The organism is Psychroserpens luteus, assembly GCF_015319355.1.
GTDB classification, from domain to species: Bacteria; Bacteroidota; Bacteroidia; order Flavobacteriales; family Flavobacteriaceae; genus Psychroserpens; species Psychroserpens luteus.
The window spans coordinates 346,028-461,370 of sequence record NZ_JADILU010000003.1; the positions used below are offsets into that span (position 1 = coordinate 346,028).

The following is a 115,343-nucleotide window of genomic DNA, read 5'->3' on the forward strand; positions in this document are numbered from 1 at the left end:
TTTTGCTTGTGTGATTCTCAAAGTTGTTTTTGCGCCTAGATTAGAACTCTTAATTTCACTATCAAGTTTCTCTAAGGCTTCAGATAATTTATCAACATCTGCTTCTTTAGAATTTAACTCATTATTAATAAAAACTAAAGACGCAACATTGTCTTTGTTTTTTTCGATATGCATAAACGGTATTTTTGATTGGTCGATATTAAGTTGAACCAATTTAGTATTTACATTTTCTTTTGCAGAAGGATCTGCAGCTGCAATATATTCTCCCTTCAATTTGGTACGTCTATTACCTAACTCTCTAATATCTTTAAAATATGCACCTAAAGCGTCATTAGCCTTTGGACCTTTGATTATCGTATTGTCAACCTTGTCTTTATTTATAGTTATATTGTAATAGTCATTTTCTATAATAAATGGAGAACTACCGTTGACACTATTTACAGATAAATACCATATTTCTGGATTTTCAATTTTACCTTCAAATACAAATTTTTCATTCATTACAATTGCAGTGTCTTGATTGACTTTTCTGTTACGCTCATCTGTAGATTGTAGATAGACTCTTATACCATTGTATACTCCAGGAGCTTCACCTTCTATGAGATATCCTTCAAGGGGCGCTTTCTTTTCTTCTGTTTTACAGGCTATAACTAATAAGCATAATGCTAAAATTGAAACTAATTTCTTCATAATTAAAAATTTTGTATTGCAAATATAATAAGTTAGTAGAGAGAAAATCAAGCCTATTTTCATAATAAATTCTAAATTAGCAATACTTTTGTGAAAAAGAACTCAATGACTCATCAAGATACCATTATTGCATTGGCAACAGCATCAGGAAGTGGAGCAATTGCTGTGATTAGACTTTCTGGAAATGATGCTATTAGTATTGTTGATACGCATTTTGCTTCCGTAGTAAAAAAGAAGTCATTGCAAAAGCAAGCCACTCACACTATTCATCTAGGACATATTGTTGATGATAAGCGTATTATTGATGAAGTTTTGGTGTCTGTATTTAAAAATCCAAATTCTTATACAGGAGAAGATGTTGTTGAAATTTCTTGTCACGGAAGTTTATATATCCAACAGGAAATTATTCAATTATTTCTTCGGAAAGGGTGCCGAATGGCAAACGCAGGAGAATTTACATTAAGAGCATTTCTAAGCGGAAAATTAGATTTATCACAAGCTGAAGCTGTAGCAGATTTAATTGCAAGTGATAACGAAGCCTCTCACCAAGTCGCGATGCAGCAAATGCGTGGTGGTTTTTCTTCGGAAATTGCAAAACTCAGAGAAGAGCTTTTAAATTTCGCATCGTTAATTGAATTAGAACTTGATTTTGCAGAAGAAGATGTTGAATTTGCAGACCGTTCTCAGTTTAAAGAACTCGTAAATAGAATCACTTTTGTATTGAAACGATTGATTGATTCTTTTGCAGTTGGAAATGTTATAAAAAATGGAATTCCAGTAGCCATAGTTGGAGAACCCAATGTAGGGAAATCAACTTTGCTTAATGCGCTTTTAAATGAAGAACGCGCTATAGTATCTGAAATAGCAGGTACTACCAGAGATACTATTGAAGACGAAATTTCAATTGGAGGTATTGGTTTTAGATTTATTGATACAGCAGGAATTAGAGAAACTGAAGATATCGTCGAATCCATAGGAATAAAAAAAACCTTTGAAAAGATTGATCAAGCTCAAGTTGTAGTTTATTTATTTGACAGTACGGAATTCAAATCTAAAGGCTCAAAGTTTAAAATAGAGCTAGAGAAAATTAGAAATAAATATCCGCAAAAACCATTACTCGTTGTTTCTAATAAAATAGACCAAATTGATGATATTCAAATTTCAGAAATGCAAAGTACAATACCTGAAATTAAATTACTCTCTGCTAAAACTGGTTTTGGTGTTGAAGAGTTGACCAATTCACTATTAGATTTAATTAATACTGGAGCCTTACGCAATAATGAAACAATAGTTACTAATTCTCGTCATTATGATGCGCTATTAAAAGCGTTTGAAGAAATTCAAAAGGTAAAACACGGATTAGAGTCAGATTTATCTGGAGATTTGTTAGCAATTGATATCCGTCAAGCATTGTATCACTTTGGTGAGATTACAGGTGAGATTACCAACGATGATTTATTAGGTAATATTTTTGCTAATTTTTGTATTGGTAAGTAAACTATTCTACACATTTAATTAAGTACATTTCAAGAAAAACGACAAATACCTTTTGTATTCTTGTTATAAAGCTTTTTTATAAAAAATTATAATTTAATGGTACAAGTTGTTGAAACTTCGTAGCAAAAAATAAAACAACATTTTACTGTTTTAGACTTTTCTCTTTATGCTGTTTTGCGTAATCTCATTTTTCAAATTATTACAGATTACCATATAAAATTAGTCTCTAGAAAGTGCTTTTAATTCGTTTAGGATTAAAGGTTAGTACTTTATGTGATAAAATGAACAAATAAGGTGTTCATAAATCTAAATATTGATAACGGTATTCCGTGATTTGTGTATTTCAACTGAAAAAACACACGGTATACCGATGTATTGAAAATTAGTTAAAATTTTATTAAAAAATATAAACATCTGATAATCAGTATTTTGTGTTTTTATTTTGTTTCTAATTCATTTTTGGCACTTCTATTGGCATATGTTTTCAAAATGATAATGATGTCAAACAATATACTCTCTACTAAATATAAATTTAAGGCAAAGTCCTTTTATTTATATAGAGTGTTTTTATGATTCTGTTGTCCATTAAACGAAATTAAAATTCCAATTAAATTTATATCACTTATGAAGTTGAACATTATGTTAGTTGACGATAATAAAATTGATTTATTCGTTAATAAAAAAATTATTGAGAATTCTCAAATTGATTCCAATGTTAGAACATTTGTAAGAGCACAATCAGCTTTAAGTTTTCTTAAAATATTTGAAAAGAATAAGGAATATAAAACCATGTGTATTCCTGATATTATTTTTTTAGATATAAATATGCCAGAGATGAATGGCTTTCAATTTTTAGACGAGTTTAATAAGCTAGAAAACGTAAGAGATAAAAATATTAAGATATACCTATTGTCTTCATCAACGAACATACATGATGTTATTAAAGCAAAGAGTAAGAGATCTTGTGTAGGTTTTATAAGTAAACCTTTAACCGCTAACAATCTTAATAGAGTTTTAAGAGAATCAAGACCTTATTTAATCAAACAAAATCACCAAAATATAAATACTAAAGTAATGATGTAACTGAATCATTTAAGTTCCGCCTATACAAATCTATTACTAATCATTAAAACTCCTACTTATGAAAATAAAATTTTACGTATCTAACATTATTGCTTTTTCTTGTTTTATTTGTTGTTACTCTCAAATTGTTAATGAGGGAATTTTACAAATTGAATCATCAACAAATGTTTATTTTGAAAATGAGTATACCAATACAGATAGTGGTATTCATAATAGTGATGGTAATCTATATTTAAATGATGATTTTATCAATGATGGTACAACCTTATCATTATCTGGCTCTACTTATTTTAAGAGTTCTACGAACCCATTACTAAGTATTTATGGCTCGTCAAATGCTATTAATTTCTATAATTTAGAAATTGATGTTACAGCAATAAACACTAAAGGGGTATCTGTAGCAGATGGCTTTGCTCTAAACGTAGTGAATTCAGTACGATTAGTTAGTGGAGATATTCGTTTAATAGATGGTGCGCAATTAATTCAAACACATGCTGGCACAGATTCTAACACTATTACTTCAGGTAACGTGTTAATTGATCAACAAGGCTACACATCAGCCTATAAATTTAATTATTGGTCATCACCTGTAAACGATAATGGTACATTTTCTTTATTAGGAAATAAATTTGATGGAACAGATTCAAGCATTAATCCATTTATTCCACAACAAATATTATTTAATTCTGGGTCACCTTATAATGGATTGCCACCGGTTTTAGATGATGGAGGTTATGTAACTACTGCTATAACCATAAGTAAACAATGGTTATATAAATATTTACAAGGAACGGGAGATTATACAGGTTGGGTAAACATAGATGAAAATAGTACTTTAAATCCAGGAGAAGGATATACGATGAAAGGGGCTAATTCACTTTTACTTGATCAAAATTACGTGTTTTATGGTGCGCCAAATAATGGAGAATACTTATTACCAATAAATAATGGAGAGCAATCATTATTAGGAAATCCTTATCCATCTGCTTTAGATGCCGACAAATTCATTAATGATAATTTACTAATACTTGATGCTTTATATTTTTGGGTAGATGGAGGTTCTACATCACATGCTTTAGCAGATTATATGGGAGGTTATGCGATAAGAAATTTATCAGGAGGAACACCACCATCAATAGCTTCACCATTAATTAGTGGTATTGGAGATTCAGGCAGTGTTACAGCTCCAACACAATATGTGGCAGTTGGTCAAGGGTTTTTTGTAGATGCCTATGATAGTGGCAACATTGTTTTTAATAATTCGCAAAGAACTTTCAAGACTGAAGTTTCAGAAGATACAAGACTATCAAATGTTTCTCCAAATGAAACTAATAATCAATATATACGAATAGGTTATGAAGATCCTGAAGGCTTTCATAGACAGTTACTTTTAGGGTTCTTACCAAATTCAAATGCAGATATAAATTATAATCGTGGTTATGATGCAATATTAACTGAAAATAGAGATGATGACTTATTTTTTGTATTAGAAAATGATTTAACTAAAAAATATGCAATTCAGGGATTAGATGATTTTAATGAAATATTAGAGTTTCCATTAGGATTATTAATGACAGAAACAGGTACTCACCATATTATGTTAGATGAGGTTAAAAATTTTACGCATACTGTTTATTTAAAAGATAATGTATTAAATACTACCTATAATTTAAGTGATTCAAGCTTTGATATTAATTTACCAATAGGAGACCATTTAGATAGATACTCTATCGTTTTTTTACCACAAGAAGCGTTATTTACTCAAGACCATGAGGTAGCAAATATTAATATTTTTTATGATGGTAATAATCATATTGTTGTTAACAATGCTGATAGAGTAGAGATAAAAACAATAAAAGTATTTAATGTATTAGGACAAGAAATTTTAAAATTAAATAACAATTTAAATAACAATCAAAGATTACAAATACCATTCAACAAAAGTGATGGGATTTACATCGTAAACATAGAAACTAACAATAACAAATTAACCCAAAAAATCTTAAACTACTAATTATGAAAAATTTAAAACTACAATTAACAATACTAACGCTAGCAATTTTCACTTGCTTTAGTCATAACGCCATAGCTCAAGTTGGTATAGGAACAATAACACCAGATGCTTCAGCAATGCTAGATCTAACTTCTACAGATAAAGGGATGTTAGCTCCAAGAATGACTTCTGTACAAAGAATAGCAATACCAAGTCCTGCAGAAGGTCTCTTGGTGTTTGATACCGATGAAAATGTATTTTTCTTTTTTGATGGAGGAAGTTGGGTAAGGCTTATTCATGAAAATAGCACTAATGATTATACGGGATGGGCTAGTTACGTTGATGGAACTTACACATCTGCAAGTCCTTTAACATTAGCAGGTTCTGTTAAGGTTACTTTACCAAATGATGCGACTAATACAATAGATAGTCAAAAACCGATAGATATAACAGAATTTTATAATTCTACTAATTCGACAATAACCGGAAGAGAGGGTGATGGTTTAAATATAGTGATAGAATTTAAAGCAAAGCCAACAACTGGTTCTGTAACGAGATTAACTGTAGCAATAGATATTGGAGGAGCTGTAGGAGAAATATACATAAGAGATTTTGTGCTGGCAAAAGGTATTGGAGTAGAACATTATTATTTGAGTTCTTTTGATACTTACACTTTAAATACTTGGGAAACAAACGGTGGGACAATTAAAATCGTATCTACTTCTGCTGCAGAAATTTATGATATAAGGTATGTGTTAACAAGAACCCATAAAGCAAGATAATTATTAATTTTTCAGAAATTAAAAACTAATAAGTACTATGATAAAACGATACCTAAGTTAACAAAAATTAAAACCAAAAACAAAAACGAACAAAGAGCATTTGTCTCTTAAAGTTTGAAAACGATAACATAATTAAATTCAAAAAAATAAAGAAAAAACGTTTATCAAAAACGTGTAAAAATTAAATAACCCAAAAAATCTTAACCTGCTTATCATGAAAAATATAAAATTACAATTAACAATACTAACCTTAGCAGCTTTTACTTGCTTTAATTATAATGCCATAGCTCAAGTTGGTATAGGAACAATAACACCAGATGCTTCAGCAATGCTAGATCTAACTTCAACAGATAAAGGGATGTTAGCCCCAAGAATGACTTCTATACAGAGAATAGCGATATCAAGTCCTGCAGAAGGCCTCTTGGTCTTTGATACAGATGAAAATGTGTTTTACTTTTATAATGGAGGAAGTTGGTTGCCTTTAGAAGGTGCCGAAAAACGTAATAACTATAAACTTGTAAAAAGCGTAGCCGATTTAGCCGATGAATTGGTAGGAGGGAAATACGTTTTAAATGAAGATTTTGTGTATGAAATAAATGGCACAGTAACATTTGATTTTCCTATAGATTTAAATGGAGCTAATCTTATTGGTTTAGATACTGGAGAAGATGTAATTGTCAATGGATCGAGTTCAGCATTGTTTAGTGGGACTAAAGGTGGAAGGCTCAAAGATATTTTTATTAATGCAAATGGTAAACAGGTGTTTGATATCACAGGTACAGGTGTAGAAAACGTTATAGGGTATAGTGTTGTTATAACATCGGCCTCTTCTATTGGAACTTTAAGTAATCTAGGTGTAGTATTCTTTTCTGTATTACAAATTGTAAATAGTAGTGATGGTTTAGATGTCTCAAATATTAATTCATTTTTTGCTGAAAGTAGTTTTTGGACAGAGAGTAATGCAGGTACATTTTTAACTTTTTCAGGAACTTTTGGTAATCTACAATTGGCTAACGGTAGAGTTTCAGTCGATACCGGTGAAACAGGAATTGATGTTAGTGCAGATCCTACTATAACAAAATCGGCTTCTTTAAAATCAATAGATTTTTCTGGTAGTGGAAATTATATTGCTGGTTATGCCAACAATACCTATTCTGGATATAACTTTACAAAGAATTGGGATGTAGATTGTACTGGTATTCCTACTGAGACTGATGGTTACGCCACAGGTAACATCAACTTAGATTATGCAGTAGGATCTGGGGCAAGCACAACATTTTCAGGAACAGGAACATCTAGTAGGAAAAAAATAGAAGGAAACACAACATCAACTAATTTATTTAGATTTAGTTCATCTGCAAACAACAGAATTACCTATGAGGGTAATAAAAAAAGATATTTTAGTCTTTCTGCGAGTTTGTCTTTTCAAGGTGATAGTAATAATAATATTTTTATATTCTATATGAGTAAAAATGGTACTGTTTTAGAAGAAACTAAGGTGTATAGAGAGGTCGGTACGAATAATGATGTTGGAGCTTTACCTTTGGTTGGTACAGTTGAATTAGAGCCTAATGACTATGTTGAAGTTTGGGTTGAACGCTACACTGGTTCTGGAGATTTGCTCACAGTATCTTTAAACTTAATCGCTAGATAATTAAAACCTCATAGTTATTTTAATATTAAAAATACGAGGTGTTAAGTAATTTGGAATAATAATTTGTCCTTTATTAATAACACCTCTAAACCAAGTATTGACAATGGCGATTTGTACATCAAAAAACAATTAAAATTTAAATATCTAAAATTTATAATCCAATTAAAAACAATACGTTTTTAATTGGATTTTTTTATTTATAAATAACTTTTTAACGAATAAAACGATCAACCAATTAAAAAATCTGGACAGTAAATTGGGAGGATTAAAAACACGAATACCATAAATAAAATAGCCCAAAGAACCCACATTAAAAGCGGAAACGTTATTAAGTCTCCTTTTGTCTTTGGTCGTAATGAATGTGCAATTAATCCGTGAATACCAAAACTAAAAAGCAAAAAGTTAAGAGTGGAGACAATAATTAAAAAACTTTTGGAATATGATTCTTTTGCTATAAAAAGATAAATTCCTAATGCAACAGCTATTACAATAACGATTCTAAATAATCTTCTGGACATTTTATTAAATGTTTAAGTTGTTAAATTTTTATAAATGAAATATGCTATAATTATTTGCGTTAAAACTCATCAATGGAATTCTACCATAAGATTCCATTTTTTTAACCAAATCTCTATGGAATACTTTTGAAGACATCCCATCATTCTCTCGCTCAAGCATGGCAATTAAATTGGCATTTGTTTTTCCGAAGTATATTTTCAAATCATTAAAAACATCATCAGAGTATAAAAGATCTAATTCTATGTTAGAGTATTTTATATACTTATGGATTTTATCTTCTATATTTTTCTTTTCTTCTATTCCTATAGTTTTATTCAACGAAGACACATGAACAATCTTAATTTTTGCGTTAAGTGGCTCGGCAATCTCGGTTAATTTGTTAATTGCATCTATGTCTTCCTCTTCAAAATCTGTAGCATATACAATGGTTTTAATTTGAGTGTAACTTGTGTCTTCTGGAATAGCGAGTACTGGGCAAGGTGACTGCTCAAGGAGGTGCTTGGTCGTATTACCCATAATGATTTCTCGCAATGCACTTCCACCTTTCATTCCCGTAGTGATTAACAAAGGGGTGATTTTATTGGCTATAGAGATAATTCCGTTAACTACAGATTTATCTTCAATAGCTTCAACTGTGATATTCATTTTATCTAAATCTGTACCTAAATGTTCTTTGCAAAAATTATTAAGTTTTAAGTTATGCTTTCTAAAAGCATCACCTTCAATATCTGGAAATGCATCTTGAGCCTTTAAACTTAATCCATCCAACATTGTGGGATAATCAAAAATATGAATCACTTTTAAATGAGCTCCAATAGCTTTACTTAATGAATGAGCATATTTTAATGCAGCAACTGAGTTTTCAGAATAATCGGTGACGTTTAGTATTGTTTTCATTTTATGCTGAGTTGTTTCTTATAAGCCACTAAATTATAACCTATTGAAATTTAAACAAATGACTTTTATCAGTTTGTTTATTTTTTTATCATGATATAGATCATTTCTTTTAAATAACTTCATGATTATCTTTATGTTCTAAATTTTCTCATTGAAACAATTTTAAAAATCAACAGTATGAACGATTTTAGAAACAGACCAAAAGACAACTACATTCACGAAGCAGATTGGGAGCAACTTTATGTGCTTACAGAACATTGGAAGTCAGATCTTTTATTTTTTAGAGATGATTTAAGATTTTTACACCATCTTATTGATAAATATTTTTTGTGGATCTCTAAAAAAGAGAATATAGATAAGGTTCGAGACATTGAAGTTAATCTACTTGAAATAGATAAACAATGTGATTCATTATTAGAAAAAACAAGTAAACATTTGCATCATCTAGCTGAACTGATAGATGATCCTTTTACATATGTCTCAGATAAATTTAGAGACGAACACGAAATTCTTGAAGATGAGCTTGCTCAATTTGTAAAGGATTTCAGAAAAAACAGAAAAGAAGTCTTCACCATTACAGAACATATAATAGAAGGAGAGGCATTAGTGCGTCAACTTAACCTTTCTAAATAGTTTGTTTAAAATTTAGTTTTACCAATCGCAGTAATTATGACATATGGTATTTAATCACTGCGATTTTTATATACGTTAAACCTCCGTACTGATTTATATCATTAAAACTTTGAATACTTCAAAGTAATTTTACTGGCATAAAATGATTAGAATATGAAAAAATATAAATGGTTAATTATAATACTAATTATTGTAGTTGCAGTAGTAGGCTATTTTTATTTAAAACCAAAATTGGAGTCTAAAAAAATAGATTATACTTATACGTCCATACAAAAAGGAGATGTGGAATCAGATGTTTCCAGCACAGGCACATTAGAAGCTATTAATACTGTAGATGTTGGTACTCAAATCTCTGGTACGATTGCAAAAATCTATGTTGACTATAATGATAGGGTAACAGCAGGGCAATTGCTTGCCGAAATGGATATGAAAATGTTAAATACGTCTTTAGAATCTGCCAGAGCTAATTTAGCTGTAAGCCAAGCGCAATTAAACGAAGCAGAAGATAAATATAAAAGAAATAAAGTACTGTTTGAAAAAGGGGTTATCGCTCAGCAAGAATATAACACTTCAAGATTTAGTTATGAGCAAGCCGAAAGCTCCAAAAAAGCTGCACAAGCTGCTCTAACGAATGCTCGGGTTAATATTAGTTATGCAAAAATTTCTTCACCTATTAATGGAATCATTATAGAAAAGACTGTTGATGAAGGACAAACTGTTGCTGCAAGTTTTTCTACACCAACAATGTTTATCATTGCCGAAGATTTATCTAAAATGCAAATTTTAGCAGATGTTGATGAAAGTGATATTGGTTATATAAAAGATAGCATGCAGGTTCGTTTTACTATACAAACTTATCCTGAAAAAGAATTTTTTGGTAAAGTGAGCCAGATTAGATTACAGCCTATAGAAATAAATAATGTAGTCAATTACCAAGTTGTTATTGATATTAATAATGAAGGAGGCTTATTAATACCTGGTATGACAGCAAATATTGAGTTTATTACTGCTAAGGCAAAAAATGTATGGCTCATTAATAATTCTGCTCTACGTTTTAGACCAACTGAAGCTATGCTACAAGACATTAAACCCATATTAATAGAGCGAGCAAAAACAATGCTGCCAGATTCACTTCAAGTCAAATTTAATAATGATATAAACAATGAAGAGTTGTTTACACCTACTAATTTTAAGAAAAATTTGCCTACAAATATTAGTGGCTTCTTTTTTAAAAATGAAAATGAAAAATTAGATTTCAAGTTTATAGAAACAGGTATTAAAACTGGTTTGCAGTCTGAAATTAAACGGTTTTTAGATGGTTCTGAAATATCAGAAAGCATTAAAGCAATCAACGGAATTAAAGCAAAAAAATAAACTATATGCCCTTAAAAAAAGTCATAGAAACCAAAAAGCTAAGTCGCGTATTCAAAAACGGTGAGATTGAAGTGCATGCACTTACAGATGTAGATATGGTTATTGAAGAAGGAGAATTTGTTGCTATTATGGGAGCATCGGGTTCTGGTAAGTCCACGTTATTACACATTATTGGTTGTTTAGATAGAGCAACTTCTGGTGAATATGATTTAGATGGTGTACGTGTAAATACATTAAACAAAAATCAATTGGCAGATGTTAGAAATCAAAAAATAGGTTTCATTTTTCAAAGTTATAATCTATTGTCTAGAACCACTGCCTTAGAAAATGTAGAATTACCACTTATCTATGATAGAACAGGGCGGTTTTCTAACTCAAAAGAACTTGCGAAAAAAGCATTAGAACAGGTTGATTTGGCAGATCGTATTTATCATAAAACTAATGAGCTTTCTGGTGGACAACAACAGCGTGTTGCTATTGCTAGAGCTTTGGTTAATAATCCAGCGCTTATTTTGGCAGATGAACCTACAGGGAATTTAGATAGTAAAGCGAGTATAGATATTGCAGATCTTTTTGTTCAATTGAATAATAAAGGAAAAACTATTGTAATGATTACACACGAACCAGAAATTGCTCAATTTGCAAAACGAATGCTTTATTTAAGAGATGGACGAATTATATCTGATAAAATCATTGAAAACAGAAGTACTAAAGCATTTGCAATGAAAGAATTAGAAAAACCTATAACCCCTTAAAAGCATAACTATGAGAAGGTTTTTGAAAATATTCAAAGTAGCTTTTAAATCCATAAATAAGAACCGAACGCGGAGCTTGTTAACCATGCTTGGAATTATAATAGGAGTTGCTGCGGTTATTATGACTATTTCTGCTGGAGAAGGAGCCACGTTACAGGTTGAAAATCAGATTTCAGGTTTAGGTACTAATCTATTAATGATCCAGACCAAGTCTGAACATAAAGCTGGAATAAATGTGAGAATGGGACGCCCTATAGATGAGAAGGATTTTGATATGCTTCAAAAAAATTCTGTTTGGATGCCTCAATTATCGCCTTTAGTGGCTATTGGAGCACAAGCTATTGGGCCAAGTGGCTATAAATCTACGATGGTTTATGGTGTGTCCTACGACTATTTTTATATTACCAGTAGAGCAATAGAGTCAGGAAGTTTTTTTACTGAAGACGATGTAAGAACTGCAAAAAAGTATTGTGTTATAGGAGAAACCATACGAGAAGAACTTTTTCCTGGTGAAGACCCTATAGGTCAGCAAATAAGAATTGATAAAGTTCCTTTTACCGTCATAGGTTTGTTAACAGAAGAAGGCTCAGGTGGTATGCAAGATATGGATGATATTATAATAGCGCCTTATACAACGGTACAAAATAGATTGTATGGTCACCAAAGAGGCTATACCATGATTATGGCAAGTGCGTTAAGTGAAGACCATATAGCTGATGCCGAAATGGAGGCTACTGAATTGTTACGAGAGTCTCATAAAATAAAAGATGAAGATGAGGACGATTTTGAGATTATGACGCAAATCGAGCTTCAGGAAATTACAGGAAATATTACGGGAATTTTAACCATATTATTGGGAGCTGTTGCTAGTATTTCATTACTTGTTGGTGGTATTGGTATTATGAATATTATGTTGGTTTCTGTTACCGAACGAACTCGTGAAATAGGGACAAGGCTTGCTATTGGTGCAAGGGAAAGTGATATCCTTACTCAGTTTTTAATAGAAGCTGTTGTATTAAGTTTGGTTGGTGGTCTTTTAGGTGTTTTATTTGGCATTATTGGAAATCAAATTATTTACAAAGCAACCAGTTTTTATATTCCAACAGCAATATATTCTATATTGATAGGTTTTGGATTTGCAGCGTTTGTTGGTGTCACTTTTGGATACTTTCCTGCGCGAAAAGCAGCAAAATTGAACCCTATTGACGCCTTGCGTTATGAGTAAAAAAAATATGTTATAATTAAAACTATAAATAATGAAAGATTTACACAATATTCTTACAGAAATTTCACAGCTTACTACAACTATTGAAACCGATTATCCAGAGCTTTATCGTTCTTTAGATGAAAATCCATTGACATTACCTGTGAGTAAACATCCTCATATGGATAAAAAGGTAATGACGGAATATCTAGAAAGTTTAAAGCAAATATTAGATCATTATGTAGTGGAAGAAAAAATAAAAAACAATAGACTTTAAAATTAAAATTATGGGAGAGATTGCGACATCTAATAGACAAATAACATTATTTTACAGTTCTAAATCTGAAAGAGCAAAACAGACCTTGGTTTATGCAAAAGCCGAAGGATTAGCCATTCAAGAAATAGATATAATAATAACCAAACTTACAGGAACACAAATAGTAGAACTTGCAGATAGATTAAATATGGTAGTTGCTGATCTTGTTAACCAAGATCATCCAGCTTATGAAACTAAATTTGAGCACCACAATTTTTCCACAGATGATTGGATAAAAATGATACAACACAACCCGGAAATAATGAAACAGCCCATTGCATTACGAGGCGAAAAAACTATTTTGGTTGAAACTCCTACAGATATTATTAAGATTTAATAAGACTGTCGTCAGTTCTCAAAAGATAGCGTTTTGATAGCTTTTCCGAAAGAAAATAGTCGAATTAATTAAAATTCTAGATGCTCTCCTTTGAGTACTTTTAGATAAGCAGAAATTTGTCCTCTATGATAAATTTCGTGTTCTAAAACCTTTCGCATTAAAAACCACCATAAAGTTGTTTTTTCATCATTATCTCCAGTTATTTCAGCGTTTATTTTTAAGGTATCAAGCGAGGAAATGATGGTGTAACGTTTTTGTTGTAAATTTTTTAATTTTTCAAGCATGGCTTCATAAGTCAATTTTTCAATAGCGACATGTGGTTCTTCAGATCCTAAAGTCCATTGAAACTCGTTTTCTTTAGATTCTGCTAAACTAAAAAACAATTCATCTACATGAATAAGATGTTGTACAATATGCGCAAAACTCATAGCTGTATTGTTTAAACGCCAATTGATAAAACCTTCGGGAATTTCTTGGAGTCTTTTAAGTGTGACTTCACGTATTTCCGAAGAAAACTCAGCTAAACGTTGTATGTTTTCCTTAGTGTCCATAATCGTTATTTTTTTTAAAAAAGCATTATCTGAATTTAGAATATTAAATCTCATTTCACAATGATTTTTCTCATATAACACTGATAATAATCATAGTAAATAGAATTGGCTTTTATTAATTTGATAAAATTATCAATTTGATAAACAGTCTAACTTTTAGATTATTAAAAACCTATCATTCAATTTTTTATTATGAAGAAAAGTATCTTAATTCCTTTTGTTACCTTTTTAATGCTTATTGGATGTAAATCACAAATAGCTCAAACAGAACATCAATCTCTAAGAATAGAAAAGGCAGATATTCCTATTCGTGAATATACAATACAAGCAGTGTTGTGGCAGCAACAGGCAGCAGAATATCGTGCCTTATCGTATCAAGCATTCAATCTTGCTCAAATGCAGTTGAATACTATTCTAGATAGAAAAACGGACTATAAAAAGCCTATTGCTATTGTAACAGATATTGATGAAACAGTATTGGATAATAGTCCTTATAGTGGCAAACAGATTGAATTAGATGAAGCGTATTCTACATTAAGATGGACAGAATGGGTAGAGGAGAAAAAGGCAAACGCAATTCCAGGAGCTCTTGATTTTTTCAATTATGCAAAAAGTAAAGGTGTAGATGTTTTTTATATTTCTAATCGATCTACAAATCAGAAAAAAGAGACTATTGAAAACTTACAAAGTATTGGTTTTCCTTTTGCTGATCAAACTCATGTCTTATTAAAAGACACGACTAGCGAAAAGAATCTAAGAAGGCTTCGTGTTCAAAAAGACTATGATATTGTATTACTCATTGGTGATAACTTATCTGATTTTTCTGAAATATTTGAGAATAGATCTTCCATCCAAAGAAATAGGAGTGTAGACAGTTTGAAAGCTTTTTTTGGAAAAAAATTCATTGTATTACCTAATCCAATCTATGGTGATTGGGAAACCAAGGGGGTTTTAGAAGGAGAGTATAATTGGACCAATTTTCAAAAAGATTCTATTCGTCATCAAAAAATAAAAAGCTACTAATAAATTATTTAAAGACTGACCAAAGTCATTTTATATCTATTGATAATTGATAATCTTTGATAAATATTACGAAACTAAATTTTTTAAATAATAATCTAAAAATAATACCATGGAAAAAGAAGTCTTATACAATTCTAATATGCATTTTGAACATGTACAATGGAAACGAGAATTAGCCTTTTGGGAAGACGAACTAAAGTCTTTTAATAATAGATTGAGTGAACTTGTAACACGATGGACAGATAAAGATGTGCTGGCACAATTAGAACATTATCAAAATGAATTTATTCTTCATGGAGGTGTCATTGAAGATTTACAAGAATCTATTGAAGAACACGAGGAACGTATTGCTGGTCAAAGTATAACAGGTGAAGACGCAATTGATGTACAATTAGCTAAACAACATGTAGAGTTTAGAAATAAAATAGAGACGCAAAGAGAGATCTACGCAGAACTTAAAAAACAGTTTTTCAGGTTTCTTGAAAAGTATATGTAAATCCAATAGTATTTATGGCAAGCCTAAAACTTCCAAAAAAAAGAGAAATTATTAGATATAACACCCTTTTTAGTGTACTCACAAAGTACGGTTTTGAAGATGTTATGGCTAGTGGTAAACTTAAGATATTAGTTCCAAATAGTTATCTCAAAAGTCATCCAGATACTCAAAAGTTACTCGCATTCACAAAGTATGAGCGTATAAGAATGGTTTTGGAAGAATTAGGCCCAACCTACGTTAAACTTGGACAAATATTTAGCAATAGGGATGATATGCTACCTCCAGACTTAATTAAAGAACTGGAAAAATTGCAAGATCATGTTCCTGTTTTAAAACACTTTAACGTGAATGAAGTTGTTGAAAAAGAGCTTGGAATTACTATTTTAGAGCATTTTCAATCTATAAATACTGAGCCTCTTGCTGCTGCTTCATTAGCACAAGTACATAAAGCACAATTACTAACTGGTAAACAAGTAGTTCTTAAAATACAGCGACCAGATATTAAAGACATTATTGAAGCAGATATTTTGGTAATGAAGCAAGTTGCCAGGAGCCTACAAAAGTATAGTAAGAAAGCTAAAGCTTTTCAGCCTATGCGAATTGTTGATGCGTTTGAAAAAAGCATCAAAGAAGAACTTCAGTTTTTAAAAGAGGTTGGCAATATGGAAAGGTTTGCTAAAGATTTTGAAGGCAATGAATCTATTTATGTCCCAAAAGCGTATCGAGAGTTATGTACAGATCAACTTATTTGTATGGAGTTTATTGATGGTGTTAAAGTATCAGAAATAAAGACGCTTAATTCCCTAAATATAGATACAACTAAAGTAGCAAAAGTAGGTGTAGACTTATATTTAAAGCAAGTATTAGATCACGGTTTTTTTCATGCAGATCCTCATCCAGGAAATATTTTTGTGTTACCAGAAACTGAGAAAATCTGTTTTATAGATTTCGGAATGATGGGAATCATTATGCCAAATGATAAAGACGCATTGAGTGATCTTTTGTTGTACTTTTTACAAAAGAATGTCAAGAAAATTATACCTTACTGGAGAAGGTTGCAGTAAAAGTTCAAATTCCAGATTATAAAAAATTAGAGTACGATTTATATGAATTAATAGAAAATGTTAGTAATACAAGTCTTGAGAATATCAAATTAAGCAATATTCTCAATCAGTTTAAAGCTGTTTTATACGAGAATAAAATAACCTTACCTCATTATTTGTATATGCTCATAAGAGCTTTAGTTATTATTGAAGGTGTGGGTCTTAAACTAGATCCTGCATTTAATATGACAGATAATTTACAACCGTATACGTCTAAAATTACACGAAAACGTTTCAATATTAAAAGATTATTTAAAAAGAACCTAAATCGTTTTCAAGATATTAATGAACTTGCAGATTCACTACCTGATGACATTAATACCATCTTAAAAAAAATAAAAGAAGGTAAATTAGTAATTGTTCATGAGCATAAAGGGCTTAAAAAATTACAAGAGGCATCAAGCAAAGCTATTAATCGTTTGGTATTTGCTATTATTATTGCAGCCTTGTCTATTGGGTCTTCAATTTTAGTAATTGCAAAAATGCCACCTTTGGTAAATGGTATTCCATTATTGGGAGCTATTGGGTTTTTATTGTCCGCAATATTGGGTTTTTATATTCTCATCTCTATTTTTAGAAACAATCAATTTTAGTAATTGATTTATAGTAAGTTGAAATACATTTATGGACGCAATTCAAGGCATAACTCAATTTATAGACACCTACATTTTAGGAGTACTCATCAGTATGGGTATTGGTCTTATCATTGGTTTAGAACGAGAATATGACAAACTTAAAGATGAAAAAGGTATTGCTGGTATAAGAACCTTTCCTATAGTTACAATTCTTGGATTCTCATTAGGCAATCTTACAGAGCTATTTACACCTTGGCTATTAATTATAAGTCTAGGTGCCTTTATTTTGTTTTTAGCATTTAATCAGTTTTCTCAAAAAAAAGAAGAGCAGGACCACGGTTTAACGACCAACTTAGCCTTAATAGCAACTTTTGTTTTAGGGACAATGGTATCGGTTGAATATTACAGAGAAGCAGTTGCTACAGCTGTTATAATCGTTACATTGCTATCTCTTAAGACACGATTCCGTGCGGTTATTAGTAATATTACTTCCGAAGAACTTTTTGCATTCATTAAGTTTTCAATAATCGCTTTGTTAATTCTACCGTTTCTTCCTAATAAAACCTATGGTCCAGATAACCTATTAAATCCTTTTGAAATCGGTTCCATAGTAGTCATCGTTTCTTTTTTAAATTTTATCGGTTATTTTCTAGTCAAATTTATAGGCTCTAAAAAAGGAATCATACTCACTGCAATACTTGGCGGACTTATATCCAGTACAGCAGTAGCCTGGAATTATGCGTCAAGGAGTAAAGAATCTCCAGAACTGTCAAAAAAATATAGTGCAGGAATCATAGTTGCATCAGCCATTATGTTTCCACGACTTGCTTTGTTAGCCTACATTTTTAACAATGAGATCCTAATTAATTTAGCACTACCCTTTGGATTATTAACAGCCATATGTGTGATAGCAACGTTGCTGTTAATGCGAAAAGATGATCCAAAACCAGACACCAATATTAAACTTGGCAATCCCTTAAATATGTTGAATGCTATTGGATTTGGAGTCGTTTATGTTGTTATTCTTTTTGCAGTTTTTTATAGCAATCAGTTTTTTGGGGAAAGTGGTTTGTATTATTCCGCTTTAATAGCAGGTCTGGCAGATACAGATGCCATTACAATTAGCATGTCAAAATTCTCTTTAGATGGCGATAAATTAACGCTCGCATCATCTGTAATTATTGCAGCTACGATCAGTAATATGTTAGTGAAATTAGGCATAACCGCTTTTAAAGGTTCCAAAACAGCAGGCAAACTTGTTGGCTACGCTTTTGGTAGCGTCATCCTAGTCGGTATCATTTACATTCTTATGATTAGAAACTAGTTCCATTTAAATATTTAAAAGTTGGGCGTGACCACAAGGGTCAGGCTTTTCGCTACAATTCCTCGCATCTCCTGCGTCGAGCTGCGGGATTTTCACTGCAATCCTTCACGCAAATACACAACCATTAATTATACATAAATAATTTTTTTTCTTTTTCATCATGCTGACCTAAGTCAGTGTTAGTCTTCATTTAGAAAAGTAATTTTATACTAGAAATTTTGACAGTGGTTTTATGAATTTCCTGTCAAATAAAATACAAGACAATGAAAAAATTAAACGCACAAGAAGCAAAAGAAATTGGGAATACTCTTGGTATTCAATGGACGGATATACCATTAGATGAATTTACAAAAGGAATAAATGTAGAATTTGAACATGGTACAAGATATCCAGAAACTAATGTTACCAATGACGATAAAAACATCACCGGAAAAATAGCTTGGGCGCATTTAAAAGAGTTTCCAGATTACTATACACGCTTAGAAAAAATGGAAAATGAAGCGGAAGCATATTGGAACAAAAAGAAGTAAACTGATTTAAATCAGTTTACTCACGCTGACGTAGGTCAGTGTGTCTCTCTCCATAACATTCTAATTTTGAAGTCTAAACAGATATCAAAAATTAGATACTTCAAAACAAAAAATAAATATTTTAATAGAAAGAACATGAAAACGAAATCAGAATTTTTAAGCGAAGCAATGGTGAAGTTGCTAAATTATAGAGTAGAACAAGAAGAATATTCTTCAAGAATATATTTAGCCATGTCTACCTGGTTAGATGATAAAGGGTTTGTAGGAGCAGCAAAATTATTTAAACAATATAGTGATGAAGAGTTGGTACATGCAGATAAAGCAAAAAAGATGCTTTTAGCAAATGGTATTAGACCAATCACTCCAGCTTTAAAACAACCAAAACAAGATTTTATTAGCCTTCCAGATGTTATTCTGGCAGCATTAGAACATGAAAAAGAAATTACCACACAATGCTATGCACTTACCAAAGCAGCACATACCGAAGAAAACTTTATGGTTGTAGAATTGGGTTTATGGTTTTGCAAAGAGCAAGCAGAAGAGTTAAGCAAAGTGCAATATTTAATAGGACGATTAGAAGCTTTTGGAGAAGAGTCTATCATGCTAAGAGAGTTGGATGAAGAGATGGGAGAATTAGCAGATTAACCAATTTAAAAAGCAATTAGTAACAATAAAATTATTTATTATGTACAATAGTAATAAGGACAGAAAAGCATATTTCATAGGTGGCGGAATAGGATCCTTAGCAGGAGCAGCATTTTTAATACGTGATGGAGGAGTAGCAGGTAATAATATTACAATCTTTGAAAGTCTACCAGTATTAGGTGGAAGTTTAGATGCAGGAGGAAATCCAGATGATGGTTACACGTTACGTGGTTCACGTATGTTTACATTAAACATTTATGAATGTACATGGAGTTTGTTCAAATCCATTCCATCCCTTACAGATCCAAATACTTCTGTAACCGAAGAGACCATAGCATTTAATGAAAAAGTAATATCAAACTCAAAAGCGCGTCTTATAGATAAAAACCGAGCAATTGTAGATTCATCTAAACTGGGTTTTTCTATGGCAAACCGTACCGAGCTTCTTAAACTAAGTGAAGCAAGCGAAGAAAAACTAGGTAATAGTGCGATCTACGATTGGTTTTCTCCTTCCTTTTTCGAAACTAATTTTTGGTTCATGTGGCGCACAAGTTTTGCGTTTTCACCTTGGCATAGTGCAGTAGAGTTTAAACGTTACCTACACCGTTTTATGCAAGAGTTTCCAAATGTTGAAACAATGACAGGTGTTAAACGTACAGTATACAATCAGTATGATTCTATGATTCTTCCGTTAGAAGTTTGGTTAAAATCTCATGGTGTTCATTTTATGAAAGGTAGTAATGTAACAGATTTAGATACAGCTTATGCTCTAGATCCAAAAACAGAAACCGAAAAGGTAGTCGTAAAAAATATTACTTATAAAAATTCAGGAAATATTGAAACAATTGAGATCAAAGATAGCGATTTAGTGTTCTATCAAAATGGTTCAATGACAGACGCTTCTAGTTATGGTTCTATGACAACTGCACCAAAATTCTTTACAAAAGAAGATAGTCAAGGTTGGGAATTATGGGAAAAATTAGCGAATAAATATCCAGGATTTGGTAAACCCGAAGTGTTTAATTCAAATATAGCAGAATCCTTCTGGGAATCTTTTACAGTAACATTAAAAGACACCGCTTTCTTTGATCAGATGGAAAAGTTATCTGGTAACAAAGCAGGTACTGGCAGTCAGGTAACACTTAAAGATTCTAATTGGTTTATGAGTTTTTCATTAAATAATCAACCACACTATAAAGATCAACCCTCTAACGTACAAGTGTTCTTTACATATGGATTGCATCCAGATCGTGCTGGAAACTTTGTAGGTAAACCAATGACAGAATGTACAGGAGAGGAAATCCTTAGAGAATTATGTGGCCATTTAAAATTCGATTATGATGTTGTATTTGCTAATGCAATTTGTATTCCATGTAGAATGCCATACATCACAAGTATGTTTATGCCACGTTTAAAAACCGATAGACCGCTTCCTGTACCTAAAAATTCAAAAAACTTGGCATTTATCAGTCAGTTTGTTGAAATTCCAGATGATGTAGTTTTTACCGTTGAATATTCAGTTCGCGCAGCTCAAATGGCAGTGTATGAATTGTTAGATATAAATCTGGAAATTCCGCCAATAACTAAATTCGATAAAACTCTTAAAGTGGAACTTGAAACAGTTGTTAAAGCATTCCATTAAATAAAAATAAATAGTCACAATTAAAAACTAGAAAAAATGGCAAATATTATCGTAGTTCCTTTTCAGGATGAAGAAAAAGCAATAAAAGCTTTGCACAAAATTAAAGAGTTAGATGCTTATGGAGATATTACACTCTATGAACACATGATGATTCGTAAAAAAGAAAACAATAAATACGACGTACTAAATGATCAAACAGATGGCGAAGGCTGGAGAACATTTACAGGATTAGCTCTTGGAGGTCTTATTGGAGCTTTTGCAGGACCTTTAGGATTAATTATTGGGTTGTATACAGGAACAGTAGCAGGTGCTATTTGGGATGTTAGTCGTTATGATTTTGAAGATGATTTTATTAAAAAGGTCAGTAATAAAATGCACGTAGGAACTATTGCTATTGTTGCTGAAATAGCAGAAGATAGTTCAGTGTTTGTTGATGACGCTCTTAAAGGATTAAGTTCAGAAATCATAAGAAGTGAAGCAGGATTAGAATTTGATGATTATGTAGATGATCAAATTGAAGATTTAGAAGAAGACATTGAAGATGAGCGTGAAAAACTTAAAAAAGCAACTGCTGAAGAAAAAGCTAAAATTAAAGCTAAAATTGCCAGTCTAAAAGCTAAACGTAAAGCTAAAATAGCTGAGTTGGAAGCAAAAAGAAAATCTGCTTTAAAAGAAATCAAAAACGAAACCAAAGCGCGAATTAATAAATTGGAAACACGTCTTGAAGGTTATAAAGATGCTATTTCAGAATCCTATAGTAAAGCAAGAAAGAACAGACTAAAAAAGCGTATCAAAAGGGAAGAAGAAAAACTATACCAATTGCACAATGCATTGGGAGAAGATAGTGTTGACTAATGATGACGAATTAAAATAGATCATAGCTTTAAAATGAAATAAAAATGGGAAAGTTAATACTAGTAAGACACGGAAAAAGCTTTTGGAACATGGAAAATATCTTTACGGGCTGGACAGATATTGATCTTGCACCAGAAGGAATTGTTGAAGCTAGGTTAGCAGGAGAAATCATTAGAAGTCAAAATATAACTATTGACATCTGTTTTTCATCCTATCTAAAAAGAGCTATAAGAACAGCCTTAATTATCTTAGATGGTTCAGATATGATGCATATTGATTTCTTGAAAAGTTGGAAACTAAATGAGCGAAATTATGGTGCATGGCAAGGCAGAAATAAAGACGAAGTAAAAGAAGACGTTGGAGAAGATTTGTTTTGGGCGATTAGAAGAGGCTATAGTACACCACCTCCTAGTTTGTCTACTGATGATGAAAGGCATCCAAAATTTGACCGCAGATATCATAATCTTAGCATAGGTGATTTACCAGTAGGAGAATCCTTGGAACAAACAAAACAAAGAGCTGTTCAATACTTTTTTGAAGCTATTGTTCCAGAACTGGTAAAAGGAAAGACTGTTTTAGTTTCGGCACATGGAAATTCTATTCGAGCATTAATTGGACATATTGAAAATATTGCTCCAAAAGAATATCCAAAAGTTGAAGTTCAAACAGGAGTACTAAATGTATATGAGTTTGATAATGCTATGAGGTTAAAAGATAAATATGCATTAACTCAAGAAAGTCTAGTAGCAATTTAAATAGTGAGATATGAAAACAAATATGTTATCCTCGTTGGTAATAGTATTTATGATAGGAATCATATCAATAGGCTGTGGATCGAACTCAACTAAAAAGTCAAAATTAGCTAAACAAAATATTAAGGAAGCTAATGCGAATTTAAATCAAGTAAGAAAAGAGTCTCAAGAAGAATTAAAAATAAAAGCAAAAGTAGATTGGGAAAAATTTAATAAAGATTCTCAAAAGGCAATTAAAGAACGAGAAATTCAAATTGAAGAATTAAGGGCTAGAATTTTAGAAATCAATAAAGAAGAAAAACAAAAATTGACCTTAGCACTTGATACATTAGAACAAAAAAAGAAAAGTCTCAAAGAGAGATTAGCTCAAATGGATAAAAAACTTAAGACAAATATGGAGCATATTAATGAATCTGATGAAGTTATAAAAATAGCTTTTGAGAGAGCATTTGTTCACGACATGAATGAGCTCATAATTGGAATTAGAGATTTTTGGAAAACAAATAGTATTAATAAATAACATTTAAAACATTTAATTATGAAAAAAAATATTCTATCCTTAATCATAATAATATTTATGACAGGAACAGTTTTAACAGGTTGTGGTGAGACATCTAAAAAAGATGCAAAATCAGTTAAAGAGGATGTGAAAACACTCAATAAAGATTTAACACAAGGCGCAAAAGACACTAGTGAAGAAATTAAAACTGCAGTACAATCAGATTGGCAAAAGTTTAAAGCATCATCCGAAACTGCAATTGAAAATACAGAAAAGCAAATTGAAACACTAAGAGGTGAAATTGCTAAAGCTAGTAAAAATGAAAAAGAAAAATTGACAAAAGAACTTGATAAACTCGAACAAAAAAACAAAGAACTCAAAGAAAAATTAGTAAAAAGAGGTAAAGAGTTTAAAGAAGACATGATTACTTTTAATAAATCTGCTAAATCTGATGAACAAAAGTTTGAACGTGAGTTTACTCATGATATGGATGAACTAGGAAGAGCTTTGAAAGATCTTTTTAAAAATAACGTAGATTAACTTCAATCATATAATTATGGCAACTACAATTTTAAGTTCAGCACAATCTGCAGTAAAAAATTGGTGGATATCTCTTTTAATAGGTATTCTATACATTATTGCTGGAGTATGGGTGTTTCAAACACCATTAGCAAGTTATGTTTCTTTAAGTATCGTTTTTAGTGTATTCATCTTTGTATCAGGCATCTCTCAAATTGTATTTTCAATTTCTAATAAAAGTGATATACAAGGTTGGGGTTGGTATTTAGCAGGAGGTATTCTAGATCTCATAATAGGGGTATTATTAATATCACATCCATTAATGACGATGGCAATTCTTCCTTTTTACGTTGGTTTCTGGTTATTGTTTCAAGGTTTTATGGCAATTGGATTATCGTTTCAGTTTAAATCTGTTGATGTTCCAAATTGGGGTTGGTTACTGTTTTTAGGATTACTCACTATAGTATTTTCCTTTTTATTATTAGCTAATCCGGTGTTTGCAGGTTTAAGTATTGTTTATATGACTGCTATGGCTTTTATCACTGCTGGTGTTTTTAGAATATTTCTGGCGTTTGGTTTGAAAAAAATTAAAAAAGAATTCAGTTAACAACAAGAACAACAAGAACAACAATTTAAAGCAATGTTATAACCGTGAGTGGTCATAAGTTAGGGCTTGGTCTCTTATTATTTGCAAACTCACTAGTTGGTAAAACAGCTGTTGCCAATTTGCTTATAGAAAATACATAAACGGTTATCTCATTGCTTTTTAAATATTTATATCACAAAAATTCAGAAATAATGAGAACTAATATAAAAGAAACTAAAGCTTATTTAGTAGGTGGAGGTATTGGGAATATGGCTGCTGCTTCATTTATGATCAGAGATGGAGGAATTCCAGGAGAAAATATAACAATTTATGAAGCACTACCAGTATTAGGTGGAGTTTTAGATGCTGCTGGAAATGCAGAAAGTGGTTACTCTTTGCGTGGAGGACGAATGTTATGCGCAGACATCTATGAGTGCATGTGGTCTCTAATGAAAACGATTCCTTCATTAACAGATCCTAATAAATCAGTTTATGACGAAACTGTAGAATTCAATAAAGTGGTTAAAACGGATGCTCACGCACGTATTATCAACAAAAACCGTGCGGTTCCAGATCTTTCTTCATTGGGTTTATCAATGCACAATCGATTTGAACTACTTAGACTATTAGAAACCAGTGAAGAAAAACTTGGTAATGATAGGATTACAGATTGGTTGTCGCCAGAACTTTTAGAATCAAATTTTTGGTACATGTGGATTACTTCATTTGCTTTTGAACCATGGCATAGTGCTGTAGAATTCAAACGTTATATGCATCGTTTTTTAAAACAGTTTACACAAATTGCAACCATGGGTGGAATTTCACGTACGGTTTACAATGAATATGATTCGATTGTGCGCCCTCTTGAAGCTTGGTTAGTTGAAAAAGGAGTTAAGATTTTAAAAGGACATATGGTTACAGACCTAAATCTTGATTTTGATGATGAAGATGGTAAATGGGCTGTAAACAAGATTGAATATGTAGTTGAAGGTAAGACAGAAACGATTCCGATAAGTAAGAATGACTTAGTGTTTTTTCAAAATGGTTCTATGGGAGATGCAACAAGTATTGGATCAATGACAAGTCCGCCAAAGCGTTTAACCAAAAAAGATAGTAAAGGTTGGGTTTTATGGGAGAAACTAGCAAAAGGACGTCCAGAATTTGGTAATCCTGCTGTATTTAACTCTAGCATACCAGAGTCTAATTGGGAGTCATTCATTGTAACATTAAAAGATCCCGTGTTTTTTGATAAAATGGAAGAGTTAACAGGCAACAAGCATGGTACAGGAGCTCTAGTGACTTTTAAAGATTCCAATTGGTTATTGTCAGTTGTATTAAAACACCAAAGACGTTATCCACAACAACCAGATGGTGTGCAAGTATTTTGGGGCTATTCTTTACGACCTGATCGTATTGGTGACTTTGTTAGTAAATCAATGACAGATTGTAATGGTCAAGATATCCTTAAAGAAATATGTGGTCATCTTCGATTTGATATGGATGAGGTGTTTTCAAAAGCAAACTGTATTCCTTGCAAAATGCCATATATCACTAGTATGTTTATGCCACGTACCAATACTGACCGACCATTACCAGTTCCAAAAAACTCAAGAAACTTGGCCTTTGTAAGTCAGTTTGTAGAAATCCCACATGATACTGTTTTTACAGTGGAATATTCTGTTCGAGCAGCACAGATGGCAGTTTATGAATTACTGGATATTGAATTGGAAATTCCACCAATTACACGTCATGACAAAAATTTAAAAGTAAACCTTGAAGCAGCGCTTAGAACGCTGAAAAATTAAGTAAACTTCCTTGAGGATAAAAAAATAAAAGTTATGAAGCGACATAAAAATAAAAAACCAGAAGATGCTAAAATATACCTTATAGGTAGTGGAATAGCATCTCTTGCAAGTGCAGTGTATTTAATTAAAGATGCTGGTGTGCAAGGCAAAAATATTCATATTCTAGAAAAAGACAATATCCTTGGTGGAGCGCTTGATGGTGCAGGAAATATAGAAGATGGTTTTGTAGTAAGAGGAGGACGAATGCATGAAGAACATTATGCTTGCTATTGGGACTTACTATCTAATATTCCATCTTATGACGACCCAAATGTTTCTGTAAAAGAGGAGTCGTTTGAATTTAATAAACGATTTGTTTCAAACGGACAAGCGAGACTTTTAAAAGAAGGTAAAATAATGGATGTGTCTTCTTACGGACTTTCCATAAAACAACAAGCCGAATTTTTAAAACTCATATTTGCTTCAGAAAAATCGTTAGGGAATAAAAGAATTGAAGATTGGTTTGATCAAGCATTTTTCGATACTAACTTTTGGTACATCTGGTCTACTATGTTTGCGTTTCAAAAATGGAGTAGCGTTGTAGAAATGAGACGCTATATGAAACGCTTCATTCATTTAATTGATGGTTTAAAAAAGTTAGGTGGAGTCATGCGTACCAAATACAATCAATACCATTCTGTCGTTATTCCTCTAAAAAATTACTTAAAGGAATATGAAGTACATTTTGATTTAGGGCACGAAGTTGTAGATATAGATTTTAATTTGTCTTCAGATAAAAAAACAGCGACAGTATTGCATTTAAAAGATAAAAATGAAATAGTCCTTGGTAAAAATGACTATGTTTTTATTACGAATGGTTCTATTACTGAAAGTACTGATAATGGCGCTTGGGATAGACCAGCAAAACTAAAAGGAATTGCAGAGTCTAGGTCTTGGCAGCTTTGGAAAAAGATTGCAGAAAAAGATAAAGCTTTTGGTAATCCAGATCCTTTTTGTGATAATATTGATTTGCAAAAATGGTACTCTTTTACAGCAACATTAAAAGACAATACATTCCATGATTATATGGAGAATTTTTCAGGTAATGTTGATGGTACTGGTGGTTTGGTAACCATGACAGATTCTAATTGGTTAATGTCTATAGTCATTGCACGTCAACCACATTTTCCAAATCAACCAAAGGATGTTAAAGTATTTTGGGGATATGGATTATATCCTGATAGAAAAGGAAACTACGTTAATAAAACAATGGCAGAATGTACTGGTGAGGAAATTTTAGAAGAGTTATGGTATCACTTAAAAGTTCAAGACCTAATGAATCCTATTGTAAAGTCAGGTAAGGTAAACTGTATACCTACTGCAATGCCATATATAGATAGTTTGTTTATGCCAAGAAAAATTGGTGACAGACCAAAAGTATTACCTAAAGGTGCTACTAATTTCGCGTTTTTAGGTCAATTTGCTGAGGTTCCAAAAGATGTGGTATTTACTGTAGAGTATTCTGTAAGAACAGCGCAAACTGCAGTTTATGGTTTATTTGAAACAGATAAAGAAGTATTACCTGTATATGACTCAATTCATAGCCCAAAAGCATTGTTAACCGCTCTTAAATCTATTAGCAACTAAAAATATTGGTTTAGAAATTAAGCGTTTCTAATGTGTATATTTGTGAAATGAAATTAAAAAACAGTGCTATTACTGTAATCGGAGATAAGCTTTTTGGGTTTGGTTTGTTGTTTTTAATGGTGTGGATAAATACCCTAATTGGAACAACAGATATTAACAATTGGTTTATAGAGAATACGTTAACAGTAATAGCACTGCTTTTTTTAATTCTTACTTATTCGAAGTATCGTTTTAGCAATTATAGTTATTTCTTAATTTGTATTTTTTTGTGTCTACATGTTTATGGTTCTAAATATACCTATGCAGAAAATTTATTTGGCTATTGGTTACAAGATGTATTTCATTCTACAAGAAATCACTATGACAGATTGGTACATTTCAGTTTTGGTTTACTATTGTATTATCCATTGCAAGAATGTTTTTCAAAATGGATTAGAATTCCGAAGAATTTAGCATTAAAACTACCTGTTTTAATCATTCTATCAACAAGTGCTTTATATGAAATTATTGAATGGTTAGTAGCAGACGTGTTTTTTGTAGAAGAAGGGATTTCCTATTTGGGTACTCAAGGTGACGTTTGGGATTCACAAAAGGATATGGCAGTCGCCTTTTTAGGTGTTATGATGGCTGCTTTGCTCTTCCATGTCTATTCCAGATTAAAAAATTCAAGAAAATAGTCTAGACTGACCTAAGTCATAATAATTGTTTGCAACATCCAATACCTTTATATAATTATTAATTTAAAATTATATAAAATGAAAAAGCCTAACATTGGGATTTCAGCAGAAAACAGACAAGCTATAGCAGACCAATTATCAAAGATATTAGCAGACGAATTTGTATTGTATTCAAAAACTCTAAATTTCCACTGGAACATTGAAGGTCCAGATTTTCATTCTGTACATGTTTATTTGGAAACCTTATACGAAGAACAACAAGACGTTGTTGATACTGTAGCAGAAAAAATACGTATGATAGGTCACTATGTACCTGCAACTTTAGAAAAATATTCACAATTAACGCATCTTACTGAAAAAACAAAAGGTAAAAATGATAGTCAAAGTATCTTCGCAGAATTGCTGGAAGATCACGAAAGCATTATTATTTTCCTTAGAGAAGAAATAAAACCTATTGCAGATAAATGGCAAGCTGATGGTATTAGTGACTACCTTACTGGACTTATGGAACAGCACGAAAAGACAGCTTGGATGTTAAGATCACATTTAAAGTAAGCATTATAAATTTATAAATGCATCTTATTTAAAAACCCAGACGGTATGTATACTGTTTGGGTTTTTTAGTTAAATAAAAATAGCAACCCATAAAATAGTCCACTGTGTTAAAATTTTCAGAAATAATAATTAGACTGATGTAGGTCAGTGTTAGTGCTTTACAATCATAATATCTTTGGTGTATAATTATTGTTTAATTTAAATCATAGAAATTATGAGAACAGATTTAAGTATTAAAGAAGACATCTTAGACGAATTAGAATGGCAACCAAGTATTGATGAAACTCAAATTGGTGTTGTTGTAAAAGATGGCATTGTAACACTAACAGGAACTGTAGATAGTTATGTTAAAAAACGTGAAGCAGAAAAAGCAGTTAAAAGTGTCGTTGGTGTTAAGGCTGTAGCCGAAGAGATTGAAGTGCAGTACGGTAGTTCTTCACACAAATCAGATACAGAAATAGCCACAGCTGCAGTTAACGCTTTAAAATGGAACATTTCAGTGCCTTCAAACAAAATTGATGTTAAAGTTGAAGATGGTTGGGTATATCTTTCTGGAGAAGTGATGTGGGATTTTGAAAAAAATGCTGCTAAAAAAGCGGTTGAAAACTTACCAAGTGTAAAATATGTAGTAAATAATATTACATTAAAAAATACAGTGGAAGCCGAAGATATTAAAAATAAAATTAAAAAAGCATTTGAACGTTCTGCAGATATTGATTCTAAAGGCATTACTGTAAAGACTGAAGGTCATAACGTTAAATTGACAGGTAAAGTACATTCGTTAAAAGAAAAAGATGATGCAAGACGAACAGCTTATTATGCACCAGGAGTATGGAGCGTTGATAATGAGTTAGAAGTTGAGTATTAATTTTTTAGAATTTATAAGAAACAAAAATAATGTTGTCTTATAGAAAATCACCCTAATACATTTTATGTGCTAGGGTGATTTTTTTTGACACTGACTTGGGTCAGTAAATATTGTAATTTACTGCAGTAATTTTATACTGAATTAAGGATTACACAATTTAAAATGTATGTATTATGAAAACGGATTTAGAAATTAAAAACGACGTTTTAGAAGAATTATCGTGGCAACCAAATATCGATGAAACCCAAATTGGTGTAATCGTAAACAATGGTATTGTAACACTCTCCGGAATTGTAAGTGACTTACCAAAAAAGATCAGTATTGAAAACGCTGTTAAACGTGTAGCTGGAGTAAAAGCGGTTGCAGAAGAAATTAAAGTAAAATATACAGATAGCGATAAACACTCTGATATAGAAATTGCAAAAGCAGCAATTAGTGCTTTAGAATGGAATGCTTCTGTACCTTCTGAACAAATTATAGTTGAGGTTGAAGATGGGAAAATCTATTTAACAGGAGAATTAGAATGGGCTTATCAAAAGGATTTTGTAAAAAGAACCATTGAACATTTATATGGTGTAAAAGAAGTCATCAATAACATTCAATTAAAGCCGAAAGCAACTCCTGTAAACGTAGAACATCAAATTAAAAAAGCGTTTGAGCGCTCAGCAAATATTGATGCTAAAAATATTACTGTTAGTATCAATAATCAGGAGTTAACACTAAGTGGAACAGTGCATTCTATAAAGGAAAAAGATGATGCAGAAATTGTAGCTTATAAAGCACCAGGAATAACTAATGTTATCAATCAATTGGAAGTTGACTATTACCCAATCTATTTATAAAAACAAATGAAAATTATTAAAATGAATTATAAAAATGTAACCATAGCAGGAAGCGGTGTTTTAGGATATCAAATCGCCTTTCAAACCGCATTTCATGGATTTAATGTAACCGTTTATGATATTAATGATGCTGTTTTGGAAAAAGCAAAAGCAAAATTTAATACCATGTGTGAAGCCTTTAAAAAAGATTTAAGCGCAACACAAGAACAGCTAGATAAAACGCGTCAAAATTTAAGCTATACTTCAAATCTTGCTGAAGCTGTAAAAAATGCAGATTTACTAATTGAAGCGGTTCCAGAAAACCCAAAAATAAAAATAGAATTTTACAATAAATTAGCGAAAGTAGCACCCGAAAAAACGGTGTTTGCAACAAATTCTTCGACACTTTTACCCAGTCAATTTGCAGAAGCAACAGGACGTCCTAACAAATTTTTAGCCTTACATTTTGCAAATACCATTTGGATTCATAATACAGCAGAAATTATGGGTCATGCGACTACAGATCCAAAAGTTTTTAAAGATGTAGTAGCTTTTGCGAAAGCTATTGGTATGTTGGCATTGCCACTTCATAAAGAGCAGCCAGGATATATTCTTAATTCTTTATTAGTGCCCTTATTAAGTGCAGCTACAAACTTATTAGTAAATGAGGTTGCAGATGTACAGACTATAGATAAAACGTGGATGAAAGCAACTGGAGCACCTTTAGGGCCTTTTGCTATCCTTGATGTTGTCGGTATTACAACAGCTTATAATATTGATAAAATTGCAGCAGAGAAAACTAATGATCCCTTAAAAATAAAAACCGTAAAATACCTAAAAGAAAATTTTATAGATAAAAATAGATTAGGTGTTTCAACAGGAGAAGGTTTTTATAAATATCCGGATCCAGCATATAAAGCACTAGATTTTTTAAAATAAATAGCAACTCATTTTAATTAATACTTAAACAAAGGGATAAGTAGATCATATGTACAAGTACTTATGAAAAAACATAAAAAACTAAGCGAATTGGCAGCAACTGCTATTTGTGGAAATGATATTAGTTCATCCGTGTTATATGTATCTGCTTTGGCTATCGCTTTTGCTGGGCAATATGCATGGATTACATTACTTATCGTGTCTTTGGTTCTCTTTTTATTTAGAAAAATTTATGGAGAAGTGGTAGGTGCATTACCATTAAATGGTGGTGCTTACAATGCGTTATTAAACACAACAAGTAAATTTATGGCTTCTTTTGCAGCAACATTAACTTTGTTGTCTTATATGGCTACTGCTGTTATTTCAGCTAACGAAGCCATTCATTATCTGCATCATTTAGTACCTGGAATTTCTATAATAATAGCAACCATAAGTCTTCTTAGTTTTTTTGGAGTGCTAACGATTATAGGTGTTTCAGAATCATCCAAAGTAGCTATTGGGATTTTTCTGTTTCACTTACTCTCTTTTGCTGTATTAAGTGGTTTTATTATTTTCTTCTTGATTAATAATGGGATTGGCTTATTTTTAGAAAACTGGCATTTTCCAACGACTTCCGGAAGTATCACTAAAGCCATTTTTCTTGGTTTTGCTGCATCCATGTTAGGGGTTTCAGGATTTGAAAGCTCAGCGAATTTTGTTGAAGAACAAGAAAAAGGTGTGTTTCCTAAAACACTAAAAAACATGTGGATTGTAGTTAGCGTATTAAATCCGTTGACTGCATTATTTGCACTGTCATTATTTGCAATACCATTATTACAAAGTGACGCGTATCAAAACACACTCTTAATAGAAATGGCATCACATGTTGGAGGCAATTGGCTGGCTATTTTAATAAGTATTGATGCGTTTTTGGTGCTTAGTGGAGCAGTATTAACAAGTTTTGTTGGCGTTTCTGGATTGTTAGAACGTATGGCTTTAGATAGAATTTTACCGCAGTTTTTTTTAAAGAAAAATAAAAGGGGAAGTTCTTATCGTATTATACTTGTTTTCCTAATCTTAACTATTTCTGTTTTACTGATCACTAAAGGTGATGTTAAACTGTTGGCTGGTGTTTATACCATTTCTTTTTTATCTGTAATGGCATTATTTGGAATAGGGAATGTACTTCTTAAAGTGAAACGAAACAGTTTACCACGTCCTGAAAAAGCAAGTTGGATGGCGATACTTGTAGCTATTACTGCTGTAATCATAGCGTTGATAGGTAATATTGTTATGCCACCAATAGAGGGTAGCGCAAGTAATGTAACCGTCTTTTTAGATTATTTTATTCCTGCCATTATTTTCACAACGATAATGCTGAATAGAACCCTTTTATTAAAAGTGCTGTTAAAAATAATCCATACGGTTTTTGATCCGGTTCGTAGTTTTGTAATGAAAACAGATAGTAAAATATTGAAGGTAATTGATACTATTAATTCTCAGGAGTTTGTTTATTTTACTAAAGATGATGATGTAGAAACACTAAATAAAGTGCTCCTGTATATTCAGAAAAATGAACACACAAAAAGATTGAAAGTTGTGACTGCGACAAAAAATGGTAACCTGATTACAGAGCAATTTAGGAACGATATAGATGTTGTGGATAGAGAATATCCATTAATTAAAATCGAGTTTATAGAACTAGATGCTAATTTCGGTCCAGAATTAATTACCAAATTATCAAAAGAATGGAGCATTCCAATCAATTTTATGTTTATCGGTTCACCTGGAGATCATTTTCCTTACAAAATTGAAGAATTGGGTGGTGTACGATTAATCATTTGATTGAAGGTTTAGTATGAGAATATCTAAATTTTAAAAACTAATGTATTAAATTTCAAGAAAATCACTATTCCATAATTTTTAATGCAAACAAATAATTTTAATATAACAGGGTTGACCAATAAAGAAGTGCTGGAGGCACGTTCAAAATATGGTTATAATAAATTGGAGGCTAAAAAAGAGTATTACTATTTTGAAGCTATTAAAAGTTTAGTAAAAGAGCCGATGGTTATTTTACTATTGGTTGCATCTACGATTTACTTTATTAGTGGAAATTTTGGAGATGGTATTTTCCTTACCTCAGCGACAATACTTGTCGCTGCTATTTCTTTATACCAAGATTCTAGAAGCCGGAATGCTTTAGAAAAACTAAAAACTTTTTCAGAGCCCAAATGCAAAGTCATTCGTAATGGCAAAACCGAAGAAATAATAAGTGAATTATTAGTTGTTGGAGATAGTCTTATCGTGGAAGAAGGAGGTACTGTCGCTGCAGATGGTATTATTGTACACTCCAATGATTTCTCAGTAAATGAATCTATTCTAACTGGAGAATCTTTATCTGTTTATAAAGATAAAACAAAAGCAGATCATCAAGTGTATCAAGGTACATTGGTTTCAGGCGGATTGGCAATTGTTACGGTTACTGCTATAGGAAATGAAACGCAATTAGGTAAAATAGGAAAAAGCTTAGAAGGAATACAAAAAGAAAAAACACCTTTAGAATTACAGATTAACAATTTTGTAAAAAAAATGGCTATCGTTGGAGCTGTTGTTTTTATAATTGTTTGGGCAATAAATTATTTTCATTCTTATAATATATTAGATAGTTTGCTTAAAGCATTAACCTTGGCTATGAGTATTTTGCCAGAGGAAATTCCAGTAGCTTTTACCACGTTTATGGCTTTGGGATCATGGCGTTTGATGAAATTGGGCGTTATTGTTAAACAAATAAAAACCGTTGAAACTTTAGGTAGTGCTACTGTTATTTGTACTGATAAAACAGGTACTATTACTGAAAATAGAATGAGTCTCGCTAGACTTTATACGGTATCTTCTGATAAAGTATTCAAAATTGATGAAAATTTAGGTCCTATAGAAAAGGAACTGATTAGAGTATCCATGTGGGCAAGTGAACCTATTCCTTTTGATCCTATGGAAATAGCGTTGCATAGCGCTTATAAAAACACTAACCAAATAGATGAACGTTCCAAAGTCAAGCTTGTGCATGAATATCCTTTAGGAGGAAAACCGCCTATGATGACACATGTGTTTGAAAATAATCAAGGGAAAAGAATCATTGCAGCAAAAGGAGCACCAGAAGCCTTAATTGCGATTTCAAATCTTTCAACTATTGAAAAAGAGCATATAAATAAAGCTATTAAAACAATAACAGCAGAAGGGTATCGTGTACTGGGTGTGGCTGAAACTCATTTTAAAGGAGACAATTATCCGGAGAAACAGCAAGATTTTGATTTTGAATTTAAGGGAATCGTTGCTTTTTACGATCCGCCAAAGAAAAATATAGCATCAGTCTTAGAAGATTTCAGTTTGGCTGGAATAAAGGTTAAAATTATTACTGGTGATAATGCATTAACCACTAAAGCAATTGCCAAAGAAATTAGGTTTAAAGGTTTTGATAAAAGTATATCTGGCGACGAATTAATGCTACTTAATGAAACTGAATTACAGCAAAAGGTAGAAGACACCACAATATTTACAAGAATGTTTCCGCAAGCGAAACTAAAAATCATCAATGCTTTAAAAGCCAATAATGAAATTGTAGCCATGACTGGCGATGGTGTTAATGATGGACCTGCTTTAAAAGCAGCGCATATTGGAATCGCTATGGGTAAAAAAGGTACCGAAATTGCCAAACAAGCAGCATCTTTGATTTTATTGGACGATGATCTATCAAAAATGGTAGATGCTATTGCAATGGGAAGACGAATTTATGCCAATCTAAAAAAAGCAATTCAATATATTATATCTATTCATATCCCTATTATTTTAACTGTTTTTATTCCTTTAGCCTTGGGTTGGGCGTATCCAAATATATTTTCTCCAATCCATATTATTTTTTTAGAATTGATTATGGGTCCAACTTGCTCTATTATTTATGAAAATGAGCCGATAGAAAAAAATACGATGCTTCAAAAACCTCGTCCGTTTACAGTTACGTTTTTTAACGGAAAAGAGTTAATGACTAGTATCGTGCAAGGTCTAATGATTACTTTGGGAGTGCTTATTGTATATCAATATGCCATACAAAATAATTATAGCGAGTCACTTACGCGTAGTATGGTTTTTACTACTTTAATTGCTGCTAATATATTTTTAACTTTGGTCAACCGTTCTTTTTATTATTCAATTTTGACTACCTTAAAATATAAAAATAATTTGGTCCCATTGATTATTGGTATCACCATTACTATTACAGCATCATTACTTTTTATAGCACCATTTACAAAATTCTTTAAATTTGAAGCTTTAAACCTTGTTCAGCTATTAATTAGTGTGGTAACAGGTTTTTTAGCTGTAATTTGGTATGAAGTAGTAAAATGGAACAAACGAAAAAGAACAGAAAAATAGTACTAAGATCTAATGGTATAGAAGCAATTGATTGAGATATTCAATTCCAATTTTATAAGTATTTTCAGAAAATGGATATATAGATTAGTAGAGCTGTTTTAGAAAAATTAGACTGGGATACTTCACTTTTAGAAGAAAAATTGTTAAAGATTTAAACTTTCCGAAGATATTGTAAAAGAAGGAGTTAGTGTTGGAGTTGTTATAAATGCGTTAAAATCAAATAGAAAATTATAGTCTCTAAAAGAAAGGAAATGGCTCAGAAAACTACTTGTTTTTAACGTGGAATCTATAGAGTAAAAAACGAATTAGAAGTTGTTGATTGAGTCCTAATAAATATACTATATGAAAATTGTGTCTTGGAATGTAAATGGTATAAGAGCCATAGTGAAAAAAGATTTTTTTGAATCTTTAGAAAAATTAAATCCAGATATTTTGTGTTTACAGGAAACTAAAGCTCAGGATAATGAAGTCGAAAAAGCCTTATTACCAATAAGTGGATATAAACAGTATTTTAATTCCGCAGAAAAAAAAGGATATTCTGGAACAGCTATTTTGAGTAAAACTAAACCGTTATCTGTTATCAATGATATCAATATTTCAGAACATGATACTGAAGGTAGAATACAATGTGCAGAATATGATGATTTTTATTTAGTAAATGTTTATGTGCCTAATTCTGGGCAAAAATTAGATCGTTTAGATTATAGACAACAATGGGATGCTGATTTTTTGAAGTATTTAAAAAATTTGGAGAAAAGTAAACCTGTTATTGTTTGTGGTGATTTTAATGTAGCGCATCAACCAATAGATTTAAAAAATGATAAATCTAATTACAATAAAACAGCAGGTTATACTCAAACTGAAATTGATGGAATGGATAGTTTTATCAAATCGGGATTTGTAGATAGCTATAGATTGTTACATCCAGATACAGTTGCGTATACGTTTTGGAACTATCGTTTTAAATCTAGAGAACGAAATACAGGGTGGAGGATTGATTATTTTTTGGTAAGTAATTCTCTAATTGATAAAATAAAATCGACACAAATACTACCGGAATACTATGGATCAGATCATTGTCCAATTAGTCTTGAAATCACTTTGTAGAGCACTTGATTTTTTAATGCAACTCATTAAGAAATTCTTTCAAAACATCTACTTGAAAGCTTCCTACGAGTGGTAAACTTTTATCTGCATTCATTATTACTAATCCATACCCTAAATGTGATAGTTTACAATCTTGAATAATTTCTTCATTTATTCCACTATATACAGGCATAAAATGTTTATTTGTCTCAATACCAGAAGTTTTTGCAATTTTAATGGCTGTTGCTACTGCATCTTTAATTTGGTCAGGAGATAATCCTTTTTTTAAAAGATCACTGGCTAGATGTGTCATATGTAAACTGTTGTACATGTCCATAAAATTATGAATCGCATCAGCCTCATTATATGTTTTAGTATATATTAATAATTCCATAGTAGTTGTGTTTTTGTATTTTAAAAAAAATAACTACTGAAGAAATTGCGTTTAAACCAGAATGCATTTCTTCAGTAGCAGGATAAGTTATAGACCTTTTGCATAGTCAAAAACAATTCTTTTAAAAGATTTAAAATCATTTGTAAACGTGTTCATTCTTGATAAAAGATGACGATGTTTTTCTCTGTAATTATTATCAGATAATCCTTTTTCTCTCAATTCAATTTTTGATAATAATTGCTCGTGTTCAACAATACTCTCTCTTAAATCATTAAACAAATCTGTGTGGATTTTATCTAAGTTTTTTAGCATGCTTTCATATTCTGAATTGTTTTTTTCTGAAGCTTCTTTTTTCTTTAATAAATCACTAAAAAATCTAATTTCATCCTTCCAGAAGCCTATGGTGTCTAGCCATTCTCTGCTTTCAAAGTGCAAAACATCTAGTCCTGCACCTAATAAATATTGCGTTTTTGGATTTGAAGTTGCTGTATTCATAATTATATGTTTTAATTAATTTTTCTAATTTATTTACGAAAGGAGATTATTCATTTGTAGAATATCTATTAAAAAGACTGAGTTGTAAAGCCTTTTTTGCATCCTTTAAAAGTTGTTCAACTTCGTCTACAGTATTGTTTCTTATTTGTGCAATTTCTTCTAGACTTAGTTCTTGATTTATAGACAATTCAAAAACATTTCGCATGGCATTTGGTAAATTGTGTAGTACCATAGCAATATGATTTTTAACATTTTCGTCCTTTAAGTCTTTATCTATTTTTTTAACCAAATCTTTTTCGTCATTCTCAATAAACACATGGTTTAAAGTATAGTCATTATGATTGTAAGACATGTCTTCTAATTCTTCAATCAATAGTAAATCTCCACCACCATCAATGCTATACTTTTCTTGCATTGCATCCCATTCTGGTTTAGAATAGTCGTCAATGTTTTTAAAGAATAAATCATCAAACTCTTCTTCAACTTTAATATCATCTAACAATGAATTGGTTATTTTAAATAACCATAGATAAAAATCTTTTTCATGTTTAACCTCTTCTATATGATCATAAATTTCAATAAAGAGCTGATCTATAATATCATCTGCCTTATACTTGTTTTTAGAGAAATGACCTTTTCTAATAGCAGTATTCAATTGTGTATTAACATACTGTCTTATTTGAGGCATTATTTTTAAGACTAATGCATTAAAAGATGTTTGATCTCCTTCTTTTTTTAGTTTAATTAAATTCGGAAATGATTTAGTTACGAAAAGACGGAATTCTTTTTTGTTTTGGAAATAAGAAATATTTGTTTGCATGATATAAGTTCTTAATTAAGTTATATGTAAAGATGTAAACTTAAAGGTTGATATAAAATGACATAAATCAGTTAATAAAAAAATATTGAATACTGACTTGCATCATTTAAAATCTTAATTAGCTGAATTACATTTATATAAATTATTTAATATTTAATAAAAAATTAGAATATTATGAGATCAGATTCAAGTATTAAAGAAGATGTTCTTGCCGAGTTAGCTTGGCAACCAAACATTAATGAAACTCAAATTGGTGTTATTGTAAAAAATGGTGTGGTAACACTTAATGGTATTGTAGATAACTATGCAAAAAAAATTGCGGTAGAGGAAGCCATAAAAAGGGTTTCTGGTGTTCGGGCTGTCGCTGAAGATATAAAAGTTGAATATCATAACAATAACAAAAGAAATGATGGAGAAATTGCTCAGGCAATAGTAGATGCCTTAAAATTGAATTCTGCTATTCCACAAGATGAGGTTAAAGTGAAAGTTGAAAATGGTTGGGTTTATTTATCTGGACAAGTTGAATGGGACTTTCAAAAAACTGCTGCAAGAAAAGTAGTTGCAGATTTGTTAGGTGTACATGGAGTGACTAATGAGATTTCTATTAAACCAGCTGTAAAGCCTATTGAAATAAAGGAGAAAATTAAAAAGGCATTTGAGCGTATGGCAAATGTAGATGCCAAAAATATCTTTGTTGATGTAGAGGGACATACTGTAAAACTTACAGGTAAAGTGCATTCAATTAAAGAAAAAGATGAGGCTCGAAAAACAGCTTATTTTGCGCCAGGTGTATTTGAAGTTAAAAATGAGCTGGAAGTTGTTTAAATGGTTAATTATAATGTAACTAAAACCTTAAATACATTCTTTTAGGTTTTTAAACATAATCTTATGAAGACAGATGATCATAATATAAAAATCACACATAAGGATAAAATTTTATTTCCTAATTCTAAAATAATAAAACATGATTTAATGGCTTATTATGAAAAGATAGCTAATTATTTACTTCCTTATTTAAAGAGTCATCCTTTAACAATGCAACGATTCCCAAATGGAATTACAGAAGATGGTTTCTTTCAAAAAAATGCTTCTCAATATTTTCCAGATTGGATAAAAACTGAAGACATAAGAAAAGTTGGTGGCTGGGTAAATCAAGTAATTTGTGATAATAAAGAGACACTCCTTTATTTGGTTAATCAATATGTTATCACTTTTCATATTTCATTAAGTACAATAGATAATATGGAGTATCCAGATAAGCTTATTTTTGATTTGGATCCTCCAAAAGAAGATTTTGCATTAGCGATTGAAGGAGCTAAAGCTTTAAGACTATTATTAGAAAATGATTTAGGGTTTAAATCATTTTTAATGACAACAGGTTCTAAGGGATTGCACGTTATTGTGCCTTTAAAACAAAAAGAAGACTTCAATGAAGTACACACTTTTGCAAAATCAATATCAAATCATATTGCTATACAGAATCCAACTAAATTTACAACTGCTATTCGTAAAAATAAACGAGAAGGACGTCTTTACATAGACTATCTTAGGAATTCTTATGGGCAAACAAGTGTTGCACCATATTCAGTAAGAGCTATAGAAAATGCGCCTTTAGCTACGCCTATATATTGGAGTGAATTAGATGATGAAAAGTTGAATGCACAGTTTTGTAATATTAAAAATATCTTTAAAAGACTAGAACAGATAGAAGATCCTTGGAAAGATTTTTCAACTTCTGGAAAACGCATTAAAAATGCTAGAAAGAAATTAGAGTTATTGGTGAAGTAAAGCTTGTAAAAAAACAATTCTATATAGAGGTAAATCTGCAATTTAATGTAGAACCTTATTTGTTATGAAATCCGTTTTGTTCCTCTGTTGTACTTTTATCTAGTCTTATATTTGGTAGACCAATCAAACCTCTTAAAAGACCATGAATAATTGCAATTGGTAATAAAAAAGGCACTTGTTATTAACGTTCCAAGTTCAAATAACATGGAGCTGTCTTTGTACGGTTTGCCCTTTAGTCTAGATTGAAATGCACTAAACGGGATACCTAGCATATTGCCAACAGTTATTATTTGGATTACAGAAAGAATGACAAGTGTTTCTTTTTCACCATATTCTTTTACAACCACATCAAAAGCATATTTTTTAGGAAAACCTCTGGAATCTGCAAAATGTTGGGCAAACATAATTGCTTTAGCTTCTTCTGGTTTTATAAAATGATTTTCACCACTTAAAAAGCTACTTATTTCTTCACCACTCATGCCTTGACGTAATGCCATTTTAGTATGTCCATAGGAGCAGATAGCACAACCATTTACTTCCGTTACTGCCAATTGTAAACGTTTTGCAAAATCAGTATCAACTAATTGGCTTTTATTATTCCCAATCATTGTTTTCATAGCTATTGGTAGATAAACAAAAGCGCGATACATTTCCCGTAAACTGAACTTATTTTTAAACTCGGTTTGTGGGCTTTTAACCTCTGATATTTCAATGTTATTTTTCATTTTCAGAATATATCAATTACTTTTTTAGTCAACTCTTTTATACTTGATTTAAAAGAAAACTATTACGTTAAAAAAGGATTCTAAAAAAGTAAAGCAGTGACAAATTACCTTTAAGGAACCCTTTTCATAAATAAATACTCAATTACTACTAATCCATAATAGCAAAAGACACTTTTGTAGTCACACGATATTGAACTACTTGATTATTAGTAACTTTTGCCTCCATATCTTTTACGTAAACAGATTTAATGTTTTTTACTGTTTTGGAAACTTCTGCAACAACGTTTTTAACCGCATCATCAAAACTTACGGTAGAATTACCTAATACTTCAATTACTTTTAAAACTGACATAATACATTGATTTAATTATTAATATAAAACAAAAATAACTGGAATTCACGCCATGTCAAATGATTTGAGTCAGTCCGAAAATAATATTACACGAATCTATGATTATTTCATAAAGCTCAATGAAGACATTCTTTTATTCAATTAAATAAAAAGCTTGAAGTAGTTAGTAAGGCTCATAAAATGTAAATACTATTAGTTAGGATTGCTGTAAAATTAATTTTTTTTAAGAAAACTAAAGTGTTTACAAATCCCAGTTTTCTTTTTTAAAAGATTCCTTTTGGTACTTTTATTTACTGCTGGTATTTAAAGACATATTTAATCAATTCAATAAAATTTCATCAACTGATTCAGGTCATTTTATCTCAGACCTAATCGTTTTAAATTTGCTGTATAATTAATAGATTAGAAGTTTTTCTATAATTCATAGTTAAGTATTTCTATCTATAGTATTTCAAATTAATTAATATCTAAAATTTTAAAAAAATGAAAAAAATTATTTTAGGCCTAATTTTAATAGGATTGGCAATGCAATCTTATGGTCAAGACGTGCTTTTTCAAGCAAAAATTAAAAAAGAGAAAGTTCCTGTAGTCATTATTGAAGCAATCGATACCGACTTTGGGGATTTTGAAATGGTTGAATTTTATGCAATACCTATAGAATTCATTGATGAAGAGGTGTATATAAATAGAAACATTGATTCTGATGAAGATTATGATACTTATCAAGTGATTTTGAAAGGAAAAAACAGTAAAATAGTTAGTACTTACAATAAGGAAGGTAAGTTATTAAGTTCAGTTGAGCATCTTAAAAATACTGAACCAACTTTAGAGGTTAGAAATGCTATGGCAAAAGCATTCCCTGGTTGGATTATAACAAAGGATCACTATAAAATGAACTACTATTCTGGCAAACAGAAAAAAGAACGTTATAAATTAATTATTACAAAAGGAAAAGAAAAAAAGGTGGTCTTTATGGATGGAAAAGGAGAAATCTTAAAAGTCCATCAAAAACTAAACCTAGAACTGAAAAAAAACTGATATAAATAATAAAATATTATTGCTCAATATTTTAACAACAATCATTGTGTTTTGTTACATGTAAAAAGGAAGTCTTTAATTGGTTGACTTCCTTTTTTTGTGCAATATCCTTTTTGCATTAATAAATAACTATTACCGCTATGAAATATTTTTATTTTTTTTTAAAGAAGTTCAAACCGTTACTATTTATTTTAGCTTTAACATTAGTTCGTTGTGCAGGACCTTATAGCTATAATGATGATGGCTCAACAATAGAATTAAGTGAAGATGATTCATTTCAAATTGAATTACAAGGTGATATTAAGTCTGATTATTATTGGCAATTAGTTTCAGAAAACACTCTCGTTAAATTACAAAAACCAGTAACCATTAAAACATATTCCGATAAAACATTGTATACATTCTATTTTAAGTCGCTGTCTTATGGAGAACAAAAAATAGAAATGATATATACCGATGGTAAAGATATTGTGAATACCTTTCAGTTAAATGTTATTATTGGGAGCATGGGACTTATCACTTCAGAGTTGAAAAAATAATAAATCCTAGTTTATAATGAAAAAAAGAATTTTATGTTACACAGATTTTTCTGAAAATTCGCAAAATGCAATTCATTATGCTATTAAGCTATATGAGCAACAAGCCTGTGATTTCTATATTTTAAATGCCTTTCAATCAGATGAAGATGCTTCAGATATTGAGGCGCTTATCCCAAAGCCAGGTAATGAAACTTATGAATTAGAAAAGAAAATTTCAGAAACTGGTTTAAAAAAAACAGTAAATACTTTAAAGTCTAATTTCAAAAGTGCCAAACATACTTACAAAACGATATCAAGTTATAATACTTTACTTTATAGCCTAAAAAACACCATCAAAAATAACACTATAAATCTGCTAGTTATTGGTGCTAAAGGGATGTTGGATGAAGAAGAAAATAACAACATACCGACTTTAGATGTTATGGAATATATTACGGAATGTTCTATTTTGGCAGTTCCTTGTGATTACAAATATTGCGGTCTAAAAGTAATAGTACTTCCTGTTAATTATGAAGAAGCACTAAATGAAACCAATTTTTCTGAAATACTTGATATAGCTAAACTGCATCATCCAAATATAAATATTCTACATATTAAAAAAGAGCATGAGTTAAACGACAATCAATTAGAACATAAAAAAATGCTAGAATCAATTCTCCAAGGACTAAAATATACATTCCATACTCTTATGCGTATGAATGTAAATAAAGGAATTAATCTCTTTATCAATAATGAACACTGCAACCTCATTGCTTATATTGATGAAAGATCTCACTACATTGGCAATGAACTACCAAGACCTTTATTTAAAGCATTGGATAATCATTTGTCGATACCTGTATTGCTGGTTAATGTTAATTTTTCAAGGTAATATTTCTATAAAAGAAAACATCTAAATGACTTTAGTCATTTAGAATAGAAAACAGAATGGGTATTTTTAGGATTAAATTAAAGAACTAAAAATATGGAATCACGTATCAAAAAGTTTAGTGAAATTGCGATTAGCGATATAGGTCTTGTAGGAGGGAAGAATGCTTCTTTAGGAGAGATGTATAATAAGTTAACCTCAAAAGGAGTTCGTGTACCAAATGGATTTGCAACAACTTCAGCTGCTTTTTGGGAGTTTTTGAAGGAAAATAAGATTCAAGAAACTTTAAAAGTACTTTTAACCCAGCTCGATAGAGAATCCTATTCTAATTTAGAAGCGATTGGAGAACAAGCTCGCAACTATATTTTAAACGGTACTTTTTCAGTCGATTTTTCAGAAGAAATAAAATCCGCTTATAAAAATTTATGTAAAGAAAGCAATTGTGCAGTCGCTGTGAGAAGTAGTGCCACAGCTGAAGACTTGCCAGATGCTAGTTTTGCAGGACAACACGAAACCTTTTTAAATATAAAAGGCGAAGAAGAATTACTTAAAGCAATAAAAAAATGCATTGCATCTTTATACACTAACCGAGCTATAAAATATCGTGAAGACAAAGGTTTTAAGCATGACACAATAGCTTTATCTGTTGGAGTGCAACTTATGGTTCGCTCTGATAAAGGATGCTCTGGAGTAGGCTTTACCATAGAACCAGAGTCTGGTTTTAATAATATAATTCACCTTTCTGGTGTTTGGGGTTTAGGTGAAAACATTGTACAAGGTGTTGTAAGTCCAGACGAATATTATGTCTTTAAACCAAGTCTGAAAACGAATAAGTATCCTATCATTCAGAAAAAATTAGGAGACAAGAAGTTAACAATGATTTATTCGGAATCATCTCATGATTTAGCAACCATAAATATAGATACTCCTGAAGATAAACAGCAACAATTTGTATTAACAGATGCAGAGGTAGTTGTTATGGCAAAGTGGGCAAAATGTATAGAAGACCATTATAAAAAAGCAATGGACATTGAATGGGCAAAAGACGGTTTATCAGGAGAGTTGTTTATTACACAAGCGCGACCAGAAACGGTTCATCAAACAAGAAATAAAAATATCCATATTGAATATAATTTATTAGAAAAAGGAGAATTATTAGCGCAAGGAAATGCAGTAGGATCTAAAATAGCTGTTGGAAAAGCTCGCCTTATAAAATCCCCAAAAGATGCAGATGAACTATCGCCAGACACTATTATTGTGACAGATACCATTACGCCAGATTGGGATCCGTTATTAAAACAAGTAGCAGGTATAGTAACCAACAAAGGAGGCAGAACAAGTCATGCTGCTATTGTGGCTAGGGAATTGGGTGTTCCAGCAATTGTTGGATGTGATGATGCTACTCAAGCTATACAGGATGGAGAAATAATTACGGTTACTTGTTCTCAAGGAAAAACTGGATATATCTACCAAGGAAAGTGTGCTTTTGAAAAAAAAGAAATTGATTTTTCAAATATTAAACTACCAAAGACTGAAGCAAAAATGATACTTGCTGATCCTGAAAATGCATTCCAACTATCGTTTTACCCAAATAATGGAGTAGGACTGTTACGAATGGAATTCATTATCACACATCTGGTAAAAGTGCATCCTATGGCTTTGGTTAAGTTTAATGCTATAAATGATGTTGCCATACAAAAAGAGATCATCGAAATTACTAAAACATATGCTGACAAAACGGAATATTTTGTAGATAAGTTGTCACAAGGTATTGCAACTATTGCAGCTGCTTTTTATCCTAAAGAAGTGATTGTAAGGCTAAGTGATTTTAAAACCAATGAATATGCCAATTTAATTGGAGGAGCTCAATTTGAGCCTAAAGAAGAGAATCCAATGTTAGGTTTTAGAGGAGCGTCACGTTACTATAGTGATTTATATAAAGATGGATTTGCATTGGAATGTAGGGCAATTAAAAAAGTACGTGAGGTTATGGGACTTACTAACCTAAAAGTAATGGTACCGTTTTGTAGAACAATAAAAGAAGGTAAAAAAGTATTGGTCAGTTTGGAAAATAATGGGTTGAAACGTGGTGAAGACGGACTAGAAGTGTACACTATGGTAGAAATTCCTAGTAATGTGATTTTGGCGGAACAATTTGCTGAAATATTTGATGGGTTCTCAATAGGCTCCAATGATCTTACTCAACTAACATTGGGTATTGATAGAGATTCTCAATTAATGGGAGAGCTCTTTGACGAAAATGATGAAGCAGCAAAAAAGATGATTTCAATGGCAATCCATTCCGCAAACAAAACAAAAACTAAAATTGGTTTGTGTGGTCAGGCACCTAGTGACTTTCCAGAATTTGCAACTTTTTTGATTAACGAAGGTATAGACAGTATCTCGTTTAATCCAGATGCTTTATTACAAGGTATCGAAAACATTAATAAAGCAGAAAAAAGTGTTTTTAATAAAAAGCAAATTCATAATTAGAAAAAAACAATCCAATTGGAGGTCATTTCACAGAACTCAAATATCAATTTATTTAGCTATATAATTAAAGGTAAATAGTTCTTTAAGAATATAGAAGTATACCTATTTTAGGTAGTAATGCAATTAAAATATTGATGGTATTGAAAGTCTTTTATAAACTTTTTGGTTTTCTTTCTGTTTTCCTTTCTAACTCCATTTTTTTTAAATTATTCTGAAATTGATTTAACTCATTTTCGAAGCCTCTAAGTATTATTAAATAATTACCAAGATGTAATGCTTTTAAATAAAATGTAGATCTTTCTTGATCTATTCCTAAACCTCTTAAAATACCGTAAGGTCCTGTTAACATTGCGCCTATTTTTTTGAGTTCTATTTCTTGCAAAAACATAGAAACAAGAAATCCTGTGATAAAAATGGTTCCAATTTCAGGATTTGATAGAATTCCAAAGTCTATTGGATGTGCAAACAAGGCCTTACATTTTATCTCCATTTCTTCTTCTAAAGCAAATAGTTTTTTAGGATCATCCAAACTATCTTCATCAAACTTACCAATTATAGATACTTGTAGGTTACTATTTTTGGATTCTTGAAGGGTTTTTAATACGTCCTCTACTTGCTTAAATTTTGGGTATGATTTTAAGAAAACACGCTTTTGGTTTGTTTCTTGACTTTTAGATTTCATTATAATTTAATATTGGTACAATAATTTCTACTGTATCACTAAAATAACATGAACTAGATTAAAAAGTAATGACGTACATCATTATAGAAGTTTTTTTAGATTTTTATTAATTTTAATTACAGTGACCTAGGTCATTCTAATTAAGAGTTAGTTGGCCTAATTTTGTAGTATAGAAATTAATTTATTAATCTTTAAAATTTAGAATTATGTCAAGTAATAAGGAAAACACACTAGTTGCTTTGCTAGCTGGAGTTGCAATAGGAGTAGGGATAGGAGTGCTATATGCACCGGATAAAGGAACCGAAACAAGAAAAAAAATTAAGCAAAAAGCAGAAGATGCTAAACACGATATTTCTGATCGTGTGTCTCATGCTAAAGCGGATCTTACAAGATCTGTACATGAGAAAAAAGAAGAAATGAAAGAAAAGTTAGATGAAACTATTTCTCATATGAATGGTAAGGCAGAAGATATTATTTCTAGCTTAGAACGTAAGTTAGAAGAGCTTAAAAAAATGGAGCCTCAAAAATAATAATTATGGCTTTTGAAAAATTAAAAGAAAACGTGTTAGAGACAGATGTTAATATTCATGCTTATATAAATAGCAGTGAAGATTACCTTAAGCTTAAAAGTTTTAAAGTACTTATGTTAGGTGTTACCTATGTCACTAAAGTATTAGTAATAGGTGCTTTAGTATGTATAACATTACTAATGATATCTTTTGCTGTGGCCTTTAGGTTAGCTCAAGTTTTAAATAATACGTTTTATGGTTTTTTAATTGTTGGATTGTTTTATGTGCTAGTTGTAATACTTGTTTATTTATTTAGAGACAAGTTTAATGGGCCTTTATTAAGAAAATTTTCTAAATATTATTTTATAAAGAATGATGCCAAATAACTATAATTCGTTTAACGAAATAGACAATCAGTTAAAAATTTTGAGCTTGCAAAAGCAGATTTATAAAGAACATATAAAACTGAATATTAAAAGCTCTAAAAACAGCTTAAGCGCGATCAATATTAAGAGTGAATTTAAAAGTGCTTTGCAAGAGCAAGTACTTACATTTATAATTAATAATTTGATTAAAAGGTTTAAATAATAAAAAGGAGTTTTACTATATATTTATGGTGAAACTCTTTTTCCTTTATTGTCTACTATCCAAATTCTGAAATTTGTTTTAGTCTTTCTTTGTCTAATATAACAAGTCTTCTATTTGTTTCTACATCAATTAAACCTTCATGTTTAAATTCGGTTAACATTCTAATAGCGGTTTCTGTTGCTGTACCAATTAATCCAGCAAAATCTTCTCTAGGAATACTAATTCCAGTATGTTTACTATCTTTTATTAGTCCTTTATGATCTAATTCTAACAATGCTTTGGCTGTTCTTTTTCGTACAGTAGAATAAGCCATATCTACCAGATGCTCCTGCATGTCTATTAAATTATTAGAGATGATATCTATAAATTTATTAGAGACCTCTTTGTTACCATACAAGAGTTTTGTGAAATCTGCTTTTGGGATTCCGCAAATCTCAGCATCTTCCAATACACTGGCAGTTTCTACATACAAGCCTTTATCTCCAAGTAGCGATAATTGCCCTATAAAATCTCCAGGACCATATAAACCTGTAACAAATTCTTTTCCAGATTCGGTAGTTCTATATGTTTTTACATTCCCACTTTGTATAAAATATAATTGATGTGCAGCAGTGCCTTCTGTAAAAATGTATTCTTTAGTTTTATACTTTTCAAGGTTGCGATCATTAGAGAGTTCTTCTAGTTTTAAGTAGTCTGAAGCTTCGTTAATAAATTCACTAATACCTTCAATGTTTTTAGAGAATTCTTTTTTTAAAAAATCACTCTTTTTTATACGACATGCTATAGCATCTAATAATTCATCCTCTTCAAATGGTTTGGTTAGATAATCGTCTACACCAATATTCATTCCTTTTCTTACATCTGTTTTTTCCGATTTAGCAGTTAGAAAAATAAAAGGAATACTCGCTGTTTTATGGTTTTTACTTAAGCTTTCAAAAACACCAAAACCATCTAATTCTGGCATCATAATATCGCAAAGAATAAGATCTGGAGCATGCTTTAAAGCTTTTTCAACACCTATTTTACCGTTTTCCGCAGTAATGACAGTATAATTTTCTAATTCAAGAATATCTGCAGTATTTTCTCGTACGTCTTGATTGTCCTCAATTAATAGTATTTTATTCATCTTTTTTTTCATTTAAAGGAAAGGTTATACAAAAGGTAGAACCTTTATTTATTTCACTTTTAAAGTTAATTGTACCATCCATTAACTCTGTGTATTGCTTCACAATATTTAGTCCTAAACCAGTACCTTGGATATTGGAAGCATTATTTGCACGATAAAAACGTTGAAACATATGGTCTTGATCTTCTGTTGGAATACCTATACCTTGATCTTTTATTTCAATGCATACTAACTGGTTTTTAACTTCTATTATAATGGTTATATCTTGTTGTTCTTCAGAATACTTTATAGCATTAGATACTAAGTTATACAGAATGTGTTTTAGTAATTTGATATCTAAAATCACATTAATAGTGGAATGCTCACATTGAAAATTAATAATTTGACCTTCTTTTTTGATACCATCAATTTCTTCAATTAACGATTTAGAAAAATCAATAAGATTGAATGACTCAGGATGCGCAGTTACTTTTCCTTCTTGCAACTTACTTAAAGAAAGGAAGTCATTAAGTATCACAACAAGATTTTTTACATTAGATCTAATTTTAGTTACATAACCTATTCTTTTATCTTCTTTTCCAGGCTCGTTTTGTTTTTCAATGAGTATTGCTGAAGACAGAATAGCACTTAAAGGAGTCCTAAATTCATGCGAAGCCATAGAGATGAACCTCGATTTTAATTCGCTTAATTCACGTTCTTTTTTTAACGTATTGAAAATTTCAAGTTCTGCTCTTTTTTGTAAGGTGATGTTATTATGAACTAACAATACGCGTTCTATTTGGTTCTCTTTGTTTAATAATGGTGTCGTATTGACTAGGTAATATCTATCTTGAAATGTGATTTCAAAAGAGAGGTGTTCTCCATTAAACGTCTTTTTTATATTATTCTTAACTATTGTCTTTACATCTTCTGGAACTCCAGTAATTTTATTAAATAAGGTTGATTTATTCATCAAATTTTTAAAGCCTAACTCTTCAAGTTCTTCACCATTAATAAATACAAGTGAAAAAGAGGAATCTATTACTGCTATAAACCCTTTTGGAAAGCAATGAGAAATATCATTAAGTAATTGCATACTACTTAAAGCTTTATTTTCAGCCTCCTTAGTTTCATTAATTTGGTCTTCAAGACTTAAGTTAGATTCTACTAATTTTTGAACAACTGTTGTTAATTCTTTGGTTCGTTCTGCTACCTTTTCTTCTAATTCTAGAGTATAATCACGAAGCTTTTCTTCACTTTCTTTTAATTTTTCTTCTGCTAACTTCTGTTTTGTAATACTATTGGTTACACCTATTATGCGTTCTGGTTTGCCTTTTGAGTTTTTGAAAACCTTTCCTTTTTCTTGAAGCCAATGTATCGATAAATCAGGATGTGTTATTCTATATTGTACAGTATAATTACTGGTTTTTTTTATCGCTTCCGTTATTGCTAATTGTACCTTATCTCTATCTTCAGGATGTATATTATTTAAAAAAGCTTGATAAGTAGTTGTATGTTCTTCTGTTTCCATACCAAATAAAGAGTTTTGGTATTTGTCTCTTACTATTTTATCGGAAAGTAAATTCCAATCCCAAGAACCAAATTCGCCTGCTTCTAAAGTTAATCGGAGTCTTTGTTCATTTTCTAGAATCTTTTTTTCTGCATTTTCACTTTCGGTAATATCCCGTATGATGCATAAAAAATTATTGGTGTCTGTTTTAACTATTCGGGATTCAAAATGCGTAAGCTTTCCCATAATGTTAAGGGAGTATTCTACTATTTGATTTTCTCTCGTTTTTTCGCAATCGGCAAATCCTTTTCTTATTTTCTCGCAAACTTTTTTTGGAAGTATCTTATCAATATTATTACCTATGTGGTCCTCGTAAGGTGCTATAAGTTGGTAGTCTTCAGGAGCGTGAACCTCTAGATGATTTCCGTGTTTGTCATAAAGTATCATGACGTCTGGTAAAGCTTCTAGTAAGGCTTGGGTTTTTTCTTGACTGTTTTTTAGTTTTAATTCAATGTTTTTATGCCTAGTAATATCTTGGATGGTACCATATAGTTCTTCTGGCTTGCCTTCTGCATCATATTTTGTTACCCCTTTTGCCAGAATGTGTCTTACAGTGCCATCTGGTCTAACAATTCTTTGCTTGTGTTTATATGGTGTTTTATTTTTTACAGCATCGTTTATAGCTTGTATTGTATTTTTTTTATCTTCTGGATGAATAAAATCTCTTACAGTTTCTGAATTCAGTGTTTTATCTCCAGGAAGAAGATCAAGGATTCTGTAAAATTCATCGGACCAGTTTCTCTCGTTCGTTTTTATATTCCAATGCCAATTTCCTACATGTGCAAGGCGCTGAGCTTCTGCCATTCTGCTTTCACTAGCTAGTAATGCTTGTTTTGCAGACATACGCTCTGTAATATCTATTATAAAAGCAATTACAAGCTGTTTATTATCAATTTCTGTAGGACTTAAACTTATTTCTAACGGAAATTGTGAACCATCTTTTTTCAATCCCCATAAATCCAAATCCTGTCCCATACGTCTTGATTTGGGTTTTTTTGCATAGTTGGTTCTATGGGATTCGTGATTTTTTTTGAATTTGTTTGGAATAAGATTTTCTACTGTTTTATTAATTAATTCTTGTTTGTTGTAACCAAACATTTGCTCGCATGCAGGATTGGCTTTAATAATAACACCACAATCATCAATGACCAAAATACCTTCTACGGAAGAATGGAAAATACTTTTAAAAAGGACATTATCTTTTAATTCATCTATCATTTTTTATATTTTATAGATAGTCATTAACGTTTATATTTTAAATACGTCCATTTGTCTTAGTTTAGGTAAAGACGCAGGATATTTTTCTTGTATAAAATTAATTAATTGTTCTCGTATTTCACAACGCATAGTCCAAGTGTCTGAAGCGTTTTTCGCACTAAAAGTGGCACGTATTTCTATGGCTTTTTCATTGCTGTTTGTCACCAAAAGTTCTCCTGTTTTTTTATCCCATAAAGGATGTTCTTTTAAAATAGCCATTAGTTTTGTTCTCAAATCGGCAACAGGAAAGGTGTAATCTACATAGAGAAAAACAGAACCAATTAATTCGGTAGAATTAAAGGTCCAGTTTACAAAAGAATGATCATTAAAATAATTAAGTGGCAAAACCAATCGTCTTTGATCCCATGTTTTAATAACAACATAGGTTAGCGTAATATCTTCTACGGTACCATATTCTCCTTCTATAACAACTTCGTCGTCTATTTTAATAGGTTGAGTAAATGCAATTTGAAATCCGGTGATTAGGTTAGCAATTGATTTTTGAGCAGCTACACCTGCTATGATACCAATGACACCTGCTGATGTAAGTATAGTGGTGCCTAGTTTTCTTACTTCAGGAATATTCCATAAAATAGCAGCTATAGCAAGTGTGAAAATAATAACAATGGAAAGACTCTTTAAAAACCGTAATTGCGTCAATACTTTTCTGTCCTTTGTTATATGATTACCGTTATTAGTGAATTTTTGTTTTACTATTTCTTCTACTGCATTTAATGTAGCAATTATCATCCAAGATAAATTGATGATGATAAGACTTTCAATAATTTTATGCCAAAAGGAATTTAACTCTAGAATAGAAAGAGAACTGTAGATAAATAATATGGGTAAAAGAAATTTGGTAGGTGCTTTTAAATGCTTTAATAACTGTGCTTTTAAAACGGTTGGTTTTCTTTTGTTAGAAAATTTAATAAGTGAAAATAAAATCCATCGTAAAATAAGACCTATTAATATACAGCTTAAGATTACTAAACTATACGTGATCCAAGATTCTAGATTGAGAGGTGTTTTTATGTTGTTTATAGTCATTTGATTATGTGAAATAGGCTAGTGTTCTTTCATTTAAAAAGACTTGGGTCATCATTACTTTTCTAATATAGTATGGTTTGCTTCTAGAGCTTTTTTTGTGGTTGTATAACCCAAATTGAAAATAGCATCAATGCTGTTCATATCAAAAGTGCCATAATTAATTAATTCTTCAGGAGAAATAACCAAATCACAGTCTGGAAATTTTAACATAGATTCTGAAGCGACTTTAATTTTATAGGCTCTTTCTACTACACTATAAGAATGTTTTAAATCTTTAATGCTAATTTTTTTTAAAGGATTAACGTATATCCCAATAATTTTGTCACAGTCTTTTTTTAAGGGTTCTACAGGGAAATTGTTTAAAGTACCACCATCGATGTAGAACTTTCCATTAATCTCGGTTGGTGTAAAAACACCTGGGAAAGAAGCAGAAGCTATAATGGGTTTTATAAGTTGTCCTTTTTTGAATATTTTTAATGTGCCATCAATGACATTTGCTGCAGTTATAAATAACGATTTTTCTAATACATTAAAATCATCTATAGGAAAATACACTTTAAGGTCATCATAAAATTTTTCTGAATTTATAAATCCAGGTTTATTGCGAGCATATCTAGTAGTTTGAAATATGGATATTGTTTTGAAGAAATTTAACATTTCAGACCAACTCACACCTGCTGCATATAAAGCACCAATAATGGCTCCTGCACTTGTTCCTGAAATGTGTGTGGGTGAAATGCCAAACTCTTCTAAAGCTTTTATGGCACCTATATGAGCTGCGCCTCGAGCTCCTCCACCAGAAAGTACTAATCCTGTATTCATCTATAAGTTGTATTGGTTAATACAAAAGTATTAAGTTACTTATGAATAAATAATGATTATTATCAGTTGATTACAAAACTGGGCTAAATACTTTTGCTATTCCTTCTTTTAAACGATCTGTTTTGGGTCTTTTAAGATGTTGTTGATAGTCCATTTGGCTACTTTTATTACAATCATTTAAAAAATCTTGTTTCAGTTCTTTGGTTATTTTGCTGTCGTAAATAAGCGCATTTACTTCATAATTTTGCTCAAAGCTTCTAATATCTAGATTAGCAGTACCAATGGAAGTTAAGGCATCATCAGAAATAATGACTTTACTATGTAAAAAACCATCTGGATATAAGTAGATTTTGACTCCTGATGCTAATAAATCTTCAAAGTAAGAACGCACATTCCATTTGACTAAAAAGCTATCTGAATTAGTCGATAGTAATACTCTAATATCAACGCCACTCATGGCTGCTACTTGTAATGCTTGTAGTATTGCTTCTCCAGGAATTATATATGGGTTCGTTATATAAACATATTGTTTTGCGCTATTAATTATTGAAAAATAAAGTTGTTGTATAGAAGAAAAATCAGAATCAGGACCACTAGCAACAATTTGCGCTACTGATTTTCCTAATGTTGAATGTTTTAATATGTATTTGGTGTTTAGTAGATTGTCTTTGCCACTTGCAAAACTCCAATCCATTGTAAAAACAGCTTGTAAGCTATTGACTATTGTACCTTTTAATTGCAGGTGCATATCGTACCATTTTCCTAAAACTGGATCGCCAGTTATATATTTGTCAGACACATTAATTCCGCCTGTAAAAGCCACAATACCATCAACAATAACAATTTTTCGATGGTTTCTGTAATTAATAGAAGAAAGTAGTCTACCTAGTTTCATTGGTAAAAAAGCATATACTTCTATGCCTTCTGCTTTAAGACTATTTATGTATGAGTTGCTTAATGTTCTGCTGCCTAAAGCATCATATAGAAAACGTACTTCGACACCTTTCTTTACTTTTTCTATTAATATGGTCTTAAATTTTTCGGCTAAATCACCTTCTTCAAAAATATAATACTGAATATGAATAAACTTTTCAGCCTTCTCTAAAGCTGCAAAAATAGCTTCAAAGGTCGCTTTTCCATTTTTTAATGGGATTAATTCGTTTCCTGTACTGGGTAAAAATTTGGATCCTTTTGTGATTAGTTTTGCCAACTTAATGTGCTCTTTAATCGCATTTGGAATAGTACTGTTTTTGGTGTTATCCAGTTTACTATAATAATCTTCGACATTTGCGTAATATTTCGAAATCTCTTTGGTCTTTTTAAGTGTATAAAATTTGTTTTTTCTTCTATTACGTCCAAGAATAAAATAAAAAAGCATGCCTCCAACAGGAACGGTAAAAATGGCCAGTAGCCATGCTAAGGTTTTAGTTGGTCTTACGCCATAAAGCAATAACCTTCCCATTAAAACAAATGCCAAAAGGAAATATAATATAATTGCTATTATCATAGTTTATTGTTTGTTGCTCGCAACGATTTCAAATTTAATGAGACCACCATCAATGGTTGCTTTTTTTAAAATACCCATGTCGTAATAGTAGATGTTTTCATTTTCCTTTGAGTTTACTTTTTTATAAGTATGATTTCCCATTGCAATTATGGTATTAAAACTACCATTTTGTTCTGAATAACAAGTATTAATGTTTACAGGTTCTTTAAAATACATCTGTACAGTAGAGTAGGAGATGGAATCATTTATGATGTTTTCATTCTTTCCATTTTTGACAACTTGATAACTGTCGTCCTCCCATTCTGTTACTGTTTTAGCATGTGGATTTTCATTTACAGTAATATTTACATTTGACTTCTCTAACAATTCAGCTTCAAAAGTGACGTCATATTTATAATTGACGCGAATATCTTTTATGATTTTGGTTTCGATTGTTGTAGAACTTTGATAATGGATTTTAGAATCTTTGATTGTTCTAGTCGCTTTTAGGCTTCCAATTACTTTGTTGTTACGTACGATATCAAAGTATATTTTTTCTTCTGAAGGATTTGAAACACTCCCTAAGTTCATAAAAAATATAATGAGTATTAAATTCTTAATCATAAAACTGAGATAATGAGTTTAACTAATAGTTTATGTCGCAAATTACCATTTTAAAATAGAAAAGAATGTGACTTATGTCATTTCGAGAAGTAACTTCTATTCATGATTTAAGTCCATTAATTTTTTGCATGAAATAAATTTAAACCCAGTGAAATCAGCTGCTTTTTTGAGATTCAATTAGTTGCAAAAGCAGATATTAATATTAAACCTGTTGTTTAATAATGAAAGTAGATATTTTCTTCGGAAAGAGATAAAGTATTTCAATAATTTAATAAGCATTAAGTCAGGTACCATAACTTATAAATTCCGTAGAAATTATTGTAATTAAAAAATCGAAAAACATGACCTAAGTCATTTCAGGAATTAACAACTATCTATAATTTTAACTTATTAATAATTGTTTAATAAATAATACAATAAATATGGAAACAATACAAGAACAAGAACAGATAACTCCAATGCCAAGAATAGGTGATGAAGCTCCAAAATTTAAAGCAGTAACGACTCAAGGAGATATTAATTTTCCAGATGATTACGCAGGAGAATGGGTGATTTTGTTTAGTCATCCAGCAGATTTCACACCTGTATGTACTTCAGAATTTATAACATTTGCTCATTTAGAAGAGAAGTTTAGTAAAGCCAACTGTAAATTAGTAGGACTATCTATTGATGGTTTATATAGCCACATTGCGTGGTTAAGAACCATTAAAGATAAAATTGAATTTAATGGAATGAAGAATGTTTCGGTTCAATTCCCTTTGATAGAAGATATATCAATGGAAGTAGCCAAGAAATATGGAATGATTCAACCTAATGAAAGCAAAACGCAAGCAGTAAGAGCTGTGTTTTTTATTGATCCAAAAGGGACTATTAGAGCTATAATTTACTATCCTTTAAGCTTAGGAAGAAATTTTGATGAGATTTATAGAGCTTTAATAGCTATGCAAACAGCAGATAAGTTTAATGTAGCAACACCAGCAGATTGGAATCCAGGTGACGATGTGATTGTATCTCCTGCAGGATCTTGTGGTGCAGCAGAAGCAAGAATGACTTCTACTGAAGGTTTGGACTGTAAAGATTGGTTTTTCTGTACTAAGACATTAGATAAAGATACCGTTTTAGATAAAATTCTTAAAAAATAATACTATTCTAATTTTATGAAACAATTATTAAAAAAAACAGTTTATTTGGCTCTACTATTACTGATTTTATCTTGTAATAAGTCAAAAAAAGAAAAAACGGATACAATTGAGAATGTTAATATCGAGGAGAATCACTTATATTCTATAGATACTGCTGGTGTTTCAGTTTTATGGACAGCCTATAAGTTTACAGAAAAACTTGGTGTTAGCGGTAAGTTTGAAGACTTTAAATTTTCAGGAGTAGATAAAGCTAAATCTATTGAAAATTTACTAAAACAGTCTAAAATATCAATTGCTACAGCATCTGTAAATTCTAACTCAGAAATAAGAGATCCAAAATTAAGAACTTCTTTTTTTAAAGTTTTTAATACCAATACTATAGAAGGTTCAGTTTTAGAAGCAAATCAAGGAAAAGGAATTGTTAGTTTAAAGATGAATAATATGACACATTCTTTAGATTACACATATGCATTTAAAAATGATACATTAGTAATGACTGCCAAAATTGATTTAAACACATGGAATGGACAAGAGGCAATGCAATCTTTAAACAAAGCATGCTATGAACTTCATACAGGAACCGATGGGATTTCAAAACTTTGGCCTGATGTAGATGTGGAAATAAAACTTCCAGTTAAAACAAGATAGCGTTTCAATTAGTATAAACTTAAATAGAAACAAAAAAGGAGGAGATGAAATGATTCGTCTCCTCCTTTTTTTAATTACATCAAAACTAAAGACAACATTTATATGTGGCTATAGCCTTTTTTTCTTTGATATGATTTAAGTCATTATAATTGAATGAGTGAAGACCTATTTTTGAAGAATGATTTTAAGTAAGTATTTTTTTATAAAACAGATGAAAAATAGGATCAGAGAATTTGAAAAGCCACGATTAATAGTATTATTAATCTTAATTATCACAATACTTTTCCCCCTTTTTGTAAAAGGGCAAGAACGTGAACTAAGTATGGCTCAGGCATTGGAATTGAGTTATCATAATAATGAACAGATTAAACGTTATTCTGAACGTGTAGAACAAAAAATATATGCAGACAAGGCTGCTAAAGGGAATTTTTTACCTTCTGTTAATCTTTTATTTGGTTATACCTATTTGAGTGAAAATATGGAGGTAAATACATCTCAGCTTAAAAGTTCTTTAGATGATTTGGGAGGTAAATATGGTGCAGCATTTGTGGAAGCTTATGGTGATCAAATAGGTTTATCTGGAATAACCTCAGAAACCGCTTATAGTACAATTGTGAATGCTTTAAGTCAACTTCCTGCATACAATGTTGTTATAGATAATCAACAAATACCAACAGCAGCAATTACTGCCACTCAGCCTATTTTTACAGGAGGAAAAATAATTGCTGGAAAAAAATATGCAAAAGCAGAATTAGAGACTGCTAACATAGAGTTAAAACAGATTAAAAATGAAATTGCGAACGAACTTATAGAACGTTATCTTAATGTGGTGCTTTTAAATCAAGTCGTTAAAACGCGCCAGCAAGTATATGAAGGAATGCTTAAACATAAAGAACAAGCAGCTCGTGCTATTCAGTTGGAGATTCTTCCCAAACATGTTTTATTGAGAGCTCAAGTAGCGGTTGCTAATGCAGAGAAAGACCTGAATAATGACTTGAATAAATTGCAATTGGCAAAAATGGCTTTACGAACGACTATGAATTTGCCCGATTCCGAAGCATTTCGAGTTATGGATAGTATTGCATATCATCATCTTTCCTTAGATCTTGATAGCCTTTTAAATACAGCTTATGTCCAGCAACCTGCTTTAGAATTAATTAATCAAAAAGAGATTATGGCAAAGCAATCTCATGCGATTGAGAAATCTAAATTCATGCCCAATATAGCTGCTTTTGGAACCTTTAATATGTTACGTGAAGACCTACCAATTATTCCTCCTAAGTTTATTGTTGGTGTACAGGCTCAGATTAATATTTTTAATGGATTTAAAGACATTAATAAGTTAAAGGCAAGTAAACATTTACAAAAAGAAGTGGAAAATGCGAAAAAATATGCCACACAACAGATTCACTTACTTGTTGAAAGTAACTATATCAATGCTCTTAATCAGCAAAAACTATACACTAGCCATATAACAACAGTCGATCTGGCTAAAGAAAATCTTAGAATTAACACACGACGTTTTGAAGAAGGTTTAGGCAAATCTATTGATGTAATAGATGCCTCACTATTGTATGAAAAATCAAAAGTGGAACAATTGGTGGCTTTAGATGGTTATTATAAAGCTATCGTTAATCTATATACAGCTATAGGAGAACCAGAAAAAATAATTCCAATAATTACTAGTAAATAAATATTAATATGAAAAAAGCATATATCACATTAGTAATTCCTGTAGTAATTATCTTGTTTTCAATTGTGTTTTTTATTGTTAAAGCAAGTACTCCTGAGCAGAAAATATATTCGGGTTTACTAGAAACTACAGAAGTAAATGTGTCTTCTGAAATTCCTGGAAGGGTCAATAGCATATTAATAGAAAAAGGAAATACTGTAGAAAAAGGACAGGTTTTAGCAACCTTAGAACCAGATGTGCTTGATGCAAAGAAAAACCAAGCAGAAGGTATGGTTAAAGCTGCGCGTTCTTTGGTTGATAAAGCAGAATTTGGTGCTAGAAAAGAAGAGATCAGTGCTCTTGAAAACCAATATCAAATGGCTAAAAGCCAGTATGGTTTTGCAGAAAAAACCTATAAAAGATTCCAAGCCCTTTATGCAGATAGTATCATATCTAAACAAGAAATGGACGAGCTTCAGTTTAAGTATGATGCAGCTAAAGAGCAAATGAATGCAGCCAAATCTTTTTGGGAAATGGCTAAAAATGGTGCTAGAAAAGAAGATGTTAGTGCAGCATACGGAAGTTATGAAAGTGCTAAAGGTGCTTATAACGAAGTAGAAACGTATTACGATGAATTACAAATTATCGCTCCAATTTCTGGAATTGTAAGTAATCAAATTGCTGAAGAAGGCGAGGTGATGTCAGCAGGATATCCCATTTTAACCATACAACGACCAGAAAAAATCTATGCAATATTTAACGTCAGAGAAGATGATTTGGTAGATTTTAAAATGGATAATCTGTATAAAGCAAAAGTACCAGGTTTAGGCAATGATGAGGTTAATTTTAAAGTTACTTATATAGCGCCTATGGCAGATTTTGCGACTTGGGTACCAGTAAAAGCTAAAGGAGAATATGAACTCAAAACATTTGAGATTCACTTAAAACCTCAAGAACGTATTAAAGACTTACGTCCAGGTATGTCTATCCAGATTTACAAATAAATATAGATGTTTAAAAATTGGCCTATATATCAAGTTTTTAAAAAGGAAATGCTAAGATTAGCACGACAGAAATCAATAAGAAATCTGTTTGTTCTGATTCCTTTAGTTGTGTTTTTTTTATTAGGTTCAATTTATTACAAAGGTTCTCTTAGAGAAGTTTCTGTTGCAGTTTATGATAATGACAATAGTACATTGAGTCGCACTTATATTCGTTTTTTGGAGTCTTCTCCTTATCTAAATGTAACCCATTATTTGTCGTCTAAAGATGCTATTGAAAGTGCTTTTATAAAGAACGAAGTTCAAGGCGTATTTTATATCCCAAAAGATTTTCATAAAGACATACTTAAAAGTGTACCTGTTCAAGTAAAAATATATACTAATTCTACCAATATTGTTTTTGGTAATCTTTTGTATAAATCTGCATTAGAAGTAACACAAGCAGTTAGTGGAGCAGTAGTGATAAAAAAAATAGCACCATTGGGAATTAATCCTGCTAAAATTATGGGAACAGTACTCCCTATTAAAATAAACACAAGAGTTTTAGGGAATCCTCAATACAATTATGTCTATTATTTATTACCAGGTTTAACAACGGTTTTACTGCAAATGATTATTTTTTTAGCAGCATCAAGAGCTTTTAATAATGAATGGAAAGCAGAAACTTACAGCCAGTTGTATACAACCTCAAAAGGAAATATTTTATCCATAATATTGGGTAAGTATTTTGCGTTTTTGGTATATGGATTAGGATTAAGCGGATTAATATTCGCAATAGTTTTTCCTGTTTTTGGAATTCCTATTTATGGAAATATCATACACTTATTGTCTCTATTAGTTCTTTTTATAAGCGTTAATATTTTACTTGGTTTTGGATTATCATTGATTGTTAAAAATGAAATTATAGCACTTGATATTGCAATATTCTATAATTCGCCAGCATTTGTGTTTAGTGGTTTTACATTTCCTATTTGGGCAATGCCTTGGTTTAATATCATGTATGCACAAGCAATACCATATACTCATTTTTTGACAGCGTTTCTTAAAATCTATCAATTAGACACACCTTTATCTTTTATTTGGCCAGAGGTTTGGAAATTGATGTTATTTCTAATAGTAGGGGTTTTATTGATTGTTACAGGTCTTATTATTAATAGGAAACACATTTTTATAACTCCAAAATTAGCTAAAGTATGAACCTAAGCGTTATTTGGAAATTATTTAAAAAAGAAGCTGAACTTGTACAAAATGACCATAGTGTTTTGTTGGCTTTGTTAGTAGCTCCCTTACTTTATTTTTTATTGATGGGATCTACTTATATAAATAAAGATGAAGAACAAGTAAGTGTTGGAATTGTAGATTTAGATCAAACAAAAAGTAGTAAGGCATTTCTAAACAAGGTTAATGCAACACAAAAAATAGCCATCACCAAAACCTATACGAATTTTTTAGAAGCTAAATGTGGCTTGAATGAATTCGAAATACAAGGAATTATAAATATTCCTAATGGTTTTGAGAAAAAATTAAAGAAAAATGAAAGTTCTCCAATTGGTTTAATATTAATCAATACAAAGTTTTTATCATCAAACGATATCAATAAGGCAGTAAATCTAGTTGCAATAGATTATGCTTTAGAAGCACGCCAAAAATTCTTTGAGTCTAAAGGCATAAATCCTTCTTTCGCAAAACAAAAGGCAAATCCTATAACAGCTCAAGTTAATGCAGTTTATAATCCTACCAATAATTATGGTAATTTTTTATTACCTGCATTACTAATATTGATTTTACATCAAACCTTACTTATTGGTTTGTCTGAAAGTGTGTCATCTGACCGTAAAAACGGATTGATGACCATCGGTTTTGAAGAGAGCAAAAACAATGTTATCAATTATATATTTGGAAAAACAGGATTCTATTTAATATTATATACAGCTTATATGTTGCTGACCTATTTTGTGGTCTTTCCTTTTTTTGATTTGCCTATTAAAGGAAGCATCTTTTCGTTAATTATAGTCTCAATACTGTTCTTATTTACAACACTTTTATATGGATGGTTTGTGACTTCATTTTTTAAATCGCAAGTAAGAGCTATGGAAGTCATGGCATTTACATCATATCCTATTTTTTTAATCACAGGAATTACTTGGTCTGTAAGTGAAATGCCTCTTTTTTTGCAGTTCATCTCTAATCTTATTCCTTTAAAACCTTTTTTTACTTTTCTAAAGAAAGTAACTATTATGGGAGTTGACAGTAATTTGTACTACGAAGAGATCATTCATCTACTAATTTTATTATTAATAGGATATATAGCTACTTTCTTAAGATTAAATTATTTAAAAAAGCAGAGAATGACGTTAAAATCAGTTATAAAATAATTAGAGTAATTGGTGTTTGGAAGGATTAAAGTGTTTTAGCAAATAGAAAAAAAAAGGAGGAGATGAAATGATTCATCTCCTCCTTTTTCATAGATGTTGTGATTAAGCAATCTCTACTTTTTTAGGTTTATGATTTTTAGATTCCTCTTTTTTAACAAGATTAAAACTAAGAACACCATCTTTGTATTTGGCTTTAATGTCTTCTTCTTTTACTGAATCTGGAAGTTGTAGTCTTTTCTCAAACGAATTGTAACTAAATTCTTGACGTGTGTAGTTATCGTCTTTTTCTTCTTTAGAATTTGAACTTTCAGCCGAAATATTTAGGCAACCATTATCAATTGAGACATCAAAGTCTTTTTTCGCAAAGCCAGGAGCTGCTAATTCAACTTCAAATGCATCTTTTGTTTCTTTAATGTTTAATGCAGGTTCATCGAGTTTCTTGTTCCATAAGCGGTTGTCGAAAAAATCGTTGTTTTCAAAAAAATCTGATGTAATAAGATTTTCTAAAGGGCTTCTTTTAAATTTTACTAGTGACATAATTTTAAGATTTAAATTAAACAATAATTATAGTGCTAAATTATATCTAAAACAGAGTTCATCAAATGACTTAGATCAGTGGAATGATCTAATTATGAATGCTTAATGATTTTTTTGTTATTTTGAATGGATTAATTGAAATAGATAATTTAATTATAAATGTCTTTCTATGCTGTATTAAATATTTAATCATGAATAAATGGAAATCTAACTATAACATTAATAATCTAACTTTGTTTGAGTAGAGGTGCATTGGGAAAGATTCTTGGTTTAATTCAAAAATAATCTAGATGTTTTTTACGACATATTTATGTTAATATTAGCTATTGCCTTGTTATTTTTGAAAAATAACTTTCTGTATTATCGAAAAGTAACACAATAAGCATGCTCTATTATATGAGCTATAATGTATATTTACAAAAAAAATGATTCTAACAGATTTGAAATTATTGATAGGTTATTTTTTAGTCGTCATTAATATAAAGTTATTCTCTACATAACTTATTCTCATCAATAAAATATTTATAAAAATAATAAATGGATTTTACTAACCCTTTAGTTTACGGAGTTCCATGTTTTTTAGGTTTTATAGCCATAGAGCTTTCTTACAGTAAAACTTTAGATGATAAGGAACTATATAATTGGAAAGATTTAGCATCAAGTCTATCGCTTGGTATAGGTTCTGCAATACTTGGTGCGCTTATTAAAACAGTCTCTGTAATTTTTGTGCTTAATTTTGCTTATGACATTTTCAATCCAATGGTAAATGGCATTCGTACAAATATCATGGGTTATGAATCTTTTGGTTATGCTTGGTATATTTGGGTGATATGTATGCTTTTAGATGATTTTACTTATTATTGGTTCCATCGTCAAAATCATATGGTTAGGTTACTATGGGCAGCACATATTGTGCATCATTCTTCAGATAATTTTAATTTGGGTACTGCTGTTCGTAACGGTTGGTTTACTATTTTTTATAAGCCCTTTTTTTATGTTTGGATTGTAATTATTGGTTTTCCACCAGAAATGCTAGTTGTGTGTTTAGGTATTGAAGCCTTATGGCAATTTCAGCTACATACAAAGTATATTAAAAAAATGGGTTTTATAGAGAAGTTTCTTAATACACATACCATGCACCAAGTTCATCATGCTCGTAATATTGAATACATGGATAAAAACCACGGTGGTTTTCTCAATATATTTGATAGAGTCTTTGGTACCTGGAAAGAACTTGATGATTCTATTGCTATAGAATACGGAGTTTCCGTACCACCAAATTCATATAATATATTTGTTATTTTAACACACGAATACAAGAATATTTGGGAGGACATGAAGAAATCTAACAATTGGTATCACAAGTTTATGTATGTTTTTGGTCCTCCTGGTTGGAGTCATGATGGTAGTACATTGACAATAAAACAAATTAGGTTGGAGCTTGCAAATGCTTCTAAGGTTTAAAAATTTAAAGTCTCTTAATCCTAAATAGATCAGATTAATTCATTTTATAAAGATTAGAAATCTACTTTTTAAAATGATTTTTTTTCTTGTTTAAGATAATTTCCGAAGTATTTAAGTTAATATTTTATATGTCTAACAATTAGCTTTGCAGAGTAAAATTTAACCAGTTTTTATTCAAAAGTTACTATATGAAGCAACTTAAACTTAATCAGTCATCACTTTCAATTTTTATAATTACTGTGTTTACAATTGTTAATTGTAATTCCCAAGCATACACAAAACAAGAGTTGCAAGATTCTTTGGCAAAAACACCATACTTTTCAATATATAAGGACAATTACTTTATTACAGGTGTACCTACTAATAAAAAGATTGAAAGCACTTCAGCAAATGCCAAATACCAAATTAGTTTTAAGCAGATTCTTACAAGAAGCAAGCTACCTTTAGACACTTATATATATTTGACATATACTCAAAAAGCATTTTGGAATATTTATGAAGGCTCGTTTCCTTTTAAGGATATTAATTTTAATCCATCAATAGCCATAGGTAAAGTAATTTATGATAAACAAGAACGTTTAAAAGGATTGGCAACACTATCATTGGAGCATGAATCTAATGGTAGAGATAGTATTGCTTCTAGAAGTTGGAATCGTATAAGTTTTGAATATACAACCAACATACTTAAAAATACTGTTGCAACTTTTAAAGTTTGGGCGCCATTTGCTTACAAAGATGGTAATCCAGATCTTTTAGAATATACAGGTTTGGGAGAAATCAATGTGACGCACACCTTAATACCAGACAAAATAATGTTTGATCTAAACTTGAGAAAAGGACTCAATTTTGAAGGAAAAGGTTCTGTACAATCACGTGTTTATTATAATCCGTTTAATAATAACATATCCAATCAATACCTTATGTTAGAGTGGTTTGTGGGACAAGGAGAGGGCTTGCTCAACTACCAGCAATCCAATAGTATGATCAGACTAGGCTATGTTATTAAAACAGATGAGTTTAGATGGTTTAGGGGAAAATAATTTAATAACGTTTTAATGTTTTTTCAATTTATACCTTACTATAAATTTTTTAAATAATAAATAGGTTTGAGAAGGTGTTTTACAAAATAGACATCAGAATTTTCGACTAACACTTAAAAATTTCCTGATGCCTAAATGTAAATAATGGTTGTTTTATAAATAGAATGAGTTCAATTAAATTCACATTTAACTATTGTGCGCTCCAACCTCCATCTAAAACAAATGATGATCCTGTTATCGTTGTAGAGCTATCTTTTGCAAGAAGAATTGCCATATCTGCAATAGCTTCTAGAGGTACAAATTGTTTTACAGCTTGTTTTTTTAGCATTACTTTTTCTACAACTTCATCTTCGGTCATATGATGTACTTTAGCTTGATCTTTTATTTGACCTTCAACTAAAGGTGTTTTTACATAACCAGGACAAATAGCATTACACGTTATATTGAAGGGTGCGCCTTCTAAGGCTAATACTTTGGTCATGCCAATTACACCATGTTTTGCAGTAACGTAAGCCGATTTAAATTCTGATGCTCTTATACCATGAACAGAAGACACATTAATGATTCTTCCGAATTTTTGTTTTTTCATTTGTTTCCAAACCGCTTTAGAGGCATAAAAAACAGCGTTCATGTTTATTGCTATTATGTTTTCGTACTTACTATTTGGGAATTCTTCAATTGGTGAAACAAATTGTATACCTGCATTATTTACTAAAACATGCAGTTCTCCAAATATTTTAATAGTTTCATTTACTAATCCTTCAATAGCTTCAGATTGTAATAAATTGGCATTAGAAAAAGCAACTTTCACATTGTATTTTTCGCCTATTTGATTTGCTATTTCCGCTCCATCGGTTTCTAAGCCATGAAACATAATGTTATAACCAGCTTCGGCAAATTGACGTGCAATGCCTAAACCAATTCCGCTTGTGCTTCCCGTAATAAGAACTGTTTTATTCATGCTTTAAAAATTTTTCTAGTTCTATATTAAATGCTTCTGGTTGGTCTATTACAACACCATGTCTTGAGTTTTTAATAACAACTAAAGTGGCATTAGATAATTTTTTGACATAATTTTCCTTGAACGAAACTGGTGTATAATCCATATCTGATGCAACAACAAGGGTTCTGGTTTTTATATCTTTTATTCTATCTCCTAAACCCCAATCCATTAAGGTTACAAAAGATTTGAAGTATGCATTGTAATCATTCTTTTTGCATCGTTCTTCAAATTTGTTTCGCATATCTATTTGATGTGCTTCAGGGAACATATTAAATGAAATTTCTTTAGCCAACGTTTCTATTCCTTTTGTTTCTAGAAATTCTGTTCGATTCCTTAAAAGATCTTCACCTATTTTACCCATATCATTAAAATCTGGACCACTATTTACAATCACTAGATTTTCTAAGTATTCAGGATGTTTCGAAGCCATTTCAAAAGCTATAGCTCCACCCATAGAAAAACCAACAAGTGTTGCCTTTTTTATATTGAGTTGGTCTAATAGCTGTTTTACATCTTCAGTCATTAATTCTACACCATAATCATTTAATGGTATTGTAGAATCTCCATGACCTCTTAAGTCTAAAGTGATAACACGATGTGTTTTAGAAAAGAAAGGGACTTGTGCGTCCCAATCTTTTTTTGTTGATCCTAATCCATGAAGTAATAGAAGTACGTTTCCTTTTCCATAATCTTCATAGTCAAGTTCTATAGTATTAACTTGTATTTTTGACATGGTTTAGAAACTTAATTATTACTTGATGATTTCTTTTTGAAGAAATTCATTTTATATTTTAATTCGAAAGAAACTAGTGTTTCAATAACTGGAGAAGCAACAAACTCTCTAATTTTTGCATTAAATAAATTTGTAATACTTAAACCTAAAGAAAGATTATCATTAAAGTTGTAACCTGCATTTGCATCTACAGTAAAACCTCCTAATTGTCCATAGTTCCAAGTTCTTCCTACTTGTGCATTTTCAACAATTTCATTTACACCATCACCATCTTGATCTTGTGTCTCTGCAGCAACATTTATACCAGAGAAGAAATCATATTTTTGAACATATCTACCATACATAGCACCATAAAATTTACCTTTATTGTAGTGAACTCCTAAACTAAATTTGTGATTTGGTGTATTTATAGGTAATTCACTTTCTAAAACCTGACCATCTAAATTTCCGTCATTAGCAAGATCATTTTTATCTAAATCACGACCAAAATATGAGTAGTTAAAAGTAGATCTAAAATTATCATTGAAATAATAATTTAATCCTACATCAATTCCGTAAGTGTCCACATGACCAAAGTTTAAATAAGTTAATACAAAAGAACCAGTAGAGCCTTCTATGACATCTCCAATTGGCTGGTCGCCAATATGAGTTACATTATTACCATTTGCAGCATCTGCAATATTACGTAACGGACTAATAAAATTATCAGACTGGTTGTAGTATGCATTCGTATCTATAAATAATTTATCAGACAGTTTTCCTTTGTATCCTATTTCATATGAATTGATAGTTTCTACATCTAATTTTTGAATTTTAGTGCCATCTGTTAATGTAAATCCTTCACCATTACCTAAAACTAATCCTCCAAATAAGTTTCCTTTAAGGTTTAAAATAGATGGTACTGCAATACCTTTTCCGTAGGTAATTCTAAAAGTACCATTTTTTAATTTTTTAGTTATTGCAGCTTTTGGGATAAAGTTAGAACCATATAATTGATGATTATCAATTCTTCCTCCTAACAAAAATCCCCAACCAGAATCTGTTGTTTTATACTCTAATTGTGTGTAAACTCCAGTTTGATCTAAATCTATTCCGCCTTCATCTAATAGATAAGTACCTCTTGAGTCTGCCATGTCTAATTGATATTGTGCACCAGCAGTTAAATAGAATTTATCCCAATTGTTATTGTATTGTGCTTCTGCATTAAAACGTTTAGAAGCGTCTTTAAAAACTGCGCCACGATCTAGTGCAACTCCTTCACCAAAATTAGTACCTGTTTGAAACCATTGTTCTGTAAATGAGCGTTCACGAGCTTCCGCATCTGTAAAACCATTATCTATAAATGATACATAATTTTGTGTACGTTGATTCATAGCATAAGTTTCATCTGTTTTACTCCATGTGTAATAAGTATTAGCGAAAAAGTGTTTAGACACAAGTTTTATTTGTGCAACATCGATACTCCAATCTTTTATTTGGTTACGTCCAGCATTTGTAACACCAATGTTATTACTGTTACTATGTCCATAATATCCTGATAATTCAGAGCTACTGGTTGGCTTATAAAATAATGTAGCACCATATTTTTGACTATCAAAATCACGATCTAAATCGAGTTCTTTATATGCTGTTGTGCCAACGTAAACACTATCTACATAATCAAATTCTGTTCCTTGAGATCTTTCAAAATGAACTTTATAAGAAAACTTATCATTAATAACTTGTGCGTGTCTTACTCTTGCAGTTAAGACACTTTGATTTCCTCCACCAACAGCAATCGTTGTACCTTCAGATTGTCTTGGGTTTTTAGTTATGGTGCTAACAAGTCCATTGTGTGCATTAGGACCATATAGTGTTCCGTTTGGACCTAGAAGTATTTCTACACGAGAAATATCATCTTTGGTTACTGTAGAAAAAGAACCCAATGGTAATCCTGTTGCGATTAGTGTAGATAATCTATCATCTGTCACTTGTAAGTTTTTAGAATTAAAGGCTGAGTTAAATCCTCTAATATTGATTCCTGTTCCTAAAACACCACTTCTTACAAAATCAACACCTTTTTGTCTTGCTGCTAATTCACCAATATTAAAACTTGGAAACTCTGCTATATCTCTAGCACTAATAACATTGACTGTAGCTGGTACATCTGTGATTTTTTGAGGTTGCTTATTTGCTGTTAAAATGACTTCATCTAATACCGTATCAGATCCTTTTAATGAAGAATTTAATTCCGTAGTATTTCCAGAAGTTACTGTAATGCTTTGATCATGAGATTCATATCCAATAAAAGAGATAGTCACATCATAGGTACCTACTTCTATATTCTCAATGGTGAAATTACCATCAAAATCGGTCATGGCACCTTTGTTTAAGACTTTTATAGATACCGATGCTCCGGCTAAAGGCATTCCATTTGCATCTGTAATCAATCCTTTGATTGTTCCTGTCTCTTGAGCATTGACAATAAAAGAACTAATGAGGGTAAGTAATAATAATAGTTTTTTCATAATACAAAAATGTTGATTAAATTAGTTTAGTTGGCAATCTATCATGAAAAAGAAAATAAACTAGATCAAAAGCATAAGGTTCTATGTGTGACTTTTTTAGTTTTTGTTGAAATTTTTATAATTATTGTAGTAAAAGTGTGATTTCTTCGGAAAAAGGCTAGAAGTGTGACTTTAGCTTTAAAAATGCTTCAGGTAAATTATTTGAAAGCCTATCAATAACTTTTATCATCAATTGCTTTTGATTTTTTGTAGGTAAAGTGTCTTGTATAGGCGCTTTTATTTCTTCTAATAAGCGCGAAGAATTTATTTTATCTTCCATATATCTTGAAAGCGAAATACTCCAAGAGATGTTAGGTACATAATTATTTTGTTTCTGTCGTTCACTCTCTTTTTCAATGAGATTAAATTTTGAAGATAACTTTAAAACATCATCGTATTTTTCTAATATAATTAAGACATTGAAATAAGACGTAAAAAAATGATGCCAACGATGGTTTAAGACTTCATTCTTATATTTTTTTAAAAAAGTTTTGGCAGTAGATTCAGCAAGATCATTTTTCTGAAGCTCAGACAGCACACGAATCTGATAAGAGCAATACCCAATCTTTTGATGATAATTATGCGTTTCTTTATATAAATCCTGGTGTTTTTCTAAGAGTAAAAATGCTTCTTTAGGTTTATGATTTCGTAATAAAATGGCGACTAAATTATTCAAATACATTAAAGCGTCATTATTATTTTGTCTTATGGATAAATAGCCATAAAACTCAGCTTTGTCAAACTCATTTTGCTTAGAATGTAACAAAACTCTACTCGCATAATAATTAGATAATATGCGTCTAGAGTACATTTCGCCTTGATTGAAATAATAGTCAATTTGATCAAAAATGACTTTCAATTTGTCATTTTCATTATAATTAGTGTACATGAAAGCGAGCAAAACAAAAGCTTGATATCTGTTTTTTCCATCAATGTTTTTGTTGTTAAAAACTTCAAGTAACCAAGTTTCTAGATGTTTGGTCTCGTTATTGTTGGTTGTATATTGATTGGTGATCTCTGTAGTTGCTGAGTATAATTGATCTTTAACAGTTACCGCTTCATCATAATGTGTTTTATAGGTTTCTATAAAATCTGCCACTGTATTATGATCCTTATAGCGCATTCTCACTAAGAGATACGACTTATATTCTTTGGCAAGTTCGTATAAATTCTGAAAATTATATTCTATGCTTTTATAGGCTGAAATGTAATGTAGAAATTCTTTTTCTTCGTTTGAAGCTATCGCATCTGTAAGGATTTTTTTATTCAAAGACATGATCCAAGCAATAGTCGTATCAACATCAATGCTAGCTAGTTTCTTTTCAGTCCAATCTTTTATATAGGAGTATTTTCGCTTATCAATGTTGTCATCAAAATCTAAAGGTTTGTTTTGAGACAAAGCATTGGTAATAACGTGTGAAATTATGCTACGTTTTTCTGAGTCTGTAAATTGATATCTTTTTTCAAGATATTTAGCTTCATTAGGTAAAATGGTTTTACTAAACGCTGTGAATTTTTTAAGCTTCGTTTTCATTTCTCATTTACAAATTGCAGAATGAGTTTATTAACCTCTGTAGGTTTTTCATATTGTACAAAGTGACCAGCATCTTTTATATAATCTACCTGTACAGATTTGATATGTTCTAAAGCAATTTTGCTAACATCTTCAATTGTCAAGGTTGGATTAAAATACCGATTAGGAATCAGCGCATCCTTATCTCCAAACAACACTAGAGTGGGTTGGGAGATGTTTTCTAAATCTTTTAAAACAGGCTCATCTAACATGCCAGAAATACTATTAACAATCGCTTGGCAATGTGCATCAAAATCTGAAGCTTCCTTTATTAATTTTCGATCTTTTACCATTTTAGAAACGTCTTCTGGTTGTTCATGGAAATTGAGTGCGTAATTTTTTTCAATTTGAGCATCAGGTGTGTTTTTAACCGTTTCTGGTGTGAAATACGATTTCATAAACGTAGCATTAGCATCTGTGAATTGTTCTAAACCAGCAGGTGCTACTAAAATTAATTTTTCAATAGCATCAGGATATGTAGTTGCTAATTTAATACTTGCTTGTCCACCCATGGAATGACCAATTAGAATGATGTTTTTAAGCTCTAGTTTTTCTATAAATTTATGTAAGATTTCAGCAAAATAACTAGGTGTATAATCTGCTTTTGGTTTAGAGGATTTTCCATAACCAGGTAAATCTATCGCAATGCATGTATAATTTTTACTTAGGGTTGCAATGTTTTTTGCCCAAGCATCAGAATTACTACTTAATCCGTGAACAAATAAAAGCGTTTTATTATCCTTACCTTCTTTTATATAACTTATATCTAAACTATCTACCGTAGTTGTATGGGTTTTGAAATTATATTCTGAAAGTATGTCTTTCATGAGCTTTTTTGAGTTTTGAGAAAATAAAGTAGTATTAAATAGTAGTATTAAAAGTAAAGTGCCAAATCGTTTCATTGTTGAGATTTAATTTCATTAAAATATTTAAAAAGTTTTTTTCTAGACACTTTACCTAAACTAGTTAACGGAATTTCATCTAAAATAAAGATGTATTTAGGATGCTTAAAAGCAACTAAGTTTTTGGTGAGTTCTTCCCGGATTTCTATTACCGAAAGGTCATCGTTTGCTAAGGATACAAATGCTATGCCACATTCTCCCCATTTTTCATCTTTTACGCTTAAAACAACAGCTTTTTTTATGTCTTTTATCAATTCCAATTGTACCTCAATTTCTTGTGGGTAAATATTTTCTCCACCAGAAATATACATGTCGTTTTTACGACCTTTCATATACAAAAAACCTTCATCATCACTACAAGCAAAATCGCCTGTGAATAACCAGCCTTTCTTAATTTTGTTGCTTGTTTTAACCGAGTTGTTCCAATAGCCTGGTGTTACAATGTCTCCTTTGATGCAAAGTTCTCCAACTTCATTTGGTTTAACGGTTTCTCCTTTTTTATTCACGATTTTTAGATCTAAATAAAAGTTGGGTTTTCCAATAGAATTTGGTTTTAAAACTGCCATTTTATGATGTAAAGATGTAATGCTTGGGCCAGCTTCTGTTAGTCCATAACCTGGTCTTATGTAGATGTTCTTTTCTGTTTTCCAAAAAGAAACAAGTTCTGACGGTACTTTTTCACCTCCAGAAATGATATAGCGTAATTTTTTAAGGTTAACATCTTTAAAAACAGGTGTTTTCTGCATCATTAATAACATGGTAGGCAAAGCCATGAATAATGTTGTTTTATTAAGATCTAAAAGACATAATATTTTTTCTGCATCAAATTTTTCGAGCATTCCAATATGAGCACCTTTGTGTAATAATGGAGTGACAAAAACATTCCATCCAGAAGTGTGATAAGGCGGTAAGGTGTTTATGGTAGAATCCCTAAACGTAATACCCAATTGCATAGAAGTGTTTAAACTGTTCCAAAATAGCATTTTGTTGGTGTATATAACACCTTTTGGAGAGCCAGTTGTACCAGACGTATAAAAAATAAATAATGGATTATCTTCTTTAATCTGAAATGTTTTGATGGTAGAATCGCTCGTGATTTGATAATAATCTGATAACTCTTCAAAAGTTAACACTTTTAAATTCTGAATCGGTAATTGTTCTGCTTTGTCTTTATGGTTGGCATTATAGATAAATAAACTCGGAGTACAATCGTTAACAAGTTTAGATATTTCGTTAACAGATTGACGATAGTTTAATGGTACAATTACTAATCCCATGCGCTGGCAAGCTACAAAAAGTACCATGTATTCTAAACCATGATCTGCTAAAACAGCAATTCGGTTACCTTCTTCGAGATTAAGTTCTGTGAATTTATGGATTAAGCGATTGGCATAAGTGTTTAACTCACTATACGTATAACTTTTGTTTACGTCATACGATGTTATAGCAATTTTTTCTGGCGTATAATCTGCCCATTTAGCTGTCCAATCTAGTCTGTCCACTTTCTATTTTTTTTGAATCTATTTTAAAAATGATATAACCAACAACAAGAGATGTTATAATCCCAATAGCTGCCGAAACCCCTGGATTATTTACAGGTTCTTGCATGTAAGGTGTTAGTCTTCCGTAGTAAATACCAAAATGCACTACAATTGCAGTAATACTAGCAATAAAAACCGATCTTGTAGATACATTCTTTAAAAACGTACCAAACAAAACAGGAACAAAAGCAGCTGCGAAGTACGCATAGACACCGTTTTGAGCAAAAATAGCCACACTCACATCTGGATTCTTAATTTGTTGCCAACTTAGTAAAAAGCTGACAATACCCAAAATGATAATCACCACTTTGTTTATAGTTATGGTTTTTTCAGTAAATTTATCTTTAAATAATGGATTAATAATATCTGTAGTAATGGTTATAGATAACGATTGAATTAAACTCTCTAAAGTAGATAGTCCTGCAGAAATTAAACCAACAACAATCACCAAACCAACACCTACCGAAAATTTAGTAACCACATAAGTTGGTATAATTTCATCCATTCTTAATTTTTTGTCACCTACCATTAAATCTGGAAAGCTTATTCGTGCATACAAACCAACAATGACCACTAAAAAGAAAACGACCATAAAAGCAATACCACTAAATAAATAGGTGTTGATTTTACTAGAATCTTTTAATAATAATGATTTTGTTATAATATGTGGCTGACAAACAATAGCAACTCCAATAACAATTTGAGCTACAATGATTTCAAAATAATCACGAAATAGAAAACTAGATGTATTTGTTGGTTCTGTTAGATTTGGATCGATAGCATTTAATTTGTCAAAGAAACCAGTAACACCATCTGCAAAATAGTCATATCCAGAACCAATTAAAATAATAGCAACAATAAGCATTATAATCGCTTGAATTGTATTAGTATAAACCATTGAATTAGCTCCACCAAACATCATATAACCAAAGACAAATGCTGTAATTCCCATGAGAACATAAAATGGTTCTGCATTAAGTGATTTAGAAATGACTTGTGTCAATCCAACATTAATTAGAACAATAAATGTAATTAGTAAAAGGGCAATAATACCAAAGAAAAATGCATAGCTTTTACTTTTATAACGTTTACCAATCCATTGTGCCATGGTTGTGGCTTTAACTGCATTCCCTTGTTTAACAAAGCCTTTAGTGAAAACGATCAATGAAATAAACGCAGCAATTGGTAATACGATAGCGAAAGAGATTACTCCAGAAATCCCGTAGAGCGCAATAAATCCTGGATTAATTATAAAGGTAGCAGCACTAGTCATTGATGCTGCCAATGACAAACCAACAACCCAAGAAGGGAATCCAATATTGCCAACTGCATAATCTTTTATGCTTGTATTTTTACGAGCGCCTCTAACGACGAAAAATAAGATTACCGCAGCATAAACTGCTAATAAAATCCACATGTAGGTTACCAATTTATCTGATGCTATCATTTCAATTTTTATCTTTAAAAACAAATAACAAACTTTAAATAATCATAGGTTTTATTATTTGTATTTTTAAAGGTGCGACTTTTTTATGTTTATATCATAATAATTTATTTTAATCCAATATGTATATATAGTTGTTGGGTGTGACTTTTATGTGTTTATTAGATATTTAGAAGTTATCAAAAACTAATTTTAGAATTTCATAATGTTAAGATACTTCAAATGTTATCACGAAGAACATTACTTTTTTCATACATTTATCAATGATATTAATAGGTTTATAAAGATGTTGAAAAAGGTGAATTTACAGGGTTTTGGAACAGTTCATATAAATTAATCTTTTACTTACTTTTTAAATATTACAAACAAGTTGTTAAAGTTTTTAATACTGAAAATTAACCCAATGAATACAACAGAACAAGCCTTAAAAGAGCGTATAAAAGAATTGACATGTCTTTACGAGGTGTCTTCAATTATAGTAAATGCAGATGTTGATTATATAGAAAAAACACTTAAGGCAATAGCGATCAGTTTAAAAAAGGCATTTCAATTTGAAGCTGAAACCGAAATTCTAATTAATACTGAAACTTTAAATATTTCAACACATGCAATAGAAAAAGATACGGTTTTTATTTCTTCGGAAATAAGCCTCTTCAACAAGACGAAAGGCAAAATAGAAGCACATTTAAAAGCATCAAAATATAGTAAAAATGATTTTCTAAAAGAAGAGCAGTTATTATTGAATAGTATCGCACTAAAAGTCGGGAGCTTGTTAGAGCGTATTGAAATTGAGAATAGCGAAACGTCATTAAAGCGTCAAATGGAACGCGCAGATCGTTTAGGTATATTAGGAGAAATAACTGCAGGAATTGCCCATGAACTTAACACGCCTTTAGCTAATATTTTAGGCTTTGCCGAATTGCTAAAAGATGATTTAATAAGCAATACTAAGTCCTCTGATGATGTAGATAAAATAATTAAAAATGCTATTTTTTCAAGAGAAGTCGTTAAAAAATTGATGTTTTTTGCTTGTGAAATGCCACAGGAAATGAAGCACGTCAATATTGTTCCTGTTATTAAAAATGCTATTCATTTACTAGATGCGACCTTTAGAAAAGAGCAAGTGAAATACATAGTTAAAATTGATGAAGAAGAATTGTGGTTAAGAGCAGATCCAATTCAATTGACACAAATTATTTTCAATTTATTGATTAATGCCATTTATTTCTCTCCAATAAATGGTTTGGTAACTATTGAAGCTCAACAAACTGAAAAGGAAATTATCCTAAAAATTTCTGATGAAGGGAAAGGGTTTCAAACAGAAGATTTAGATAAAATATTTCAACCGTTTTTCACAACCAAACCCATTGGTGATGGTTCTGGATTAGGATTAAGTGTTGTTCATGGAATTGTAGCTTCACATAAAGGCAAAATTTCCGCAGAAAATAATAAAAATAAAGGTGCTATTTTTACAGTAATACTTCCTAAAGAATAAATGAAGATATGCAATTACGCAAAGAAAATATACTTATAGTTGATGATGATGTAAACATTTTAGAATTGTTACAACGTCATTTGCAATCCTGGAATTATCATGTTTTTAAGGCTATTTCTGTAAAAGAAGCAGTTGCTATTTTAAGAGACACAAAGATAGATTTATTAATTACCGATTTAAAAATGCCAGACTTAGATGGTTCTGAGCTCATAAAATTTGTGTCTGAACATTACCCAAAATTGCCAAAATTGGTAGTTACTGGTTATCCATCTGTCCAAGATTCGTTAGTAGCCATTAAATCTGGTGTGGTAGATTATTTGACAAAACCATTTACAAAAGACGAGCTAAAATCTGCACTGGATAAATCTATAATGACTTTGGAAGAAAAAGCGCCATCGTTATCAAAAACTTCCGAAGAAAAAAATAAAGCTTACGGAGAAATTATTGGTAATTCAGAAAAGATAAACGATGTCATTCAGGTCATTGAACGTGTAAAAAATAATAAAGCGACCATTTTTATCAAAGGTGAAAGTGGTACAGGAAAAGAGTTGGTTGCCAGAGCAATTCATTATCAAGGCAAGTTTTCTAGAGCGCCATTTATCGCTGTAAATTGTGGTGCAATCCCTGAAAATTTATTGGAAGCTGAGTTGTTTGGTTACATTAAAGGTGCGTTTACAGGAGCAGAAACCAATAGAGAAGGGTTTTTTCAAGCTGCAAATGGAGGTACTATTTTTTTAGATGAAATTGGAAACGCTTCACTAGCTGTTCAATCTCGTTTATTGCGAGTGTTGCAAGAAAAGGAAGTGGTTAAAGTTGGAGCTACAAAAGCAGAGAAAATTGATGTTAGAATTATTGCTGCTACCAATAGTGATTTGAAAGATATGATTGTGAAAAATACCTTTAGAGAGGATTTGTTTTATAGATTGACAGTTGTTGAAATTGAAGTGGCACCATTACGAGAACGAAAAGAAGATATTACTTTACTAGTTGACAAGTTTTTATTCAAATATGGAATAGAGTATAAGGATAGATTTATAAAAATCACACCAGAAGCACTTGCTATTTTAGAACGTTATGATTGGCCAGGGAATATTAGGGAACTAGAAAATATCATTCAACGCACAGTCATTATGTGCGATAAAATAATAGATGTTACACATTTACCAGAACATTTAAAATACAGTTTAAGTTTTTCTTCGGAAACGTTACAACCTTTGAAAGTCATCGAAAAGCAGTATATTGAAAAAGTGCTTCGAGCAACCGGAAATAATAAAACTAAAGCTGCTGAAATTCTTCAAATAGATAGAAAAACCATTCGTCAAAAACTTTCAGAATGACGCTTTTTAACTGATACTTTTTTACCCAACTGGGTGATTTTGTCTCAGTTTAATGTTTTTTAAAATTTGCTAATTAATACTTAAAACCCTTTATCTATAAGGGTTTTTGTGGTTTGTGTCCTTTATTATAAATGTTTTGGCATAAGCATTGCTTTTTGGTATGCAATAACATTAATAAGTTTTAATATGAATCACTTTAATATTTGTCCGAGTTGCATACATAGCAATTCTTGCGTATTAACAGCTCAAAAAGATAAAGTTTGGTCTTGTAGTGAGTTTGATGAAATTAAACCAAGTCAAACTAATATGAATAATGTACAGCAACCAGAGCGTGTACTAGAATTAGTATAATATTTAACAATAAAGATTATGATTTTTAACGCATTAATATCAGCAATGACGACTCGAAATTCAGTAGGAAAAAAATCGAATAATAGAGTTTGTAGAGATAAATACATCACAGATAAATACAACGAAAGATCAATAACAAATAGATATTTCAAATAGAAAATATTAAAAACAATAGTATGGCAACATTAACAGCAGATTTGAAAAAAACAACTAAAAAAGTACCTGTAAGAGGTATGATGGATAACGTTATGGAGCAGTTTAATAGTGCTGCAGATCATATTAATTTACATCCAAACATTAGAAAAATTTTAAGCATTACCAATAACGAAATCATCGTGAATTTTCCTGTAAAAATGGATAATGGTGAAGTCGAAATTTTTCAAGGTTACCGTGTACAACACAACAATGCATTAGGACCTTATAAAGGTGGTTTACGTTATCATCCAACAGTAGATATTGATGCTGCAAGAGCATTAGCTATGTGGATGACATGGAAAACGTCGTTAGCAGGTTTGCCTTATGGTGGAGGAAAAGGAGGAATTAAAATAGATCCTTCTAAGTATTCTCAATCTGAATTAGAACGAATTACAAGACGTTTCACATTTGCTTTAGCAGATAATATTGGACCAGAACACGACATTCCTGCTCCAGATGTGAATACAAGCAGTCAAACTATGGCTTGGATTGCAGATACTTATATGAGTACACGTCCGCCGGCAGAACGTACAGCAAACCAGCATGTCGTAACAGGGAAACCAGATGGAAGTGGAGGTTTAGAAGGTCGTGATAGAGCTACAGGTTATGGTGTGTATTTATCAATTAAATTTTGGGCAGAAAAAAATGAAATGAACCTTAAAGGAAAAACATTTATTGTTCAAGGTTTTGGTAATGTTGGCTATTGGGCTGCACATTTTTTAGAAAAAGATGGCGCAAAATTAGTTGGTGTACAAGATGCTTTTGGTAGTATTCAAAACCCAAAAGGAATTACAGTAGAGGATCTTTTTAATTATACTAAAATAAACGACGGTAGCATAGTAGATTTTCCAAATGCTAAGACTTTAGATAAAAATAAATTTTTCACTTTAAACTGTGATATCTGTATTCCTGCAGCATTAGGAAACCAGATTACTAAAGAAAATGCGCCAAAAATTAAAGCAAAGCTTATTGCTGAAGGTGCAAATGGACCTACAAATGTTGAAGGAGAGAAAATTCTTTTAGAAAGAGGTGTGACTATTATACCAGATATTTTATGCAATTCTGGAGGCGTTGTTGGTAGTTATTTTGAATGGTTACAAAACCGAAATGGAGAGATTTGGCAATTGGATGAAGTGATGGCTAAACTAGATAAAAAGATGAAAGAATCTTTTAACAAAGTTTACGATTATGCTAATAATGAAGGTGTAGATATGCGTACTGCTGCATTTTGTATTGCCATTCAACGTATTGAAAAAGCCTACATACAGAGAGGGATTTTTCCTTGATAATTTAAAGAATAAAAGACATGAAGTACGGCAGTTTAATATTAGAGAAAAAGGAATATGTGTATTTAAAACGAATACTCAATATTTCGGGATATGCAGAGGATCATGAGATTCAAAAATCACTTATAAAACTATCAGAAGAACTTAAAACCGCTCACATAGTAGATAATGAAAATATGCCTAATGATGTTATAAGGTTTAATAGCCTGGTTACCATTGTATTTGAAAATGGCATAGAAAAAAAAGTACAACTGGTAATTCCTATTGATAAAAACTCGAAAGAGAATAAAATCTCTGTACTTACACCAATGGGAGCTGCCTTGATAGGTTATGCTAAAGATGATAATATTGATTGGGATTTTCCAGGCGGAAAACATTTAATAAAAATTACAGATGTAAGTCGACAGGAAACTTTAAGTGGGATTGATTTAGTAATTTAAAAACGTAAAGCGACGACAACTTTTAATACCGAAATACATGATCATGATAATGATTTGGATGTAACTCATAAAATCAACACAATTGAACTTGATAACTGGATCAATCATTTAGAATATATTAGAAAAGAACTAGTTAACCTTATCAATTTGTGTAGTGGCGATTTAAATAAAAAACTGGACAATGATAGTGTGTTTGTTCGATTTCAGAAGAAAAAAATAGAAAATGAGAATTTATTTAATGCGCTTACAAAATATGCTGCTTCACGAACTAATATAAGTGAGTGTGAGGATACGCAATGTGACATGGTTTATATTACAGAGCATGAGTCATATCGTAGAAGTTATTTGTATCATTTAGATAAATACCGAAGACTTAAGGATGAGTTTTTCGATAAAGTTCAAGGAAAGTTCACGCTTTTAAATTTAATAGGTAGTTAATCTAAATTATTTGAATACAATTTCAGCATCTAAAATAGATGTACATAGGAGATTATGTATACAAAAAGACTTGAGTGAATTGAGCTCTTGGATACATACTTTAGAGTGTTTTAATATAGAATTAGATCATCATAAGATTATCGAAAAACAGCTCATAAAAAACACATCTGTTTCAAGTAATATTCAAGCTTTACGTAGAAAAAACATCTTAAACATGGCAAGTTTATGTAAATACGAGCAAGAACTTAAAAAAGAATATGAATACGGAAAAGTCGAGTATGATGCAGTAAGGTCAAAATTACATAATCAAAAACGTGAAAACTATTTGAAATTTATAGAGGAGTGTAACATGGTTAAGAATCAATTCTATGTTTTACTTCACAAATATCACAGTAAATAATAATTAGAAAAAAAGATAACCTTATGATCAGAGGAAATTACGCAAAACCGTGATTGGTTAGTAATCAATAAAGGTTTTTGTTGGTTTTGTGTATTAACAACCGTGAAAGTGATTGCTTTCACGGTTATCCTTAAAGAAATAATATTTAAAATTGATTTAAGATGAAGACAATATTAATACCCACAGATTTTTCTGCAACTAGTTATCAAACTATAGATTATGTAATTGAGCTCTTTAAAAATGATCATTGTGAATTTTATTTTCTCAATGCATATACTTTTGATGTTGCTGGTTTAAACGCCATAGAAATGCTTCAAGCAGATGATGATTGGTTTGATGAACCCAAACAAGAATCTATAAATAAATTAGGGGAATTAGTAGAGCGACATACTTTAAAATCTAATAATTTAAAGCATGAGTTTAATGCTGTTTCAGAATGTTTAAAATTAGTTGATAGCATAAAAAATAACATTGATAAATTAAATATTGACTTAGTCATTCTCTCTAGTAGTGGAGAAAAAACGATGACTATTACTAATCAAAGTATATTAGCCAAAATAAGATCTTGCCCTATTTTAATAGTGCCACCTCAAGCTTCTGTTTGTAAAGGATTGCAACTTACTATAGCATCAAATTTCAAACAAAAAATTAATACCAGTGATATTGATAGGTTTTGTGAGTTGTTAACTAATACGAATTTTAAAATAGAAATCTTAGTATTAGAAAATCAAAACTCATTGTCTAATGAGGTTGCTTCTAATTTAGAAATATTAATTATTCATTTAAAAAAATATATAATAACACCAATTGAATTGCAATATGCAAGTTCGCCACAGGAGCTTAAAAATTATGCTCAATCTCATCAAGAAACGGTCATGTGTGTGATTGATAAGAAGCCAGATTTATTCAGGAAAATTGGATTGTTTAAGTCTAAAGTTATTTCTACCATGGAGCAGTTACGCACAAATACAGTGTTAACTATTCATCAATAAATTCTAGACTTATGAGTAATAGAAAATTTTATGTGTTAGCGATTATGGTTGGATTAATTGTAATTGCTTTGTTGTCTTGGTTTGTGCCTGCACCAATATTCCAAAATTAAAATGTTTCTATTCATTTTATAAATTTATAGGCAGTAACTCTGCCTTTTCATTCTTTTAAGTTGATTAGTGCTATCTATTTATCAAATAGGTTTTTTGATATTAATAGCTAAATTCTTCCTTTCTTTAAATCAACTAAATAGAATTCATCAAGCATTGTTCTCTATCAAGCCTACCTAATTATCAAAAAAAGAATTGTAATTTGTAGGCGATGTAAATTATAAGATTATGACTAAAAAAACAGATCAAACAGCTTCGTTCATGGTTCGTTTTAATCAGATTATTTTTGAGGAAGATGGAGAATCTAAAGTGCAATGGCGAGGTAAAGTGTCACATATTCAAGGTGGTGAAGATCAAAGTTTTTCAGATTTTAATGATGCTGTAAAGTTTATTCAAGAAAGACTAGCAGACCTCACATTAGAAGCAACCAAACATAAATCACCAGAACAGCAAGATTCTTTATTGAAAAAGAGTTTCTCTCTATGGAAAACCATGGCGAAAGAAGGACCTAAAGTAATCATGGAAACTATTAAAGATCCTAGAAAACAAGTTGCACATTTTCAAGATCAAATTACAGATTTTGGTGAAGACTTAATGGAAAAAGTGCCTATAGACCAATGGCGAAATGCATCAAGATCAGATTTTAACTCCATAAAAGAATCTATTTCTCAATTGGCAGATGAGATGAAAAAGCTCAATGCAAAAGTTGATGCTATTAATAAACCAGTAAAAACGACTCGTGCCACGAAAACAACCAAAAAGACAATAAAAAAGACAACTCCACCTAAAAAGAAGTAAATCTTAAATGGGTCATCTCAAAGATAAACTGCAAGAACTTAAACAATTTCAAGAGGATGCGATTATTCGTATTCAAACCTTGGGACAGTTTAATTTGTGGCGCAACAATGAGAAAGTTGATTCTAAACAATTTGGAAGAGATAAGGCGGTTCAATTATTACAGTATTTAATTTCTAACAGACAGCGACATGCGCTTCATAAAGAAAAAATTATGGATCATCTTTGGGAAGAAGGAGATGATCGTGATTTTAAAGTCGCTTTGCATGGTATAAATAAAGTATTAGAGCCAGAAAGACCATCTAGAACAGAACCTAGTTTTGTTATTAGGCAAGGGATCAGTTATCAACTGGATTTAGAAAAAATTTGGATAGACGTTGAAGCGTTAGAGCAATATATTATTATTGGTAACGAAGCTTTGGGAGAAGATTTAACAGTAACTAAATCGGCTTATAAATCTGCCATAGCTTTATATCAAGGTGTGTATTTGCCCAATCGTATTTTTGAAGATTGGTCGTCTGAAGAACGCGAGAAAATTCAAGTTCTAATTTTAGGTGCTTATGTGATTCTTGCTGAAATTTTATTACAAGAAAACCCGTTAGAAAGCATCAGGTTAGCGCAATGTGCCATAGCTATAGATAAAACTTGGGAAGATGCTTACAGACTACAAATGCAAGCTTATATTATTAAAGGCAATAGACCACAAGCTATCAAAGCCTATCAAAAATGTGCAGATGTTTTAGACCAAGAATATGGTATTGATCCACTTCCTGCGACTAAAAAATTACTTCAGGAGATCGAGAGTATTTAGTTTTTAGTCTAGGTATTAACATATTTTATTTCCGTACTCAGCTTTGCGCCTTTGCATGAGAATTTTAGATGTCGTCTCCAATAATAAAATATATTTTAAAATAATTATAATTTTAAAAACTCTTGAAACACTCATAATTACTGTGTTTTATTCTTCGGAAATATCTAATCTTCAAATTTATTTCCCTTCCATACTATAATTGCAACTCATTTGTAACTACCTGATTGTACGTTTGTACCATAAAATAAAACAACACATTAATACACTATAATATTATGGCAACTAAAAAGCAAACAACAATTATCGATACAACAGCTAACAAAGCATTAGAATTAGTAACTAAAGCAAATGATTTAGCTTTAAGTACTACGGAAAAGTTAGCAATGAAGTCTATTAGTTTAGCTGAAAAAGGATTAGGGCTTTCTACTAAAATTGTAAAAAAAGGTATTAAAGCTTCAGCAAAAAATCAGGAATTAGTTTTTGATACATTAGAAACTGTGAAAGGTAAGGCTGTAAAATTTTTACCAAAATTCAAATAATTAAAAAATAAAAGGTAAGCATACTCAAGTGCAACTCATTTGTAACTCACTGATTGTATGTTTGTACCAGAATTAAAACAATAACAACACAATAACAAAATATATTATGGCAACTAAAACAAAAAAAGCAACTAAAAAAGGTGACAAACCAAGTGTTGCAAAAAAAGTAAATACAAGTTTGGTTAATGTATCATTATCTGCAATTAACACAACTATTGAAAATGGTGAAAAATGGCAAAAATTAGCCTCTAAGTTAATTAAGAAGTCAGAGAAAGTAAGAGAGCAACAAATCAATATGATTTTTGATACTGCAGAAGCTGTAAAAGGTCAAGTTATGATTGGTGCTGATAAAATGAAGGATTTAGTTGGTATTGATGATAAGTTAATTGAAAAAGCTAAAAATAAAGTAATCAATAACCCGATTAGTAGAAAAGTTGTTGGTATAGTAGAAGATATTACTGAAAAAGTAACTGAAAACCCAATGGTTCAGAAAGCAGAAAAAGCAACTGAAGACATGAAAGTTAAAGGTATGGTGAAATTCAACGAATTAAAAGGTGATGTATTAAAGCAAGCTTATAACGTTGTTAACACTGCTGAAAACAAACTTGAAGATGCTAGAAAAGATCTTAAAAAGGAAGTGAATAAAGCAACTAAAGCTTCTAAAAGTTCAGCTACGAAAGCAAAAGTGACTAAAGCAAAAGCAACTAAAGTTGTTGCTAAAAAAGCACCAAAGAAAACTGTAGCAAAGAAAGTAGCACCTAAAGCAAAAGTAACAGTAGCTAAGAAAACTACTGCTGTTAAAAAGGCAACAGTTACAAAAGCAACTGAGGCTAAAAAAGAAGTAACTAAAGTTGCAGAAGTAAAAACTGAGGTTAACAAAACAATCAAAATATCTGCTAAAGATGATTTAAAGTTAATTTACGGTATTGGACCAAAAACAGAATTGGCTTTAAACAACAATGGAGTTAACACGTATGCAGAATATGCAAAACTTGAAACTGCAGAAGTAGAAGCAATTCTTGAAAAAGAAACAGTTTCATTCGCAAGTACAGATTTGAAAGATTGGAAAAAACAAGCTGAAGTTGCTGTGAAAGAAGGTGCTGAAGGTTTAGTTAAATGGGTAGAAAGATATAGAACTGCCTAATCTTAATACTGTATAATTAATATAAAAATCATTTATAATGAAAAATAAAAAATCAATACTAGATGCTCCAAAGACAATGGTTTTTAAAGCACTAGACAAAACAAAAAAAGTGGTAACTAATGCAAATGGTTATGCACTTAACACAACAGAAGATTTAGTTTCTGAAGGAATCATAGTTGCAGAACAGTGGCAAACTGTTGGTAATAAAGCTTTAAAAGGTGGTTTATCATTAACAGCAACAAATCAAGACATTGTTTTTGATGCTTTAAAAGGTGTAAAAAAGCACATGATTTTAAGTAAAAAAAGATGGTCTAAGCTTATCGCTTAGGTTATAAGAATTAGTTTAGTTGATTGATAAAAGCCAAGTTACATGTTATGTGTAGCTTGGTTTTTTTTGTTTTATTATTCTCAAACTCTAATTACTTTTTAGATTAAAATAAAAAGTCAGGAAGAGTTCATTAGATTAACCAAGTTCATTTCGTATTTTTAAGGTAAAATTGTGAGCAATGCCTAAGAAAAATAAAATTTCAGATTCAGAAATTATTACATTCTACATGGAGTATGTTGTAGAACATCAAAGTAAGCCAGACTCGGTTGAAGATTTTTGCCAATTATATCAATTTGAGGATGCTATTTTTTATGAATATTTCAGATCATTTAAAGATCTAGAAAAAACGATTTATAATCTACTTTTTCAAAATTCATTAGTCACATTAAAGCAAACACCAGAATACCATAGTTTTATTAAAAAAGATAAGTTATTGAGTTTGTACTATACATTTTTTGAAAACTTGGCTCTAAATCAAGAGTTTGTTAAACTGAATTTAAAAGGTTTTGAAAATCAATTAAAAGCGCTCTCTGTATTTTCAAGGTTTAAGAGAAGTTTTATAGGTTTTATTGATGAGTTGAATTTAGAAACAATTAGCTTAAATGTTGAAATTATTGAAACTATTCAGAAGAAAACCATCAAAGAATCTGCTTGGATTCAGCTTTTATTTACGATGAAATTTTGGTTAGATGATAGTTCCGAAGATTTTGAAAAAACAGATATTTTTATCGAAAAATCCATCAATACAAGCATGGAGTTAATAGATACCAAATCGCTACATAATATTATTGATCTTGCGAAGTTCTTGTATAAAGAGAAAGTGAAATAGAAAACCTATGAAGACAGTTAAAAACATTCCAATTTCAAAAATACAGCGTGCCTCAAAACTGGTGCAAACAGGAGCAAAAGTAGGTGTAAATTACCTGAAATATTATGGTGATAAAATGATTAATTCTGAAGCTGACGCTAAAGAACGCTTAAACGAATCTAATGCCACAGATATTTATGATAGCTTAAAAGATTTAAAAGGAAGCGCTTTAAAACTAGCGCAAATGTTAAGCATGGAGAAAAATATTTTACCTCAGGCTTATGTAGAAAAATTTTCATTGTCTCAATTTTCTGTTCCACCATTATCTGCACCTTTGGTAATGAAAACTTTTAAAAAATCGTTTGGTAAATTCCCAAATGAAATTTTTGATGAGTTTAATCCAGAAGCTATAAATGCAGCAAGTATTGGTCAAGTACATAAAGCAGTAAAAGGCGAAAAAACATTAGCGGTTAAAATTCAATATCCAGGAGTAGCAAACAGTATTTTGTCAGATTTGGCAATGGTAAAACCTATTGCTATGAAAATGTTCAACATAAAGGGAGAACATTCTGATGTGTATTTTAAGGAAGTAGAAGGGAAGCTGCTAGAAGAAACCAATTATTTGCTGGAGATTGAACAAAGCAAAGAAGTTGTTGCTGCTTGTTCACATATTCCTAATATGATTTTCCCGATGTATTATGAAGCGTTTTCCTCTCAACAAATCATTACAATGGATTGGATGGATGGGATTCATCTTTCAGAATTTGCAAAAATAAACACCAATCAAGACATCGCAAAGACGTTAGGTCAAGCGCTTTGGGATTTCTATTTATATCAAATGCATACGCTTAAAAAAGTACATGCAGATCCTCATCCTGGGAATTTTTTAGTTTCTGAAAAAGGACAACTAATAGCCATAGATTTTGGGTGTATGAAGATCATTCCTAAGGATTTTTATGTTCCTTATTTTGAATTATTTGATAAAGATGTTTTAGATAATTCTGAAACATTTCACAATAAATTATTAGAACTGGAAATCTTACGAGAAGACGATTCCGAAGAAGAAATCATTTTCTTTACCAATATGTTTCATGATGTGTTGAGCTTTTTTACACAACCTTTTCGTGAAGAAACTTTCAATTTTTCAGATCCAGATTTCTTTGAAGAAATTGCTGCTATTGGAGAGAAGTATTTTAAAGGTACTCGATCTAATAAAATGAATGCTAATAGAGGTTCTCGTCATTTTATATACATGAATAGAACGTTTTTTGGTTTGTTTAATTTAATGTTCGATTTAAAAGCAGAAAACATCATTATTAATAACTATAAAAGTTTCTAAAACGTCTATTGTAATTAGTTTCATCTTCACAAATAAATAAAGTATTATGCGTGCATAGTATTTTGTAGAAATAATGTATATTGTAAAAATCACAACTAATTTGTGATTCATTTTGATAAAAGCATTAAATTTTCTCATTAAATTTATAAGATTGATAATTTTCCGAAAAGAACAGTGTAAGATATAAGTAGATAATAATGGCAAAAAAAATAGATTTGAAGGACATTGTGCAAGACGCATTTGATGCTTCAATTCAACAAATATCGGGTTCTGATGCTGCGTTCTTGTATGCAGAATCGCCTACAAGTCCGATGCATGTTGCGACTTTGAATATTGTTGAAGGCTCCTTGAAATATGATGATTTTAAAGCAATTGTAGCATCTAAATTGCATTTGATTCCAAAATTTAGGCAACGATTATTAAATGTACCAATGAATTTGGATTATCCATATTGGGTTGATGACCCTAATTTTGATTTGGATTTACATTTAAATCGTATCAAATTACCAGACCCATCCAATTGGAGAACTTTACGAGATTTAACTTCAAAATTATTTAGTGCGCCTTTAGATTTGAGACGACCTCTATGGTCTGTTCATTTTATTGAGGGGATAGACGAAATTGCCCAAGTGCCAAAAGGTTCTGTTGCTATTGTAACGAAAGTGCATCATGTGATGATTGATGGTAGCTCTGGAGTTGGTCTCCTAGGTGTTTTGTACGATAGCGATGAAAGCGGAAAAGATAAAAAGCGTTCAAAACCAAAGCCATTTAATCCAGAACCTTTACCAGACGAACTCAGTCTATTATTAAAAAGTGGTTATGGGTTTTTAAAGAATCCATTTAAAATACCTAGAACTGTTGGAGAAACTGTGTTCAACTTTGTAAAAAGTAAAGCAGCCAGCAAACTAAGCATTCAAAAGGAATTTAGTTCAACAAAATTCCCAGTACCAATTACAATTTTTAATGGCTCAATTTCGGCAAAAAGAACTTGGGGAACTGCAATTTTATCGTTTGAGCGTATTAATTTACTTAGAAAAACGATGGGTGGAAGTATTAACGACATGATCCTTGCCATTTGTGCTGGTGCGATTCGTCGTTATTTAGCTGAAAATGAAAAACTCCCATTGCATCCATTAGTTGCAAATGTGCCCATTTCAATACGAAATGAAAATAGTAAAGAAATGAACAATCAAATTGCTAATATGATGATTCAATTAGCAACCCATATTGACGATCCTTTAGAGCGTTTAGAATATATCCAAGAACAAACGATGTTAGGAAAATCTAGACACAATACAATGGGAGCAAAAACCTTAGCTAAAATGGCAGATGTTGTGCCTTTTGGTTTGGCAAATTTAGCTGCAGGATTGTATAGTAAATACAATATTAAAGATTTACATAGACCACCTTTTAATGTCACAATTACTAATGTGCCTGGTCCAAGAGGATTATTATATTTAAATGGACATAAAGTGGTTTCAATTTTTGGATTAACACCAGTTGTAGACGGATTTGGTTTAATAATAGCTGCTTTTAGCTATAATGGTCAGGTGAGTATTACAACGACTTCAGATGCTAAAACAATGCCAGATGCAGATGTGTTTTCGAGATATATTAGAGAATCTGCAAATGAATTAGAAGATCTAATCAAAAATTTAGGAAAAAGCAAATCATCAAGTAAAGCTGCAACAAAAGTAAAAAGTAAAAGCGCACCATTTTTCACAGCATTAAAAAGATATTTAAAGACCAATCAAAAAGATCTTAAAACATATAAAGGTATTTATCAAATTGAAGTAGGTCTTGGAGATACAACAAATGGTTGGGAAATAGATCTTACAAAAGATCAAGCAACAGTTAAGAAAAAGAAAAACGTTGACGCAAAATTATTGGTAGAAATAGAAGATGAAAACCTATTTGCATTATACAAAGGAAAACTACTTTTAGAAGAACTGAAAATTCAAGGACGAATAAAAATAACAGGAACTGCAGCAAGTAAAGCAAAATTTATAAAGCTACTTATAGCATTTTTAGAACGATAATCAATGCATTATAAAACAGATATATTAACATCAAAAGATGGTGAATCCTTTTGTTATTACAAATGGTTAGCCAACTCAAAAGTACCTTTTAAAGGTGTTGTACAGATTGCTCATGGATTAGGTGAACACGCAGGACGATATGATCACATGGCACACCTTTTACAAGATGAAGGTTACGAGGTTTATGCTAACGACCATCGAGCACATGGCAAAACTGCAGAAATGAAACGTTTATTCGGCTTTTATAATGGCAATGAGTATTTTGAAGATTGCGTAGAAGATATGCACACGCTATCAGAGCTTATGAAGTTTGAGCATCCTAAATCTAAATTCATATTATTTGGACACAGTATGGGATCGCTTTTAAGTAGAAAATATGTTATAAAGTATGGAGCAGAATTAGATGCTTTGATTTTATCAGGTACAGCAGGTTTTATAAAAGGCTTGGGGAATATTGGACTCGTAACAGCAACAGCAGTAACAACAGTTAGAGGAAGAGCACGCCAAAATGAATTTTTGAAATCTTTCTTTTTTGGAGAATTCAATAAAAAATTTAAACCCAATAGAACAAAATTAGATTGGATTAGTAGTGATGAAAAACAAGTTGATTTATTTGCTGAAGATCCTTACCGTATCGAAGATTTTTCGTTAGGTGTGTTTTTAGATATAATCAAGAATTCTAAAAAATTGAATAAACCTGAAGCATTTAATGCCACACCAAAAGATTTGCCTATACTAATGTTCTCTGGTGATAAAGATCCAGTTGGCGAAATGGGTAAAGGTGTAAAACGTGTTGCAAAACAATATGAAAAAAGAGGAATCAATGATTTTACTTTTAATTTATATGAAGGAGGAAGACATGAAATGTTAAACGAAACCAATGCAGAATCTGTAAAACAAGAGGTTATAAGTTGGTTAAATGCACACATGCAAGATTAAAAAATTACAATGGAAGAAAACCAAATTTTATATCGAATTTTCTCGCGCTTAGCAGTTGCTTTAGGGACTTTAAATGGCTTGTCATTGAAAGACGCTAAAAAACTAGTAAGTAAACAAATTAAGAAGCATCCATTTAAAGAAGAAATTAAAACGCTCATTGATGTAATTATAACTGATGAACATGAAAATATTGAACAATTATTAGATGAAACTATTTTAGTTTGCGAAGAACTAGGTTCTAACAGGAATTATATCACCTTAGAAGCCATTTTAGAGCAAATAGCGACATCAATCTCTAAAGGTCATGATCAAGAGGAATATAAATACACCAATGCTATCGTTGAGCGATTTAAAAAAGAGATTACGCTTATTAATAAAAAAATTCCGCAGCCACCAGTATTTAATATGGTTATGGAAACCCGATCTCTATTAGAATGGTCTTCGATTTATTGTATTTATCCATTGATACCAAAACGTATTAAAGGTAACGGTAAACCAGTGTTGTTGATTCCGCCATATTTAGGAGATGATTCTTCGACATCATTTGTTCGAAAATACTTAAAGTCTTTAGGTTTTTCAACTTATAAATGGGACTTAGGATTTAATATGGTAAAAGCGCATTATATTCCAAGATTAGAAGAAAAACTACATGATATTTATCAAGAACATAATGAAAAAGTAAGTATTGTAGGTTGGAGTGGTGGAGGCATTTTTGCTAAAATCATGGCAAACAGACATCCAGATCAGGTAGAACAAATTTTAACTATAGGCTCACCAATTTGGGGAGTTATGGATATGAAAACACCAGTATATGGTTTGATGGAGTTTTTTAGAGGGAAATCATTAAAAGAACGTAATGAACGATTTTTAGCAGAGTTAGAACCCATCCCAAAAGTTCCTGTAACTTGTATTTATACCAAAACAGATGGTTTAGTACCTTGGAAACATTGCATTGAAGCAAATACCTTTAGAAAAGATATAAAAAATATTGAAGTATTTGGAAGCCATTCTGGAATGGGAGCCAATGCAAGCGTGTTATTAGTTACAGCTAATATGTTAAGTGCAAATATACAAGGCAAAAAAATTAGAGATGTTGGTTCAAATATTGAACGTTATTTATATCCTAATTTTTGGAAAAAAGCAAGAAAAGTATTCAAATCAAAAAAGCCAATTGCGCAAGTCGTAAAATAATAAGCTATGGATCATATTATTGAGCATCATAAATTTCAGGAAGCTTTAAAACAGATTGCAATTGAGCAAGACATGGATCTTGACGATGTGAAAAAACAAGGTGCAAAATGTATTAAGGAGTTGTATGCTCAGCAGCATCCTATGGCAAAATTAATATCTGTTAAAGGTTTTGATTATATATTATCAAGAGCTTATAATGATAGAATTGATGTTGATCCAAAAGGGATAAAAAAACTCATGAAATTGATGCAGAGAAACTCTGTAGCCTTTATCATGACTCATAAAACCTATTTAGATACTTTGGTGCTAATTTCAACTTTAGCACGCTATGGTATGCCAATTCCATATTCTTTTGGAGGAAGTAATTTGGCATTTCCAGGTTTAAAACAACTAGGAAATAATGCAGGTTTAATTTTTATACGTCGTAGTTTCAAAGATGATTTAATTTATAAAGCAGCTTTACGTCACTACATTTCTACCATTATAGATAAAGGCGATCATTTAACTTGGAATATTGAAGGTACACGTTCTAGAACAGGTAAAATTATTTATCCTAAAATGGGTATTTTAAAATATATTAAAGAAGGTGAATTACAGAGTACAAGACCAATAAAATATGTACCTGTTTCTATTGTTTATGATTTAATTCCTGATGTCAAAGAAATGACAGAGGAAGGTAAAGGACAAGCAAAAAAGTCTGAAAACGTAAAAGAGGCAGTCAATTACATTAAAAAATTAGGAAACGATTATGGTCGTGCAGCTATTCGTTTTGGCGATCCTGTTGAAATAGATGAAGACCAGCACGCTATCATTCCAGATATGGAAGAAGATAGTTATGCAGATAAAAACACCTTACCACGTTTTGCGTTTGAACTCATTCATAAAACGAATGCTATTACACCTGTAACAACTGTATCCTTGGTGTGTCATACGTTATTAAATGATTTTGCTTTAACTAAAAAAGAAATCGAATTTAAGGTCAACCGACTCATGACTTACATTGGTCAAAAGCAAGAAGATGTTCTAATTGATCGCGGGAATAAAATCGGTGTTACCATTCAAAAAGCCTTAAATTTATTAAAAGGAGCAAGAATCGTCCAAAAAAGTAGAGCAGGACAACGTGCACAATATAGTTTGGTTTCTTCGGAATATTTACCAGCCACGTATTATGCTAATATGGCGTCAGGTCATTTGTATCATCAAGCATTTATTGAAATGGCTTTGGTGAGTATAAAAGACGATACATCAGCCAATAGAATTACTAATTTCTGGGAAGAAATTATGAGACTTCGTAATCTATTCAAGTTCGAATTTTTCTATACTAATAAACCAAAATTCAGTAGTGAAATTGAAGCAGAATTATTACGATTTGATAAAAATTGGAGATCCATCATTGCAGATCCAAAAGGAGACATTTCAGTATTGTTTAAAAAACAAGAATTATTTGTTTCTAGAGCTATTTTATTGTCTTATTTAGAAGCCTATAAAGTGGTTTGTCACACCTTAAATAGTTGGGATCCTGACGATGAATTTAATGACGATGAATTTATAGAATTAGCCATGTTCAAAGGAAATGAATTGCATTGGCAATCTAAAATAACACGTTTAGATAGTGTTTCTAAACCCTTTTTAGTTAATGCGCTTCGTTTTGCTAAAAACGCGAATTTAATTCCAGTTGAAAGAACGATAGATTATGACGGTTTAGAACATTGGAAAAATCAATTAGAGGATTTATCAGAACGTTTATTTTATCTAAAACAAATTGAAACCATTCTAGATAAAAAAGGATTAAAAGAACAGCCAGCAGAAGAGCGTGTTGTTCCAGATTCAGGAATTGATGAAGTCCATCATGAAGTTGCCATAGAAGAAGGACCACATATCACAGCATTTTTTGATATGGACAAAACGTTAATAAATGATTTTTCAGCTAAAAAATTCATGACGACACGTTTGTTTAGCGGGAAAACGACAGCAAAAGAATATCTAACGCAATTTGCAACAGCCTTAATCTTTGCTTCAGGAAATAGAGATTTTGAAGTATTGACAAAAATTGCAGCACTTGGAGTAAAAGGCATTGACGAATCTGCTTTTACTGAATTAGGTGTACACGTTTTTGAAGAGTATTTGGAAGAAACCATTTATCAAGAATCTCGCGACTTAATCGAGAAGCATTTAGCGAAAGGACATAAAGTCGTCATCATTTCTGCAGCAACAACATATCAAATAGAACCTATCGCTAAAGCATTAGGAATTAAAGAGATCTATGCAACCGAAATGGAATTGCGCAATGGTAAGTTTACAGGTCGCGTTTCTGAGATGTGTTGGGGAGAAGGTAAAGCAAGAGCAGCACGAAAATTTGCTAAAAAGAATAAAACAGACTTATCAAAAAGTTATTTCTATACAGATAGTATTGAAGATTTACCATTATTAAAACTTGTTGGAAATCCTGTGGCTACTAATCCAGATCAAAAGTTATCACAAATGGCTTTTGAAAACAATTGGCCTATTTTAAGATTTGAAGAACCTGTTGAAAAACCTATTGTTAATGGTTTTAGAACAGGATTAGCAGCAGCAAGTATTTATCCTTCCGCAGTAAAAGGAATTATAAAAGGAGCATTCACCATGTCTCGACAAGAGGCAGCAAATACGACATTTTCTAGTATTGGAGATTTAGGTTCTAAAATGGCAGGACTTGATATTGCTGTAAAAGGAAGACATAATTTAGAAGAAATAAGACCAGCTGTGTTTTGTTTTAATCATCAAAGTGCTGCAGATTTCTTTATTGTAATGAAATTAATAAGACATGATTTTACAGGAGTAGCAAAAAAAGAATTAGAACGTACACCAGTTGGACCAATCTTTAAAGCTCTAGGAGCCATTTTTGTAGATCGTGCAAATAAAGAAAAAGCTATTGAGGCAATGAAACCTGCAGTAGAAGCTTTAAAAAGTGGAGTTTCTGTAGCAATTGCACCAGAAGGTACTCGAAGCGGAAGCAAAACTTTAGGGACATTTAAAAAAGGTGCTTTTCATTTAGCGATGCAAGCTGGAGTCCCAATAATACCAATTGTGATTAAAAATGCTTACATGGCAATGCCAAAAGGTTCTAGTATGTTCAAACCAACACATATAGAAGTTGTTGTTTTAGAACCGGTTGATACATCACTTTGGAAATTAAAAAATCTCAATAAACATATTGAAGACGTTCGGAATTTATATCTTAACGAATTAGAAAATTAACACAACAGGTTTGATTATTAAATATTTAACTTATGAAACTAAACGTTGGAATATTAGGTGGAGGATCTTGGGGAACAACTGTAGCATCCTTAACTGCAAAAAACAATGACACCATTTTATGGGCAAGAAATAAAAAAACTGTTCAAGAAATAAATGAAGAGCATAGAAATTCTAAATATCTACCTGGAGCAGAATTAAATAAGAATTTAAAAGCTTCAACATCTATTGAAGACACAGTTAAAAATGCAGATGTGATTGTTATGGGAATTCCTTCTCAACATTTTAGAGAAGTATTAAGAGCAGCAAAGCCACATATTAGACCTTGGGTTCCTATTGTGAGCTTGTCCAAAGGTTTAGAATTGACGACTAAAATGCGCATGACGCAAATAATCGAAGAAGAACTTCCTGGTCATCCAACAGGTGTTTTAACAGGTCCAAATTTAGCTAAAGAAATTCATTCTGGTCAAGCTGCAGCAGCTGTAATTGCTATGGTAGATAAAACCATTGCCAAAGAGTTGCAACAAGTATTTAGCACAGGTTTATTTAGAGTGTATACCAATAATGATGTGATTGGTTGTGAACTTGGAGGCGCTTTAAAAAATATTATGGCAATTGCTACAGGAATGGGTGATGGAGCAAATGCAGGAGACAACACTAGAGCAGCATTAATAACCAGAGGCTTATCTGAATTAACCAGATTAGGTACAGCAATGGGTGGACGACGTAGAACGTTTTCTGGACTTGCAGGTATGGGAGATTTAGTAGCAACATGCTCAAGTTCTAAAAGTAGAAATCATCATGTGGGATTTGAAATAGGACGCGGTAAAAGTTTAGAGCAGATTATTGAAGAAATGGATGAAGTTGCAGAAGGCGTAAAAACAGCCAAAGTAGTCATGGAATTGGCTAAAGATTATAAGGTAGACATGCCAATTTCTAGAGAGGTCTATAAAGTATTGTATGAAGGTAATACTGTTAATGATGCTTTTAGAGGTTTGCTCAAAATTGAAAGTGGATCAGAGAAAGAACCTGGATAGATTTCAATTTTAGTGATGTTAACGATAACCTTGAGTATCATTGAAATTTATGGTAATAGCTATAATTGTAATTAGTATTATAAGCTATAGTGACGAGAAAAAATAAGTTTTATGACTTCGGAAATTTTAAGGAATTAACTTTAGAGAGGATAAAGAATACTGAGAAAATTTCCGAAGAAAATACCACTAAAAACACCAAATCTAACTGTTAAATAAAAAAGCTCATCGTATTTCCTTTTTACAATTGACATGAACCAAAAAAATATGTTACATCTTTAAAATTGATAAATCACAGATTTAATTTTCTTTGAATTAGCAAATAATTATAATTTAATTAATTGTAAAAATTAGATACTGTTTATTTATCTATATATTAACGGTTAAATTTTAGTAGAACGTTTTTTTTACAGATGTTATTACTAATGAAATCTTAACTTGTAGCTAGACTAATCATCAAAATATGAACATTTATTTAATTATTTTTTTAGAGTTTCTATTCATATCTTCTAGTATTCTTTTATTGTTTAAACTTAGAAAAGTGTTGGGCTTAGCACCTCTTTATCTCTTTTTGGGTGCTGTTAGATATTTACAAGCTTTATCGGGTACAATGGTAAGTTTTAATGTCTTAGACGAAAGAATAATTTATCCCGGATCTGTTATTATATTTAGTTCTCTTTTATTTGCAGTCTTATTGATTTATATTAAAGAAGGTGTTTCTAGTGCTAGAGCTCTTATTTTAGGGATTATCATTTCAAACCTCCTTTTGTCTGCATTGTTTGGTATTACACATGTACATAACTTGGATGAGATACAATCATCGTTTGCTTTTTTAATAAATGATACATATTTCATTATAGGTACGATTTTATTGCTGGTAGATTTTCTACTACTGGTAATAATCTATCAATTTTTGATTTCAAAAATAAGTAAACGCTATTTCTTTTTTACGCTCTTTATTTCGCTCTTAGTAGTTTTGATTTTTGACGCATTTCTTTTTAATATAGTGCTCCACTATGGCTCCGAAGATTTTGATAACTTATTAGTAGGCAATATTATTGGGAAATTTATTGCAGCAATCGTATTTTCTTTGATTTTGTATATTTATTTAAGGTATATAGATAATGAGAAAAGTAATACTTCTTTTATAGTCAATCAAGAGCGAGATGTTTTTTCAATAATAAGACATGAAAAAAAATATCTAAAATTAAAGGCCGAAAAGCAACAATTAGAGGAAAATCTAACCTCACTACTAGAAACAACTTTGGATAATATTTCAGATGGATTTATATCCCTGGATATTAATTGGCGCTATACCTATGTTAATAAAAAAGCAGCAGAACTTTTAGGGAGGTCAAGAGAACAGTTAATAGGAAAACATATTTGGACAGAATTCCCTGAAGGTGTAGGTCTTTCTTTTTATAATGCATATTACAAGGCTTTTGAAACTCAAGAAACGGTATACTTTGATGATTATTATGAGCCATTAGATAAATGGTTTGAAAACAGAATATATCCATCTCCAGAAGGATTGACAATTTATTATACAGATATAACAGAGCAGAAAAAAGCAAACTCTGAGAGTCAAATGTTGCTTTCTTTAATAGAAACTAGTGATGATTTTATTGGATTAGCAACTTTAGAGGGCAAACCAATTTATTTAAATGCTAACGGTAGGCAGTTAGTTGGGTTAGAAACTGATGAAACTTTGCCCACTTTTATTGCAGATTTTTATCCTGATCAATATCGAAATAAATTAATAAAAAATATTTTACCTAACATTTTTAAAAACAATAAATGGGATGGCGAAACTGAATTTAAAAAATTTAAAACGGGTGATTTAATACCTATTGAAATGTCTCGTTTTTTAATAAAAGACAAAATAACAGATGAACCAATAGCATTAGGTATCGTAGCTACAGATATTACTAAACGAAAAGAGTCTGAAGAAAAAATAATAAAAAGTGAACAGTTATTTAAACGATTAACATCTAAAGCTCCTGCAGGAATATATCAAACAGATATAGAAGGTTCTTGCAATTACGTAAACGAAAGATGGGCTAAATATGCGGGAATATCATATGAAGAAGCTATGGGATATGGTTGGGCTACAGCCATTCATCCCGATGATAATGAAAGAATAGCTAAAGAGTGGGAGAAATTTGTATTATCAGGAGATAATGAGCTTGAAACACAGTTTAGATTTAAACATCAAAACAACAATATTATATGGGTGTCTGTCAAAACTATAGGAACATATGATGCTCAAAATAATTTGTATGGTTATATAGGAATGGCTCTTGACATTACAGAAAAGAAACAAGCGGAAGAAAAATTAATAAAAAGTAAAGAGTTATTTAAAAGATTATTATCTAATGCTCCTGTAGCCATTTTTCAAACAGATAAAGACGGTGCTTGCAATTATGTTAATGAAGAATGGATGAAATACTCTGGGTTAACTTTTAAGGAAGCTATGGGATATGGTTGGACTAACGCTTTGCATCCCGAAGATAAAGATAAATTTCTTGATTTAAGGCAAAAAGCTATTTCTACAGGAACCGAATATGTTACAGATTTAAGGTTTCTTGATAAAAAGGGTAAAACAACATGGCTTTCAACAAAAGCTGTTAGCTTGTATGGTATTGATAATCAGCTGTATGGTTACGTAGGGACGCTTATCGATATTACCGACCGTAAAGAAGCTGAAGAAAAATTAGCAGATAGCGAGCAATTGTTTAGGCGATTATCTTCAAATGCACCTGTCGCTATTTTTCAAACAGATAAAGATGGGGTTTGCAATTATGTTAATGAAGAATGGATGAAATATTCTGGATTAACTTTTAAAGAATCCTTAGGTTTTGGTTGGTCAAACGCCATACATTCAATGGATAGAGATAGAATTATTAACGATTGGGAACAAGCTGTTTCTAGTGAAAGTGAATTGATTTCAGACTTTAGAATACTAAATAAACAAGGGGAAACAAAATGGCTTTCAGCTAAATCAACAGGCTTATATGATTCTAATAACCAATTATATGGTTATATAGGTACACTTGTCGATGTTACTAAACGTAGAAAGGCTGAAGAACAAATTATTGAAAGTGAAAAATATCTAGATAATATTATAAATAATATTGGTGACCCTTTATTTGTAAAAGATAAAGACAGTAAATTGTTGATTGTAAACGATGCATTTTGTTCAATTTTTAATGTTGAAAGGGATGATGTAATTGGTAAGGATTTATCCTTAAATGTATCTAAAGAAGAAAGAAAAAGTTTTTTAAGTATAGATGAGCAAGTTATATCGTCAGGTATTGAAAATGTTAATGAGGAAACGTTAACAATAAGTGGAAAAGGGTCAAAAATAATCTCTACAAAAAAAACCAGATTTATAGATGATAATGGTAATAAGTTTTTAATTGGAACCATTAGAGATATTACAGAACGCAAGAAAGTAAATGAAGAAATCAGGATGGCACATCAACGACTTACTACGCATCTTAATAATTCTCCACTAGCCATAATTGAATGGGATGAGAATTTAATTATTCGTCGTTGGTCGGTACAAGCCGAAAATATATTCGGTTGGGAAGCACATGAAGCTGTGGGAAAACATTTTAACTATTTAAATCTCGTCTACGAAGAAGATTATGCATCTACAGAGGTTATCTCTAATGAATTAATGAATGGTAAAGTAAAGAACAACAAGATTATTAACCGTAATAACACCAAAACAGGAAAAGTCATTTACTGCCAATGGTATAATTCTGTTTTACAATCTCCAAATGGACAAATAGAAACCGTTCTTTCTTTAGTACAAGAGGTTACAGAGCGTATAGAATCTGAAGAAAAAATAAAGGAAAGTGAAGAAAAATTTTCTAAAGCTTTTGAGTCTAAGGTTATTGGGATAGCCATACTTAATAAAGAAAAAAAGATTATTGAAATAAATGAAGCGTTTACAAACATTGTTGAATTTAAAAGAGAAAACATGTTAGGGAAAACTGCTGAAGAAATAGGGCTATTTAATTTTGATAATAAAGAAAATCTGGAAAATGAAAATAAGCTATGGAGTCAATTTAGTGAAAATGGTTATGTATCAAATATTGAATTAAAATACCTCATGCAAACAGGAAGAGAACTTTTTATATTGATTTCATTACAATCGCTCCAACTAAATAATGAAGATCATGTTTTGATAACTGTTTTAGACATCACTGAAAAGAAAAATGCTGAGGATGAATTAGATAAATACAGAAATAATCTTGAAGAATTAATTAAAACTAGAACCGATGAAGTTAATTCGAAAAATGATGAATTACTACGAATAAATAAATTGTTTGTAGGTAGAGAATTAAGAATGAAAGAGCTAAAGAATATTATTAAAGAATTAGAATTAAAAAATGATAATTAAATCAACTATTAGAATTAGTAATCTATTTAATTTTACTTTATTATGAGAAATAGCCCTTTTTATCTTTTTATTAAAAAACCTGTGGTTATTGGTTTAATCTCTTTTATAATACTACTTGTTGTTAGCCAATATATTGCTTATCAGAAGTATTTAATAAACGAAAATGAGCAGAAAAAAGAAATAAACAATCAAGTAAATTTAATAAAAGATAAACTGCAATCGTTAGTGATGCATAGCTATTCAGCAACAAAAACACTAGGGTATATTGTAGAAAGAAATGGAATCCCAGCAGATTTTGATAGCATAGCAAGTGAATTATTAAACCTGAATAAATATTTTGACGTTGTAGAACTCGTTGATGGCGATGGTTTTATCACGCATGTTTATCCACTAAAGGATAATCAAGTGATTGGCTTTAATATTATAAAAAGTACAGAAGCTAGTAGTGGAGCACTAGCTACTATTAAAAGAAAAGATTTTTTTATTGCAGGTCCAGTTAATTTAAAACAAGGTGGGATTGGTATTGTAAGTAGACAGCCTATTCTTATAGATGGTGATTTCTCTGGGTTTTCTGCAGTTGTTACTAAACTTTCTACTTTTTTTAATGACCTCAATATAGATGCTTTTAATGAAAACCGTTTTGTTTATCAATTATCAAGAGTTAATGTAGAAACTGGTCAGGAAGAATTCTTTTTAGAAAACGATATGTCGTCTTTTAAAGAATTTGCTGTACCTATTGAAATGTCTGTTGGTGAATGGAAATTATATGTTGTACCAGCACTTAGCGAATTTAATACGGGAGTATGGTTTTCAATATTTGGATTTTTAATAGCAATAGCAGGTAGTCTGGGTATTTGGTTTCTTGCAGGACAATCTGAACGTTTAAATAAATTAGTTAGTATTAAGCTAAAAGAACAAGAATCTGAATTAAAATTAATTTATGAGACTACTAAAAAAAGAATAAAAAAGAGTGAGTCAAATTTAAGAAAAGCACAAAAAATAGCTCAGCTTGGTAGTTGGGAGTTGGATATTGAAAAACAAAAACTGTCTTGGTCTAAAGAAATGTACAGGATATTCGAAAAAGATTCTAAACATTTTGAGGTTACTCATAATGCATTCTATAATTCTATACATCCTGAGGATAGAGATATGGTATCTAAAATATATAAATATTCAGTTGAAAAGAATAAACCCTACCAAATAACATATCGTCTAAGTCTTGATAATGAACAGATAAAATATGTTGAAGAACAATGTGAAACCTTCTATAATGACAATCAGGTTCCTGTAAAGTCTTTTGGTATAATACAAGATATTACAGATAGGAAAAAAACTGAAGGCATATTAAAAAACAGGGAGTTGTTATATCGTAGTCTCACATCTAATGCACCAGTTGCAATTTTTAATATGAATGCAGTAGGAGATTACACCTATGTAAATGAAGAATGGTTGAAATATTCTGGGATGAATTTTATTGAGGCTATGGGTTCTGGTTGGCAAAATGCTTTGCATCCAGAAGATAGAGAAAGAGTATTAGATGAATTACAAGAATCGATCTTAACTAATATCAAATATAATTCAGAATGGAGATTTCAGGATAAAAACGGTAAAATTACTAACCTAGCGGTAAAAATAACAAAACTGTTAGACGCCAATAATGATCTGTATGGACATATTGGGATTGCATCAGATATTACTGAAAGAATAGATAACGAAAAAGAATTGTTGAATTATAAAAACAATTTGGAGAATTTGGTGAATTTAAGAACACAAGAACTTAGTGATAGTAAAGACGCTTTATTAAACCTATTAGAGGATATCAATTTTCAATCTATTGAATTAGAAAAAGAAAAAGTTAAAGCGCAATCTGCAGATTTAATGAAGTCTGCTTTTTTAGCAACTATGTCACATGAGTTAAGAACACCAATGAATTCTATTATTGGTTTTACGGGTATTCTTTTAAAAGAATTTGCTGGTCCATTAAATGAAGAACAGAAAAAGCAATTGTCAATGGTTAAAACAAGTGGGCAACACTTATTGGGTTTAATTAATGACGTTTTAGATATCTCTAAAATTGAGGCAGGAAAATTAAACGTATCAATTTATCCCTTTAATTATTTAACAACCTTAGAAAAAACTATAGATTTTTTATTACCTCAAGTCTCTAAAAAAGGGCTTATTATTAAAACAGAAATTTCTAGTATGGATATTTCTATAACAAGTGATGAGCGGAGAATTGAACAAGTATTACTCAATCTGTTATCAAATGCAATTAAGTTTTCTAATAAAGGAACAATTAAAATTAAAGTAGATATTATTGATGATTTGCTAGTCACACAAGTGATAGATCAAGGTATAGGTATTGAACAAAGAGACCTTAACAAATTATTTATGCCTTTTATTCAATTAGATGGTGGTTTGAGTCGAACTCATGAAGGTACTGGTCTTGGATTAGCAATTTGCAAAAGTTTAATAGAAAAATTAGGAGGAACAATACAAGTACAAAGTAAAAGAGGTGAAGGAAGTAATTTTACGTTTAAATTACCAATAGAAGATGTTAATAATAAATAAGTAATAAAAAATAAAATCTTAAATAGATTGTGCTATTTTTGTGAATTCATAAATTAAAGCATTGACTATAACTTATATACACAATTAAATTAATGATGCCTACTATATTAATAATTGAAGACAACCAACAAAATATGTATATGTTATCTTATCTATTAACTCAAAATAATTATAACATAATTAAAGCATTTAATGGGTTAGATGGTTTAAAGTTAGCACATGAAAATAATCCTGAAATTATTTTAATAGATATTCAACTTCCAGATATGGATGGTTATGAAATATGCAATAAATTAAGGCATAATGGCCTACCCAAAAACACAACAATTATTGCGGTAACATCTTATGCAATGGGTGGAGATAAAGAAAAAGCAATAGAAGCAGGTGCAGATGGGTATTTGGAGAAACCAATTAACCCAGAAACTTTTGTAGGTCAAATGCAGAGCATTATTAATGCAAAATTATAAATGGATAAGAAAACTATTTTAATAGTCGATGATACTTTCGAAAACTTATACTTGCTAAGAGTAATTCTTGAAGAAGCAGGTTATACTATAATTGAAGCAAAAGACGGTAGCGAAGGGCTAAAAAAATTACATGAAAATAGAAATGTAGATCTTATTATTTCAGATATTTTAATGCCTATTATGGATGGGTATTTATTCTGTCAAGCATGTAAAAAAGATAAGTTATTTAAAAAGATCCCATTTGTTTTTTATACTTCAAATTATACTGAAAAACTAGATGAAGATTTTGCCTTAAAATTAGGAGCAACAAAATTTTTAAGAAAGCCTATAGAACATGACGAATTTCTTACTATTATAAAGGATGTTTTTGAAAAAGAAAAAACTCAAGTAAAATATACTGAAAAAATAGAAATTTCAGACGGTCAAGCCTTAAAACTATATAGTGAACGACTCATCAATAAATTAGAACAAAAAAGTTTAGATTTAGGGAAAGAAGTTTCAGTAAGGGAAAAAGCCGAACAGTTATTAATTAATGAAAACGAAATTTTAGATTTAATTGCTGTAAACACACCTTTAGATAAAATTTTTGAGAGGTTACTTTTAAATTACGAATCTCTTCACCCAAATTATTTTGCTACTATTAGTTTATTAGATGATGATGGCTCGCACCTTAATCTAGAGTCAGCGCCTTCAATGCCCAAGGCATATAGTTTGGCTATAAAAAGAGTAGCAATAGATAAAAACACGGGCTCTTGTGGTAGAGCTGTCTCTAACCAAAAACCAGTTATTGCTTCAGATATAAGTACAGATAAATTATGGGCAAATTATAAAGATTTAGCATTAAAACACGATTTGAAATCATGTTGGTCTGTTCCAATACTTTCAAAAACCAAAACTGTTTTAGGTATTTTTGCTATTTATAGCAACTGTATAAATACACCTTCTTTAGAAGAGATTCGCGAGCTTAATCTTGCTGTAAACTTAGTCAATATTGCAATTGAAAAATCTCGAATTGTAGCAGAAATTCAAAAGAAAGATGAGTCTTATAGAGCGCTATTAGATCAAGTGAGTGATCCTATTATAACATATACTTTAGATGGAACAGTTTATGATTTTAATAAGGCTTCATATATCAGTTTAGGTTATAGTAAAGAGGAATTTTTAAAATTAAAAATTCAAGATTTTCTGGTTGGAGATTTAATTGTAAACCAAGATCTTAACGACAAATTGTTAAATGGAGTAGGAATTGTTTTTGATAGACAATTATTAAGAAAAGATAAATCATTAATAACTGTAGAAATTTCTGCAAAATTGCAAAAGGATGGCAGAATACTTGGTGTTTCTCGTGATGTAACAGAACGTAAAAGAGCAGAGGAAAAACTTTTAGAGAGCGAATACAATTTAATACAATCTCAAATAGTTGCCAATATTGGGTCTTATATTGTAGATTTAAATACAATGACTTGGGAATGTTCTAATGTACTTGATAAAATTTTAGGGATAGATGAATCCTATGTGAAAACGGTTGAAGGATGGAATAATCGTATTCATCCAGATGAAAGAAAAGAATTACTAAGTTATTTTAAATATTGTATTGCAAACAATAAAAAATTTGATAAAGAATATAGAGTTTTAAAACTAGATACTAAAGAAGAAATTTGGGTGCATGGTATCGGGGAATTGCTTTTTGATGATGAAGCAAATCCTACAAAAATGATTGGTACTATACAAGATATTACCTCTCGTAAACTATCAGAAATATTACTTCAAGAAAGTGAAAAATCACTATTGATAGCTCAAAAAATAGCGAAAATAGGGAGTTTTGATTTAACTATTAAAAAATCAATAGGAGAAACATCAGTCATCTTTAATGAGATTATTGGAGTAGATAGTGATACAGAAGTAGATTTTGATCTTTGGAAATCAATAGTACATCCAGAGGATAGGCCTCTTATTAAAAAAGGTGTTATCGAAAGTCTAAATCTTAAACAAAAATTTAGTTTAGAATATAGAATTTTCACTAAAGACAATAAAAAGTTAAAATGGATTCATGGTTTAGGAGAAATCGTTTATTCTAATGGAAAAGCTACAAATTTTGTTGGTACTATTCAAGATATTACAGAACGTAAAAACACAGAATTAGAATTAAAAATAGCCAACGAGTTTTCATCAAGTCTTTTAAAGTCAATGAATGAAGGGTTGTTTGCTATAAACTTAGACTCTGAAATAATTAGTGTAAATCCTGCGTTTTGTAAAATGACAGGTTTTACAGAAAAGGAACTAATAGGTCTTAAGCGTCCATATCCTTTTTCGCCACCAGAATTAAAAAAAGAAAATGATAAGCGCTATGAATTATTAATACAAAATAAAAATAAAGAGAATTATGAAAACATATACATGCGTAAAAGTGGAGAACGCTTTCCTGTGCATGTTATGGTTTCAAGTCTTTATGATGAGCATGGCATAAAAACTGCAAATTTTGCTACCATACAAGATATTACAGAGCGCAGAAAAGCAGAAACAAGTTTACGTCTTGCAAAAGAATTTAATGACAAACTTGTGATGTCTATGCAAGAAGGATTGCTTATGATTGATCTGTCAGGTAAAATTATAAAAGTAAACGAATCGTTATGCCATATTTTGGGCTATTCAGAACAGGAGCTTATTGGTCTTGAGTTGCCATATCCATTTGCTAAAGCAGAAGACTTTATTAAAATGCAAGATATCAAGTCAAAAGTAGCAATCGATGAGTCTCCATCATTTCAATTAGAATTTTTTAGAAAAAATGGAGAGCAATTTATAGCCTCGTTTTTAGCAGGAACTATAAAAAATGATGATGGAGAAGTTATGGCGATGTTTGCTACCATAAAAGATATTTCCGAAGAAGAAAAAGCCAAAAATATTTTAAAAGAAACCGCAAAAAAGTCATTAGAGAGAAAAAACATTATTATCGAACTAGCTAGTCTGGTAGGTACTGATTATAAAGAGGCATTAAATAAAATTACAGCACTATCAGCAAAAACACTTAATGTTGAAAGAGGAAGTATTTTAAAATTTAATGAAGAAAAAACCGAAATGATATGCGAAAAATTATACACTAAAAAAAGTAATGATTACGAAAGTGGACAAGTGTATTCTAAAAAAGGAAATGACAAGTTTTTTGATACATTAATTGAAAATAAAACAGTTGTTGCTTCCAATGCAATAAGTCATGAGCTTTCTACAGGGTTTATAGATGATTATCTTATACCATTAAATATAAAATCTAAGTTAAGTATTCCAATTCAAGGTTTAAATGGAGTTTATGGAATTTTATGTTTTGAACAAGTTGATACTGTTCATGTTTGGACTGCAGATGAAGAAGAATTTGCTATTTCACTTGCTAATTTGGTATCTTTAATGGTTGAAAGTTCTGAGCGTAAATTAGCTGAGGATGAGTTATTTGTAATTAACAAAGAACTTAGTGATTCACTTGATGAAATAATTGAATTAAAAAGCAAATTAGAACAAGAAAATAATTATCTACGGAATGAACTAGACCTAGTATTTAACTATGAAGAAATGGTTTATGGTAGTGAAGAATTTGGCAATGTTTTAACCGAAATAGAAAAAGTAGCACCAACAGATGCTACAGTATTGTTACTTGGTGAATCTGGAACTGGTAAAGAATTATTAGCCAGAGCGATACATAATATAAGTAATCGTAATAACAAACCTTTAATTAAGGTTAATTGCTCAGCGATACCAAGAGAGCTTTTGGAGAGTGAATTATTTGGTCATAAAAAAGGATCGTTTACTGGAGCATACAATGACAAAGTAGGAAAGTTTGAATTAGCAGATAATGGTACTTTGTTTTTAGATGAAATTGGAGAGATGCCTTTAGATATGCAGCCAAAAATTTTAAGATTTTTACAAGAAGGAGAAATTGAAGTTGTTGGAGACGTTGGTTCAAAAAAGTTAAACGTTAGAGTCATAGCTGCGACCAATCGAAACTTGAAAGAAGCCATTGAAAAGAAAGAATTTAGAGAGGATTTATTTTTTAGGTTAAATGTTTTTCCTGTAGATGTTCCACCACTAAGCAAACGAAAAAATGACATTCCCTTATTAGTAGAGCATTTTGTCGATAAGTTTAATAAAGCTTATGGTAAAAATATTAAATACATAGCAGATGATGCTATGAGTCAACTTCAGAGTTATAATTGGCCTGGAAATATTAGAGAATTAGAGAATTTAATAGAACGCGCATCTATTTTATCTACAAATGATACATTGTTAATACCAGGATTTGAATCAACAAATCAAAAGTCAAAATCAAAATCAATTAATAGTCAAGACTTATCATTAGATACTGCACAACGTAATCATATTCTTCAAGTACTGGAACAATGTAATTGGAAAATAAGTGGTACAAATGGTGCTTCTGCATTATTAAAATTAAAACCTAGTACACTACGTGATAGAATGCAAAAGCTAGGTTTAAAAAAACAAATTTAAATTAACGGTATTTCGTTATTTCCTAAAATCATCAAAATGATTTCACGGTATACCGTGTCATTGTAAATTTTGATTCCTCCATGTATTTTATTATAAAATACTGTTAATCAGTGTTTTGTTTTTGTTTTCTGTATCTACATAATCTTTTGGCACATCAATTGTCATACGTTTTCCAAACATAGATAGTTATGAGAAACGTAATTCAATTTGATGGCATTAAGTTTTGGGTTGATGAAAATATAATTCACTGCAAGCTCAAAAAAGAATTTTTTAAAAATTATCAAAAGGAAAATATTGAAGAGATATTTTATAACTCTATTTCTATTGTATCTAATGGAAACTACATGCCAATATTATTCAATCTAGAAAACATTAGTATTCTAAACTCCTTAAAAATATTTAGGCTTATATCCAATAGTTTTCAAATGAGAAGATTAGTTCTGCCCAGGATATTCTTAGTTCAATCTAATAACTTAAAACTTTTACTTACTCTAAAGAATGATGTTAGCATTCATGCAGTCACAAACAAGTTTTTCAGTGATTTTGATTTGGCAATTAAATATTGTGAAAATGATTATACCGTTTTTAATAATGTAAGCAAACAAGAACTGATATGAGCAAAATGATAGGATTTAATAATGCAATATTTTGGACAGATGAAACAGAGATTCTTTATTGCGAATTTAGTAACACTGACCCTAGTTTAAAATTAGAAACAGATAGAGTAGAGGCATACATAGAAGCTATTACCAGTTTATGTGATGGTAAAGCGATGCCATTTCTCATAGATTTAAAAGGAACTCGAGGTACTTTTTCTATCTCTGCTGCTAAACTAGTCGCTAAAAACCCTGATTTGGTGAAGTTAAGAATTTCAGAATCATATCTAATCAATACAATAGGTGTGAAATTACTAATTGGTTTTTATAAACGATTGTATGATCCAATTACACCATTTGGAGTTTTTAATGAATTGATAGATGCTAAGGAATTTTGTAATGTAACTAAAGGCGAGTTTTATGGAAGCAATTAAATATAATTTACCAAGCAGACTCAATGAGAGTGTGTTAGACGTTATAGTAGAAAACTCTATGGTTTCTATAGTAGATTCATTTGGTAGAATAGAATATGTAAATGAAAGTTTTTGTAGTCTTTTAGAGTCTAATGCAAGTGAACTATTAGGTGAAACACTAGAGCTTCTAAAGTCACCAAGACATATAGAATTAGTATATAAAAATCTTTGGAAATCTATTAAGTCAAGGCAAAAGTGGAATGGTATATTAAGTACAAAGACCTCTAGTGGAAAATCAATTACGTTAGACACCATTATTGTGCCAATTAAAACAGATAATTATTGGTCATATGTTATCAAATATAAAGACATCACTCTACATTATAATGAGAATGTTAAACTTTTAGAACGAGACAATAAGAGCCAGACTTTTCTAGAAAATATGCCATTACATATATTTTCAATAACTAAATATGGTAAGATTTTAGATGCAAATAAAAAGATATGTAATATTGAAATAGTAGATGTTATAGGTACTTATGTATACGACCATATTAATCCTAGTTGTTATGAAGTTTTAAAAAATAATATTGATATTGTTTTTAAAGATAAAATCCCAAAGCAATTTGAATTTTTTGATTTTGATGAGAATGAGAGAAAGACGTTTTATTCGTCTATAATTTCTCCTGTATTTAATAATTTAGGAGTAGTAGTTACAGCAACTATTTGTTTTCATGAAATCACAGATTATAAGGGATTGAGTGAGGATTTGCAATACAAGGAGGCTAAATACAGATCAATTTATAAATCTTTAAATGTAGGTATTAATGTTGTTGCAGACGATAAAGGGAAAATACGTGAATGGAATAAAGGAGCTAAATTAGCATTTGGATATTCTGAAACTGAAATATTAGGAAGACCTATTACGGTTTTGACTTCAAAAAAGTATAGAGAACCAAACATCAAAGAATTAATAATAGCTATAAGAAAGATAAAAGAAAATCAAGATGCAGATATTATTGAAATACAATGTTTAAGGAAAAACGGGGAAGAATTCCCTGTTGAATTTACACTAAATCGTTTAAGAGTTAATGGTGAAACGATGTATTGTGCTCTAATGATTGACATCACCAAACGTAAATCATTAGAAATTAAATTAAATCAAAAAAGGAAGGATTTAGAACAGTTCTTATATCGTTCAGCTCATGATTTAAGAGCTCCCTTTTCTTCAGCACAAGGTCTTGTCAACTTATTAAAAGAAGAAAATAACAAAGAACAAGCTGAAGTTATAATTGAAATGCTAAGTACGACTATAAATACTGGTAAGGCTTTATCAAATAATTTATCTGAGGCATCTATGATTTCAGCAAAAAATTATGAAGACACGTATATAAATTTTCATAAAACTACTAATGATGTAATAGAAAACCTTAGTGATCATGAAAATTTCAAATTCATTGACTTTAAAATTGATATTGATGTACAACAGCCCTTTAAATCAAAACCAGAATTAATCAACTCTATATTTCAAAACTTAATAGAAAATGCAGTAAAATACTCCAAAGAACCATCAGAAAATCATACTCCAATCATAGATATTGCTGTAAAATATAGAAATGAGGAGTTAATGATTGTGATTTCTGATAATGGAATTGGAATCAAAAAACAATGTATTAAAAACATATTTGATTTATACTATAAGTCCTGTGACAAAGATGTTTCAGGAAGTGGATTGGGACTCTATATTGTTAAGAGTATAGTTGAAAGTTTCGATGGAAATATAAAAGTAAATAGTGACTTTAATAATGGCGCATGTTTTAAAATTCATTTACCCCAACTAAAATAAACCTTACTTATGAAACTAAATTTCATGTTAATTGATGATAACAATATTGATTTGTTTATAAATCAGAAAATTATAGAAAACTCAAAAATTCTTTCAAACATTAGAGCTTTTACTAGCGCAAATTCAGCAGTTAAATACTTAAAGGGTTTAGAAGAAAACACAGGAATTAATAATATCAACATACCAGATGTCATTTTTTTAGACATCAATATGCCAGAGATGAGTGGGTTTAAATTTATTAGAGAATTTAATAAGTTGAAGACAGAAAAAATGAAATCTATAAAAATTTATATGCTTTCTTCATCAACATATTTTAAAGATGTTCAAAAAGTTAAACAAGAAGAAACTTGCATAGGTTATATAGTTAAACCCTTAACAAAAGAAACTATTCATAATGTGTTATCTGAATTTAATATTACACAAACCGCATAAGACAAAATTAAAATCAATATTTAATCGCTTTAAATAATGTTATCACACATATTGATGTAAAGTATATTGCAATATAAAACGCGATACCAAAAGTCTTGTTTTATGGAATGAAAGATAGTATTGTCTCATACTCGAAATTACCACATCATTTATGTAAACTTAACAATAAATAATATCTTGTTTTAAATGGACTAGAGTAATTTTACGAAATTATAAAAAACGTAAATAGGTCTTATAGTTTATTTAGAGTAGAGGTAGAACAATATAGATTACATCAATTTCTTTTTTAAAATGTTAACAATACAAAGTGATTTTTAAACAATACACTTAGGTATTACAATATAATTCAAACCAAACGTTTACAGTTTTTATGGTAAGTCTTATTCATACTAATTTTGTGATTGTTTTGTTATTGATAATTTTAGAGCTATTTTGTACAGAAATTATATATTAATACCTATACAAAATGCGAATTGCTAAGTTTTCTTCGGAAGTTAAAACATTTAAATTATTAGCAACATTAATTTGTTTTACATTTACATTTTCATTTCAAGCTCAAGAGTTACCTCCAATTCAAAATTTTACTACAGAAGATTATGGTGCGCAGAACCAAAATTGGTCAATCTCTCAAAGTTTAGATAAGTATATTTATGTTGCCAATAATTTAGGGTTGCTAGAATATAACGGTGCAAAATGGCAATCGTATGAATCTCCAAATAGAACAGTATTAAGATCTGTAAAAGCTGTAGGTAATCGTATTTACACAGGTTGTTATATGGAGTTTGGGTATTGGGAACGTAACCCTTTAGGAACTTTAGAATATGTTTCTCTATCCCAAAAACTAGATTTAAATTTAATTGAAGACGAACAATTTTGGAATATCATCGCACTAAAAGATTGGATTATCTTTCAATCATTAAATCGAATATATATTATCAATGCTCTGGATTTATCGGTAAATGTTATTAATTCTGAAACTGAGCTATCTAAAATGATTGAGAATAATGGGACTATCTATTTTCAGAAAAAAGGGTTAGGATTATTTAAGATTGTTAACGGAAAAGAATCACTAATTTCTGATAATGAGATATTAAAAAATAACAGTGTAGTTAATGTTTTTCAGTATCTAGATAAATTTCTTATCCAAACTCAGGAACATGGATTTTTTGTTTTTACTTCCGAAGAAATAAAACAATGGGATATTCCAGCAAATGACATGCTATTAGAGACGAGCGTTTTTAGTAGTCTACAATTAAAAGATGGCACGTTTGTATTGGGTACGATATCAAGTGGAGCTATTTTCATGTCTTCCGAAGGAAATATAAATTATAAAATAGATCAGGATAACGGTTTGATAAATAATACTGTGCTTTCTGTTTTTCAAGATGTTGATGAGAATGTTTGGTTAGGACTTGATAATGGGATTAGTTTTATTAATATGACTTCACCGTATCATATATATAAGGATGATAGTGGTAAATTGGGTACTGTTTATACGTCTTTGGCTGTAGGTGATGTGCTTTATCTTGGGACTAATCAAGGCTTGTTTTATAAAAAAAGAAATGACTCTGGTAAGTTTAAATTTATGGATGGTACTAATGGTCAAGTGTGGATATTACGAAATATTGATGATAAAATATTTTGTGGTCATAACAAAGGCACCATGATTATTGAGAATGATAAAGTAGTAAATACTATTGCAGAGGGTATAGGGACTTGGGATTTTAAACGTATTCCTAATAACAATAACCTTATTTTGCAAGGTAATTATAACGGATTAAGTGTTTTAGAAAAGATTAACGGTAGTTGGAGTTTTAGAAATAAAATAGAAGGCATTGATGTGTCTGTTAGGTTTTTTGAGTTTTCAAATGATAATCTATATATTAATCATGAACTTAAAGGTTTGTATACTCTAAAATTAGATGATAATTTTCAAAAGGGAGTCATTACTAAACGTATAGATCATATATATAAAGGTACTGGATCAAATATTATAGATTATAATGGAGAATTGATTTATGTGTCTTCGGAAGGTGTCTTTAAACAAAACAACGCTCTTGAGTTTGTTCAAGATACAACTTTTACTAGTTTGTTTTACCCATTCAAACAAATGACCACATTAATGGAAATTAATGGAGATAATAGTATGTTGTGGAGGTTTACAGATGATAATATTGCATTTGTTTCTTCGGGTAGTATGAGTAATATCTCAAGTTTGAAATTATTTCCAGTTTCAAATTCTATTAAAAATGTCGTTACAGGTTTTGAAAATATATCTAAAATTAGTAATAACGAGTTTTTAGTGGGACGATCAAATGGTTATCTAGTAATTAATGAAGATGTACCTCTTCCTCAAAAAGATCTTGAAATAGCTATAAATAATATAGAAATACACAAAATTGATGAGTCAAAAATAAAATTAGATC

The 115,343-nt window shown here is 30.7% G+C and carries 104 protein-coding genes (2 of these 104 running past the window's edge); 80 read left to right on the top strand and 24 right to left on the bottom strand.

Translation table 11 applies throughout. The annotated features are described in order from the left end of the window. Positions 1–690, bottom strand: partial view of a TlpA disulfide reductase family protein gene (locus IM744_RS08545; RefSeq protein WP_194507705.1) — the 5' portion only. It extends 462 nt beyond the left edge of the window; the window shows 690 of its 1,152 coding nt (coding positions 1–690); the start codon lies at positions 688–690; the stop codon falls past the left edge of the window. Between the two features lie 105 nt (positions 691–795). On the opposite strand from IM744_RS08545, the gene mnmE reads away from it, so the two are divergent. The 5 genes from mnmE to IM744_RS08570 all read left to right on the top strand — a co-directional run bounded on the left by mnmE (position 796) and on the right by IM744_RS08570 (position 7,699). Continuing rightward, complete coding sequence (mnmE, locus tag IM744_RS08550; protein ID WP_194507706.1) at positions 796–2,187, top strand: tRNA uridine-5-carboxymethylaminomethyl(34) synthesis GTPase MnmE; 1,392 nt, start codon at positions 796–798, stop codon at positions 2,185–2,187. Positions 2,188–2,811: 624 nt separating this feature from the next. After that, entirely contained in the window at positions 2,812–3,270 is a 459-nt protein-coding gene (locus IM744_RS08555) for a response regulator (protein ID WP_194507707.1), read from the top strand. A gap of 58 nt (positions 3,271–3,328) precedes the next feature. After that, positions 3,329–5,284 (top strand): T9SS type A sorting domain-containing protein, encoded by a 1,956-nt coding sequence (locus tag IM744_RS08560; protein WP_194507708.1) that lies wholly within the window; start codon positions 3,329–3,331, stop codon positions 5,282–5,284. A gap of 2 nt (positions 5,285–5,286) precedes the next feature. Further along, positions 5,287–6,045: a hypothetical protein gene (locus IM744_RS08565; protein ID WP_194507709.1), complete on the top strand. Its 759-nt coding sequence runs from the start codon at positions 5,287–5,289 to the stop codon at positions 6,043–6,045. Positions 6,046–6,259: 214 nt separating this feature from the next. Further along, positions 6,260–7,699 carry a cell wall anchor protein gene (locus IM744_RS08570; RefSeq protein WP_194507710.1) on the top strand — a complete coding sequence of 480 codons (1,440 nt, stop codon included), beginning with the start codon at positions 6,260–6,262 and terminating at the stop codon, positions 7,697–7,699. Between the two features lie 227 nt (positions 7,700–7,926). Here the strand turns inward: IM744_RS08570 and IM744_RS08575 are convergent, their stop codons facing one another. Together IM744_RS08575 and IM744_RS08580 are read right to left on the bottom strand one after the other, a co-directional pair. Next, positions 7,927–8,217, bottom strand: a complete 291-nt coding sequence (locus IM744_RS08575; protein ID WP_194507711.1) for a hypothetical protein — start codon at positions 8,215–8,217, stop codon at positions 7,927–7,929. Positions 8,218–8,245: 28 nt separating this feature from the next. Beyond that, positions 8,246–9,115 carry a universal stress protein gene (locus IM744_RS08580; protein WP_194507712.1) on the bottom strand — a complete coding sequence of 290 codons (870 nt, stop codon included), beginning with the start codon at positions 9,113–9,115 and terminating at the stop codon, positions 8,246–8,248. A 177-nt stretch (positions 9,116–9,292) separates the two neighbouring features. On the opposite strand from IM744_RS08580, the gene IM744_RS08585 reads away from it, so the two are divergent. The 6 genes from IM744_RS08585 to IM744_RS08610 all read left to right on the top strand — a co-directional run bounded on the left by IM744_RS08585 (position 9,293) and on the right by IM744_RS08610 (position 13,734). Further along, complete coding sequence (locus IM744_RS08585; RefSeq protein WP_194507713.1) at positions 9,293–9,748, top strand: hypothetical protein; 456 nt, start codon at positions 9,293–9,295, stop codon at positions 9,746–9,748. Between the two features lie 153 nt (positions 9,749–9,901). Continuing rightward, positions 9,902–11,122 carry an efflux RND transporter periplasmic adaptor subunit gene (locus IM744_RS08590; protein ID WP_194507714.1) on the top strand — a complete coding sequence of 407 codons (1,221 nt, stop codon included), beginning with the start codon at positions 9,902–9,904 and terminating at the stop codon, positions 11,120–11,122. Positions 11,123–11,127: 5 nt separating this feature from the next. Continuing rightward, positions 11,128–11,877: an ABC transporter ATP-binding protein gene (locus IM744_RS08595; protein WP_194507715.1), complete on the top strand. Its 750-nt coding sequence runs from the start codon at positions 11,128–11,130 to the stop codon at positions 11,875–11,877. Between the two features lie 85 nt (positions 11,878–11,962). Continuing rightward, positions 11,963–13,102: an ABC transporter permease gene (locus IM744_RS08600; protein ID WP_206694477.1), complete on the top strand. Its 1,140-nt coding sequence runs from the start codon at positions 11,963–11,965 to the stop codon at positions 13,100–13,102. A gap of 31 nt (positions 13,103–13,133) precedes the next feature. Continuing rightward, positions 13,134–13,358, top strand: a complete 225-nt coding sequence (locus IM744_RS08605; RefSeq protein ID WP_194507717.1) for a hypothetical protein — start codon at positions 13,134–13,136, stop codon at positions 13,356–13,358. A gap of 10 nt (positions 13,359–13,368) precedes the next feature. Beyond that, positions 13,369–13,734 carry an arsenate reductase family protein gene (locus tag IM744_RS08610; RefSeq protein ID WP_194507718.1) on the top strand — a complete coding sequence of 122 codons (366 nt, stop codon included), beginning with the start codon at positions 13,369–13,371 and terminating at the stop codon, positions 13,732–13,734. Positions 13,735–13,802: 68 nt separating this feature from the next. On the opposite strand, the gene IM744_RS08615 is transcribed toward IM744_RS08610, so the two are convergent. Then, a complete protein-coding gene (locus IM744_RS08615) occupies positions 13,803–14,339 on the bottom strand; it encodes a DinB family protein (RefSeq protein ID WP_194507719.1) in 537 nt (178 codons plus the stop codon). A 138-nt stretch (positions 14,340–14,477) separates the two neighbouring features. On the opposite strand from IM744_RS08615, the gene IM744_RS08620 reads away from it, so the two are divergent. The 23 genes from IM744_RS08620 (at position 14,478) to IM744_RS08730 (ending at position 37,642) form a co-directional block, all read left to right on the top strand. Further along, positions 14,478–15,308: a 5'-nucleotidase, lipoprotein e(P4) family gene (locus IM744_RS08620; protein WP_194507720.1), complete on the top strand. Its 831-nt coding sequence runs from the start codon at positions 14,478–14,480 to the stop codon at positions 15,306–15,308. A gap of 109 nt (positions 15,309–15,417) precedes the next feature. Continuing rightward, positions 15,418–15,804 carry a hypothetical protein gene (locus IM744_RS08625; protein WP_194507721.1) on the top strand — a complete coding sequence of 129 codons (387 nt, stop codon included), beginning with the start codon at positions 15,418–15,420 and terminating at the stop codon, positions 15,802–15,804. A 14-nt stretch (positions 15,805–15,818) separates the two neighbouring features. Then, a complete protein-coding gene (locus tag IM744_RS08630; RefSeq protein ID WP_194507722.1) occupies positions 15,819–16,868 on the top strand; it encodes an ABC1 kinase family protein in 1,050 nt (349 codons plus the stop codon). Between the two features lie 161 nt (positions 16,869–17,029). Next, positions 17,030–17,500, top strand: a complete 471-nt coding sequence (locus tag IM744_RS08635; protein WP_194507723.1) for a protein kinase family protein — start codon at positions 17,030–17,032, stop codon at positions 17,498–17,500. 31 nt (positions 17,501–17,531) lie between these two features. Beyond that, on the top strand, positions 17,532–18,806 hold the full coding sequence (locus IM744_RS08640) for an MgtC/SapB family protein (RefSeq protein WP_194507724.1): 1,275 nt from the start codon (positions 17,532–17,534) through the stop codon (positions 18,804–18,806). A 263-nt stretch (positions 18,807–19,069) separates the two neighbouring features. Beyond that, positions 19,070–19,336, top strand: coding sequence for a DUF5661 family protein (locus IM744_RS08645; RefSeq protein ID WP_194507725.1), 267 nt, complete (start codon positions 19,070–19,072; stop codon positions 19,334–19,336). 135 nt (positions 19,337–19,471) lie between these two features. Continuing rightward, positions 19,472–19,981 carry a ferritin gene (locus IM744_RS08650; RefSeq protein WP_194507726.1) on the top strand — a complete coding sequence of 170 codons (510 nt, stop codon included), beginning with the start codon at positions 19,472–19,474 and terminating at the stop codon, positions 19,979–19,981. Between the two features lie 40 nt (positions 19,982–20,021). After that, positions 20,022–21,623: an oleate hydratase gene (locus IM744_RS08655; protein ID WP_194507727.1), complete on the top strand. Its 1,602-nt coding sequence runs from the start codon at positions 20,022–20,024 to the stop codon at positions 21,621–21,623. A 36-nt stretch (positions 21,624–21,659) separates the two neighbouring features. Next, positions 21,660–22,478: a DUF1269 domain-containing protein gene (locus IM744_RS08660; RefSeq protein WP_194507728.1), complete on the top strand. Its 819-nt coding sequence runs from the start codon at positions 21,660–21,662 to the stop codon at positions 22,476–22,478. Positions 22,479–22,522: 44 nt separating this feature from the next. After that, complete coding sequence (locus IM744_RS08665; protein ID WP_194507729.1) at positions 22,523–23,233, top strand: 2,3-bisphosphoglycerate-dependent phosphoglycerate mutase; 711 nt, start codon at positions 22,523–22,525, stop codon at positions 23,231–23,233. Between the two features lie 10 nt (positions 23,234–23,243). Then, complete coding sequence (locus IM744_RS08670; protein ID WP_194507730.1) at positions 23,244–23,750, top strand: hypothetical protein; 507 nt, start codon at positions 23,244–23,246, stop codon at positions 23,748–23,750. Between the two features lie 18 nt (positions 23,751–23,768). Next, complete coding sequence (locus IM744_RS08675; protein ID WP_194507731.1) at positions 23,769–24,269, top strand: coiled-coil domain-containing protein; 501 nt, start codon at positions 23,769–23,771, stop codon at positions 24,267–24,269. A 16-nt stretch (positions 24,270–24,285) separates the two neighbouring features. Beyond that, on the top strand, positions 24,286–24,855 hold the full coding sequence (locus IM744_RS08680; RefSeq protein WP_194507732.1) for an HdeD family acid-resistance protein: 570 nt from the start codon (positions 24,286–24,288) through the stop codon (positions 24,853–24,855). Between the two features lie 191 nt (positions 24,856–25,046). Then, a complete protein-coding gene (locus IM744_RS08685) occupies positions 25,047–26,639 on the top strand; it encodes an oleate hydratase (protein WP_194507733.1) in 1,593 nt (530 codons plus the stop codon). A 33-nt stretch (positions 26,640–26,672) separates the two neighbouring features. Further along, complete coding sequence (locus IM744_RS08690; RefSeq protein WP_194507734.1) at positions 26,673–28,265, top strand: oleate hydratase; 1,593 nt, start codon at positions 26,673–26,675, stop codon at positions 28,263–28,265. A gap of 47 nt (positions 28,266–28,312) precedes the next feature. Then, positions 28,313–28,942, top strand: coding sequence for a DUF2238 domain-containing protein (locus tag IM744_RS08695; protein ID WP_194507735.1), 630 nt, complete (start codon positions 28,313–28,315; stop codon positions 28,940–28,942). A gap of 78 nt (positions 28,943–29,020) precedes the next feature. Then, a complete protein-coding gene (locus tag IM744_RS08700; protein WP_194507736.1) occupies positions 29,021–29,497 on the top strand; it encodes a Dps family protein in 477 nt (158 codons plus the stop codon). 214 nt (positions 29,498–29,711) lie between these two features. Next, on the top strand, positions 29,712–30,365 hold the full coding sequence (locus IM744_RS08705; protein ID WP_194507737.1) for a BON domain-containing protein: 654 nt from the start codon (positions 29,712–29,714) through the stop codon (positions 30,363–30,365). A 173-nt stretch (positions 30,366–30,538) separates the two neighbouring features. Further along, positions 30,539–31,207, top strand: a complete 669-nt coding sequence (locus IM744_RS08710) for a BON domain-containing protein (protein WP_194507738.1) — start codon at positions 30,539–30,541, stop codon at positions 31,205–31,207. Positions 31,208–31,228: 21 nt separating this feature from the next. Next, complete coding sequence (locus tag IM744_RS08715; protein ID WP_194507963.1) at positions 31,229–32,125, top strand: 3-hydroxyacyl-CoA dehydrogenase; 897 nt, start codon at positions 31,229–31,231, stop codon at positions 32,123–32,125. 63 nt (positions 32,126–32,188) lie between these two features. Further along, positions 32,189–33,949 carry an APC family permease gene (locus tag IM744_RS08720; RefSeq protein WP_194507739.1) on the top strand — a complete coding sequence of 587 codons (1,761 nt, stop codon included), beginning with the start codon at positions 32,189–32,191 and terminating at the stop codon, positions 33,947–33,949. 81 nt (positions 33,950–34,030) lie between these two features. Continuing rightward, positions 34,031–36,535, top strand: a complete 2,505-nt coding sequence (locus tag IM744_RS08725; protein WP_194507740.1) for a cation-translocating P-type ATPase — start codon at positions 34,031–34,033, stop codon at positions 36,533–36,535. Between the two features lie 342 nt (positions 36,536–36,877). Then, positions 36,878–37,642 (top strand): exodeoxyribonuclease III, encoded by a 765-nt coding sequence (locus IM744_RS08730; RefSeq protein WP_194507741.1) that lies wholly within the window; start codon positions 36,878–36,880, stop codon positions 37,640–37,642. A 13-nt stretch (positions 37,643–37,655) separates the two neighbouring features. Here IM744_RS08730 and IM744_RS08735 read toward each other — a convergent pair whose 3' ends face one another. The 3 genes from IM744_RS08735 to IM744_RS08745 form a co-directional block, all read right to left on the bottom strand. Then, positions 37,656–38,015 carry a hypothetical protein gene (locus IM744_RS08735; protein ID WP_194507742.1) on the bottom strand — a complete coding sequence of 120 codons (360 nt, stop codon included), beginning with the start codon at positions 38,013–38,015 and terminating at the stop codon, positions 37,656–37,658. Positions 38,016–38,102: 87 nt separating this feature from the next. Continuing rightward, on the bottom strand, positions 38,103–38,510 hold the full coding sequence (locus IM744_RS08740) for a hypothetical protein (protein WP_194507743.1): 408 nt from the start codon (positions 38,508–38,510) through the stop codon (positions 38,103–38,105). Positions 38,511–38,556: 46 nt separating this feature from the next. Then, a complete protein-coding gene (locus tag IM744_RS08745; protein ID WP_194507744.1) occupies positions 38,557–39,330 on the bottom strand; it encodes an RNA polymerase sigma factor in 774 nt (257 codons plus the stop codon). A 174-nt stretch (positions 39,331–39,504) separates the two neighbouring features. Here IM744_RS08745 and IM744_RS08750 point away from each other — a divergent pair, with 174 nt between their 5' ends. After that, the gene (locus IM744_RS08750) at positions 39,505–40,155 is read left to right on the top strand and encodes a BON domain-containing protein (protein WP_194507745.1); all 651 of its coding nucleotides are present in this window, start codon (positions 39,505–39,507) and stop codon (positions 40,153–40,155) included. A gap of 63 nt (positions 40,156–40,218) precedes the next feature. Next, entirely contained in the window at positions 40,219–41,118 is a 900-nt protein-coding gene (ligD, locus tag IM744_RS08755; protein ID WP_194507746.1) for a non-homologous end-joining DNA ligase, read from the top strand. A 95-nt stretch (positions 41,119–41,213) separates the two neighbouring features. On the opposite strand, the gene IM744_RS08760 is transcribed toward ligD, so the two are convergent. Both IM744_RS08760 and IM744_RS08765 read right to left on the bottom strand, forming a co-directional pair. Continuing rightward, positions 41,214–41,735 carry a carboxymuconolactone decarboxylase family protein gene (locus IM744_RS08760; RefSeq protein WP_194507747.1) on the bottom strand — a complete coding sequence of 174 codons (522 nt, stop codon included), beginning with the start codon at positions 41,733–41,735 and terminating at the stop codon, positions 41,214–41,216. Between the two features lie 256 nt (positions 41,736–41,991). Continuing rightward, positions 41,992–42,195: a dodecin family protein gene (locus tag IM744_RS08765; protein ID WP_194507748.1), complete on the bottom strand. Its 204-nt coding sequence runs from the start codon at positions 42,193–42,195 to the stop codon at positions 41,992–41,994. Between the two features lie 483 nt (positions 42,196–42,678). On the opposite strand from IM744_RS08765, the gene IM744_RS08770 reads away from it, so the two are divergent. The 4 genes from IM744_RS08770 (at position 42,679) to ppsA (ending at position 47,133) form a co-directional block, all read left to right on the top strand. Then, a complete protein-coding gene (locus tag IM744_RS08770) occupies positions 42,679–43,233 on the top strand; it encodes a hypothetical protein (protein ID WP_194507749.1) in 555 nt (184 codons plus the stop codon). A 140-nt stretch (positions 43,234–43,373) separates the two neighbouring features. After that, positions 43,374–43,772 (top strand): protease inhibitor I42 family protein, encoded by a 399-nt coding sequence (locus tag IM744_RS08775; RefSeq protein WP_194507750.1) that lies wholly within the window; start codon positions 43,374–43,376, stop codon positions 43,770–43,772. A gap of 16 nt (positions 43,773–43,788) precedes the next feature. After that, on the top strand, positions 43,789–44,643 hold the full coding sequence (locus tag IM744_RS08780) for a universal stress protein (RefSeq protein WP_194507751.1): 855 nt from the start codon (positions 43,789–43,791) through the stop codon (positions 44,641–44,643). A 93-nt stretch (positions 44,644–44,736) separates the two neighbouring features. Continuing rightward, entirely contained in the window at positions 44,737–47,133 is a 2,397-nt protein-coding gene (gene ppsA, locus IM744_RS08785) for a phosphoenolpyruvate synthase (protein ID WP_194507752.1), read from the top strand. A 151-nt stretch (positions 47,134–47,284) separates the two neighbouring features. Here the strand turns inward: ppsA and IM744_RS08790 are convergent, their stop codons facing one another. Then, positions 47,285–47,815 carry a hypothetical protein gene (locus IM744_RS08790; RefSeq protein ID WP_194507753.1) on the bottom strand — a complete coding sequence of 177 codons (531 nt, stop codon included), beginning with the start codon at positions 47,813–47,815 and terminating at the stop codon, positions 47,285–47,287. Between the two features lie 206 nt (positions 47,816–48,021). On the opposite strand from IM744_RS08790, the gene IM744_RS08795 reads away from it, so the two are divergent. Genes IM744_RS08795 through IM744_RS20895 form a run of 3 tightly spaced genes read left to right on the top strand, consistent with a single transcriptional unit; the run spans position 48,022 to position 48,912 of the window. After that, on the top strand, positions 48,022–48,345 hold the full coding sequence (locus tag IM744_RS08795; protein ID WP_194507754.1) for a YtxH domain-containing protein: 324 nt from the start codon (positions 48,022–48,024) through the stop codon (positions 48,343–48,345). Positions 48,346–48,350: 5 nt separating this feature from the next. Beyond that, positions 48,351–48,710: a hypothetical protein gene (locus IM744_RS08800; protein WP_194507755.1), complete on the top strand. Its 360-nt coding sequence runs from the start codon at positions 48,351–48,353 to the stop codon at positions 48,708–48,710. After that, entirely contained in the window at positions 48,700–48,912 is a 213-nt protein-coding gene (locus IM744_RS20895) for a DUF6327 family protein (protein ID WP_394354979.1), read from the top strand. Before IM744_RS08800 ends, IM744_RS20895 begins: the two co-directional genes overlap by 11 nt. 55 nt (positions 48,913–48,967) lie before the next feature. Here IM744_RS20895 and IM744_RS08805 read toward each other — a convergent pair whose 3' ends face one another. The 6 genes from IM744_RS08805 to IM744_RS08830 all read right to left on the bottom strand — a co-directional run bounded on the left by IM744_RS08805 (position 48,968) and on the right by IM744_RS08830 (position 56,823). Then, positions 48,968–50,038 (bottom strand): response regulator, encoded by a 1,071-nt coding sequence (locus IM744_RS08805; RefSeq protein WP_194507756.1) that lies wholly within the window; start codon positions 50,036–50,038, stop codon positions 48,968–48,970. Further along, a complete protein-coding gene (locus IM744_RS08810; protein WP_194507757.1) occupies positions 50,031–52,805 on the bottom strand; it encodes a PAS domain-containing sensor histidine kinase in 2,775 nt (924 codons plus the stop codon). The genes IM744_RS08805 and IM744_RS08810 overlap by 8 nt, the downstream gene beginning before the upstream one ends. Positions 52,806–52,835: 30 nt before the next feature. Beyond that, positions 52,836–53,891 carry a mechanosensitive ion channel family protein gene (locus tag IM744_RS08815; RefSeq protein WP_194507758.1) on the bottom strand — a complete coding sequence of 352 codons (1,056 nt, stop codon included), beginning with the start codon at positions 53,889–53,891 and terminating at the stop codon, positions 52,836–52,838. Positions 53,892–53,945: 54 nt separating this feature from the next. Next, complete coding sequence (locus IM744_RS08820; RefSeq protein WP_194507759.1) at positions 53,946–54,713, bottom strand: patatin-like phospholipase family protein; 768 nt, start codon at positions 54,711–54,713, stop codon at positions 53,946–53,948. Positions 54,714–54,783: 70 nt separating this feature from the next. Further along, positions 54,784–56,220, bottom strand: coding sequence for a cardiolipin synthase (gene cls / locus IM744_RS08825; RefSeq protein ID WP_194507760.1), 1,437 nt, complete (start codon positions 56,218–56,220; stop codon positions 54,784–54,786). A gap of 3 nt (positions 56,221–56,223) precedes the next feature. Continuing rightward, positions 56,224–56,823, bottom strand: coding sequence for a DUF6134 family protein (locus IM744_RS08830; RefSeq protein WP_194507761.1), 600 nt, complete (start codon positions 56,821–56,823; stop codon positions 56,224–56,226). Between the two features lie 422 nt (positions 56,824–57,245). On the opposite strand from IM744_RS08830, the gene IM744_RS08835 reads away from it, so the two are divergent. The 6 genes from IM744_RS08835 (at position 57,246) to IM744_RS08860 (ending at position 63,661) form a co-directional block, all read left to right on the top strand. Then, entirely contained in the window at positions 57,246–57,965 is a 720-nt protein-coding gene (locus tag IM744_RS08835) for a peroxiredoxin (protein ID WP_194507762.1), read from the top strand. A 15-nt stretch (positions 57,966–57,980) separates the two neighbouring features. Continuing rightward, positions 57,981–58,613, top strand: a complete 633-nt coding sequence (locus tag IM744_RS08840; RefSeq protein WP_194507763.1) for a YceI family protein — start codon at positions 57,981–57,983, stop codon at positions 58,611–58,613. A 211-nt stretch (positions 58,614–58,824) separates the two neighbouring features. Beyond that, on the top strand, positions 58,825–60,306 hold the full coding sequence (locus IM744_RS08845; RefSeq protein WP_194507764.1) for a TolC family protein: 1,482 nt from the start codon (positions 58,825–58,827) through the stop codon (positions 60,304–60,306). Positions 60,307–60,314: 8 nt separating this feature from the next. Next, complete coding sequence (locus IM744_RS08850; RefSeq protein ID WP_194507765.1) at positions 60,315–61,289, top strand: HlyD family secretion protein; 975 nt, start codon at positions 60,315–60,317, stop codon at positions 61,287–61,289. Between the two features lie 6 nt (positions 61,290–61,295). Beyond that, entirely contained in the window at positions 61,296–62,483 is a 1,188-nt protein-coding gene (locus IM744_RS08855) for an ABC transporter permease (RefSeq protein ID WP_194507766.1), read from the top strand. After that, positions 62,480–63,661, top strand: coding sequence for an ABC transporter permease (locus IM744_RS08860; protein WP_194507767.1), 1,182 nt, complete (start codon positions 62,480–62,482; stop codon positions 63,659–63,661). The genes IM744_RS08855 and IM744_RS08860 overlap by 4 nt, the downstream gene beginning before the upstream one ends. A gap of 102 nt (positions 63,662–63,763) precedes the next feature. Here IM744_RS08860 and IM744_RS08865 read toward each other — a convergent pair whose 3' ends face one another. After that, positions 63,764–64,198, bottom strand: coding sequence for an Hsp20/alpha crystallin family protein (locus IM744_RS08865; RefSeq protein ID WP_194507768.1), 435 nt, complete (start codon positions 64,196–64,198; stop codon positions 63,764–63,766). 537 nt (positions 64,199–64,735) lie between these two features. On the opposite strand from IM744_RS08865, the gene IM744_RS08870 reads away from it, so the two are divergent. Continuing rightward, on the top strand, positions 64,736–65,662 hold the full coding sequence (locus tag IM744_RS08870) for a sterol desaturase family protein (protein WP_194507769.1): 927 nt from the start codon (positions 64,736–64,738) through the stop codon (positions 65,660–65,662). A gap of 188 nt (positions 65,663–65,850) precedes the next feature. Continuing rightward, positions 65,851–66,702: a phospholipase A gene (locus tag IM744_RS08875; RefSeq protein WP_194507770.1), complete on the top strand. Its 852-nt coding sequence runs from the start codon at positions 65,851–65,853 to the stop codon at positions 66,700–66,702. 190 nt (positions 66,703–66,892) lie between these two features. Here IM744_RS08875 and IM744_RS08880 read toward each other — a convergent pair whose 3' ends face one another. From IM744_RS08880 to IM744_RS08910, 7 genes are all read right to left on the bottom strand, one after another. After that, positions 66,893–67,663 (bottom strand): 3-hydroxybutyrate dehydrogenase, encoded by a 771-nt coding sequence (locus tag IM744_RS08880; protein ID WP_194507771.1) that lies wholly within the window; start codon positions 67,661–67,663, stop codon positions 66,893–66,895. Then, positions 67,656–68,438 carry an alpha/beta fold hydrolase gene (locus tag IM744_RS08885; RefSeq protein ID WP_194507772.1) on the bottom strand — a complete coding sequence of 261 codons (783 nt, stop codon included), beginning with the start codon at positions 68,436–68,438 and terminating at the stop codon, positions 67,656–67,658. Before IM744_RS08885 ends, IM744_RS08880 begins: the two co-directional genes overlap by 8 nt. A gap of 11 nt (positions 68,439–68,449) precedes the next feature. Beyond that, a complete protein-coding gene (locus IM744_RS08890) occupies positions 68,450–70,945 on the bottom strand; it encodes a TonB-dependent receptor (RefSeq protein ID WP_194507773.1) in 2,496 nt (831 codons plus the stop codon). 157 nt (positions 70,946–71,102) lie between these two features. Continuing rightward, on the bottom strand, positions 71,103–72,518 hold the full coding sequence (locus tag IM744_RS08895; protein WP_194507774.1) for a hypothetical protein: 1,416 nt from the start codon (positions 72,516–72,518) through the stop codon (positions 71,103–71,105). Beyond that, positions 72,515–73,384 carry an alpha/beta fold hydrolase gene (locus tag IM744_RS08900; RefSeq protein WP_194507775.1) on the bottom strand — a complete coding sequence of 290 codons (870 nt, stop codon included), beginning with the start codon at positions 73,382–73,384 and terminating at the stop codon, positions 72,515–72,517. Before IM744_RS08900 ends, IM744_RS08895 begins: the two co-directional genes overlap by 4 nt. A gap of 71 nt (positions 73,385–73,455) precedes the next feature. Further along, positions 73,456–74,961: a class I adenylate-forming enzyme family protein gene (locus IM744_RS08905; RefSeq protein WP_194507776.1), complete on the bottom strand. Its 1,506-nt coding sequence runs from the start codon at positions 74,959–74,961 to the stop codon at positions 73,456–73,458. Beyond that, positions 74,936–76,447, bottom strand: coding sequence for a sodium/pantothenate symporter (locus IM744_RS08910; RefSeq protein WP_194507777.1), 1,512 nt, complete (start codon positions 76,445–76,447; stop codon positions 74,936–74,938). Before IM744_RS08910 ends, IM744_RS08905 begins: the two co-directional genes overlap by 26 nt. A 400-nt stretch (positions 76,448–76,847) precedes the next feature. Between IM744_RS08910 and IM744_RS08915 the strand changes: the two genes are divergently transcribed. The 29 genes from IM744_RS08915 to IM744_RS09055 form a co-directional block, all read left to right on the top strand. Further along, positions 76,848–77,939 (top strand): sensor histidine kinase, encoded by a 1,092-nt coding sequence (locus IM744_RS08915; RefSeq protein WP_194507778.1) that lies wholly within the window; start codon positions 76,848–76,850, stop codon positions 77,937–77,939. Between the two features lie 8 nt (positions 77,940–77,947). After that, positions 77,948–79,276 (top strand): sigma-54-dependent transcriptional regulator, encoded by a 1,329-nt coding sequence (locus IM744_RS08920; protein WP_194507779.1) that lies wholly within the window; start codon positions 77,948–77,950, stop codon positions 79,274–79,276. Positions 79,277–79,462: 186 nt separating this feature from the next. After that, the gene (locus IM744_RS08925; protein ID WP_194507780.1) at positions 79,463–79,627 is read left to right on the top strand and encodes a hypothetical protein; all 165 of its coding nucleotides are present in this window, start codon (positions 79,463–79,465) and stop codon (positions 79,625–79,627) included. Positions 79,628–79,803: 176 nt separating this feature from the next. Continuing rightward, the gene (locus IM744_RS08930; protein WP_194507781.1) at positions 79,804–81,108 is read left to right on the top strand and encodes a Glu/Leu/Phe/Val family dehydrogenase; all 1,305 of its coding nucleotides are present in this window, start codon (positions 79,804–79,806) and stop codon (positions 81,106–81,108) included. A 20-nt stretch (positions 81,109–81,128) separates the two neighbouring features. After that, positions 81,129–81,548 (top strand): GreA/GreB family elongation factor, encoded by a 420-nt coding sequence (locus IM744_RS08935; RefSeq protein ID WP_194507782.1) that lies wholly within the window; start codon positions 81,129–81,131, stop codon positions 81,546–81,548. A gap of 54 nt (positions 81,549–81,602) precedes the next feature. Next, positions 81,603–81,986: a hypothetical protein gene (locus tag IM744_RS08940; protein WP_206694478.1), complete on the top strand. Its 384-nt coding sequence runs from the start codon at positions 81,603–81,605 to the stop codon at positions 81,984–81,986. Between the two features lie 10 nt (positions 81,987–81,996). Further along, positions 81,997–82,386 carry a hypothetical protein gene (locus tag IM744_RS08945; RefSeq protein WP_194507783.1) on the top strand — a complete coding sequence of 130 codons (390 nt, stop codon included), beginning with the start codon at positions 81,997–81,999 and terminating at the stop codon, positions 82,384–82,386. 161 nt (positions 82,387–82,547) lie between these two features. Further along, on the top strand, positions 82,548–83,378 hold the full coding sequence (locus IM744_RS08950; RefSeq protein WP_194507784.1) for a universal stress protein: 831 nt from the start codon (positions 82,548–82,550) through the stop codon (positions 83,376–83,378). A gap of 336 nt (positions 83,379–83,714) precedes the next feature. Further along, positions 83,715–84,284, top strand: coding sequence for a hypothetical protein (locus tag IM744_RS08955; RefSeq protein ID WP_194507785.1), 570 nt, complete (start codon positions 83,715–83,717; stop codon positions 84,282–84,284). Between the two features lie 7 nt (positions 84,285–84,291). Next, entirely contained in the window at positions 84,292–85,092 is an 801-nt protein-coding gene (locus IM744_RS08960) for an AfsR/SARP family transcriptional regulator (RefSeq protein ID WP_194507786.1), read from the top strand. A 275-nt stretch (positions 85,093–85,367) separates the two neighbouring features. Beyond that, a complete protein-coding gene (locus IM744_RS08965) occupies positions 85,368–85,631 on the top strand; it encodes a hypothetical protein (RefSeq protein WP_194507787.1) in 264 nt (87 codons plus the stop codon). Between the two features lie 106 nt (positions 85,632–85,737). Next, on the top strand, positions 85,738–86,775 hold the full coding sequence (locus IM744_RS08970; protein WP_194507788.1) for a hypothetical protein: 1,038 nt from the start codon (positions 85,738–85,740) through the stop codon (positions 86,773–86,775). A gap of 37 nt (positions 86,776–86,812) precedes the next feature. Then, on the top strand, positions 86,813–87,103 hold the full coding sequence (locus tag IM744_RS08975) for a hypothetical protein (RefSeq protein ID WP_194507789.1): 291 nt from the start codon (positions 86,813–86,815) through the stop codon (positions 87,101–87,103). A gap of 178 nt (positions 87,104–87,281) precedes the next feature. Beyond that, complete coding sequence (locus tag IM744_RS08980; RefSeq protein WP_194507790.1) at positions 87,282–87,932, top strand: TetR family transcriptional regulator C-terminal domain-containing protein; 651 nt, start codon at positions 87,282–87,284, stop codon at positions 87,930–87,932. Between the two features lie 7 nt (positions 87,933–87,939). After that, the gene (locus IM744_RS08985) at positions 87,940–89,250 is read left to right on the top strand and encodes an ABC1 kinase family protein (protein WP_194507791.1); all 1,311 of its coding nucleotides are present in this window, start codon (positions 87,940–87,942) and stop codon (positions 89,248–89,250) included. 197 nt (positions 89,251–89,447) lie between these two features. After that, on the top strand, positions 89,448–91,289 hold the full coding sequence (locus IM744_RS08990; protein WP_194507792.1) for a wax ester/triacylglycerol synthase family O-acyltransferase: 1,842 nt from the start codon (positions 89,448–89,450) through the stop codon (positions 91,287–91,289). Between the two features lie 3 nt (positions 91,290–91,292). Beyond that, positions 91,293–92,228, top strand: a complete 936-nt coding sequence (locus tag IM744_RS08995) for an alpha/beta hydrolase (RefSeq protein WP_194507793.1) — start codon at positions 91,293–91,295, stop codon at positions 92,226–92,228. A 9-nt stretch (positions 92,229–92,237) separates the two neighbouring features. After that, positions 92,238–93,419 (top strand): esterase/lipase family protein, encoded by a 1,182-nt coding sequence (locus IM744_RS09000; RefSeq protein WP_194507794.1) that lies wholly within the window; start codon positions 92,238–92,240, stop codon positions 93,417–93,419. Between the two features lie 6 nt (positions 93,420–93,425). Beyond that, on the top strand, positions 93,426–96,656 hold the full coding sequence (locus IM744_RS09005) for an HAD-IB family hydrolase (protein ID WP_194507795.1): 3,231 nt from the start codon (positions 93,426–93,428) through the stop codon (positions 96,654–96,656). 32 nt (positions 96,657–96,688) lie between these two features. Beyond that, positions 96,689–97,690, top strand: a complete 1,002-nt coding sequence (locus IM744_RS09010; protein WP_194507796.1) for an NAD(P)H-dependent glycerol-3-phosphate dehydrogenase — start codon at positions 96,689–96,691, stop codon at positions 97,688–97,690. Between the two features lie 460 nt (positions 97,691–98,150). Beyond that, a complete protein-coding gene (locus IM744_RS09015; protein ID WP_194507797.1) occupies positions 98,151–102,098 on the top strand; it encodes a PAS domain S-box protein in 3,948 nt (1,315 codons plus the stop codon). 42 nt (positions 102,099–102,140) lie between these two features. Beyond that, on the top strand, positions 102,141–104,669 hold the full coding sequence (locus IM744_RS09020) for an ATP-binding protein (protein WP_194507798.1): 2,529 nt from the start codon (positions 102,141–102,143) through the stop codon (positions 104,667–104,669). A 92-nt stretch (positions 104,670–104,761) separates the two neighbouring features. Beyond that, positions 104,762–105,136 carry a response regulator gene (locus tag IM744_RS09025; protein ID WP_194507799.1) on the top strand — a complete coding sequence of 125 codons (375 nt, stop codon included), beginning with the start codon at positions 104,762–104,764 and terminating at the stop codon, positions 105,134–105,136. After that, complete coding sequence (locus IM744_RS09030) at positions 105,137–109,630, top strand: PAS domain S-box protein (RefSeq protein WP_194507800.1); 4,494 nt, start codon at positions 105,137–105,139, stop codon at positions 109,628–109,630. It abuts the gene before it with no gap. Between the two features lie 188 nt (positions 109,631–109,818). Then, complete coding sequence (locus IM744_RS09035) at positions 109,819–110,247, top strand: hypothetical protein (protein ID WP_194507801.1); 429 nt, start codon at positions 109,819–109,821, stop codon at positions 110,245–110,247. Continuing rightward, positions 110,244–110,660, top strand: coding sequence for a DUF7793 family protein (locus IM744_RS09040; RefSeq protein ID WP_194507802.1), 417 nt, complete (start codon positions 110,244–110,246; stop codon positions 110,658–110,660). The genes IM744_RS09035 and IM744_RS09040 overlap by 4 nt, the downstream gene beginning before the upstream one ends. Beyond that, positions 110,647–112,485: a PAS domain S-box protein gene (locus IM744_RS09045; RefSeq protein ID WP_194507803.1), complete on the top strand. Its 1,839-nt coding sequence runs from the start codon at positions 110,647–110,649 to the stop codon at positions 112,483–112,485. Before IM744_RS09040 ends, IM744_RS09045 begins: the two co-directional genes overlap by 14 nt. 9 nt (positions 112,486–112,494) lie before the next feature. Beyond that, positions 112,495–112,917, top strand: a complete 423-nt coding sequence (locus tag IM744_RS09050) for a response regulator (protein ID WP_194507804.1) — start codon at positions 112,495–112,497, stop codon at positions 112,915–112,917. 466 nt (positions 112,918–113,383) lie between these two features. Then, a protein-coding gene (locus tag IM744_RS09055) for a helix-turn-helix and ligand-binding sensor domain-containing protein (protein WP_194507805.1) crosses the window boundary here: on the top strand, positions 113,384–115,343 show its 5' portion. It continues 875 nt past the right edge of the window; 1,960 of the gene's 2,835 nt are visible here — the first part of the coding sequence; the start codon lies at positions 113,384–113,386; its stop codon lies off the right edge, out of view.

Excerpts from the sequence above, each read along its gene's own strand:
- mnmE (WP_194507706.1), top strand. The coding sequence starts at position 796 with ATGACTCATCAAGATACCATTATTGCATTGGCAACAGCATCAGGAAGT.
- IM744_RS08555 (WP_194507707.1), top strand. The coding sequence starts at position 2,812 with ATGAAGTTGAACATTATGTTAGTTGACGATAATAAAATTGATTTATTC.
- IM744_RS08560 (WP_194507708.1), top strand. The coding sequence starts at position 3,329 with ATGAAAATAAAATTTTACGTATCTAACATTATTGCTTTTTCTTGTTTT.
- IM744_RS08565 (WP_194507709.1), top strand. The coding sequence starts at position 5,287 with ATGAAAAATTTAAAACTACAATTAACAATACTAACGCTAGCAATTTTC.
- IM744_RS08570 (WP_194507710.1), top strand. The coding sequence starts at position 6,260 with ATGAAAAATATAAAATTACAATTAACAATACTAACCTTAGCAGCTTTT.
- IM744_RS08575 (WP_194507711.1), bottom strand. The coding sequence starts at position 8,217 with ATGTCCAGAAGATTATTTAGAATCGTTATTGTAATAGCTGTTGCATTA.
- IM744_RS08580 (WP_194507712.1), bottom strand. The coding sequence starts at position 9,115 with ATGAAAACAATACTAAACGTCACCGATTATTCTGAAAACTCAGTTGCT.
- IM744_RS08585 (WP_194507713.1), top strand. The coding sequence starts at position 9,293 with ATGAACGATTTTAGAAACAGACCAAAAGACAACTACATTCACGAAGCA.
- IM744_RS08590 (WP_194507714.1), top strand. The coding sequence starts at position 9,902 with ATGAAAAAATATAAATGGTTAATTATAATACTAATTATTGTAGTTGCA.
- IM744_RS08595 (WP_194507715.1), top strand. The coding sequence starts at position 11,128 with ATGCCCTTAAAAAAAGTCATAGAAACCAAAAAGCTAAGTCGCGTATTC.
- IM744_RS08600 (WP_206694477.1), top strand. The coding sequence starts at position 11,963 with ATGCTTGGAATTATAATAGGAGTTGCTGCGGTTATTATGACTATTTCT.
- IM744_RS08605 (WP_194507717.1), top strand. The coding sequence starts at position 13,134 with ATGAAAGATTTACACAATATTCTTACAGAAATTTCACAGCTTACTACA.
- IM744_RS08610 (WP_194507718.1), top strand. The coding sequence starts at position 13,369 with ATGGGAGAGATTGCGACATCTAATAGACAAATAACATTATTTTACAGT.
- IM744_RS08615 (WP_194507719.1), bottom strand. The coding sequence starts at position 14,339 with ATGAGATTTAATATTCTAAATTCAGATAATGCTTTTTTAAAAAAAATA.
- IM744_RS08620 (WP_194507720.1), top strand. The coding sequence starts at position 14,478 with ATGAAGAAAAGTATCTTAATTCCTTTTGTTACCTTTTTAATGCTTATT.
- IM744_RS08625 (WP_194507721.1), top strand. The coding sequence starts at position 15,418 with ATGGAAAAAGAAGTCTTATACAATTCTAATATGCATTTTGAACATGTA.
- IM744_RS08630 (WP_194507722.1), top strand. The coding sequence starts at position 15,819 with ATGGCAAGCCTAAAACTTCCAAAAAAAAGAGAAATTATTAGATATAAC.
- IM744_RS08635 (WP_194507723.1), top strand. The coding sequence starts at position 17,030 with ATGCTCATAAGAGCTTTAGTTATTATTGAAGGTGTGGGTCTTAAACTA.
- IM744_RS08640 (WP_194507724.1), top strand. The coding sequence starts at position 17,532 with ATGGACGCAATTCAAGGCATAACTCAATTTATAGACACCTACATTTTA.
- IM744_RS08645 (WP_194507725.1), top strand. The coding sequence starts at position 19,070 with ATGAAAAAATTAAACGCACAAGAAGCAAAAGAAATTGGGAATACTCTT.
- IM744_RS08650 (WP_194507726.1), top strand. The coding sequence starts at position 19,472 with ATGAAAACGAAATCAGAATTTTTAAGCGAAGCAATGGTGAAGTTGCTA.
- IM744_RS08655 (WP_194507727.1), top strand. The coding sequence starts at position 20,022 with ATGTACAATAGTAATAAGGACAGAAAAGCATATTTCATAGGTGGCGGA.
- IM744_RS08660 (WP_194507728.1), top strand. The coding sequence starts at position 21,660 with ATGGCAAATATTATCGTAGTTCCTTTTCAGGATGAAGAAAAAGCAATA.
- IM744_RS08665 (WP_194507729.1), top strand. The coding sequence starts at position 22,523 with ATGGGAAAGTTAATACTAGTAAGACACGGAAAAAGCTTTTGGAACATG.
- IM744_RS08670 (WP_194507730.1), top strand. The coding sequence starts at position 23,244 with ATGAAAACAAATATGTTATCCTCGTTGGTAATAGTATTTATGATAGGA.
- IM744_RS08675 (WP_194507731.1), top strand. The coding sequence starts at position 23,769 with ATGAAAAAAAATATTCTATCCTTAATCATAATAATATTTATGACAGGA.
- IM744_RS08680 (WP_194507732.1), top strand. The coding sequence starts at position 24,286 with ATGGCAACTACAATTTTAAGTTCAGCACAATCTGCAGTAAAAAATTGG.
- IM744_RS08685 (WP_194507733.1), top strand. The coding sequence starts at position 25,047 with ATGAGAACTAATATAAAAGAAACTAAAGCTTATTTAGTAGGTGGAGGT.
- IM744_RS08690 (WP_194507734.1), top strand. The coding sequence starts at position 26,673 with ATGAAGCGACATAAAAATAAAAAACCAGAAGATGCTAAAATATACCTT.
- IM744_RS08695 (WP_194507735.1), top strand. The coding sequence starts at position 28,313 with ATGAAATTAAAAAACAGTGCTATTACTGTAATCGGAGATAAGCTTTTT.
- IM744_RS08700 (WP_194507736.1), top strand. The coding sequence starts at position 29,021 with ATGAAAAAGCCTAACATTGGGATTTCAGCAGAAAACAGACAAGCTATA.
- IM744_RS08705 (WP_194507737.1), top strand. The coding sequence starts at position 29,712 with ATGAGAACAGATTTAAGTATTAAAGAAGACATCTTAGACGAATTAGAA.
- IM744_RS08710 (WP_194507738.1), top strand. The coding sequence starts at position 30,539 with ATGAAAACGGATTTAGAAATTAAAAACGACGTTTTAGAAGAATTATCG.
- IM744_RS08715 (WP_194507963.1), top strand. The coding sequence starts at position 31,229 with ATGAATTATAAAAATGTAACCATAGCAGGAAGCGGTGTTTTAGGATAT.
- IM744_RS08720 (WP_194507739.1), top strand. The coding sequence starts at position 32,189 with ATGAAAAAACATAAAAAACTAAGCGAATTGGCAGCAACTGCTATTTGT.
- IM744_RS08725 (WP_194507740.1), top strand. The coding sequence starts at position 34,031 with ATGCAAACAAATAATTTTAATATAACAGGGTTGACCAATAAAGAAGTG.
- IM744_RS08730 (WP_194507741.1), top strand. The coding sequence starts at position 36,878 with ATGAAAATTGTGTCTTGGAATGTAAATGGTATAAGAGCCATAGTGAAA.
- IM744_RS08735 (WP_194507742.1), bottom strand. The coding sequence starts at position 38,015 with ATGGAATTATTAATATATACTAAAACATATAATGAGGCTGATGCGATT.
- IM744_RS08740 (WP_194507743.1), bottom strand. The coding sequence starts at position 38,510 with ATGAATACAGCAACTTCAAATCCAAAAACGCAATATTTATTAGGTGCA.
- IM744_RS08745 (WP_194507744.1), bottom strand. The coding sequence starts at position 39,330 with ATGCAAACAAATATTTCTTATTTCCAAAACAAAAAAGAATTCCGTCTT.
- IM744_RS08750 (WP_194507745.1), top strand. The coding sequence starts at position 39,505 with ATGAGATCAGATTCAAGTATTAAAGAAGATGTTCTTGCCGAGTTAGCT.
- ligD (WP_194507746.1), top strand. The coding sequence starts at position 40,219 with ATGAAGACAGATGATCATAATATAAAAATCACACATAAGGATAAAATT.
- IM744_RS08760 (WP_194507747.1), bottom strand. The coding sequence starts at position 41,735 with ATGAAAACAATGATTGGGAATAATAAAAGCCAATTAGTTGATACTGAT.
- IM744_RS08765 (WP_194507748.1), bottom strand. The coding sequence starts at position 42,195 with ATGTCAGTTTTAAAAGTAATTGAAGTATTAGGTAATTCTACCGTAAGT.
- IM744_RS08770 (WP_194507749.1), top strand. The coding sequence starts at position 42,679 with ATGAAAAAAATTATTTTAGGCCTAATTTTAATAGGATTGGCAATGCAA.
- IM744_RS08775 (WP_194507750.1), top strand. The coding sequence starts at position 43,374 with ATGAAATATTTTTATTTTTTTTTAAAGAAGTTCAAACCGTTACTATTT.
- IM744_RS08780 (WP_194507751.1), top strand. The coding sequence starts at position 43,789 with ATGAAAAAAAGAATTTTATGTTACACAGATTTTTCTGAAAATTCGCAA.
- ppsA (WP_194507752.1), top strand. The coding sequence starts at position 44,737 with ATGGAATCACGTATCAAAAAGTTTAGTGAAATTGCGATTAGCGATATA.
- IM744_RS08790 (WP_194507753.1), bottom strand. The coding sequence starts at position 47,815 with ATGAAATCTAAAAGTCAAGAAACAAACCAAAAGCGTGTTTTCTTAAAA.
- IM744_RS08795 (WP_194507754.1), top strand. The coding sequence starts at position 48,022 with ATGTCAAGTAATAAGGAAAACACACTAGTTGCTTTGCTAGCTGGAGTT.
- IM744_RS08800 (WP_194507755.1), top strand. The coding sequence starts at position 48,351 with ATGGCTTTTGAAAAATTAAAAGAAAACGTGTTAGAGACAGATGTTAAT.
- IM744_RS20895 (WP_394354979.1), top strand. The coding sequence starts at position 48,700 with ATGCCAAATAACTATAATTCGTTTAACGAAATAGACAATCAGTTAAAA.
- IM744_RS08805 (WP_194507756.1), bottom strand. The coding sequence starts at position 50,038 with ATGAATAAAATACTATTAATTGAGGACAATCAAGACGTACGAGAAAAT.
- IM744_RS08810 (WP_194507757.1), bottom strand. The coding sequence starts at position 52,805 with ATGATAGATGAATTAAAAGATAATGTCCTTTTTAAAAGTATTTTCCAT.
- IM744_RS08815 (WP_194507758.1), bottom strand. The coding sequence starts at position 53,891 with ATGACTATAAACAACATAAAAACACCTCTCAATCTAGAATCTTGGATC.
- IM744_RS08820 (WP_194507759.1), bottom strand. The coding sequence starts at position 54,713 with ATGAATACAGGATTAGTACTTTCTGGTGGAGGAGCTCGAGGCGCAGCT.
- cls (WP_194507760.1), bottom strand. The coding sequence starts at position 56,220 with ATGATAATAGCAATTATATTATATTTCCTTTTGGCATTTGTTTTAATG.
- IM744_RS08830 (WP_194507761.1), bottom strand. The coding sequence starts at position 56,823 with ATGATTAAGAATTTAATACTCATTATATTTTTTATGAACTTAGGGAGT.
- IM744_RS08835 (WP_194507762.1), top strand. The coding sequence starts at position 57,246 with ATGGAAACAATACAAGAACAAGAACAGATAACTCCAATGCCAAGAATA.
- IM744_RS08840 (WP_194507763.1), top strand. The coding sequence starts at position 57,981 with ATGAAACAATTATTAAAAAAAACAGTTTATTTGGCTCTACTATTACTG.
- IM744_RS08845 (WP_194507764.1), top strand. The coding sequence starts at position 58,825 with ATGAAAAATAGGATCAGAGAATTTGAAAAGCCACGATTAATAGTATTA.
- IM744_RS08850 (WP_194507765.1), top strand. The coding sequence starts at position 60,315 with ATGAAAAAAGCATATATCACATTAGTAATTCCTGTAGTAATTATCTTG.
- IM744_RS08855 (WP_194507766.1), top strand. The coding sequence starts at position 61,296 with ATGTTTAAAAATTGGCCTATATATCAAGTTTTTAAAAAGGAAATGCTA.
- IM744_RS08860 (WP_194507767.1), top strand. The coding sequence starts at position 62,480 with ATGAACCTAAGCGTTATTTGGAAATTATTTAAAAAAGAAGCTGAACTT.
- IM744_RS08865 (WP_194507768.1), bottom strand. The coding sequence starts at position 64,198 with ATGTCACTAGTAAAATTTAAAAGAAGCCCTTTAGAAAATCTTATTACA.
- IM744_RS08870 (WP_194507769.1), top strand. The coding sequence starts at position 64,736 with ATGGATTTTACTAACCCTTTAGTTTACGGAGTTCCATGTTTTTTAGGT.
- IM744_RS08875 (WP_194507770.1), top strand. The coding sequence starts at position 65,851 with ATGAAGCAACTTAAACTTAATCAGTCATCACTTTCAATTTTTATAATT.
- IM744_RS08880 (WP_194507771.1), bottom strand. The coding sequence starts at position 67,663 with ATGAATAAAACAGTTCTTATTACGGGAAGCACAAGCGGAATTGGTTTA.
- IM744_RS08885 (WP_194507772.1), bottom strand. The coding sequence starts at position 68,438 with ATGTCAAAAATACAAGTTAATACTATAGAACTTGACTATGAAGATTAT.
- IM744_RS08890 (WP_194507773.1), bottom strand. The coding sequence starts at position 70,945 with ATGAAAAAACTATTATTATTACTTACCCTCATTAGTTCTTTTATTGTC.
- IM744_RS08895 (WP_194507774.1), bottom strand. The coding sequence starts at position 72,518 with ATGAAAACGAAGCTTAAAAAATTCACAGCGTTTAGTAAAACCATTTTA.
- IM744_RS08900 (WP_194507775.1), bottom strand. The coding sequence starts at position 73,384 with ATGAAAGACATACTTTCAGAATATAATTTCAAAACCCATACAACTACG.
- IM744_RS08910 (WP_194507777.1), bottom strand. The coding sequence starts at position 76,447 with ATGATAGCATCAGATAAATTGGTAACCTACATGTGGATTTTATTAGCA.
- IM744_RS08915 (WP_194507778.1), top strand. The coding sequence starts at position 76,848 with ATGAATACAACAGAACAAGCCTTAAAAGAGCGTATAAAAGAATTGACA.
- IM744_RS08920 (WP_194507779.1), top strand. The coding sequence starts at position 77,948 with ATGCAATTACGCAAAGAAAATATACTTATAGTTGATGATGATGTAAAC.
- IM744_RS08925 (WP_194507780.1), top strand. The coding sequence starts at position 79,463 with ATGAATCACTTTAATATTTGTCCGAGTTGCATACATAGCAATTCTTGC.
- IM744_RS08930 (WP_194507781.1), top strand. The coding sequence starts at position 79,804 with ATGGCAACATTAACAGCAGATTTGAAAAAAACAACTAAAAAAGTACCT.
- IM744_RS08935 (WP_194507782.1), top strand. The coding sequence starts at position 81,129 with ATGAAGTACGGCAGTTTAATATTAGAGAAAAAGGAATATGTGTATTTA.
- IM744_RS08950 (WP_194507784.1), top strand. The coding sequence starts at position 82,548 with ATGAAGACAATATTAATACCCACAGATTTTTCTGCAACTAGTTATCAA.
- IM744_RS08955 (WP_194507785.1), top strand. The coding sequence starts at position 83,715 with ATGACTAAAAAAACAGATCAAACAGCTTCGTTCATGGTTCGTTTTAAT.
- IM744_RS08960 (WP_194507786.1), top strand. The coding sequence starts at position 84,292 with ATGGGTCATCTCAAAGATAAACTGCAAGAACTTAAACAATTTCAAGAG.
- IM744_RS08965 (WP_194507787.1), top strand. The coding sequence starts at position 85,368 with ATGGCAACTAAAAAGCAAACAACAATTATCGATACAACAGCTAACAAA.
- IM744_RS08970 (WP_194507788.1), top strand. The coding sequence starts at position 85,738 with ATGGCAACTAAAACAAAAAAAGCAACTAAAAAAGGTGACAAACCAAGT.
- IM744_RS08975 (WP_194507789.1), top strand. The coding sequence starts at position 86,813 with ATGAAAAATAAAAAATCAATACTAGATGCTCCAAAGACAATGGTTTTT.
- IM744_RS08980 (WP_194507790.1), top strand. The coding sequence starts at position 87,282 with ATGCCTAAGAAAAATAAAATTTCAGATTCAGAAATTATTACATTCTAC.
- IM744_RS08985 (WP_194507791.1), top strand. The coding sequence starts at position 87,940 with ATGAAGACAGTTAAAAACATTCCAATTTCAAAAATACAGCGTGCCTCA.
- IM744_RS08990 (WP_194507792.1), top strand. The coding sequence starts at position 89,448 with ATGGCAAAAAAAATAGATTTGAAGGACATTGTGCAAGACGCATTTGAT.
- IM744_RS08995 (WP_194507793.1), top strand. The coding sequence starts at position 91,293 with ATGCATTATAAAACAGATATATTAACATCAAAAGATGGTGAATCCTTT.
- IM744_RS09000 (WP_194507794.1), top strand. The coding sequence starts at position 92,238 with ATGGAAGAAAACCAAATTTTATATCGAATTTTCTCGCGCTTAGCAGTT.
- IM744_RS09005 (WP_194507795.1), top strand. The coding sequence starts at position 93,426 with ATGGATCATATTATTGAGCATCATAAATTTCAGGAAGCTTTAAAACAG.
- IM744_RS09010 (WP_194507796.1), top strand. The coding sequence starts at position 96,689 with ATGAAACTAAACGTTGGAATATTAGGTGGAGGATCTTGGGGAACAACT.
- IM744_RS09015 (WP_194507797.1), top strand. The coding sequence starts at position 98,151 with ATGAACATTTATTTAATTATTTTTTTAGAGTTTCTATTCATATCTTCT.
- IM744_RS09020 (WP_194507798.1), top strand. The coding sequence starts at position 102,141 with ATGAGAAATAGCCCTTTTTATCTTTTTATTAAAAAACCTGTGGTTATT.
- IM744_RS09025 (WP_194507799.1), top strand. The coding sequence starts at position 104,762 with ATGATGCCTACTATATTAATAATTGAAGACAACCAACAAAATATGTAT.
- IM744_RS09030 (WP_194507800.1), top strand. The coding sequence starts at position 105,137 with ATGGATAAGAAAACTATTTTAATAGTCGATGATACTTTCGAAAACTTA.
- IM744_RS09035 (WP_194507801.1), top strand. The coding sequence starts at position 109,819 with ATGAGAAACGTAATTCAATTTGATGGCATTAAGTTTTGGGTTGATGAA.
- IM744_RS09040 (WP_194507802.1), top strand. The coding sequence starts at position 110,244 with ATGAGCAAAATGATAGGATTTAATAATGCAATATTTTGGACAGATGAA.
- IM744_RS09045 (WP_194507803.1), top strand. The coding sequence starts at position 110,647 with ATGGAAGCAATTAAATATAATTTACCAAGCAGACTCAATGAGAGTGTG.
- IM744_RS09050 (WP_194507804.1), top strand. The coding sequence starts at position 112,495 with ATGAAACTAAATTTCATGTTAATTGATGATAACAATATTGATTTGTTT.